This window comes from Arthrobacter sp. NPDC090010, assembly GCF_044748305.1.
Classification (GTDB): Bacteria; Actinomycetota; Actinomycetes; order Actinomycetales; family Micrococcaceae; genus Arthrobacter_E.
Genome location: NZ_JBIVFT010000003.1, coordinates 2,958 through 112,687 on the forward strand (window position 1 = coordinate 2,958; position 109,730 = coordinate 112,687).

At 66.6% G+C, this 109,730-nt stretch carries 109 protein-coding genes and 1 riboswitch (1 of these 110 only partly in view); of the genes, 51 read left to right on the top strand and 58 right to left on the bottom strand.

The window, feature by feature from the left end; translation table 11 throughout:
* Window positions 1–121: 121 nt before the first annotated feature.
* Window positions 122–784, bottom strand: a complete 663-nt coding sequence (locus tag ACIPXZ_RS05365) for a hypothetical protein (RefSeq protein WP_400591116.1) — start codon at window positions 782–784, stop codon at window positions 122–124.
* Between the two features lie 133 nt (window positions 785–917).
* Here ACIPXZ_RS05365 and ACIPXZ_RS05370 point away from each other — a divergent pair, with 133 nt between their 5' ends.
* Window positions 918–1,814 carry a hypothetical protein gene (locus tag ACIPXZ_RS05370; protein ID WP_400591118.1) on the top strand — a complete coding sequence of 299 codons (897 nt, stop codon included), beginning with the start codon at window positions 918–920 and terminating at the stop codon, window positions 1,812–1,814.
* Here ACIPXZ_RS05370 and ACIPXZ_RS05375 read toward each other — a convergent pair.
* The gene (locus tag ACIPXZ_RS05375; RefSeq protein WP_400591120.1) at window positions 1,767–2,501 is read right to left on the bottom strand and encodes a TetR/AcrR family transcriptional regulator; all 735 of its coding nucleotides are present in this window, start codon (window positions 2,499–2,501) and stop codon (window positions 1,767–1,769) included. The genes ACIPXZ_RS05370 and ACIPXZ_RS05375 overlap by 48 nt on opposite strands.
* 132 nt (window positions 2,502–2,633) lie before the next feature.
* Between ACIPXZ_RS05375 and ACIPXZ_RS05380 the strand changes: the two genes are divergently transcribed.
* Window positions 2,634–3,581 carry an NAD-dependent epimerase/dehydratase family protein gene (locus ACIPXZ_RS05380; protein ID WP_400591122.1) on the top strand — a complete coding sequence of 316 codons (948 nt, stop codon included), beginning with the start codon at window positions 2,634–2,636 and terminating at the stop codon, window positions 3,579–3,581.
* Between the two features lie 24 nt (window positions 3,582–3,605).
* Here ACIPXZ_RS05380 and ACIPXZ_RS05385 read toward each other — a convergent pair whose 3' ends face one another.
* Complete coding sequence (locus ACIPXZ_RS05385) at window positions 3,606–4,094, bottom strand: VOC family protein (RefSeq protein ID WP_400591124.1); 489 nt, start codon at window positions 4,092–4,094, stop codon at window positions 3,606–3,608.
* A 5-nt stretch (window positions 4,095–4,099) separates the two neighbouring features.
* Complete coding sequence (locus ACIPXZ_RS05390; RefSeq protein WP_400591126.1) at window positions 4,100–4,576, bottom strand: VOC family protein; 477 nt, start codon at window positions 4,574–4,576, stop codon at window positions 4,100–4,102.
* Between the two features lie 222 nt (window positions 4,577–4,798).
* Between ACIPXZ_RS05390 and ACIPXZ_RS05395 the strand changes: the two genes are divergently transcribed.
* Window positions 4,799–5,383, top strand: coding sequence for an NADPH-dependent FMN reductase (locus tag ACIPXZ_RS05395; protein WP_400591128.1), 585 nt, complete (start codon window positions 4,799–4,801; stop codon window positions 5,381–5,383).
* Between the two features lie 121 nt (window positions 5,384–5,504).
* On the opposite strand, the gene ACIPXZ_RS05400 is transcribed toward ACIPXZ_RS05395, so the two are convergent.
* From ACIPXZ_RS05400 to ACIPXZ_RS05410, 3 genes are all read right to left on the bottom strand, one after another.
* Complete coding sequence (locus tag ACIPXZ_RS05400) at window positions 5,505–6,809, bottom strand: hypothetical protein (protein ID WP_400591130.1); 1,305 nt, start codon at window positions 6,807–6,809, stop codon at window positions 5,505–5,507.
* Window positions 6,806–7,498 (bottom strand): ATP-binding cassette domain-containing protein, encoded by a 693-nt coding sequence (locus ACIPXZ_RS05405; RefSeq protein ID WP_400591132.1) that lies wholly within the window; start codon window positions 7,496–7,498, stop codon window positions 6,806–6,808. Before ACIPXZ_RS05405 ends, ACIPXZ_RS05400 begins: the two co-directional genes overlap by 4 nt.
* 82 nt (window positions 7,499–7,580) lie before the next feature.
* Window positions 7,581–7,883, bottom strand: coding sequence for a DUF4193 domain-containing protein (locus ACIPXZ_RS05410; protein WP_400591133.1), 303 nt, complete (start codon window positions 7,881–7,883; stop codon window positions 7,581–7,583).
* Window positions 7,884–8,035: 152 nt separating this feature from the next.
* Between ACIPXZ_RS05410 and ACIPXZ_RS05415 the strand changes: the two genes are divergently transcribed.
* Entirely contained in the window at window positions 8,036–8,851 is an 816-nt protein-coding gene (locus ACIPXZ_RS05415) for a class I SAM-dependent methyltransferase (protein ID WP_400591135.1), read from the top strand.
* Window positions 8,852–8,867: 16 nt separating this feature from the next.
* On the opposite strand, the gene ACIPXZ_RS05420 is transcribed toward ACIPXZ_RS05415, so the two are convergent.
* A complete protein-coding gene (locus ACIPXZ_RS05420; protein WP_400591137.1) occupies window positions 8,868–10,058 on the bottom strand; it encodes a hypothetical protein in 1,191 nt (396 codons plus the stop codon).
* 131 nt (window positions 10,059–10,189) lie between these two features.
* Here ACIPXZ_RS05420 and ACIPXZ_RS05425 point away from each other — a divergent pair, with 131 nt between their 5' ends.
* Complete coding sequence (locus ACIPXZ_RS05425; RefSeq protein WP_400591139.1) at window positions 10,190–10,813, top strand: LysE family transporter; 624 nt, start codon at window positions 10,190–10,192, stop codon at window positions 10,811–10,813.
* Window positions 10,814–10,932: 119 nt separating this feature from the next.
* Here ACIPXZ_RS05425 and ACIPXZ_RS05430 read toward each other — a convergent pair whose 3' ends face one another.
* Together ACIPXZ_RS05430 and ACIPXZ_RS05435 are read right to left on the bottom strand one after the other, a co-directional pair.
* On the bottom strand, window positions 10,933–11,334 hold the full coding sequence (locus ACIPXZ_RS05430; protein ID WP_400591141.1) for an MmcQ/YjbR family DNA-binding protein: 402 nt from the start codon (window positions 11,332–11,334) through the stop codon (window positions 10,933–10,935).
* Between the two features lies 1 nt (window position 11,335).
* Window positions 11,336–11,470, bottom strand: a complete 135-nt coding sequence (locus ACIPXZ_RS05435; protein ID WP_400591143.1) for a hypothetical protein — start codon at window positions 11,468–11,470, stop codon at window positions 11,336–11,338.
* A gap of 154 nt (window positions 11,471–11,624) precedes the next feature.
* Here ACIPXZ_RS05435 and ACIPXZ_RS05440 point away from each other — a divergent pair, with 154 nt between their 5' ends.
* The 4 genes from ACIPXZ_RS05440 (at window position 11,625) to pabB (ending at window position 15,471) form a co-directional block, all read left to right on the top strand.
* Complete coding sequence (locus tag ACIPXZ_RS05440) at window positions 11,625–12,080, top strand: MarR family winged helix-turn-helix transcriptional regulator (protein WP_400591145.1); 456 nt, start codon at window positions 11,625–11,627, stop codon at window positions 12,078–12,080.
* Window positions 12,081–12,136: 56 nt separating this feature from the next.
* The gene (locus tag ACIPXZ_RS05445) at window positions 12,137–12,712 is read left to right on the top strand and encodes an isochorismatase family protein (protein ID WP_400591147.1); all 576 of its coding nucleotides are present in this window, start codon (window positions 12,137–12,139) and stop codon (window positions 12,710–12,712) included.
* A 132-nt stretch (window positions 12,713–12,844) separates the two neighbouring features.
* On the top strand, window positions 12,845–13,390 hold the full coding sequence (locus ACIPXZ_RS05450; protein ID WP_400591149.1) for a low molecular weight protein-tyrosine-phosphatase: 546 nt from the start codon (window positions 12,845–12,847) through the stop codon (window positions 13,388–13,390).
* Window positions 13,387–15,471, top strand: a complete 2,085-nt coding sequence (gene pabB, locus ACIPXZ_RS05455) for an aminodeoxychorismate synthase component I (protein ID WP_400591151.1) — start codon at window positions 13,387–13,389, stop codon at window positions 15,469–15,471. Before ACIPXZ_RS05450 ends, pabB begins: the two co-directional genes overlap by 4 nt.
* A gap of 160 nt (window positions 15,472–15,631) precedes the next feature.
* Here the strand turns inward: pabB and ilvD are convergent, their stop codons facing one another.
* On the bottom strand, window positions 15,632–17,518 hold the full coding sequence (gene ilvD / locus ACIPXZ_RS05460) for a dihydroxy-acid dehydratase (protein WP_400591153.1): 1,887 nt from the start codon (window positions 17,516–17,518) through the stop codon (window positions 15,632–15,634).
* Window positions 17,519–17,814: 296 nt separating this feature from the next.
* Here ilvD and ACIPXZ_RS05465 point away from each other — a divergent pair, with 296 nt between their 5' ends.
* Window positions 17,815–18,651: a helix-turn-helix transcriptional regulator gene (locus tag ACIPXZ_RS05465; protein WP_400591155.1), complete on the top strand. Its 837-nt coding sequence runs from the start codon at window positions 17,815–17,817 to the stop codon at window positions 18,649–18,651.
* Window positions 18,652–18,664: 13 nt separating this feature from the next.
* Here the strand turns inward: ACIPXZ_RS05465 and cls are convergent, their stop codons facing one another.
* A complete protein-coding gene (gene cls / locus ACIPXZ_RS05470) occupies window positions 18,665–20,131 on the bottom strand; it encodes a cardiolipin synthase (RefSeq protein ID WP_400591157.1) in 1,467 nt (488 codons plus the stop codon).
* A gap of 144 nt (window positions 20,132–20,275) precedes the next feature.
* Here cls and ACIPXZ_RS05475 point away from each other — a divergent pair, with 144 nt between their 5' ends.
* Window positions 20,276–21,199, top strand: coding sequence for an aminodeoxychorismate lyase (locus ACIPXZ_RS05475; protein ID WP_400591159.1), 924 nt, complete (start codon window positions 20,276–20,278; stop codon window positions 21,197–21,199).
* Between the two features lie 102 nt (window positions 21,200–21,301).
* Here ACIPXZ_RS05475 and ACIPXZ_RS05480 read toward each other — a convergent pair whose 3' ends face one another.
* Complete coding sequence (locus tag ACIPXZ_RS05480) at window positions 21,302–21,808, bottom strand: GNAT family N-acetyltransferase (protein WP_400591161.1); 507 nt, start codon at window positions 21,806–21,808, stop codon at window positions 21,302–21,304.
* Between the two features lie 150 nt (window positions 21,809–21,958).
* Between ACIPXZ_RS05480 and ACIPXZ_RS05485 the strand changes: the two genes are divergently transcribed.
* The 5 genes from ACIPXZ_RS05485 to ACIPXZ_RS05505 all read left to right on the top strand — a co-directional run bounded on the left by ACIPXZ_RS05485 (window position 21,959) and on the right by ACIPXZ_RS05505 (window position 26,626).
* Window positions 21,959–22,444, top strand: a complete 486-nt coding sequence (locus tag ACIPXZ_RS05485) for an SRPBCC domain-containing protein (protein ID WP_400591163.1) — start codon at window positions 21,959–21,961, stop codon at window positions 22,442–22,444.
* Window positions 22,445–22,701: 257 nt separating this feature from the next.
* Complete coding sequence (locus ACIPXZ_RS05490) at window positions 22,702–23,700, top strand: FecCD family ABC transporter permease (RefSeq protein ID WP_400591165.1); 999 nt, start codon at window positions 22,702–22,704, stop codon at window positions 23,698–23,700.
* On the top strand, window positions 23,697–24,503 hold the full coding sequence (locus tag ACIPXZ_RS05495) for an ABC transporter ATP-binding protein (protein ID WP_400591167.1): 807 nt from the start codon (window positions 23,697–23,699) through the stop codon (window positions 24,501–24,503). Before ACIPXZ_RS05490 ends, ACIPXZ_RS05495 begins: the two co-directional genes overlap by 4 nt.
* Window positions 24,500–25,540, top strand: coding sequence for an ABC transporter substrate-binding protein (locus ACIPXZ_RS05500; protein ID WP_400591169.1), 1,041 nt, complete (start codon window positions 24,500–24,502; stop codon window positions 25,538–25,540). Before ACIPXZ_RS05495 ends, ACIPXZ_RS05500 begins: the two co-directional genes overlap by 4 nt.
* A gap of 174 nt (window positions 25,541–25,714) precedes the next feature.
* Window positions 25,715–26,626, top strand: a complete 912-nt coding sequence (locus ACIPXZ_RS05505) for an NADP-dependent oxidoreductase (RefSeq protein WP_400591171.1) — start codon at window positions 25,715–25,717, stop codon at window positions 26,624–26,626.
* A 91-nt stretch (window positions 26,627–26,717) separates the two neighbouring features.
* On the opposite strand, the gene ACIPXZ_RS05510 is transcribed toward ACIPXZ_RS05505, so the two are convergent.
* Complete coding sequence (locus ACIPXZ_RS05510; protein ID WP_400591173.1) at window positions 26,718–27,095, bottom strand: winged helix-turn-helix transcriptional regulator; 378 nt, start codon at window positions 27,093–27,095, stop codon at window positions 26,718–26,720.
* A 57-nt stretch (window positions 27,096–27,152) separates the two neighbouring features.
* Between ACIPXZ_RS05510 and ACIPXZ_RS05515 the strand changes: the two genes are divergently transcribed.
* A complete protein-coding gene (locus ACIPXZ_RS05515) occupies window positions 27,153–27,866 on the top strand; it encodes an NAD(P)-dependent oxidoreductase (RefSeq protein ID WP_400591174.1) in 714 nt (237 codons plus the stop codon).
* Between the two features lie 176 nt (window positions 27,867–28,042).
* Here the strand turns inward: ACIPXZ_RS05515 and ACIPXZ_RS05520 are convergent, their stop codons facing one another.
* Window positions 28,043–28,882 carry a hypothetical protein gene (locus ACIPXZ_RS05520; RefSeq protein WP_400591175.1) on the bottom strand — a complete coding sequence of 280 codons (840 nt, stop codon included), beginning with the start codon at window positions 28,880–28,882 and terminating at the stop codon, window positions 28,043–28,045.
* A gap of 550 nt (window positions 28,883–29,432) precedes the next feature.
* On the opposite strand from ACIPXZ_RS05520, the gene ACIPXZ_RS05525 reads away from it, so the two are divergent.
* Window positions 29,433–29,753 (top strand): hypothetical protein, encoded by a 321-nt coding sequence (locus tag ACIPXZ_RS05525; RefSeq protein ID WP_400591177.1) that lies wholly within the window; start codon window positions 29,433–29,435, stop codon window positions 29,751–29,753.
* A gap of 1,257 nt (window positions 29,754–31,010) precedes the next feature.
* Window positions 31,011–31,676 carry a hypothetical protein gene (locus ACIPXZ_RS05530; RefSeq protein WP_400591179.1) on the top strand — a complete coding sequence of 222 codons (666 nt, stop codon included), beginning with the start codon at window positions 31,011–31,013 and terminating at the stop codon, window positions 31,674–31,676.
* 776 nt (window positions 31,677–32,452) lie between these two features.
* Here the strand turns inward: ACIPXZ_RS05530 and ACIPXZ_RS05535 are convergent.
* Window positions 32,453–32,857, bottom strand: coding sequence for a nuclear transport factor 2 family protein (locus ACIPXZ_RS05535; protein WP_400591181.1), 405 nt, complete (start codon window positions 32,855–32,857; stop codon window positions 32,453–32,455).
* The gene (locus tag ACIPXZ_RS05540; protein WP_400591183.1) at window positions 32,848–33,654 is read right to left on the bottom strand and encodes an MBL fold metallo-hydrolase; all 807 of its coding nucleotides are present in this window, start codon (window positions 33,652–33,654) and stop codon (window positions 32,848–32,850) included. Before ACIPXZ_RS05540 ends, ACIPXZ_RS05535 begins: the two co-directional genes overlap by 10 nt.
* 197 nt (window positions 33,655–33,851) lie before the next feature.
* On the opposite strand from ACIPXZ_RS05540, the gene ACIPXZ_RS05545 reads away from it, so the two are divergent.
* Entirely contained in the window at window positions 33,852–34,715 is an 864-nt protein-coding gene (locus tag ACIPXZ_RS05545; RefSeq protein WP_400591184.1) for a helix-turn-helix domain-containing protein, read from the top strand.
* A 56-nt stretch (window positions 34,716–34,771) separates the two neighbouring features.
* Here ACIPXZ_RS05545 and mscL read toward each other — a convergent pair whose 3' ends face one another.
* On the bottom strand, window positions 34,772–35,212 hold the full coding sequence (mscL, locus tag ACIPXZ_RS05550; RefSeq protein WP_400591923.1) for a large conductance mechanosensitive channel protein MscL: 441 nt from the start codon (window positions 35,210–35,212) through the stop codon (window positions 34,772–34,774).
* 273 nt (window positions 35,213–35,485) lie between these two features.
* On the opposite strand from mscL, the gene ACIPXZ_RS05555 reads away from it, so the two are divergent.
* Both ACIPXZ_RS05555 and ACIPXZ_RS05560 read left to right on the top strand, forming a co-directional pair.
* Window positions 35,486–36,508 carry a GlxA family transcriptional regulator gene (locus ACIPXZ_RS05555; protein ID WP_400591185.1) on the top strand — a complete coding sequence of 341 codons (1,023 nt, stop codon included), beginning with the start codon at window positions 35,486–35,488 and terminating at the stop codon, window positions 36,506–36,508.
* Window positions 36,509–37,045: 537 nt separating this feature from the next.
* Window positions 37,046–37,756 carry a hypothetical protein gene (locus tag ACIPXZ_RS05560; RefSeq protein WP_400591187.1) on the top strand — a complete coding sequence of 237 codons (711 nt, stop codon included), beginning with the start codon at window positions 37,046–37,048 and terminating at the stop codon, window positions 37,754–37,756.
* Between the two features lie 343 nt (window positions 37,757–38,099).
* On the opposite strand, the gene ACIPXZ_RS05565 is transcribed toward ACIPXZ_RS05560, so the two are convergent.
* Together ACIPXZ_RS05565 and ACIPXZ_RS05570 are read right to left on the bottom strand one after the other, a co-directional pair.
* Complete coding sequence (locus ACIPXZ_RS05565) at window positions 38,100–39,044, bottom strand: MauE/DoxX family redox-associated membrane protein (RefSeq protein WP_400591189.1); 945 nt, start codon at window positions 39,042–39,044, stop codon at window positions 38,100–38,102.
* Window positions 39,041–39,646, bottom strand: a complete 606-nt coding sequence (locus tag ACIPXZ_RS05570) for a TetR/AcrR family transcriptional regulator (protein WP_400591191.1) — start codon at window positions 39,644–39,646, stop codon at window positions 39,041–39,043. The genes ACIPXZ_RS05565 and ACIPXZ_RS05570 overlap by 4 nt, the downstream gene beginning before the upstream one ends.
* A gap of 694 nt (window positions 39,647–40,340) precedes the next feature.
* Between ACIPXZ_RS05570 and ACIPXZ_RS05575 the strand changes: the two genes are divergently transcribed.
* Window positions 40,341–41,075, top strand: a complete 735-nt coding sequence (locus tag ACIPXZ_RS05575) for a hypothetical protein (RefSeq protein ID WP_400591192.1) — start codon at window positions 40,341–40,343, stop codon at window positions 41,073–41,075.
* Between the two features lie 137 nt (window positions 41,076–41,212).
* Entirely contained in the window at window positions 41,213–41,518 is a 306-nt protein-coding gene (locus ACIPXZ_RS05580) for a hypothetical protein (protein WP_400591194.1), read from the top strand.
* Between the two features lie 284 nt (window positions 41,519–41,802).
* Here the strand turns inward: ACIPXZ_RS05580 and ACIPXZ_RS05585 are convergent, their stop codons facing one another.
* From ACIPXZ_RS05585 to amiA, 7 genes are all read right to left on the bottom strand, one after another.
* Window positions 41,803–43,485 carry an ATP-binding cassette domain-containing protein gene (locus ACIPXZ_RS05585; RefSeq protein ID WP_400591196.1) on the bottom strand — a complete coding sequence of 561 codons (1,683 nt, stop codon included), beginning with the start codon at window positions 43,483–43,485 and terminating at the stop codon, window positions 41,803–41,805.
* Window positions 43,482–45,221 carry an ATP-binding cassette domain-containing protein gene (locus tag ACIPXZ_RS05590; RefSeq protein WP_400591198.1) on the bottom strand — a complete coding sequence of 580 codons (1,740 nt, stop codon included), beginning with the start codon at window positions 45,219–45,221 and terminating at the stop codon, window positions 43,482–43,484. The genes ACIPXZ_RS05585 and ACIPXZ_RS05590 overlap by 4 nt, the downstream gene beginning before the upstream one ends.
* Window positions 45,211–46,422, bottom strand: a complete 1,212-nt coding sequence (locus tag ACIPXZ_RS05595) for a hypothetical protein (protein ID WP_400591200.1) — start codon at window positions 46,420–46,422, stop codon at window positions 45,211–45,213. The genes ACIPXZ_RS05590 and ACIPXZ_RS05595 overlap by 11 nt, the downstream gene beginning before the upstream one ends.
* A gap of 140 nt (window positions 46,423–46,562) precedes the next feature.
* Window positions 46,563–47,990, bottom strand: a complete 1,428-nt coding sequence (locus ACIPXZ_RS05600) for a YcaO-like family protein (RefSeq protein ID WP_400591202.1) — start codon at window positions 47,988–47,990, stop codon at window positions 46,563–46,565.
* The gene (locus ACIPXZ_RS05605; protein WP_400591204.1) at window positions 47,987–49,069 is read right to left on the bottom strand and encodes a CocE/NonD family hydrolase; all 1,083 of its coding nucleotides are present in this window, start codon (window positions 49,067–49,069) and stop codon (window positions 47,987–47,989) included. The genes ACIPXZ_RS05600 and ACIPXZ_RS05605 overlap by 4 nt, the downstream gene beginning before the upstream one ends.
* Window positions 49,070–49,113: 44 nt before the next feature.
* The gene (locus ACIPXZ_RS05610; protein ID WP_400591206.1) at window positions 49,114–49,869 is read right to left on the bottom strand and encodes a hypothetical protein; all 756 of its coding nucleotides are present in this window, start codon (window positions 49,867–49,869) and stop codon (window positions 49,114–49,116) included.
* 90 nt (window positions 49,870–49,959) lie between these two features.
* Window positions 49,960–50,061 carry a streptamidine family RiPP gene (gene amiA, locus ACIPXZ_RS05615; RefSeq protein WP_243874664.1) on the bottom strand — a complete coding sequence of 34 codons (102 nt, stop codon included), beginning with the start codon at window positions 50,059–50,061 and terminating at the stop codon, window positions 49,960–49,962.
* Between the two features lie 98 nt (window positions 50,062–50,159).
* Here amiA and ACIPXZ_RS05620 point away from each other — a divergent pair, with 98 nt between their 5' ends.
* Together ACIPXZ_RS05620 and ACIPXZ_RS05625 are read left to right on the top strand one after the other, a co-directional pair.
* Window positions 50,160–51,389 (top strand): hypothetical protein, encoded by a 1,230-nt coding sequence (locus ACIPXZ_RS05620; RefSeq protein WP_400591208.1) that lies wholly within the window; start codon window positions 50,160–50,162, stop codon window positions 51,387–51,389.
* Window positions 51,386–53,344, top strand: a complete 1,959-nt coding sequence (locus ACIPXZ_RS05625) for a prolyl oligopeptidase family serine peptidase (protein WP_400591210.1) — start codon at window positions 51,386–51,388, stop codon at window positions 53,342–53,344. Before ACIPXZ_RS05620 ends, ACIPXZ_RS05625 begins: the two co-directional genes overlap by 4 nt.
* On the opposite strand, the gene ACIPXZ_RS05630 is transcribed toward ACIPXZ_RS05625, so the two are convergent.
* From ACIPXZ_RS05630 to ACIPXZ_RS05645, 4 genes are all read right to left on the bottom strand, one after another.
* A complete protein-coding gene (locus ACIPXZ_RS05630; protein ID WP_400591212.1) occupies window positions 53,292–54,194 on the bottom strand; it encodes a class C sortase in 903 nt (300 codons plus the stop codon). The two genes, ACIPXZ_RS05625 and ACIPXZ_RS05630, sit on opposite strands and share 53 nt — an antisense overlap.
* Before the next feature lie 22 nt (window positions 54,195–54,216).
* Complete coding sequence (locus ACIPXZ_RS05635) at window positions 54,217–55,680, bottom strand: SpaH/EbpB family LPXTG-anchored major pilin (RefSeq protein WP_400591214.1); 1,464 nt, start codon at window positions 55,678–55,680, stop codon at window positions 54,217–54,219.
* A 75-nt stretch (window positions 55,681–55,755) separates the two neighbouring features.
* Entirely contained in the window at window positions 55,756–58,488 is a 2,733-nt protein-coding gene (locus ACIPXZ_RS05640) for a prealbumin-like fold domain-containing protein (RefSeq protein ID WP_400591216.1), read from the bottom strand.
* A gap of 413 nt (window positions 58,489–58,901) precedes the next feature.
* Window positions 58,902–59,780, bottom strand: a complete 879-nt coding sequence (locus ACIPXZ_RS05645) for a DMT family transporter (protein ID WP_400591217.1) — start codon at window positions 59,778–59,780, stop codon at window positions 58,902–58,904.
* Window positions 59,781–59,889: 109 nt separating this feature from the next.
* On the opposite strand from ACIPXZ_RS05645, the gene ACIPXZ_RS05650 reads away from it, so the two are divergent.
* From ACIPXZ_RS05650 to ACIPXZ_RS05665, 4 genes are all read left to right on the top strand, one after another.
* Window positions 59,890–61,299, top strand: a complete 1,410-nt coding sequence (locus ACIPXZ_RS05650) for a PLP-dependent aminotransferase family protein (protein WP_400591219.1) — start codon at window positions 59,890–59,892, stop codon at window positions 61,297–61,299.
* Between the two features lie 165 nt (window positions 61,300–61,464).
* A riboswitch (SAM riboswitch) is annotated at window positions 61,465–61,571 on the top strand.
* A gap of 155 nt (window positions 61,572–61,726) precedes the next feature.
* Window positions 61,727–62,017, top strand: coding sequence for a DUF1737 domain-containing protein (locus ACIPXZ_RS05655; protein WP_400591924.1), 291 nt, complete (start codon window positions 61,727–61,729; stop codon window positions 62,015–62,017).
* Window positions 62,014–62,415: a rhodanese-like domain-containing protein gene (locus ACIPXZ_RS05660; RefSeq protein ID WP_400591221.1), complete on the top strand. Its 402-nt coding sequence runs from the start codon at window positions 62,014–62,016 to the stop codon at window positions 62,413–62,415. Before ACIPXZ_RS05655 ends, ACIPXZ_RS05660 begins: the two co-directional genes overlap by 4 nt.
* 3 nt (window positions 62,416–62,418) lie before the next feature.
* Complete coding sequence (locus ACIPXZ_RS05665) at window positions 62,419–63,621, top strand: O-succinylhomoserine sulfhydrylase (RefSeq protein WP_400591223.1); 1,203 nt, start codon at window positions 62,419–62,421, stop codon at window positions 63,619–63,621.
* A 53-nt stretch (window positions 63,622–63,674) separates the two neighbouring features.
* On the opposite strand, the gene ACIPXZ_RS05670 is transcribed toward ACIPXZ_RS05665, so the two are convergent.
* The 7 genes from ACIPXZ_RS05670 to argH are packed head-to-tail and all read right to left on the bottom strand — an operon-like array spanning window position 63,675 to window position 70,844.
* Window positions 63,675–65,072: an MmgE/PrpD family protein gene (locus tag ACIPXZ_RS05670; RefSeq protein ID WP_400591225.1), complete on the bottom strand. Its 1,398-nt coding sequence runs from the start codon at window positions 65,070–65,072 to the stop codon at window positions 63,675–63,677.
* Complete coding sequence (locus tag ACIPXZ_RS05675) at window positions 65,069–65,995, bottom strand: polysaccharide deacetylase family protein (protein ID WP_400591227.1); 927 nt, start codon at window positions 65,993–65,995, stop codon at window positions 65,069–65,071. Before ACIPXZ_RS05675 ends, ACIPXZ_RS05670 begins: the two co-directional genes overlap by 4 nt.
* Window positions 65,992–66,828 carry a polysaccharide deacetylase family protein gene (locus ACIPXZ_RS05680; RefSeq protein ID WP_400591229.1) on the bottom strand — a complete coding sequence of 279 codons (837 nt, stop codon included), beginning with the start codon at window positions 66,826–66,828 and terminating at the stop codon, window positions 65,992–65,994. Before ACIPXZ_RS05680 ends, ACIPXZ_RS05675 begins: the two co-directional genes overlap by 4 nt.
* Window positions 66,829–66,831: 3 nt before the next feature.
* Complete coding sequence (locus tag ACIPXZ_RS05685; protein WP_400591231.1) at window positions 66,832–67,677, bottom strand: ABC transporter substrate-binding protein; 846 nt, start codon at window positions 67,675–67,677, stop codon at window positions 66,832–66,834.
* Window positions 67,678–67,717: 40 nt separating this feature from the next.
* Entirely contained in the window at window positions 67,718–68,494 is a 777-nt protein-coding gene (locus tag ACIPXZ_RS05690) for an amino acid ABC transporter ATP-binding protein (RefSeq protein ID WP_400591233.1), read from the bottom strand.
* Window positions 68,491–69,387, bottom strand: coding sequence for an amino acid ABC transporter permease (locus ACIPXZ_RS05695; RefSeq protein ID WP_400591234.1), 897 nt, complete (start codon window positions 69,385–69,387; stop codon window positions 68,491–68,493). The genes ACIPXZ_RS05690 and ACIPXZ_RS05695 overlap by 4 nt, the downstream gene beginning before the upstream one ends.
* Window positions 69,384–70,844 (bottom strand): argininosuccinate lyase, encoded by a 1,461-nt coding sequence (gene argH, locus ACIPXZ_RS05700; RefSeq protein ID WP_400591236.1) that lies wholly within the window; start codon window positions 70,842–70,844, stop codon window positions 69,384–69,386. The genes ACIPXZ_RS05695 and argH overlap by 4 nt, the downstream gene beginning before the upstream one ends.
* A 142-nt stretch (window positions 70,845–70,986) precedes the next feature.
* Between argH and ACIPXZ_RS05705 the strand changes: the two genes are divergently transcribed.
* From ACIPXZ_RS05705 to ACIPXZ_RS05715, 3 genes are all read left to right on the top strand, one after another.
* Complete coding sequence (locus ACIPXZ_RS05705) at window positions 70,987–71,670, top strand: GntR family transcriptional regulator (protein ID WP_400591238.1); 684 nt, start codon at window positions 70,987–70,989, stop codon at window positions 71,668–71,670.
* Window positions 71,671–71,736: 66 nt separating this feature from the next.
* Complete coding sequence (locus ACIPXZ_RS05710; RefSeq protein WP_400591240.1) at window positions 71,737–72,342, top strand: hypothetical protein; 606 nt, start codon at window positions 71,737–71,739, stop codon at window positions 72,340–72,342.
* 128 nt (window positions 72,343–72,470) lie between these two features.
* Window positions 72,471–72,734 carry a WXG100 family type VII secretion target gene (locus ACIPXZ_RS05715; RefSeq protein ID WP_400591242.1) on the top strand — a complete coding sequence of 88 codons (264 nt, stop codon included), beginning with the start codon at window positions 72,471–72,473 and terminating at the stop codon, window positions 72,732–72,734.
* Window positions 72,735–72,890: 156 nt separating this feature from the next.
* Here the strand turns inward: ACIPXZ_RS05715 and ACIPXZ_RS05720 are convergent, their stop codons facing one another.
* Window positions 72,891–74,609 (bottom strand): cation:proton antiporter, encoded by a 1,719-nt coding sequence (locus ACIPXZ_RS05720; RefSeq protein WP_400591244.1) that lies wholly within the window; start codon window positions 74,607–74,609, stop codon window positions 72,891–72,893.
* Window positions 74,610–75,022: 413 nt separating this feature from the next.
* Between ACIPXZ_RS05720 and ACIPXZ_RS05725 the strand changes: the two genes are divergently transcribed.
* A complete protein-coding gene (locus ACIPXZ_RS05725; protein WP_400591242.1) occupies window positions 75,023–75,286 on the top strand; it encodes a WXG100 family type VII secretion target in 264 nt (87 codons plus the stop codon).
* Window positions 75,287–75,400: 114 nt separating this feature from the next.
* Here the strand turns inward: ACIPXZ_RS05725 and ACIPXZ_RS05730 are convergent, their stop codons facing one another.
* Together ACIPXZ_RS05730 and ACIPXZ_RS05735 are read right to left on the bottom strand one after the other, a co-directional pair.
* Window positions 75,401–76,183: a peptide deformylase gene (locus ACIPXZ_RS05730; RefSeq protein WP_400591246.1), complete on the bottom strand. Its 783-nt coding sequence runs from the start codon at window positions 76,181–76,183 to the stop codon at window positions 75,401–75,403.
* Window positions 76,180–77,793 (bottom strand): ABC transporter substrate-binding protein, encoded by a 1,614-nt coding sequence (locus tag ACIPXZ_RS05735; RefSeq protein ID WP_400591248.1) that lies wholly within the window; start codon window positions 77,791–77,793, stop codon window positions 76,180–76,182. Before ACIPXZ_RS05735 ends, ACIPXZ_RS05730 begins: the two co-directional genes overlap by 4 nt.
* A gap of 105 nt (window positions 77,794–77,898) precedes the next feature.
* Here ACIPXZ_RS05735 and ACIPXZ_RS05740 point away from each other — a divergent pair, with 105 nt between their 5' ends.
* The 4 genes from ACIPXZ_RS05740 (at window position 77,899) to ACIPXZ_RS05755 (ending at window position 81,884) form a co-directional block, all read left to right on the top strand.
* Window positions 77,899–78,315, top strand: a complete 417-nt coding sequence (locus tag ACIPXZ_RS05740; protein WP_400591250.1) for a MerR family transcriptional regulator — start codon at window positions 77,899–77,901, stop codon at window positions 78,313–78,315.
* A 39-nt stretch (window positions 78,316–78,354) separates the two neighbouring features.
* Window positions 78,355–79,344 (top strand): aldo/keto reductase, encoded by a 990-nt coding sequence (locus ACIPXZ_RS05745; RefSeq protein ID WP_400591925.1) that lies wholly within the window; start codon window positions 78,355–78,357, stop codon window positions 79,342–79,344.
* A 156-nt stretch (window positions 79,345–79,500) separates the two neighbouring features.
* Window positions 79,501–80,397: a 3-hydroxyacyl-CoA dehydrogenase NAD-binding domain-containing protein gene (locus ACIPXZ_RS05750; RefSeq protein WP_400591251.1), complete on the top strand. Its 897-nt coding sequence runs from the start codon at window positions 79,501–79,503 to the stop codon at window positions 80,395–80,397.
* On the top strand, window positions 80,394–81,884 hold the full coding sequence (locus tag ACIPXZ_RS05755; protein WP_400591253.1) for a CoA transferase: 1,491 nt from the start codon (window positions 80,394–80,396) through the stop codon (window positions 81,882–81,884). Before ACIPXZ_RS05750 ends, ACIPXZ_RS05755 begins: the two co-directional genes overlap by 4 nt.
* Window positions 81,885–81,971: 87 nt before the next feature.
* Here the strand turns inward: ACIPXZ_RS05755 and ACIPXZ_RS05760 are convergent, their stop codons facing one another.
* Together ACIPXZ_RS05760 and ACIPXZ_RS05765 are read right to left on the bottom strand one after the other, a co-directional pair.
* Window positions 81,972–82,553, bottom strand: a complete 582-nt coding sequence (locus ACIPXZ_RS05760; protein WP_400591255.1) for a hypothetical protein — start codon at window positions 82,551–82,553, stop codon at window positions 81,972–81,974.
* Between the two features lie 36 nt (window positions 82,554–82,589).
* On the bottom strand, window positions 82,590–83,441 hold the full coding sequence (locus ACIPXZ_RS05765; protein WP_400591257.1) for an HNH endonuclease: 852 nt from the start codon (window positions 83,439–83,441) through the stop codon (window positions 82,590–82,592).
* A gap of 178 nt (window positions 83,442–83,619) precedes the next feature.
* On the opposite strand from ACIPXZ_RS05765, the gene ACIPXZ_RS05770 reads away from it, so the two are divergent.
* The 5 genes from ACIPXZ_RS05770 (at window position 83,620) to ACIPXZ_RS05790 (ending at window position 88,758) form a co-directional block, all read left to right on the top strand.
* Window positions 83,620–83,955, top strand: coding sequence for a CHY zinc finger protein (locus ACIPXZ_RS05770; RefSeq protein WP_400591259.1), 336 nt, complete (start codon window positions 83,620–83,622; stop codon window positions 83,953–83,955).
* Between the two features lie 215 nt (window positions 83,956–84,170).
* Window positions 84,171–84,488, top strand: coding sequence for a putative quinol monooxygenase (locus ACIPXZ_RS05775; protein ID WP_400591261.1), 318 nt, complete (start codon window positions 84,171–84,173; stop codon window positions 84,486–84,488).
* Window positions 84,489–84,713: 225 nt separating this feature from the next.
* Window positions 84,714–86,588: a peptidoglycan DD-metalloendopeptidase family protein gene (locus ACIPXZ_RS05780; RefSeq protein WP_400591262.1), complete on the top strand. Its 1,875-nt coding sequence runs from the start codon at window positions 84,714–84,716 to the stop codon at window positions 86,586–86,588.
* A 50-nt stretch (window positions 86,589–86,638) separates the two neighbouring features.
* Complete coding sequence (locus tag ACIPXZ_RS05785; protein WP_400591264.1) at window positions 86,639–87,448, top strand: DeoR/GlpR family DNA-binding transcription regulator; 810 nt, start codon at window positions 86,639–86,641, stop codon at window positions 87,446–87,448.
* A 143-nt stretch (window positions 87,449–87,591) separates the two neighbouring features.
* On the top strand, window positions 87,592–88,758 hold the full coding sequence (locus ACIPXZ_RS05790) for a hypothetical protein (RefSeq protein ID WP_400591266.1): 1,167 nt from the start codon (window positions 87,592–87,594) through the stop codon (window positions 88,756–88,758).
* A 70-nt stretch (window positions 88,759–88,828) separates the two neighbouring features.
* Here the strand turns inward: ACIPXZ_RS05790 and ACIPXZ_RS05795 are convergent, their stop codons facing one another.
* The 8 genes from ACIPXZ_RS05795 to ACIPXZ_RS05830 all read right to left on the bottom strand — a co-directional run bounded on the left by ACIPXZ_RS05795 (window position 88,829) and on the right by ACIPXZ_RS05830 (window position 97,633).
* Window positions 88,829–90,313, bottom strand: coding sequence for an FGGY-family carbohydrate kinase (locus ACIPXZ_RS05795; protein WP_400591267.1), 1,485 nt, complete (start codon window positions 90,311–90,313; stop codon window positions 88,829–88,831).
* On the bottom strand, window positions 90,304–91,353 hold the full coding sequence (locus ACIPXZ_RS05800; protein ID WP_400591269.1) for a 2-hydroxyacid dehydrogenase: 1,050 nt from the start codon (window positions 91,351–91,353) through the stop codon (window positions 90,304–90,306). The genes ACIPXZ_RS05795 and ACIPXZ_RS05800 overlap by 10 nt, the downstream gene beginning before the upstream one ends.
* A gap of 54 nt (window positions 91,354–91,407) precedes the next feature.
* Window positions 91,408–92,403: a zinc-dependent alcohol dehydrogenase family protein gene (locus ACIPXZ_RS05805; RefSeq protein WP_400591271.1), complete on the bottom strand. Its 996-nt coding sequence runs from the start codon at window positions 92,401–92,403 to the stop codon at window positions 91,408–91,410.
* On the bottom strand, window positions 92,400–93,308 hold the full coding sequence (locus ACIPXZ_RS05810; RefSeq protein WP_400591273.1) for a carbohydrate ABC transporter permease: 909 nt from the start codon (window positions 93,306–93,308) through the stop codon (window positions 92,400–92,402). The genes ACIPXZ_RS05805 and ACIPXZ_RS05810 overlap by 4 nt, the downstream gene beginning before the upstream one ends.
* Window positions 93,305–94,255: a carbohydrate ABC transporter permease gene (locus ACIPXZ_RS05815; RefSeq protein WP_400591926.1), complete on the bottom strand. Its 951-nt coding sequence runs from the start codon at window positions 94,253–94,255 to the stop codon at window positions 93,305–93,307. Before ACIPXZ_RS05815 ends, ACIPXZ_RS05810 begins: the two co-directional genes overlap by 4 nt.
* An 82-nt stretch (window positions 94,256–94,337) precedes the next feature.
* Window positions 94,338–95,699 carry an ABC transporter substrate-binding protein gene (locus tag ACIPXZ_RS05820; RefSeq protein ID WP_400591275.1) on the bottom strand — a complete coding sequence of 454 codons (1,362 nt, stop codon included), beginning with the start codon at window positions 95,697–95,699 and terminating at the stop codon, window positions 94,338–94,340.
* Window positions 95,700–95,776: 77 nt separating this feature from the next.
* Window positions 95,777–96,538 carry a DeoR/GlpR family DNA-binding transcription regulator gene (locus ACIPXZ_RS05825; protein ID WP_400591276.1) on the bottom strand — a complete coding sequence of 254 codons (762 nt, stop codon included), beginning with the start codon at window positions 96,536–96,538 and terminating at the stop codon, window positions 95,777–95,779.
* A gap of 333 nt (window positions 96,539–96,871) precedes the next feature.
* On the bottom strand, window positions 96,872–97,633 hold the full coding sequence (locus ACIPXZ_RS05830; RefSeq protein ID WP_400591278.1) for a DeoR/GlpR family DNA-binding transcription regulator: 762 nt from the start codon (window positions 97,631–97,633) through the stop codon (window positions 96,872–96,874).
* A gap of 206 nt (window positions 97,634–97,839) precedes the next feature.
* Here ACIPXZ_RS05830 and ACIPXZ_RS05835 point away from each other — a divergent pair, with 206 nt between their 5' ends.
* Together ACIPXZ_RS05835 and ACIPXZ_RS05840 are read left to right on the top strand one after the other, a co-directional pair.
* Complete coding sequence (locus ACIPXZ_RS05835) at window positions 97,840–98,490, top strand: ATP-binding protein (RefSeq protein ID WP_400591280.1); 651 nt, start codon at window positions 97,840–97,842, stop codon at window positions 98,488–98,490.
* Window positions 98,487–99,050 (top strand): GNAT family N-acetyltransferase, encoded by a 564-nt coding sequence (locus ACIPXZ_RS05840; RefSeq protein ID WP_400591282.1) that lies wholly within the window; start codon window positions 98,487–98,489, stop codon window positions 99,048–99,050. Before ACIPXZ_RS05835 ends, ACIPXZ_RS05840 begins: the two co-directional genes overlap by 4 nt.
* Before the next feature lie 9 nt (window positions 99,051–99,059).
* Here the strand turns inward: ACIPXZ_RS05840 and ACIPXZ_RS05845 are convergent, their stop codons facing one another.
* Complete coding sequence (locus ACIPXZ_RS05845; RefSeq protein WP_400591284.1) at window positions 99,060–100,037, bottom strand: 1-phosphofructokinase family hexose kinase; 978 nt, start codon at window positions 100,035–100,037, stop codon at window positions 99,060–99,062.
* A gap of 90 nt (window positions 100,038–100,127) precedes the next feature.
* Between ACIPXZ_RS05845 and ACIPXZ_RS05850 the strand changes: the two genes are divergently transcribed.
* Window positions 100,128–100,958 (top strand): class II fructose-bisphosphate aldolase, encoded by an 831-nt coding sequence (locus ACIPXZ_RS05850; RefSeq protein ID WP_400591286.1) that lies wholly within the window; start codon window positions 100,128–100,130, stop codon window positions 100,956–100,958.
* A 99-nt stretch (window positions 100,959–101,057) separates the two neighbouring features.
* On the opposite strand, the gene ACIPXZ_RS05855 is transcribed toward ACIPXZ_RS05850, so the two are convergent.
* Both ACIPXZ_RS05855 and ACIPXZ_RS05860 read right to left on the bottom strand, forming a co-directional pair.
* Entirely contained in the window at window positions 101,058–102,470 is a 1,413-nt protein-coding gene (locus ACIPXZ_RS05855) for a xylulokinase (RefSeq protein WP_400591288.1), read from the bottom strand.
* A complete protein-coding gene (locus tag ACIPXZ_RS05860; RefSeq protein ID WP_400591290.1) occupies window positions 102,471–103,988 on the bottom strand; it encodes a mannitol dehydrogenase family protein in 1,518 nt (505 codons plus the stop codon).
* A gap of 283 nt (window positions 103,989–104,271) precedes the next feature.
* Between ACIPXZ_RS05860 and ACIPXZ_RS05865 the strand changes: the two genes are divergently transcribed.
* From ACIPXZ_RS05865 to ACIPXZ_RS05880, 4 genes are all read left to right on the top strand, one after another.
* On the top strand, window positions 104,272–104,760 hold the full coding sequence (locus ACIPXZ_RS05865; RefSeq protein WP_400591292.1) for a hypothetical protein: 489 nt from the start codon (window positions 104,272–104,274) through the stop codon (window positions 104,758–104,760).
* On the top strand, window positions 104,757–105,098 hold the full coding sequence (locus ACIPXZ_RS05870) for a winged helix-turn-helix domain-containing protein (protein WP_400591294.1): 342 nt from the start codon (window positions 104,757–104,759) through the stop codon (window positions 105,096–105,098). The genes ACIPXZ_RS05865 and ACIPXZ_RS05870 overlap by 4 nt, the downstream gene beginning before the upstream one ends.
* A 212-nt stretch (window positions 105,099–105,310) precedes the next feature.
* A complete protein-coding gene (locus ACIPXZ_RS05875) occupies window positions 105,311–106,048 on the top strand; it encodes a G1 family glutamic endopeptidase (protein ID WP_400591295.1) in 738 nt (245 codons plus the stop codon).
* A 149-nt stretch (window positions 106,049–106,197) separates the two neighbouring features.
* Window positions 106,198–106,653: a hypothetical protein gene (locus ACIPXZ_RS05880; protein ID WP_400591297.1), complete on the top strand. Its 456-nt coding sequence runs from the start codon at window positions 106,198–106,200 to the stop codon at window positions 106,651–106,653.
* Window positions 106,654–106,666: 13 nt separating this feature from the next.
* On the opposite strand, the gene ACIPXZ_RS05885 is transcribed toward ACIPXZ_RS05880, so the two are convergent.
* On the bottom strand, window positions 106,667–107,992 hold the full coding sequence (locus ACIPXZ_RS05885) for an MFS transporter (RefSeq protein ID WP_400591299.1): 1,326 nt from the start codon (window positions 107,990–107,992) through the stop codon (window positions 106,667–106,669).
* 94 nt (window positions 107,993–108,086) lie between these two features.
* Between ACIPXZ_RS05885 and ACIPXZ_RS05890 the strand changes: the two genes are divergently transcribed.
* Window positions 108,087–108,431 carry an ArsR/SmtB family transcription factor gene (locus ACIPXZ_RS05890; RefSeq protein WP_400591301.1) on the top strand — a complete coding sequence of 115 codons (345 nt, stop codon included), beginning with the start codon at window positions 108,087–108,089 and terminating at the stop codon, window positions 108,429–108,431.
* Window positions 108,432–108,484: 53 nt separating this feature from the next.
* On the opposite strand, the gene ACIPXZ_RS05895 is transcribed toward ACIPXZ_RS05890, so the two are convergent.
* The 3 genes in view from ACIPXZ_RS05895 to ACIPXZ_RS05905 are tightly spaced (at most 53 nt apart) and all read right to left on the bottom strand, a layout consistent with a single transcriptional unit that may run on beyond the window.
* Entirely contained in the window at window positions 108,485–109,057 is a 573-nt protein-coding gene (locus tag ACIPXZ_RS05895) for a hypothetical protein (protein WP_400591303.1), read from the bottom strand.
* A 53-nt stretch (window positions 109,058–109,110) separates the two neighbouring features.
* Window positions 109,111–109,692, bottom strand: a complete 582-nt coding sequence (locus tag ACIPXZ_RS05900) for a GNAT family N-acetyltransferase (RefSeq protein WP_400591304.1) — start codon at window positions 109,690–109,692, stop codon at window positions 109,111–109,113.
* Between the two features lie 5 nt (window positions 109,693–109,697).
* Window positions 109,698–109,730, bottom strand: partial view of a TetR/AcrR family transcriptional regulator gene (locus tag ACIPXZ_RS05905; protein WP_400591306.1) — the 3' portion only. It continues 597 nt past the right edge of the window; only the last 33 of its 630 coding nucleotides appear in the window; the start codon falls outside the window, past its right edge — the gene reads right to left on this strand; it ends in the stop codon at window positions 109,698–109,700.

Genomic DNA, 109,730 nt, shown 5'->3' on the forward strand with positions numbered 1-109,730 from the left:
GTTTGTTGCGGAGGCCGGGTGGGGTTGGGCCCCCCGCCGGGGGTGGTGACCGTTTCCGCCCCCTGTTTCGGTTTGGGCCCCCCAATTGGGGCGCACAAACCGAAACAGGGCGCGGAAACGGTCACCACCCCGGGCGGCGGCCCGAACCCCACCCGGCATCCGCAACTACGGACACGTTCCCGTACTCCAGGGTCATCCTGAAGAGCACTTCGGGCAGGTCTTCGGACCGGATCGTGGAGATGGCCGCCCTGATGCGCTCTGCGGCGCGGTCCATGTCGGCGTCGTTCTCCATCTCGGCCGAGATCCCGTAATCGATGCCGGCCCCGGCGAGAGCACTGAACTCGCCGGACAAAGCATCCGACTCTCCGCCCCTCCGGGACGGTTCGTCCGGGGCATGATCCCCCGCCACAGCCTCATCCCACAGACGACGCAGCACCGGCGACACGCCTTCACGGTCAGGATGCGACGGCCAGGTCTGCGCCGGGATCACCCGGTGGACCAATTCGGGAGAACGCGGCCGCGCCTCCGAACGGCCATCACCGTCGACCGCCCACAGGCCCCAGACCTGGAAACCCGGCCCATCCGGGACATGCCCCCGATACGTGGCCAGACCCGGCCGCCCCGAACGGGGGTAGACGAACTCCGCCCAGGCGGTGATCGGCGAACCGATATCAGTCTCCAAGCTGATACGGTCATCGATCATCCAGCCATACATCTCACCGTCCGTGTAGGTGGGCACCAGTCCTTCGGTTCTCCACTCCAGCACGATTTCCGACACGAGCATCACTTCCCCTCGATTGCTTTGCTCAAGCCCCCTCCTGAACGATCTTCAGGGGTTCTGGCCGAAAGCGCCATCATTTGAGCCTGTCTGCTCATAGTCCGAACAGAATTTGGGCCGACGGGGCTACTGTTGGGTCATGGATTCCCGGCCGGCAGCAGAGCACTCCGCCGCCGCACGGCTGGACACCAGCGCCCTGACAGAACCGCTGGCCGCCTCGGAGCTCCCGAGTCCTTCTCGCTCGACGTCCGCCCGGAGCATGCTCGCCCTGATGTTCACTTTCCTGGCAGCAGGGGCCGGAGCCACATGGCGGTTTTTCCCCTTGGACCCCGACGGCGGGCCTCGCGCCACTCTCGGCTGGCTCGCGATCGGTCTTGTCCTGGCGGCGTTCTGCTTCTGGCTGGCCCGCGCCGTCGCCGGGAAGGACCGCGCACGGAACGAGCTGCGGCATCGCCTTTCGCGCTTCCTCGCGACGAATCGGCGCACGCTGCTGCTCGACGTGCCGGATCCGCACGTACCAGGGGAGCTCTTCACCCAGGGGGCCGGGCGCGTCGCCACCGAGCTGGTCCGCTGGACAGCCCACGGGCCGGCAGAACTCGCGAACTATCGTTTCGCAGTGCGTCGCGGAAAAGCGAGCAGGGTCTTCAACGGTGGATATCTGGCGGTCAGGACCCTCGCTCCGCTCCCGGACCTGTTCCTGGAGCCGGCCCGCCCCAAAGGCGTGATCCGGAGACAGCGGCTCCGTCCGCCGACGTCCTTCCGCCCGGTCCCGATCAACAGTCCCGAAGGCCGCACCTACACCCTCTGGTCCGAGCCTGGGCAGGCATCGGACGTTGCCGCCGCCCTCACCCCTGAGTTGCTGAGCCTCCTGGGGCGCCGGGCAGCGGATCTGGAGATCGTCGCCCGGACCGCCGTCGTCTATTCCGCTTCCCCGCTTGTCACGGCCGATCCCGCGCTATGGGCCTGGATCGATGACATCGTCGCGGAGCTACAGACCCACGAGCCCGGCGAGCGTTCCCATCTGATGCCCGAATAGTTCTTCGGCAGCCGGGAAAGTGCCCGGCCCATACTGTCCGAACACCTCGAAGCTGACCGCACCGAACACCGACGTCCAGAGCAGCACACCGCGAGCCATCAGCTCATCGGGGAGTTCCAGACCCAGCTCTTGACGCACCACGGCAAGATTGGCGGCCAGCGCATCCGGAACGACGACGGCGTTCGGCAGGGGCGCCAGGGCCGCGGCGTGCTGGGCGTCGTCGAGGAGCCGCACCAGGCGCATGATCACCCGGGTTCCCGGCTCAGTGGTCCGCTCACCCGGAGCGCGGTATCCGGGTACCGGGCTGCCGAAAAGGAGCGCATAGCATGCGGGCTCGCGCACGGCCCAGGCTCGGACGGCCCCTGTCAGCGCGAGAAACCGGCCGCGGTAGTCCTCCGGGGGCATGGCGTCGACGGCCGCATCCACGGCGTCGCCGAGCTCGTTGTACGCATCGATCAGAAGCAGCGTCAGCAGCTCATCGCGGCTCTCCACGTAGCGGTACACGGCGGAGGACACCACCCCGAGATCCCGCGCGACGGCGCGCAGCGACAGCGCCGCCGCCCCGTGTTCGGCCAGGTGACGCCTGCCCAGGCTGATGATGTCCGCGATGGTCTGCGCCCTGGCCCTCTCCCGGGGGCCTTTGGGCCGGGCAGGAGACGGCTGAGCGGTCGAATCGGCGGCAGGCATGGCTCCATGGTGCCGAGTCGCGAGAGCGGTGTCAACATTTGAGAGCAGTGCTCTTGACATCTCAACGATGGGACGTCATTCTGGTTTTAGAGAGCAGTGCTCTCGTTTTCATCTCGAACTCAGGAGAACCTCATGTCCCCGGAAACCACCCCCGCGTTCCTCGTCACCGGCGCCGGCCCGATCGGCTCCACCATCGCCACCCAACTCGCCGCACAAGGAACAGCCGTCACACTCCTCACCCGTTCCGGCAGCGGACCGGAACACCCCCTGATCCACCGGGTCAAGGCCGACGCCGGCGATCCGGCCCAGCTCGCAGCCCACTTGGACGGCGTCCGGGCCGTGTTCCATTGCGTCCACGGCAGCGCCTACACCGAACGCGCCTGGCGGGCCGAACTGCCCCAGGCCGAGCGCACCGTCCTCGACGCGGCGGCCAACGCGGGCGCCGTCGTCGTCTTCCCTGAGAGCTTGTACTCCTACAGCGAGCCTCAGCGCCCGATGCGGGAAGACAGCCCCCGCGAGGCACGGGGCGGCAAGCGGGGAGTCCGCACCGAATTGCTGGCGGCCCGCGCGGCTCATCCAGCCCACACGGTGAGCGTGGTCGGCAGCGACTACTTCGGCCCCAGGGCGCTCAACGCCCACGCCGGAGAGCGGATGGTTCCGCTGGTTCTGGAAGGGAAGACGGTCCGAGTGATCGGTTCAGCGGACCAGCCGCATTCCTGGACGTACGTTCCTGACTTCGCGGCAGCGATGATCGCCGCCGCCCTGAACGAATCACTCTGGGACCGGGTACTGCACGCTCCCACCGGCCCTGCCCGGACGCAACGCCAGATGGCGCAGGCCTTCGCGAGTGCCGCCGGCCGGCCGGCGCCCAAGGTCGCGGTCCTGCCCCGCTGGCTCATGAAGGGCCTCGGAACGGTCATGGAATCCATCCGGGAACTGAACGAACTCGACTACCAGTTCACGGCACCGTTCGTGATGGACTCCAGCGCCAGCGAGGCCCTGCTCGGTTTCGGCCCCACCCCACTGGACCGGGCCGCCCGGGAGACCGTCAGCTGGTGGCAGGAACGCACGGCTGCCTGAGCCGTGAGCGACGGCCGGCGGGGCTCACTCTCCGCGGAAGGCCACCTCCATCGCAGCGATATCGATCCTGGTCATCCCGGCGAGCGCCTCCATGGCCCGGAGGGCGGCAGCCTGATCGTCCGACGCCGTCATCGCATCCACCACGGTCGGAACCACCTGCCAGGACACCCCGAAACGGTCTTTCAGCCAGCCGCACGGCTGCTCGATGCCGCCATCGGCGCGAAGCCGGTCCCAGTAGTAGTCCGTCTCCTCCTGGTCCTTCGTGATGATGACGAAGGAGACACCCTCGCTCGGGCTGAACATGGGTCCGCCATTGAGCGTCTGGAAAGGAACACCGTCCAGGGTGAAGTCGGCCGTGAGCGCGGTGCCCGGAGGGAACGGCGCAGGGAACGGAGAGTCCTCCAGGACCCAGGTGGTCACGCCGCGCTGGGAGTCCGGGAAGACGGCGACATAGAAATCCGCGGCCTCCTCCGCCTGGCCATTGAGCCAGATGCAGTTCTTGAGGGCGGGCATGGTCCTCACTCCCCCCGGTACGCGGCCTCAAGCGCCGCGATGTCGAACTTCTGCATGCCCATGAAGGCCTGCATGGCGCGGCCGACACCCTCGGCGTCGTCGCCGCTCATGATGCTGCCGAGCGCCTGCGGGACCACCTGCCAGGACACCCCGAAGCGATCCTTGAGCCAACCGCATTGGCCCTCCTGGCCGCCGTCGGCCGTGAGTTTGTCCCAGTAGTAGTCCACCTCGGCCTGATCTGCGCAGCTGATGGAGAAGGACACCGACTCGTTGAAGGTGAATTGCGGGCCGCCGTTGAGCCCCTGGAAGGGGGCGTCATTGAGCTGGAACTCCACGGTCAGGGCGGTGCCGGAGGGGAAGGGTGCGCCCTCCCCATAGCGTGAGACGGCGCTGATGGAGGAGTTGGGGAAGACGGAGACGTAGAACTCGGCGGCGGCCTCGGCCTGACCGTTGAACCAGAGGCAATTGGTGATACTGGGCATGATCGTCCTCTCGCGAGTCCGGGGCGCCCGGGACGGGGCCGGGCGCGGCAGCCCGGGCTCTCCCTTCTCAGAGTAGTGGCCGGGAGTCCCGCTGTCTGCGGCCGTTTTCGGAAGACCGGCGCACGACGTCAGGACGCGTTGGCTCTGGACTGCCGGGCGCGGCGGGCCTAGCGTGGCACTGGGGGACTCGACGGGGGACCATTCGTTCGGAAAGGACACGCAATGCCGTACTCAGTTGGCGTTCTGGTGGGCTCGCTTTCATCCACCTCGATCAACCGGAAACTCGCCGAAGCGCTCCAGAAACTGGCGCCTGAGGACCTGGTTCTGGAAGAGATCCCCATCAAAGATCTCCCGCTCTACAGCCAGGACTACGATCAGACCTTCCCACCGGTCGCCCGGGACTTCAAGGCCCGGATCGAGGCGTCCGACGCCCTCATCTTCGTCACTCCGGAGTACAACCGATCCGTGCCGGGCGCGCTGAAGAACGCCATCGACTGGGCCTCCCGCCCCTGGGGCAGCAATTCCTTCGCGAAGAAGCCTTCCGCAGTCACCGGCGCATCCCCGGGCAACATCTCGACCGCCGTGGCACAGCAGCACCTGCGCAGCATCCTCTCCTTCGTGAACTCCCCGGAGCTTGCGAGCCCGGAGGCGTACATCCACTTCACTCCGGATCTCATCGACGACGACGGAAACGTCACCAATGAGAGCACCGCCGAGTTCCTGCGGGGCTGGCTGGAGTCCTTCGCGGTGTTCGTCAGCCGGGTCACTTCCGCCCTGGGAGACGGCCAGCACGAGCGCCGGGGCTGAATTCCGGTTCCCTCCTTGATCCCTTCTGGATCGATTGCTGCGTAAAGGTCGTTTTGAGCCCTCATAACGACCTTTACGCAGCAATCGATGAGGTGTGCCCGGCGCGATGCTAGACCTGTCACTAGACCTGTCGGGCCAGCGCCCCGAAACGGACCAGCGCCAGCACTCCGAGCACCACGAGCAAGGTTCCGGTCACCGAGGACAGGGCGAACGTCCCGCCCGCCCACAGGACCCACACCGCCGGAATCACGGGGCGCAGCAGCCACAGCACCATGAACATGGCCGTCGCGTCGCCCACGGGTGTACTCACCGGCGTCAGGAATTGCGCGGGCAACCCGGCGACGCCCAGCGTCGCACAGCGCAACAGGATCGCACCAGCCGCCATTGCGAGGAACCCCCACGCCTGCCCCGGCGCGGCGATCACGGCGGGCAACGCCGTCGCCAGCAGGACGACGGCGGCCGGGAACAGCAGCTGAGCCAGCAGCCGGGACGCGGCACTCTGCGGAACGACGACGTCGAACCCCACAGTGTCCGAGATGTCGCCGAGCGCGCCGCTCAGCCGCCCCATGGCCGCTTGAGCGGCGAGCAGCACCACCGCCAGGCCAGCCGGGCCCGCGCTCCAGAGCGAGGCCAGCACCGTCACGGCCACCAGCAGCGCCACGGAGAGCAGCACCCTCCACGGGTCCTGCCGGGCGTAGCGCAGATCGATCGCCACCGCTCGCCGCAGCAGGCCCCTCGGCAGACGTCTGGCGGTGCGCGGGCCACGCCGCGGCACCGCTCCGGCCAAGGCACGCCCGTCGCCGATCAGCACTCCGGCCAGAGCCGTGTCCCGGATGGTGGTCAGCTCCTCCAGGCGCGGCACATCGAGCCCGCCGCGCCGCGTCTGTTTCCAGGACGCCAGCAGGGCCGCTCCGAGGCCTCCGAGCAGACCCAGCACCGCGGCCACGAGAAAGGGGGTGGCCCCATCGGGACGCCCGTTGCCCTGCCACCACGCCACCGACGGGAGAAAGCCGAGCACAAGGGCCCCTGCGACGATGGCCATCCGGAGGAACAGAGTTCTCGCCCGCAAGGTGGCGCCGATGCCGAACGGGCCGGCCACCAGATAGTGGATCTCCTCAGCCGAGGTCCAGACCGGGCCGAGGTAGCGCGGGGAGAAGGCCGCAGCGACCACCAGGAACGCTTCCAGCACCCCGGTCAGCGCCCCAGCCCCCTCCATGGGAACCCCCGCGAGCAGCGGCGAGACCAGAAGCACCACCGACCACCACCCGGGTGCGAGGACGAACCCTGCCAGCAGGGCCGCCAAATACCAGGGGTACCACCGGTCCTGGGAGCCCGAACCACGCAGGAGCCCCCTCACCTGGGCGAGTTCCTGTCGTGCGTTCCGCGCGCCGGGTGCCGCGTGGCCGGTGGCCGCCTCGGAACTCACGTGTCCTGGCCCGGTTCCGCCTCGGGTTCGTCCCCCGGTTCGAGGAAGGCGGGGAAACCCTCCTCGCGGCTGAGCGTCAGACGGGAGGCTCCGAGCAGGCCGGGCAACCGGTGGTCGTGCGTGGCGAGCAGGATCCCGGCCCCCTGCTCCTGACGACGGCGGATCAGATCCGCGATCACGACCCTCCGGTCCGCATCCAGTCGCTGCTCCGGCTCGTCCAGCACCAGGAGTGCGGCAGGCCGGGCCAACGCCATCACGAGCCCGATCCCCTGGCGTTCGCCCGAGGACAGCTCGTCCGGGTACTGATCCGCCAGCCGTTCCAGTTCAAGGGCCTTCAGGACGTCCGCCAGCGGGAGCGCCATTCCGCCTGAGCCGGACCAGGAGGCTTCCACCGCGTCGAGGTGTTCCGCAACGGTCAGACGAGAGTAGAAGGGCGGAGGGCCGGTCATGGCAGCAATGCCTTGGGCACCTCCGCCCAGATCCACCGTCCGCCGAAGGGTCCCCTCGCTGTGGGCCTGACGGCCCAGCACGATCCTGAGCACCGTGGTCTTCCCGGAACCGTTGGGTCCGGTCAGCGCCAGCGCCTGACCCGCGCCGAGCCGGAAGGAGACCGGGCGCACCAGCCAGCGCTCACCCAGCCGCGCACCCACCGCCTCGGCGCCGACCAGCTCTCTGCCGCCGTCGTTCATCGCGTCCTCCCCCGTCCTCGCCCGAAAGTCACGGCTTAAAAAACAGTGCCCGTGCCGCAAGCGGCACGGGCACTGGAAGTCATCAGCCTTCGCACTCCACGCAGTACACGAGTCCGTTCCTCTCGCGCGCAATCTGCGAGCGGTGGCGGACCAGGAAACAGGAGGCGCAGGTGAACTCATCCGCGCGTTCCGGGATGACCACGACGGTCAGTTCCTCATTGCTGAGGTCCACATCGGGAACATCAACACCATCCGAGGTGTCGGCCTCGTCGAGCTCGCGGACGACGCTGCGGGCGTCTCCGGAGTTGACGGATTTCAGGGCCTCCAGGGACTCGTTCTGGATCTCCGCAACATCGGATCGCACTGCATCGTAGTCGGTCGCCATGTGTGGCCTGCCTCTCCTCGCCTCACGAACGTCCAGCGGGACGTCACGGCAATGCATCATAGGGCACTAGTCAACGCTTCGCCAATCGTCTCCGGAATTTCTCCTGTCGGACTGCTATTTCCGCAGTTGAAACGCGGTAGTACCGTGTCTGCATGAGCGAGCAAGAACGCGATGACGTCTACACTCACGGGCACCACGAATCAGTGGTCCGCGCACACGCCAGCCGGACCGCACGAGAGTGCGCGGGATACCTTCTGGAACACCTGACACCGGGCGTGAGCGTGCTCGACGTCGGCTGCGGACCGGGCAGCATCACCTGCGACTTCGCGGAGCTGGTGGCACCCGCCGTGGTCACCGGCCTGGACCGCTCACCGGAGGTCGTGCAACAGGCCGCCGAGCTCGCGCATGCGCGTGGCGTGGCCAACACGGAGTTCATCTCGGGCAACATCTACGCCCTGGATCTGCCGGATGATTCCTTCGACGTGGTCCACGCTCATCAGGTTCTGCAGCATCTGGCCGATCCTGTGGCGGCACTGCGTGAGATGCGCAGGGTCGCCAAGCCGGGAGGTCTCGTGGCCGCCCGGGACGCAGACTTCCACGGGATCTTCTGGTACCCGGAGACACCGGAGCTCGACGAGTGGATGGAGATGTACCAGAGCGTCGCCCGGCACAATCAAGCCGAGCCGGACGGCGGCCGTCATCTCGTGGCCTGGGCACAGGCCGCCGGATTCACCGACGTCGCCCCGAGCAGCAGCAATTGGACCTATGCGACGGCGCAGCAGCGCCGCTGGCTGGCCCGTGTCTGGGCCGAGCGGGTGGTCCACTCCTCACTGGGTGAGCAGGCCCTCTCTTACGGTTATGCGAGCCCCGCCTCGCTGGAGCGGATCGCCGCCGGATGGCATCGCTGGGGAGAGTCCGCCGATGGCTGGCTCGTGATGCCCAACGGGGAAGTCCTGCTGCGGGCCTGAGCGGTCCGCAGCCGGTTCAGACGGCCTCCACGGGTGCCGCACCCTCCTGCTGCGGCACACTGGCCACCTGACGGATGAACAGGATGAGCCAGGTGAAGATCAAGGCGAAGGCGATCAGTTCCATCGCCGTGAGGTTGTAGTACCCGAGCGGCAGGTAGAGCAGTGCGGACACGATCACGCCCGTGACGAAGACGCCGCTCGCCACGTGGAAGGTGAATCCGAGCCCGGGGATCCACCAGGGCAGCGCGATGACGAGCACTCCGTAGGCCACGACCATGCCGGTGGCGCCCGTGTTGTGCAGGAACTCGGACTCGTCCACGGGCACCAGGCCCGCGAGCGCCAGACCGACGCCCATCAGGACCAGGCAGCCGTACACGGGCCGGAGCTTGGGGTGGAGATAGCGGTCCTGCCCGACGCCCTTCGCCCAGCCCCGGGCGCCGAACAGCCGCAGCCAGCGCTGCCCGGCCTGCTGCCGGAGCGCCTGGATCTGGGTGAAGGCGATCGCACCGGCGTCGGACTCGGAGAAGACGCGCATATCGGCCAGCACGAAGTGCGCCAGCGTGACGATGAGGACACCCGCCACCAGGAGCGTGATGTTGAAGGTGGAGGCCGTGCCCGAGCTCGCCGTGCCCAGCGCGCTGATGTTGGAGTGCCACCAATCGGGCTGGTTGGTGTTCATCATGGCGTTCAGCACGCCCATGATGAGGAACGCCGCGAGCAGGGTCGCCACACGCTCCGTGGTGAGGTGCTGCGCGTTCGTCGCGGTCAGATACGCCGCCACACCCGCGGTCATCGCCATGAGCAGCGCCGCGGCGAAGGCATCCAGCCGGAGCCCGATGAACGCCTGCTGGAAGATCGCGAAAAGCGCCACGGAACCCATGTATGCCAGTGCGGCGTGCGAAAGCGCCAGGGCGACGACGTCGAGCAGATAGAGCCATGGCGGGCGGCCGTCGGCACGCACCCGCTTGACCACCCGGGCACCGACCACGAAGGCGAATGCCGCCAGGGCCACGAACGCGTTCACGACGGCGGCGGCCACGCCGATCGAACCACTTCCGGACAGTGCAGGATGGTCACCGAAGAACACCACGAAGCCCGCCAGAAAGCCGATCACGAGGGCGCCGCCACCCGCTTGCAGCGAGCGTTCCTCCGCGGCACGCTGCGGAGTGGTCAGGTGGGTTCGGCTTCTCATCGACGGCAGTGACATGCCTCTATTCTGCCCAGTCGGCGGCGGACCGGAGCACGCTGAGCCGTCGAGTCCGGCCTCCGGCTCTTCGGTCCCGGATTCGATGAGGCCTCCCGTTCACGGCATGGCAGGCCGACGGATACGCTTGACGGGTGGATTTTTCGCTCTGGCTGGCACTCGCCACCGCTACGCTGCTGATCAGCCTCACGCCGGGCGCGGGCGCCGTGAACACCATGAGCAATGCCCTCAATGTCGGCTTCACGCGCGCGATCTGGGGCATCTTGGGCCAGCAGGCCGCCCTGGTGGTCCATGTGGTGATCGTGGCTTTGGGGCTCGGTGTCCTGGTCTCGCACTCTCCCGTGCTGTTCAACGTCATCCGCTACGCCGGCGCGGCCTATCTGATCTATCTGGGCATCCGGCAGTTCCTCGCCAAGACAGCGGAGAACGACGGCGCGCAGGAGGCCTTGGCGGGAGAGCCCGCTTGGAGCATGTTCCGGCGCGGGCTGTGGGTGAACCTCCTCAACCCGAAGGCGATCGTCTTCTTCCTCGCCTTCCTGCCGCAGTTCATCCGCCCGGAGGAACCGCTCGTGCCTCAGTACGCGGTGGTCGCGGTCACCGTGGTGCTCATCGATGTGATCGTCATGTGGTTCTGTTTCGCCCTGGCCGCGCGCTCGGTCCGGAACTTCACGCGCTCAGCCCGCGGCCAGCTGGTGCTCAACCGCAGCTTCGGGACCTTGTTCGTCGTGCTCGGCACCGGACTGGCGCTTCTGCACTGAATCTTGTTGCGGTGGGCTGAGCTTGTTGCGGTGAGCCGAGTCTGTTGCGGTGAGCTTGTCCCATCGGAGCCTGTCGTGCTGCGCCACCGCTGTGATTCTGGAGACGAGCCCGCCCGGACTCATCCGGGCCTATCAGACGAGTCCGAGGGCTCGGGCAGAGCCAGCCGTTTCGGGGCCCGGAGCATCCAGGCGTCCGTCAGAAGCTCGCGGAGCTCGTCATCCGGAAGCAGCCGGACCCTCGCCAGGACGCTGGAACTCCGCCGGTAGTGCTCCGTGATGAAGAACGCCTCCGGTTCGCTGTCCAGGAGAACCTGCCGCTCCTCCTGGCTGCCGAGCCAGAGCACGACGACGCCGGGAGACTCGTGCAGGCGCGCGAAGATCTTGCCCGCCACGTAGAAGGCGGGCATTCCGTAGCAGGGCTTCTCCGTCACCTCGGGCCAGGGCAGGGCCACAGCCCTGATCCGGTCGAGGGCGACGTCGGTGGCGCTCACCTCGTCCGATCCGCCGCCGGCCCTCCGCATGTCATTCCTCGTCCGGTCCTTCGGCCGGATCTTCGGAATGGACCCGTCCGGCGTCCTGAAGTTCTTCTTCCTCGTCACCCTCCACGGGCGCTTCACTGTGCATGCGATCCTCGTCCTCGGGCTGAATTCCCGGCATCGCTGCACCTCCCCTCGGATATGCCCCGCGGCCCTCTGCGAGCGGGACCTGCTCGTCCAGCGTAGCCCCGGCCGTTCCTCGTGGCCATGGGTCTTGGGCAGTGAAATTAGAAGTTAACTGTACAGTTTCCTTTCTATGTGCTGAAATGAGTTTCATGCCTCCCACACCGGTTCCGGATCACGACGAGCAGGCCGCGCTTGCGGCTTCGGAACTACGCAACGTCATCTCCCGTCTGGCCCGGAAGCTGCGACAACCGGATGGCCTGGGGGCTCTTTCAGGCGCCCAGAAGAATGTGCTCTCCCTTCTCGAGCGCGGCGGGCCCGAGAACATCAGCGAGCTCGCCCGACGAGAAGGCGTCAGGCCCCAGTCCATGGGCGCCACGGTCGCCTCCCTGGAGGAGGCGGGTCTCGTGCAGCGCCAACCATCCTCCGAGGACCGCCGCAAGACTCTCCTCAGCCTCACGCCGCGCGCTCACGAACTGTATGCGAACGGCCGCGCCTTCCGTCAGGACTGGCTCAAGAACGCCCTGGGCCAGGAACTCGGCTCCGAGGAACTGGCACTGATCCGCCAGGCCGTGACCCTGCTGTCCCGTATCACCCCCACAGACTGACCGCTTCACTCCCCGCTCCCCATCTCTTCCTTTTCTTCCTGCCGAAAGGACCTCTCATGCCTCTCTCCGTCATCGATCCCCAGTCCGCCCTCGTCGTCATCGACCTGCAGAACGGCATCGTGGGCCGGCTCCGCGCAGCCGGAGCAGCAGCCCTGGCCGATCAACTCGTCGGTCGCTCCAAAGACCTTGCAACGGCCTTCCGCACGCACGGCCTGCCCGTCGTTCTGGTGAACGTGGCGGGGGCTCCCGCCGGACGCACCGATGCCGAACGCCGCATGCCGGCCGAGGTTCCCGAGGACTTCTTCGCCCTCGCGGAGGGCCTGCACGAAGACCCCACGGACATCCTGGTCACGAAAAAGAGCGTGGGTGCCTTCGCCACGACCGACCTCGACGCGATCCTGCGCGAACGCGGCGTGACCCAGATCGTACTGACCGGTGTCGCCACGAGCGTCGGCGTCGAGTCGACCGCCCGTCACGCTCACGACCTCGGTTACAACGTGGTCTTCGCCGCGGATGCCATGGCAGATCTGACACCGAACGCCCACGAGTACGCCGTGACGTCCGTGTTCCCCCGCCTCGGGGAAGTCAGCTCCACCGGGGAGATCCTGGCGAAGCTGGCCGAAGGACGCTGAGCAGCTCTCGAAGGCCAAGGCGGCCAGAGTGGGGACACCGGAACGCCAGACCGGATCGGACACCGGCACTGGATCCAGCACCTGCACCGTATCGGGCACCTGCACCGGCCCGTCACCGGCTACCGTTGAAGCATGGCTGATTCCCCTTTCCGAGTCGTGACGGTGTGCACCGGCAATATCTGCCGCTCACCCATGGCGGAGCGTCTTCTCCGGCGAGCGCTTCAGGAGGCCGCTGCGAGCTCAGCCGAGGATGCGATCCTCTCCGAGGTCGCAGTGGATTCGGCAGGGATCAGCGACGAGGAGGCCGGACGTTCCATGGACCACCGCGCGGAAGCGCAGCTGAGGTCCATGGAAATCGACCCTTCCGGACACGTGGCCCGCGAATGGGACTCCGCCTGGTTCCGTGAGCGCGACCTCATCCTGGCCATGGACGTCAACCACCACCGGGCGTTGTTGCGCTGGGCCCCGGATGATGAGGCCCGTGCCAAGGTCCGCATGTTCCGTTCCTTCGACCCGGCCGTCGAAGGCAAGGAGATCGGGGCACAGGGCATCTACGACCCCTGGTATGGGGACGCGGCGGACTTCGTCGAATGCGCCACCATGATCTCCGCGGCTCTGGACCCGCTGGTGGACTTCATCCGCACGGCGGTGGCCCGCGGGGCGCAGCACGGCCAATGACCTCTCCTCGCACCGCTCCCCTGCTCATCGGCGTGGATGGCCGTTCAGGCGCCGGGAAGACGACCCTCGCCGTCGAACTCTGCACTCGTCTGCGGCAGCATCGCAGCGTCTCCTTGTTCCACATGGAAGATATCTATCCCGGCTGGGACGGGCTCGCCGGCGGGATCGAGCGCTATGTGGACACGGTGCTCACCCCGCTTTCCACCGGCCACGCTGCACGCTGGACCACCTGGGACTGGGTGGCCGGGAAGGACGGCCCGGAACGCGGCACAGCGGCCTCCGAGATCGTCGTGATCGAAGGCGTCGGCGCCTGCTCCGCCGCTGCCCGCGAACTGCTGGATGTCACGCTGTGGGTCGAGGCGGCCGACGACGACCGCAAGACCCGTGCCCTGGCCCGGGACGGCGAGACCTACATCCCGTTCTGGGACAGCTGGGCCGGCCAGGAACTCAAGTGGCTCGGCCAGGACCCGGTCCCGGAACACGTCGAACTCACCGTCCGCAACCCTGCCTGCGGCACCGCCGTCGACGACGTCGTCGAGCTGCTCTGCCAGCACCCCCTCGCCGGCTCACTGATGGCGCCGGAACAGACGCAACGCGAGTCACGTGCCGCGCGGTTCACGGCGTTCGCCTGCCCGGAATCGTCCGATGGCACACGGCCGGTCGATGAGGAACACCTGTTTTCCGCGCTCTTCGGCGGGGAGCACCGCGCCGCTTGGCTGGACTCCTCCGATGCGGGCCTCCCTGGAACCACCCGGAACCGCTTCAGCATCATGGCGTCCGATGAAGGACGCGGGCTCAGCGCGGAACATCGCGACGGCACGATGCACCTCCGCAGCGGATCGGTCACCGCTCGCTTCCGCACCCCGTTCTTCCGCTGGCTCTCCTCCGCATGGCGCACCCAGGCCGCCGCGCCCGCGCCGGCCGACTATGCCTGCGAGTTCCAGCTCGGCTGGCTCGGCTGGCTCGGCTACGAGCTCAAGCGCGAGTGCGGAGGCTCCTCCGTGTCCACGGCCGGAGCCACGGTCCCTGACGCGGCGCTGTTGTTCGCGGACCGGGCCGTCGTGCTGGACCACCGGAAGAACGTCGTCTGGGCGCTCGAACTCGCCTCGGCGGACGAGGACAGGCACGACGACGGCGAGCGGCAGAGCTGGCCCGCCGCCGTCGCCCGCGCAGTGGAGCTGGCGCGAACCCCCGCCGAGGACGAGCCGTCGTCGTCCGGTTTCGGGACGGCGCCGCGGTTCAGTGCCCGCGATTCGCACGAGTCCTACCTGGCCAAGGTCCGCGCGAGCCAGGATGAGATCCGCGAAGGCAACAGCTACGAAATCTGTCTGACCACGGCTCTGAGCGCCCCTGCGCCGGGCTTCGACAGCTGGGAGGCGTACCGGGCGTTGCGGCGGCGCAACCCTGCCCCGTTCGCGAGCTTCCTGCGCTTCGACGGGGTGACCGTCGCGAGCACCTCGCCGGAGCGGTTCCTCTCCATCGGGTCCGGGGGCGGCATGCTGGCCGAACCGATCAAAGGCACACGCCGCCGTGCCGAGGACGCCGTCGAGGACTCCGCGCTGCAGGAAGATCTACGGTCTAGCCTGAAAGACCGGGCTGAGAACATCATGATCGTGGACCTGCTCCGCAACGACCTCAGCCACCACGCGGTGCCGGGCAGCGTCGCCGTCAGCCGGCTGTGCGCCATCGAAAGCTATGCGACGGTGCACCAGATGGTCAGCAGCATCGAAGCGCGCCTCGCGCCGGGCGCATCCCGTGTCGAGGCCCTCACGGCGGCGTTCCCCCCGGGGTCCATGACCGGAGCCCCGAAGATCAGCACCATGGCCATCCTCGATGTACTGGAGGCCGCACCGCGCGGCGTGTACTCCGGCGTCGTCGGCTACTTCTCCTTGAACGGCGCCACCGACCTCTCCGTGGTGATCCGCACCCTGGTGGCCTCCGGCTCCGGAGAGGAGACCCGGCTCAGCCTCGGCGTCGGCGGAGCCGTCACCGCCGATTCGGACCCCGAAAGCGAGTACCAGGAGATCCGTGCCAAAGCCTTCGGAGTCCTGAGCACCCTCGGCTCCGACTACCCCGGCTGACACCGGCCACAGGAACCCGGAGCATGGCTCGCAGACGCCCTGCAACCCCTCCAGCGCCCCGCCGAGCCCGCTAGTTGCGTGCGAAACCGCGCATTGAATGAGCGAGTTCGCAACGGAGTAGCGAGTTCGGCGGGGGTGAGAGCCTGTGGCAGCCAGGAACCTACTGCGCCACCGGCTGCGGCGAGGTCATGCGGTACAGGGCGTCGACGTCGCGCACCGCGCCCTTGTCCGCGGAGGTGGCCATGGCCGCGTAGGCCCGCAGCGCGGCGGACACCTGACGTTCGCGGCCCACCGGGTGGTAGCCCGTGGTCGCTTCGAGGCGCTCACGCCGTGCCTCCAGCTCGGCGGGGTCCACCAGGAGTTCCAGGGAACGGGTGGGGATGTCGATGCGGATGCGGTCGCCGTCCTCCACCAGGGCAATGGTGCCGCCCGACGCCGCCTCCGGGGAGATGTGCCCGATCGAGAGGCCCGAGGTGCCGCCGGAGAAGCGGCCGTCCGTGATCAGCGCGCACTTCTTGCCCAGGCCACGGCCCTTGAGGAACGAGGTCGGATACAGCATCTCCTGCATGCCCGGACCGCCCTTGGGACCCTCGTAGCGGATGACCACCACGTCGCCCTCCTTGACGGTCTTGTTGAGGATCTTCTCCACGGCCTCGTCCTGGGACTCGCAGACCACGGCGGGGCCCTCGAAGGTCCAGATGGACTCATCCACGCCGGCGGTCTTCACCACGGCACCATCGACGGCGATGTTGCCACGCAGGACGGCCAGGCCGCCGTCCTTGGAGTACGCGTGCTCGACGGAGCGGATGCAGCCACCCTCGGAATCGGTGTCCAGGGAAGTCCAGACGTTCGACTGAGAGAACGCCGTCGAGGAGCGGACACCGCCGGGCGCCGCGTGCCAGAGCTCCTGGGCCTCCTGGGTGGCCTTGCCGCCGCGGACATCCCAGTCGTCCAGCCAGCCGTTCAGATCGGCGGAGTGCACGGAGTGGACGTCCTGGTGGAGCAGACCACCACGGTTCAGCTCCCCGAGAAGGGCGGGGATGCCACCGGCGCGGTGCACGTCCTCCATGTAGTAGGTCTTGTCCTTGGCGACATTCGGAGCCACCTTGGCCAGGCAGGGCACCTGGCGGGACTTGGCGTCCATCTCGGCCAGTCCATAGTCCACACCGGCCTCCTGCGCTGCGGCGAGCAGGTGCAGGATCGTGTTGGTGGAGCCGCCCATGGAGATGTCCAGCGCCATGGCGTTGTCGAAGGCCTTGGCCGTGGCGATGGAGCGGGGCAGGACGGAGTCGTCGTCGCCGTCGTAGTAGCGCTTGACCAGATCGACGACGGTGGAGCCGGCCTTCTCGTAGAGGGCCTTGCGGGCGGTGTGGGTGGCCAGCACGGAACCGTTGCCCGGCAGGGAGAGGCCGATCGCCTCGGTGAGGCAGTTCATGGAGTTCGCGGTGAACATGCCGGAGCAGGAGCCACAGGTGGGGCAGGCGTTCTCTTCGATGAGATTGATGTCCGCGTCGGAGATGGACTCGTCCACGGCGTCCGCGATCGCGTTCACCAGGTCCAGGGAGCGGACCGAGCCGTCCGTGAGCGTGACGCGGCCGGCCTCCATGGGGCCGCCGGAGACGAACACGGTGGGGATGTTCAGGCGCAGCGCGGCCATGAGCATGCCGGGGGTGATCTTGTCGCAATTGGAGATGCAGACCAGGGCGTCGGCGCAGTGCGCGTTGGCCATGTACTCCACGGAGTCGGCGATCAGATCGCGGGACGGCAGGGAGTAGAGCATGCCACCGTGGCCCATCGCGATCCCGTCGTCGACGGCGATCGTGTTGAACTCGCGCGGCACGGCGCCCGCGGCGAGGATCGCATCGGAGACGATGCGGCCCACGGGGGCGAGGTGCGTGTGGCCCGGGACGAACTCGGTGAAGGAGTTGGCCACGGCGATGATCGGCTTGCCGATGTCGGAATTGGCGACGCCGGACGCGCGCAGCAGTGCGCGGGCTCCAGCCATGTTGCGGCCGTGGGTGACAGTGCGTGAACGATATGCGGGCATGGTCCCAGTCTTCCGTCTGCAACGACCAGCACCAAGACGGCCCTGCTTCTGGTAGTGAGAGTACTAGAATCAGTGATCTGACCGCCGGGACCTCAGCCCTGACCTCAGCTGCCGAGTTCGTGGGTTTCGGCTGGCCCGGTCCCGCTGAGTTCGTGGGTTTCGGCTGAGTTCGTGGATTTTTCCCACGAACTCAGCCGAAACCCACGAACTCAGCGGGGCGCGGCAACAGGCGCATGCCGGACCCAGACCTTGGCGCATCTCCCTCCCACCCGAACGCACTTCGAAAGGCGAGCACCATGACTGAAGCAGAGGCCTGGCGGAAAGAACTCGGCGGCTTCCTGACCGCGCGCCGTCGTCAAGCCGTGCGCAGCGATTACGGTCTCCCCCAAGCCGGACGGGGGAAGGATGTGGGGCTTCGGCGTGAAGAGGTCGCGTTCCTCTCCGCCATCTCGGTGACCTGGTACACCTGGCTCGAACAGGGCAGGAAGGTCAACCCGTCCCGCGAGGTCCTCGCGTCCCTCGCCACCGTGCTCCGCCTGGATCCCGCCGAGGAACGCTACCTCTTCACCCCGTTCGGCTACGCGGCCCCGGCACCCGGCCCCGGAACGGCGGAGACGACGGCGCACGTGCAGCGGCTGCTCGACGCCATCGACCCGAACCCCGCCCTGGCCCTCGAAGGCAATTGGGACATCGTGGCCTGGAACCAGGCGTACAGTGCGCTCTTCCCAAGGGTCCTGGAGGTCTCCGGGCCGGAGCGGAACCTTCTGAAACTCGTCTTCACCGATCCCGCGGTCCGAGCCCTGCTGCCGGACTGGGACCAGACCAGCGCCCAGTTCCTCGCGGAGTTCCGGGCGGAGACCGGATCCCGGATCGAGGACGCCCGGAAAGCCAGTCTCGTGGCCGGGTTGCTGCAGTCGAGCCCCGAGTTCCGTGCCCAGTGGGATGCCCACGGCATCCGCGGCTTCACACCCCGCACCCGCGCCTTCAACCATCCAGGCGGCGGGACGCGGGTCTACGAACACCACCAGCTGAGTCTTGCGGACGCTCCGGCTCTGAAGCTGATCGTCTACACGCCGGCGTCGGGCGCCGGGACGAACCCGACGGACGACGGCGGCGCCGTCGCCTCACGCTGACCGTCACCGCACGCTATTGCAGCGTGGCGGAGAGCCGGCACACATTGTCGGCGTACTTGGAGAGCACGGAACGTTCCTGCCACTCCTCCAGGCTCAGCTCCCGTGAGGTGGCACGGTACTGTTCCTGAACCTCACGCAGCGCCGCCACGATCTCCGGACCGATCATCATCAAGGAGACCTCGAAGTTCAGCGAGAAGGACCGCATGTCCATGTTGCTGGACCCCAGCACCGCCACCTCGTCGTCCACCGTGAAGTGCTTCGCGTGCAGCACGGCGGGCGCCTTGTAGAGGTGGATCCGCACTCCGGCCTCCAGGAGCGTCTGATAGTAGGACCGTTGGGCGTGGTGCACCAGGAACTGATCGCCCTGCTCGGAGACGAAGAGTTCCACATGCACGCCGCGCTGGACCGCTGTCGTGATGGCATAGAGCAGGGAATCGTCCGGCACGAAGTAAGGACTGCAGATGGAGATCCGTTCCTGCGCGGAGTAGATCAGGGCATTGAACAGGCGCAGATTGTTCTCCTGCGAGAACCCGGGCCCGCTGGGCACCACCTGGGCCGGGATCGCGCCGTCGACCAGTTCGGGCAGGATGATCTGCTCCTCCAGGGACTCGTCCGTCTCGCTCAGCCAGTCGGTGGCGAAGACGACGTTCAGGCTAGCCACCACGGGCCCTTCGACCCGCGCCATGAGTTCCACCCACCGCCGGCCTGCCTTGCGGTTCTTGGCCTTGTTGTAGGAGGGTTCGGTGAGGTTCTGGGAGCCGGTGAACGCCACGTCCCCATCGACCACCAGGATCTTACGGTGATTGCGCAGATCGGGGCGGCGCCACTGACCGGAGAACGGCATCACGGGCAGCATCCGCCGCCAGCGGATGTGAGAGGCCTTGAGCCGGCGCAGCAGGCGGCGGTAGCCGGGCACCCGGAGGGTTCCGATGTGGTCGAACAGCAGGCGGACCTCCACACCACGCAGCGCGGCCTCCTCCAGCGCCGTGAACAGTGGTTCCGTCACCGAGTCGTACGCCATGATGTAGAACTCGACGTTGACGAACCGCTTGGCCCCCCGGACGGCCTCGGCCATCGCCTCGATGGAGTCCTCATAGCCGGGGATGAGCTGGACCCGGTTGCCGGTGGTGAGCGGTTGCGCGCCGAGCCGGCGGTTGAGTTCGATGGCGGAGCGCAGCCAGACCGGCAGATGCAACTGCTCCGGCACGCCCTCGAGAAGGCTGCTGGCCTCCCGGACCCGGCGGTTCACGTCCTCGAGCTCGCGGGCGCGGCGGCCCTTGAGCCGGAAGTTGCCGAACAGCAGGAACAGGATCAGGCCGACGTCGGGCACCAGAAAGATGGCCAGCAGCCAGGCCATCGCCGTGGTGGGCCGACGGTTGCCGGGCACCACGCCGAGCAGGACGAGGCGGATGACCAGATCCGCCAGGACCCAGAGAGTGAAACCCACGTTCCATTCCTGGGGCCAGATGTATGGCAGCATGCGTTTCCCCTGTTCCCTCGCCGGCCGACCATGCCGGGCGCCGTGCCGTCAAGACATTCTCACCCGAGAATGCCGCTGCCGCCGCACCTCGGTTCACCCGCGGGTTCCGCGTGGCGTCCCCGGCAGGGTGGATACGCTTGTCCCATGACTTCCATGTCCCCGAGCACCGTCCTCGTCTTCCTCGATCCGGCTCACCCTGAGGGCCGTCTGGCCGATTCCTCCGTGCCTCAGCTGATGGCGACGGACCTGGGCGCCACCCGTGGCGACGGCGTCTTCGAGTCGCTCCTGGTGCTGGATGGGAAACTGCGCAAGCTCCCCGCCCACCTGGCCCGCCTGGCGACCTCCGCCCGCGCCCTGGAACTGGAGCTCAGCGGCGAAGAGCCGTGGCGCGCGGCGATCTCCACCGCGGTCGAAAGCTACCTGGAAGCGCATCCGGGCGTGGACGAGTTCATCGTGAAGCTCCTCGTGAGCCGCGGCGTCGAGGGCGCCGGCGCACCCACCGAGTGGGTGCAGGCCAGCCCGGCACCGGCTCTCGGGAAGAAGCAGCGGGTGGAGGGCATCGACGTCGTCCTCCTGGACCGCGGTTACGACAGCGATCTGGCCGAACGCGCCCCCTGGCTGCTGCTCGGTGCCAAGACACTCAGCTACGCCGTCAACATGGCGGCACTGCGCCACGCGCACTCGCTCGGCGCGGACGATGTCATCTTCACCTCGGCGGACGGCCGCGTGCTGGAGGGCCCCACCTCCACCGTGCTGCTGGCGCACCGCGAGGTGCACGACGACGGATCGGTCACCAAACGCTTGATCACCCCGCAACTCGATTCGGGCATCCTCCCGGGCACCTCGCAGGGCGCGCTCTTCACGGCGGCCCAGGCGGCCGGCTGGGAGCTGGGTTACGGGCCGCTGGAGCCGGAGGACCTGTTCGACGCCGATGCGGTGTGGCTGATCTCCTCGATCCGGCTGATCGCCCCGGTGAACCACCTCGACGGCAAGACCATCGGATCCGACCCGGCCGTGGCCGCAGAACTCACCGCCGAGCTGAATCAGCTGTTCGCCGGGATCGAATAGCCGTTCCCTCCCCTTCCACCGCCTCGCGAGATGCCAGTTGAGCACAGTCCTGCTCCTGTGGACTGTGCTCAACTGGCATCTCGCGAGCAAATAGGGAGGGAGTCAGACCTCCGCAACCATGACGACGCGCGGCCAGCGGTCCAGTCCGTGCGTCGCCTCCTCCGCGACCCGAGCCCGCACCTCGGGGCCCCAGTCCTCCTCGGGCAGGATCCGGAAGCCGAGTCTGGCGTAGTACGAGGCATTCCAAGGGACGTCCGCGAAGGTGGTCAGCGAGACTCGGGTGAACCCCCGCTGCCGGGCCGTGTCGCGCAGGTGCTGCACAAGGCGCGCCCCGAGTCCCTGCCGGGCATGTCCCGGATCCACGCTGAGTTGCTCCAGGTGCGCCGCCTCGTCCAGCAGTTCACCGACCGCGTAGGCGACCACGCCGTCGTCATGGGCCGCACCCTCGTCCGGCACGAGTACCCACGCCCAGCCGGAGTCGACGAAACCCTGAAGCTCCTCGTCCGAGAGCGGCTCGTCCTCCGCGATGGCGGCCATGTCCACCTGGCGGAACTGCTCTCCGGCGGCCCTCTCCAGGTCCTGAACTGCGGCGAAGTCGGCGGAAGTCATGCTGCGGATCATGGCTCCAGTCAATCATCCGAAGCATTGCGCCCCGTGACGGCACGTGAACGCCGGTGACGAAATGTGCCCTCCCATGAGGTCCGCCGTTGACCCTGGATGACGCGGCCCACCAGACTTCCTGGAGAACAAGGAGGACAGGTGGAGAGCATCCGGCAGCTCGAGGAATGGCAGGGCCTGCGCGGCATCAACCGCGTCTGGGAGTTCGGCACCCCGGTGGAGACCGTGTTCCGTGCTCACACCGATCCTCTCTGGCTGGCCCGCTGGCTGGTGCCCGACGGCGTGGAGCTGCGGTTCCGTCGCTGGGATGCCCGCACGGGCGGCGCCTGGAGCTATACCGTGAGCACCGCAGGCGAGGATTGGACCTTCTACGGAAGCTTCCACGAGGTATCCGAGCCTTGGCGCATCGTCCAGACCGTCGAGGCGGAGGCTGACTCGCACGGCCCCGTCCTGGAAGTCCTCGACTTCCTGGAGCTCCCCGGTGGCGGCTGCCGCCTGGAAGCCATCGCGATGTTCACCTCTCCTGCAGCGCGCGAAGAGGTGGGCGGATCGGAGGACGACGGCGGCCTGGGTCGCCTGACGGCGCTTCTCTCCGAGGTGGGAACACTCTCATCCCATTCGCGTTAATGCTAATGATTCTCATTTAACGTAGGCTGAGGGGTGTGACGCCACCCTCGCCAAGCTCAGCCGCACCCGCGACGCGCCCGGTTCCGCCCCACCCGGAACAGCCCGGGCCGCCGCATCCAGCTCCACCCACCGGACCCACCCGAACCGTTCGCAGTGGGCCACGAGAGCGCAGGGGGTCACGAGAGCGCAGTCGGCCGGGCGGCGACGCCAGGGCGAGACTGGCGAGAGCGGCAGTTCCCACCCTGGCCCTCGGCGTCATGCTCGTCCTTCTCGTCTCGGCGAGCGCAGGGCCACTTGAAACCACTCCCCTGCAGGCCGCCCGGCTCGTGTTCGGTCACCTCGTACCCGGGATGCCTTGGATGAGCGACGGTTCCCTCAGCCCGGCGCAGGATCAGGCGGTCTGGAGCTTCCGCCTGCCCCGGGCACTGCTGGCCGGGATCGCCGGGGCGAGCCTGTCGCTGGCCGGCGCCCTGCTTCAGGCCACCGTCCGAAACCCGTTGGCCGAGCCCTACATCCTGGGGGTCTCCGCCGGTGCCGGAGTAGGCGCCGTGACGGCCATCGTCGCCGGCTCCACCGCCATCGCAGGGCTCAGCCTGAACGCCGCGGCCTTCGCAGGAGCGCTCGTTGCCACACTCCTCGTCTACCTCCTGGCACGGCAGGGCGGCGTCATCGCACCCGCCCGCCTCGTGCTGGCCGGCGTCGCACTCGGTTCGCTCCTGTCCGCCGTGACCAACTTCCTGACCATCACCACGGAAGCCCAGAACGTCTACAGCGTGCTGTTCTTCCTGCTCGGCAGCGTCTCCGCCGCCGACTATCCGCAGCTGCTTCTTCCGGGGCTCAGTCTCCTGGCCGTTTCGGCCTTCGCCCTGCTGCGCTCGCGCTCGCTGAACGCTTTGCTGGCCGGAGACGAGACGGCCACAGCCCTGGGCGTCAATGTCCAGTCGCTACGGCGCACCCTCCTGCTCGTCACGGCATTGCTGACGGCCACGACGGTCGCCGTCTGCGGGGGCATCGGCTTCGTCGGGCTCGTGGTCCCGCACGCTGCGCGTCTGCTGTTCGGCTCGGACCACCGCCGGATGCTCCCCGTCACGATCCTCGGTGGAGCGCTGTTCCTCATGCTGGCCGATCTCCTGGCCCGGACCATCGCACCTCCGGCGGAGATTCCACTCGGCATCCTCACCGCGGTCATCGGCGCGCCGTTCTTCCTCTGGCTCCTGCGCGGCAAGAACGCCGGACTGACGGGGGCCGCATCATGAGAGTCTCCTTCGACCACGTCAGCGTCACACTCGCCGGCCGGACCATCGTCCAGGACATCAGCCTGGACGTGGAATCCGGCCAGGTGCTGGGCATCCTGGGACCCAACGGCTGCGGCAAATCCACCCTGCTCCGGAGCCTGTACCGCGTCCACCGCCCGAGCCGAGGCGTCATCAGGATCGACGGCTCAGACGTCCACCGCCTGAAACCCCGCGAAGCGGCACGCCGGATCGCGGTCATGGCCCAGGAAGGCGGGCAGGACTTCCCGCTGACCGCCCGGGAAGTCGTGCTTCTGGGCCGGGTGCCCCATCAGCGTGGCTTCGGCGCGGACTCGGAGCAGGAACTCGACCTCAGTGAACAGGCGCTGCACGACGTCGGCGCATCGTCCCTGGCGCACCGCACCTTCGCGGGCCTCTCCGGCGGTGAGAAGCAGCGCGTGCTGCTCGCCCGTGCACTCGTCCAGGAGGCTCCCGTCCTCGTACTCGACGAACCCACCAACCACCTCGACGTCGCCTTTCAGCTGGAACTGATGCGTCTGGTGACCGGACGGGGACTGACCGTACTGGCTGCGCTGCACGACATGAACCTCGCGGCCGATCACTGCGACCGCATCGCCGTCCTGAATCACGGCCGGCTGTCCGCTGTCGGTCCCCCCGGGGATGTCCTCGGAGAAGACCTGATCCGCGAGACCTTCAGCGTCGAGTCACGCACGCTGACTCATCCGTTGACCGGGCGGCCCCTGATCGCCGTCGCCGCTTCGCCCTCTGCCATTCGGCAGACCCCTGAAATCAAAGGAATCGCATGACGCTTCACACACTCCGCCCGTCCACCCCGAAGAACCGGCGGCCGGCCGCCCGGGCCGCAGCCCTGGTCCTGGGCCTGACCTTCCTGACAGGCTGCGGGCAGTCCGTCACGGACGCCACCCGGCAGACCGCCCCGGCCTCCGCAGCCACTCCCGCCGGGCAGATCCAGAACTGCGGACGAACCCTGGCCTTCACCAGCATCCCGAGCCGGGCTGTTGCGATGACTCCTGGGCAGTCCGAACTCCTGATCAAGCTGGGGCTGGCTGATTCCGTGGTGGCGGAAGCCCAATCCAAAGGCAGGGAGCTGGCCGCCGAACTCAAATCCACGGGGAAGGTGATTCAACTCAGCGATAAGACACCGCCGGGACGGGAATCCCTGCTGGGTGTGCGACCCGATTTCGTCTACTCCCCCACCGGCTACGAGTTCACCGCGGAGCAGGGCTTCGCCAGCATCGAGCAGCTGAAGAAGGCCGGGGCCGAGTCCTATGTCGCGACCGCGGGCTGCTTGGAACGCCGTAGTTCCGCCGAGGTCGGCGATCTGCTGACGGACATCGGCAACCTCGGGGCCATTTTCGGCGTCAGAGACCGGGCCGCCGCGGTGCAGGAGGAGGCCCGGACCGCGCTGAACGACGTGAGCAAGGCGGTTGACGGCAAGAAGCGGCCCCGCGTTCTCGAGGTGTTCGTGGAGGGCAGCACCATCTCCGCGATCGGTGCCGGAATCGAGCACGACATGATCCACCGGGCCGGCGGCGACAACGTCTTCTCCCCCACGGACCCCGCATTCAGTTCGTTCTTCTCCGCAGTGATCTCGCCGGAGACACTGACCCAGAAGAACCCCGAGGCCATCGTCTTCACCACGCTGGACAAGGCGCACGAACAGGCCACCCTCGCCTTCCTCCGGCAGAAATTCCCCAACGTCCCCGCGGTGAAGGACAACCGTCTGATCGCCATCGATTCCGACGAGGTGATGCCCGGCACCTGGGGAAACATCCGCGCCGTGCAGGAGATCGCCCGCGGGCTGCATCCCGCCGCGTCCTGAGCCGACGACGTCGCAGGGCGGCCACGCGGCGTCGTCGGCGTCATGCAGCGCTGAACGTCATCCGGCGTCATGGAACCGCCGCTCAGGAATGGAGCGGCGGTTCCTCCCGTTGCAGGCAACATCACCACGGACGCGCCACACGACGGCGCACCGCCTGCTGAACGAGGAGAGACCATGGCACGTGCAGTACGGTACGAACAGTTCGGAGGGCCCGAGGTCCTCGACATCGCCGAAGTCCCCGAGCCGCATCCCGGCCCCGGTGAGGTACGGGTCCGGGTGACCGCGGCGGGCCTGAACCCTGTCGACTTCAAGATCTTCCACGGCGGCCCCGTCGCTCAGGCCTTCGGCGGAGCGCCGGGAGCCGGAGTGGGCAATGACTTCGCCGGGGTCGTCGACGAACTCGGCGAAGGTGTCAGCGGTTTCACCCTCGGTGACCGGGTGTTCGGCGGCAAGCGCCACGAGGCCCTCGCCGATTTCCTGATCACCACCCCCGAATCGCTCCAGCGCACGCCGGAGGAGCTGTCCGATCAGCTCGCCGCCACGCTGGACATCGCAGGCCGGACCGCAGCGGCGGCGATTGACCAGCTGGGGCTCAGCCCCGCCGACACGGTCCTGATCGGCGGGGCCGCCGGTGGAGTCGGCGCCCTGGCGACCCAGCTCGCCGTGGCCACCGGCGCGACAGTGATCGGCACGGCGTCCGAGCGGAACCACGAATTCCTCCGGGATCTGGGAGCCATTCCGGTCAGCTATGGCGACGGACTCCCGGAACGGGTCCGCGACCTGGGCACCCCGACCGCGGCGGCCGACCTCAACGGCACGGAGGTGATCGACACGGCGCAGGGATTCGGCGTTCCCGCCGAGCGGATCACGGCCATCGCCGCCCACGGGCACGACGCCGGCGGGTTCACCGCGACGGGTGGCGGAGATGCCGCCCCGGGAGCCTTGGGCCGGATCGCCCAGGGAGTCGCGGACGGCACCCTGTCCCTGCCCCTCGAAGCGAGTTACCCGCTGGAGGAAGTCGCCGATGCCTACCGCCTCCTGGAAGAGGGGCACGTCCGCGGGAAAGTGGTGGTCACGCTCGTCTGAGGGCGTTCTCCGTGGGCCGGCGGTCGTCGTGGCAGCACAGCCAGCCGTCCGGCCCACCTCGGCGTTCAGCCGTCGAGGTTCAAGCGAGCGCTCATACCGCCGTCGTCGAGCTTTCCCGGGCGCGGAGAAGCTCGTCGAGGTGCCTCTCACTCCACGCCCTGACCGCGTCGATCACCTCAATGAGGCTGCTGCCGAGCGCTGTGAGCTCATATTCGACGCGGGGAGGGTTCTCCTCAAAGTCGAGCCGCACGGCGAGCCCGTCTCTGACCATGTCCCGGAGTGTCTGCGACAGCACTTTCGCGGTGACCCCGCCCATCGCTTCTCGCAGTTCCGTGAATCGGCGCGGACGATCGGCAAGGCAGAGAATGACCATCCCCATCCACTTGCCTCCGAGCTGAAAGGGGAAGGCGGCACTGGGGCACGCCGGATGAATGCGCTCGGGGCGTGCCGTGGTCTCGTCACCAGCCATTGAGTCGGTCCTCGGGTTTCGTTGAAGTAACCAGTTTCCCAAAGATACCGCGGGCGCATGAGACCAAACAGTCACTCTCGGATCGCGATCATCGGGGCCGGAGGACGCGCCGGAAGCGCTGTCACAGCTGCTGCTCGCACTCGTGGACACGAGGTCGCGGCGATCGTCCGTGACACGTCCCGCCACACCCATCTCACAGGGCTGGGCGCCTCCGTCGTGGCGGGTGACGCACTGAACGCGGAAACCCTGAAGACCGCCACCGCCGGGGCGGACGGAATCGTCCTGGCGGTCACCCCGTTCACCGCGCCGCCGCAATCCCTGGACGGCTTCGACGCCGGCTATTACGAACGGATCACCGAAAACGCGCTGCTCGCGGCCAAGTCCAACGTGGTTCCGCGGCTCATCGTGATCGGATTGTTCGCCACCCTCCGCACGGCGGATGGATCTCTTGTCGCTGACGACGAGAAGCTTCTCCCCTCCTGGCTTCGCCCGTTTGCCGCGGCCCACGCGGCAGGCGTCGAACGGCTGAGGACGCTAGGAGACCAGGTCGACTGGCTCGCCATCACCCCGCCCCCTCATCTTGGCCACGAAACACCCACCACCGGCCGCTACACGCTCGGCACCGACGTCTTCGACCCGGCAGCCGGGACATCACCCCTGTCATACGGCGACCTCGCCACCGCCGTCGTCGATCAGATCGACCAGCCCACACACCACCGCGAACAGCTCGCCGTCTACGCCGCACCACCGGGCCATTCCCGGGGGATCTAGAGGAGCAGAACGCCGGGCTAACACTCATCCCGACTTGACAAACCACTGGAAAGTGACGATGGGGTCGTCACCAATGCAAGCTCTGATGACTTCGCCGCACGGATCCGCCCGGCCCAACAGCAAGCAACCGGATAACGAGAGCTCCCGCAAACGAACGAGCGCTGTCGTGACGAGCGTCAGGGCTCAGCAGGCCGCCCCTGGTTCTCCGCCCGAGCCAGCGCTTGCTTGAGCTGCCTCACGGACCTGAAACCACTGGCCTCCGCCGCCACCGTCATGAGACGTGGGTTGGATATCCCCATCGCGAGGTACGCTCGCGCCTCCGAAAGCCGTCTCCGCTCTATTTCCCGACGCGGCGATGTCCCGAGGTCACCATACGGCCGATGCAGAGTCGGGGGTGAAACGTGCATCAGCCTAGCGAGTTCAACCACGTTGAAACCAGAGTCGCGGAACCGCTCTTCGATCAGGCTCTGCGCCTCCAAGAGCAGTTCCTCGGCGCGCGAGACGGCTGGGTTCCGCACGAGTCGCCGCTCATGAAGCAGGCCCGAAATCAAATGTTCAAGACTCTGCGAGTATGCACGCCGCGCGTACGGATTCGCGACGGATCCCTCAACACCTAGCAAGGCGTCGGTCAAGGCAAGGGCGGCAACCCGGCCCGCCGACGAAACAGGAACCGGCTGGCCCATCAACCCACGAAAGGCTTTGCCGCCCAGGATTGTCGGGGAGACCCACCAGCCGACCCTTATAGAAGGTTCCCGCGTTTCCACTGCGGCGGCGGCCTCTCCGTCAAAGAGCACCAATTCGTTCGCTCGATACTCGCCCTTCTGCCCCTCATAGGAACCATCCGACGCCCCGTCAAGGACCAAGACAGCACAGATCATTCCGGGGCGAGGAGCCAGCGCGAAAGTGCCATCGGAAGTCCACGTGCGAAACGCACTGAACAGCCCATTGGAGTCCCCCTGGACCAAAAACTTTCCAGGAGCTTCGGCAGATCCCCAGCCGAATGCTTCATTCTTCATGCCCGTAATTTACATGACTCATACGTCAATAATCTTCCCCTACCAAACCAGTACGAGCTTTATTAAAGATGGGTCATGTTGCCTCAACAAACTAGCTTTCAGCCCCTTCTTGCAAAAACGTTAAGTGATTCTGCAAAAACGTTTCAAACATCAGTGTAAATTTGCACCACAGGGTCGTAATTGATCTGATAGACGAGATCGGCAAACGTCGCATCACAGATACATGTCATGCAAGATGCGACTTATCGCATTCAAAATAGGGGGAAAAATGCAACCAAATTCTGCTGATAAGTCTCTGATCGACCCCGGAGTCGGCCGACGCACGGTTGTAAGGGGCACGGCGTGGAGCGTCCCTGTCATTGCGGCATCAATTGCCGCACCCGGCGCAGCGGCCTCTCCGTCAGGCACCTACGGCGCAGCTGTATGGCCGACCGGAATCGTTGGAGAAGCCCGTCCCGGAACGTTCTTGGAATCTCTCTGGTCAATCTGTAATGACGCCAGTAATCCGCTTCCCGCCGGCGCGACATTGAATGTCTATTACCCATATCCTATGACGTCCGGTGCCGCCAAAAAGGATGACATCTCCGGGAACAACAATCTTTTTCAGCAGGTAGGCGAGCCCCAAGGGCCGAATACCTGGTTCGATTCCAGTCAGGAGCTCTACTGGAAGACGGATTTCACGCTTACCGCTCCTCTGCCAGTCGGCGCCTGTTTCAATTTCGTCGCCAGCGCGGAAGTCTCGCCAAATTCAAACTGGACATCAGGCACAAGACGCGACTTGGTCGCCACCATCAGTATGCCCCCCGGAATCACAGATCACGCGCCCGCGAACAACTGGGCGCAGCAAGGCCCGGTTATCTTCACTCGATAGCCGGAAACATCGGCGGGGCAGAATGATGGACGTTGGGGGCCTGCCCCGCCGATGAAATTCACTGCAGTACACGGTCGAGTAGTCAATTCCCCACCTCCACACAAGCGGAAGGATCTGTTCGCATGAATGTTCCAACTCACCTCACGGCTGCCCGAATATCGGCACTCCTGGCCCTGGCGGTCCCGGTCGGAATCTTGCTTGCCATCGCTCTGTCGAACTCGGCGAGCAACTCATGGGCCGCTGTGTGTGCCGCTCTTGCGACGCTGGCTCTGCTCTGGGTCCTGGACCGTTCGGCGAACAGGGTCGCACACCGCCTGGGTTCTACGCGTCTGCCGTGGGCTCTCTGGGGTACCGTCACTGTGTCATTCTGGGTTGGCCTAGCAGCTCTGGTCCAGGTCGGGTTTCTGTTTGCCGCGAATGATTCTGACAAGCCTGCGGATTCGGTCGTCTCAACAATGATTGCGACGGGGGTTCTCGGTTGCGCCTCTGCTGCCTCCACCGTGGTGCTCGCTGGCGTGGTGCTGATTCGAATCACGAAGAACCGGGCCAGGCTGGCAAGCTGACCCGAGTAGCACCTCAGCCCAAGGACGAAAGCCGTACCTGTCACGCGAAGGTTAATTCGGTAGTATCTCGGTGGCTTCACCACGGAATTTGAAGAATTCACTGCAGAAAATTCGTGCAACTAGGCGATCTCTTTTAAAATGAAACTCTTCCTTATCGCAAAAGATCCGGACACTGGAGCCTCTCATCTTCTAGAGGTCGAGGGAGATGACTACCGGGACGCACTTGATCGGTTGGGGAGTCTCTCGAGGACCAGAGCAGCCCTCCAAGGTGATCGGAGAGACACTGCCGAGTCTTCGTATGGCGGTCCCCCGGCCGGCCCGCGTCCCAGTACCGCTCGCTCCCTCGAAATCTAACCAAAACTTGGAGATCTTTCGGTCTTGGGGGGCGAAAGATCTCCGAAGCCGGCGGCCTGAGCCTCCTTCTCGGGTCGCCTTCCCTGCGGTTGCGCTTCCTCCTCCGTCACCGGGAAGCGCAACCGCGCACAAGGGTCTGATGAATCTCGACATCGCCAATCATTCAGCGATTGAAGTACGCTCTTCCGTGCTAAAGCAGAGCTTGCTTGTGGTCCGAGGCAAGGATCAGTGGGATCTGATCCGGCTCGCGCCGAGCTATGCGGTTCCGTCATGATGCGCACAGCAGGGGTTCTCTCTTTATAAGGATTTTACGAAGTCCAAAGCGACAATCGAGGCAGATATGAGGCGAACCAAGTACAAGGGAAGGACGCCGGACCTATTCCACGGCGGACGAGCCGGATTGCGAGCTGGCGACATCCTGATCCCGGGGCTGGAACAGCCGGACATGGGCTTACAGTGGTTGCCGGCCGCCTTCTTGGAGGAGTACTCGCCTGAATGGGTGTACGTAACCACCGACATAGATCTCGCCCGTGACTATGCAGGAGTACGGGCCCAGATTGAGCGTCTGTGGTCCGGGGCCCTGTATAAAGTAGCTATCATCGGCCCACAGACTGAGGATCCGGATTACCCAACGGGCATCTCGTACAGATGCTACAGAGCGAAAATTCTCAACGTGCTTGACGAGGACGTGCCTCCCTCAATCTCGGTGACAGGGGCCGCACTGAATTATCAAACCTGGGACGATGGATCACCGCTCTATGACCATGAGGGTTATCCGCTTCCAAATCAGGTTGGCCAGTTCCTGGGCGTCACCGCCGAAGACCTTCGCGACCTAGGCTACGGAGCTCGCTTTCGCTTCATTGAGAGGCGGCAAGCACAGCTGATACACCGAACCTTTCCAGGTATGAATCAAGCCAAGATGAACGAACTCATCACTCAGGTCACCGTCATGAAGAGGTCATCTCCTGGCAAGCTTCGAGGGGGATCATGTTATCGAGGTGCTTGAGCCAGACGAGAATTACCGGCGATCACAAAGCGCTGACCTGGCTACTGACGTCCCCGACAACCCTTTGAATACGATCATCGAGGTTGGACGCTCAGCTAACGTGGCAGCGCTTGTGGTCGGCATCCCTTGCTGTTCGCCAGGATTTCGCAGCTGTCGACGGTCCCGTGGATGTCCCGCTCGCGGCGGACACTTTGGGCGCCCGTCGAGTTTCCGATATGGCTCATCTCGCGGCCCGGAACGAACTCGACAGGTCGGTGACGACGCAATCGTTCGCATGGGCAGGCTCCTTTGGGGTAGCCGCCGAATCGCGGTCGAACACGGTGCCGCTGCCGCCCACCCAGGGTCCCTCACACTCGGCGGATATCACCCGCCACCTGGAGAAACGATCTGCGTTGTTCTGTGTGATGCCAACATCAACTCCAACGACTTCATCATCTCCCCAACTGCCTGAACGAGGTAGGCGCCGCCGAAGAGCACCTCAACCGCCCGAGAATTGTCGCCTTCGCCTCGAACACCGCCAGACCGGCGCGGCCACCCAGACCGTGCGGGTCTGACCGCCTCCATCAGAACATCGACCAGTTCCAAACCACTGTCAGACTGCCGCAACTCGTCGCCAATCACCTCGCGCTGAGTTGAAGTAGCTTAACTACAAGAAGCAGGGACGGCCTTAGATCATATGGGCTACGGTGATCTGAGCGCGACCACCCCGCCAACTTGCGTCTCTGAGAGCGACGGTCCAACACCTCCAGAAACCCATGAGCACTCGAGACCTGTTTTCAGCTCATGGCATCCCTGACGAGGGCAGTGTCGACAAACTGCTCGAAGCGGACGATGAGCCCCCCGCGCACTGTGAAATGGTGGGCGACTCTGACATTGAGGTCTTTGCCCGTTGCGTTGTTGCGCGCGGTATATCGGGCCAGTACCACCACGTTCTCGCCTTCGGTGACGTACTGGTCATCATGGGCGGTCCAGTCAGTCCAGTCCCGGCCGAGGACCTCCATCACGTGCGACGTGACCCCGCCCGGAGTTCGATAGGTTCCCGCGAGCGGGAAACCCGCCATCTCAGTCCATTCCACATCGGGCGCAAGCGTCATTCGCAATGTTTCCAGGTCGCCGGCCGCCGACGCAAGATACTGGCGCCGGACGACGTCGCCCGGCTCAGTCGAATCGGTCAGCCCCACGACATCTCCCCCTTAGCGACTTTAGTGCCGAGCGACGCCGCGATCTCCAGTCCGGCGCCAGGATACTCAGCAAGTAGCGACTGTTCTGCTGAGGCAGCATCTGCAGATGCCGCAATGACTTCCTCGAACCGGCGCAGATACGCGCGAGTGTGTGTAATCGCCGTGGAATCCGACAAGGAACCGGCCAGACGGTGGCCAGCGACAACCATTGTGGGCGCGAGCGCATCGAACGCATCGAGGGCGAGGAGCCATGCGTTCCTGGCTTCGGTCGTCGCGGAATCAGCCGTCCACACATGCAAACCCTCAAACAGCAGGATCCCACCGAGGAGTGCACGCTGCTCCGGCTCGAAGACGAACCACTTGCGATCCCCAAGTGCATCATCGACACCACGCAGTTCGACACCGCGATCATCGATGTGAATAACGCCGCCGTCGAAAGCTTCAAGGTTCACGAGTCGAGTCGGCAGGTTGGATCCGAGGTGTGCCCATGCCTGCAGCTTTCCCTCATAGCTGTGCCGGATGTGGTCGATGACGTCGCTCGGCGCGATGAACCGGGCTCCAGGAAAGGCGTCGGCGATCACTTCTGCGCCGAAATAGAAATCGGGATCACCTCCGGAGATCAGCACGGTCGTCAGGGTCTTGCCCGAGTCAAGAACCGCCGCAACGATCCTGTGACCATCGGCCCGTGTGAATCCGGAATCGACGAGCACTGCCTCGGTTTCCCCTGTGATGAGCACGCTGGTCTTGTGAAGCGAGGATGCCGGCGCATCCAGAATGGTGTAGTTGAGTTCAGTCATGTCTTCTCTCCAGAAATCATCCCTACGGCCCTTGGCTTTCAGGGTTCTCTTGAGCACCGCTGTGCTCACTATGTAAAACTAAGCTCATGCCGAGTAGAGATCACGGTTCTTTCGCGACACTTGATGGTGAGAATCAGACATCTTTGATCCGGAGCGTACGGTTCAATCCGGTCTCTCCAGCACGTACTCCTCTCGAGGTGACCACGGTCGAGCGCATCCGAAGACGAGGCGGCATCGCTGAGTTCGCAGCCCCACAACGCCCCGGATTCGAGCTGCTCATCGCGGTGGGTTCAGGAAGTGCCACCCACGAGGTCGACTTCAACCGATACACCGTGAATGCCCACGATGTCCTCTGGGTCCATACCGGCCAGGTCCAGCTTTGGGGCGACATCCGCCAAATTGAAGGAACCGTCGTGATGTTCAACCAGGATGCGCTCCCACCCGAGACCGCGGAACTGCTCCGCTCACTTAGAACGTCCACCCGAAACCACTGGGACGGCGCGGCCCATCCCGAAGGGCCATTCAGTCTGCTGCTCGCGGGACTCGTCAAGAGCACCATCCCCACGGCCAAGGGTCCCGTCTCACGGGCCCGGGAAGCCGCGACGGCGCATGCCCTCTCCGCCGCTCTCCTTCTCCTGAGCTGCGATGAACCGAATGACGAGGACCAACGTGCCGAGCCTCCCGAAGGGTTCACCTGGCTCATCGAGGAAATCGAGCGGAACTTCACTGCTCATCGAACGGTCGCATGGTATGCCCAGCGCTTGGGCTACTCGGAACGCACCTTGAACAGGTTCGCCCAGGCACACGCCGGGATAAGTACGAAAGAGATGATCGACCAGAGAACGATCCTCGAAGCGAAGCGGCTGCTTGTCCACGAACAGTCTTCCATCACAGAAATCGCAGCACGTCTGGGTTTCGACGATCCGGCCAACTTCTCCAAATACTTCCGGCACCGGGCTGGAACAAGCCCAGGCCGGTTCAGAGCAAACTCATCGGCCGGGATAAAGCCCGCGCAAAAATACGTGAAACCTGGCGCCCAGAACCATCGCTTGAGCCCCTGAACTGAAGCCGTCCGGTCCGGACGAAGGCCTACGCAATGACTTGTCGACGACCCGCGTTATTGGTCCGTGCTCGCCCGCAGTGCTCGTCGAGATCCGGGAGCCTGCTGGCTGAGCAGATCGCGGATCTGAATCAGGACATCCTGCTCCGTCAGCTCGGAAGGGACGTCCTCTACGACGGGAGCCTTGGCGGATTGACGATCCTTGACCCTCTTCATCGGCACTACAAGGAAGAAGTACACGACGAGCGCGACCGCAAGGAAGTTGATCGCAGCCGAGATGATCGCTCCGATGCCAAACTTCGCCGTGGCAAAGATTCCCGGGATATCAATTGTCCAAGCCGACAGGTCTCCAGAAGGAACAAAAGCTCCGATAAGAGGATTGATGAACGACTCAACGATCGCGGTGACGATTCCCGTAAAAGCAGCACCAATGACTACGGCGACAGCCAAGTCGATCACATTGCCCTGCATGATGAATTCCTTAAACCCCTTGATCACGAAGGGTATCCTCTCTCTGCCGCGTGCCGCCGCCTCCCTCAGCTCGACACCGTTCTGAAGTATCTTGTGGCGCTTGGTCATACACACCAAAGAGCAGGCGCTCTCACTGCTCAATCGATGGGTGACTGAAATGAGAACGCCCGCTCCGGCCAGACGCGTTGCACCAACTCCGCGCCCATGGACCGCTCGTTGCCGCGGCCCGACATCCAATTAGACGCGAGCCTCGAAGGTCACACCAGTGGCATGGAGGACATGTACCGATAACATTGCGCCGTGGACATCGCCATCCTTCTCCTGCCCGGCATGAGGACCTTCGAGGTGGCAGCTGCGCTCGAGGTATTCAACGGCGGCAGTCCCGAGGGCGAGCCGCCCCGACACAGGATTCGCATGGTCTCGTCCCAGGCCGAGGAAATCACCCTCGAGTACGAGTTCACCGTTGAGACTTCATCTCTGAAGACCGCCAAATCAGCTGAGATCCTCATCGTGCCCGGAGTCGTCAACATTGAGCGGCATCTAGCAGAGATCGATAACGGAACACACGAAGAGCTGATCGCTACAATCATGGATGCCCATTCCAGAGGAGCTACCGTCGTGTCCTTGTGCACCGGAGTATTTCTTCTGGCCGCTGCTGGGCTCCTGGACCACAAAGAGGCGACAACTCACTGGTATTGGACGGATCGCCTGCGTCAACCGCACCCCCATATACGGGTGCGCAGCAACGTCTTGTTCACGCATGACAGCCAACTACACGTCTGGACCTCGGCCGGGGTCTCGGCAGCCATCGATCTCTGCCTTGCGCTCCTTGCGGATGTCGAGGGAACCGTCGCGTCGATGGAATCTGCACGTGGCATGGTCGTCGCGGCCATCCGAACAGGCGGACAGAAACAGTTCATTCCGCCACGCCACGAGCTACAAGAACTGGTCGGAAGCGAGTACACAGACCTCCAAGACCTAGTCCGGCGCACCTTGGACCAACCATGGACCGTGAAGTCCATGGCAGCGGCGGCTCGACAAAGCCCCAGGACCCTCCAACGTCGCTTCAGCCGTGCCTTCGGCATGTCCCTCACCGAGTGGCTTGTCCGTGAACGAATCGCCACCGCCCAAGAGCTGCTGACCATGACAGATCTGCCAATCGACCAGATCGCACGCCGTGCAGGATTCCACAGTGCAGATCTTCTCCGAAAGCACTTCGCGACAGCCGTCGGCACCTCCCCCTCCCGACACAGAGAGTCCTTTCAGAACATCCTGCCTGAAGGACAGCAAACAGCGACCGGACGCAGATCCACAGCCACCTAGAGGAAACCACCCAAGAACACCAAGAGCCGCTTCCACAACACCCACAACCACCTTCACCGGCCAGGACCACGATCGGCACTCGCCCACTGAATTCAGCTTGTGGACGGCATGGCTCCAAAACACAGGGCAGAGTCAGCGGAATTCAGAAGGCTCAGAAGAGCCTCATCACCGTTTCGTCTCCGCCGCACTAGGTGTCCATTAGTTGCTGGATAATGGGCCGTTCTCCACCTGTGAGCCCAACGCGCTCCCCTTGCGCCAGAGCCGGGCATCTCTTGACCTCCCAAGTCCGACTCCTACCTACTCGCCGCACGCGGCGCTGGGGAAAGTGAACCCCGAATAAGAGACCGAACTGCCCGGCCCACGGTTTAGAACAATATGTGGATTAACACTACCGACGCGCTAATAGCTCGGATATTCTGAGCTGGCTTAGCGCAGCAGCTCCACTCATCTGGGTCGTTGCATCCGCCTCTTCTCGTCGCAGTCTCAACTCGACCGCGATCCATCACCGCATCACACATTGGGGTAAGAATGTTGAAGTTGAAGAAGAAATCCATCGCCACGACAGTGGCAACCCTTGCTCTCCTCCTCGCCGCTCCCATGATTCCCGCTCACGCGGGAACGACGCCTGGTTACGATAGCGCACAAGGTCGGACTATCTGCGGCGCGTACCAGGACGGAGGCACCGGCTACGGCTATAACTTTGAGAAGAACATCCCAATCTCCAGCGCAGGATGGGGACGACTTCTGGCGAACGACCCTTACGGCATCAAAGTCGGCGACAACATCTGGGCTAAGATTCATCCGACCCTCGGAAAGACCTTCCCTCTCAGCAACTGGTCGGGCACTAAAATGATCACGGAAATCGACCCCCGGTTCGGGCCCAGGCAAGTCCCTGCCTTCACGAACCTCGATACGGCCATGAACAACGCGACGTGCGGATCTACGTTCTACGTCGGGCCGCCCAAGGCTCTGCAGGTCAAGCCCACGGACCCGATCCCTCCCGCCGGCCACATGAAGGTCATTCAGGTCAGGACCAACGGCATCAGCTTCGTGGGCACCGACGGCGTCATGAAGGGCGCGGTGATGAACTTCCGAATCATGTCCGGGGCCTCCAAGACGTTCCTCAACGTCCATACCACCGGACCTAAGCTCGACCCAGGTCTGCAAGATGCCGCTCGATGGACCATGGAGATGCTGGCCGGCACAACCTGGGACGACTTTGCCTCAAGAATCGGCGCAGCACAGTAACAATCCACACTCCGTAGATGCTCGAGGGACCGGCTGCAACGATGACGCGGCCGGTCCCTCGGTTCCCAAGCGCCATGATGTCACCGAGGAGAGACGACCTCGGCCATGCTCGATAACCCTCCGACTAGCCAGACAGCCCGAGCTTGCTAGGTTCGCTTTGACGCAAGCGAAGCGAAGTCCGGGGCCTTCCTCTACCCACGCACGTCCACCGGCTTAGGCAAGTGCCAGCGATGCTGGTTGTTGACGGGGAGCACCGAGGGTTCCTCTGCACGAACTCGGGTTCGTGGGGTGTAGAGCAGATGGTGCGGGAGCGATCTTACGAGAACCTTCGAAGGCGTGCGGTTCAGGAGGCTGTGACGATGAGTTTCATGATCTCGTCTATTCCTTCCGCAGTTGGAGCCGCAAGGCGTCCAGTGCTGTCGAAAGCGAGGGCTGAGGGATAGGAGCGGATTCCAGAGGCGGCGCGTACCATACCTGAGACGTCCTCCCAGTCGTAGCTTGTTCCCGCTCCGACGGTCCGGATGTCGACGAGGGAACCGCGCCCGTGGGTGGCCGTCAGCGCGTGTAGCAGCGTTTCGCAGGCGTTGCATCCTTCTTTGACAAATATCAGGAGAAGGGGCTTTCTCTTTGCCTGCGCGATTCGGGCGGGTCGGATCCAGTCCCCGTCAGATGTGACCAGGCGGAGAGTTTCCGGAGAAAGGACGAGTACGTTTTCCCCGCTGGCGAGTTTCTGAGTCGAGGCCTCGTTGAGCTGGCGTCGTGGGGTTGTTCGTGCCCACCAGGTCACGGTCGTCGCGCCGAGGAGGAAAATCAGTGGTAGCGCAATGTTATCGGGGTCAAGCGCAACTCGAAGTGCTACCGAGCCCCCATCGGGGGCACCCAGGAGCAGATACGTCGCGCAGGCCAGAGAGATCGCGGCGAGGACTGCGTTCAGGGTCACTGTTCGTGCAGTTATCTGATGTGGGGTACCTCCGAAACATTCGCAGGATACCTGCGCAGACGCCATGAGAGGTCTGAGAGTGGCCAGACAAAAGGTAGCAAAAAGCACGGCGGCTATTCCCAGTGTGGCGGCGGCGAAAAGGGATGGTGCAAAGACGATGCAAGCCGCAAGCGCAACCTCTAGCCATGGCCAAACGCGGTCGAAGAGCCGCGACCGTGTCCACAAAGGAAGGTTGAGCACCAGCGCACTGCGAGCCGTCGCACCGGGCGAGAAGACTTTGGAGACACCACTGAGCACGAAGACGGCCGAGACCCATAGCGGGACCCATATTGCCAGTGTGACGCTCATGCGGGTGTGCTTTCGGGGAGTTCGTAGAGTGCGGTGAAGACACCGTCGATGGCGGTGAACATGTCAAGTGTTTCATCGGCAAGCCATTGCAGCTGCAGCCCGTCCATGGCGGCCAGGGCGATGCTGGCCGCAACGGCATGGGTGAGGCCTTGGCGGGGTACGGCTCCGCGGGTCTGTAGGTAGTGGGCAAGGTTCGTGCGCACGCGGTCGTAGCGTTCGGAGAAGAAGGTTCCGGCGGGATGCCCAGGGGTGCGGGCATGGCTGCTCATGGCGATGAAGAGTGAGACCAGGCCAGGATTCTTCATATTGTGCTGGAGCTGATATTCGAAGGCGAGGCGATCCTGGACAAGATCTCCCTGAATGGCGAAATCTTCGACCGCGATCGGGCCGCTGGCCTTTTGGAAGTCACGCGAGCGTAGGATCTCGACCAGCAGCTCTTCCAGGGAACCGAAATAGTAGAGGACCCCGCTGGGAGTGGTCCCACAACGGCGGGCCACTTCGCGAAGACTCGCCTGATTTCCCCGACCAGTGCCGAATACGGACAGTGCGACCCGGAGGATTTCCGCCCGTCTGGCCGCACCCTTGGGTGAAACAGCCCTCATCGCCAAGGCTCGGGGTGGCTACCGCTGGGCAACCGATGCGTCGAGGTGTCGACATAGGTGCGTTGGAGTTCATCAGGATCGAACCACTCCACTGGCACGTCGGTCTCCGGGAAATCAACTTTCGACGTGGACCCGTGAACGTCGAAACGCTTCTGCTCCAGGTTCCCGGGCCAACCGATGTAGTTACGTGTACCAATCACCATGTGGCCGGCAACGCTGACCGGATCTCCCACAGTGACAGCTGACTTGCCCACGATTGTTGATCTCGCTTCCTCATGGATCGCGGTTTCTCATGAAAAACCCCGATCAGAACCTCATAGTTGGGGTGGTTCGGGGCCGGCCGCCATTGGAAGGCACGACCGACCCCTTAACCTCCTCCGGTAACGCAGTCAGGAGTATGCGCTACCGGAGGACCCCATTACATGCCTAGCTCCTGCGCAACCATGGGCGTGGTCGAATGCACAAGGCTGGCATGCCTGGTCAGGCCCCTGTGAGACCCAGCCAGTGCCCGAATCCGAATCCGTGACATTCGATTCCGAGCGCTCACTCACTACCGAATCCTCATGGCTTCAAGCGGTAGCTGAATCTCATGTTAGCATTATTTGACCGATGATCAATATTTGATTTTCGTTGAACTTTAGGAGACGACGGAGCTGCCACGGGGGTAGCCCACGACGCAAAGAGGGGGACTTTCGTGTCCAGTGGAAATCGGAAGAACTTGATTCAGGGAGAAGGCCTGGGGAGGCGATCGGCGCTGAAAGCCGGCGCATGGTCCGTGCCGGTCGTCGCGGTGTCTGTGTCGGCGCCGGCTGCCGCCGCGTCGCCCGTGACGTCGCCGTGGAATTTGCAGGTTGAAGCGGTCTGCGGCGACGAGTCGTGGTTCCGTGAAGCGGCAGGCTTCCGCATCACGAACACGGGGAGCGAACCGATTCCGGCAGGAACCGTCTTCACGTGGACGCAGTTCCTGCACGTTGAGGGCAGCACGCTTGCTCCGCCGTGGGAGTACTCATCCCGGAGAAACTGGGCGGACAAGACCGTCATTAAGAATGAGCTGATCAGTGCGTCCTACATCACGGTCGGGCCGTGGAGCAAGTGGGTGGTTACTAACCCGAGCTTCGGGTACCGCTACGGCGACAAGAGCCGGACCGTCACCTACACGGTGGGGTCGCAAGGGCACCGCCAGGGCTACTCCATCTACATCGGCACGCGGGCAACCCGTTTGCGCCGGGGTTTCTGGATGTCCCTGGACTTCACCTCGGGCAACGGCGGTTCGATTACCGGGGATGAAAGTGCTCGCCTGGGCACTGGAGGCTGGCTCATCACCGGTTGCGAGGAGCAGGAAGACAACAAGGACACCCTGAGCCCGGCTGAACTGCAAGAAGCCGAAGAAGAAGCGGCCCGTATCACTGCCGGGACCACGGCACCCTGACCATGCAAGTTTGCAGCGAGAGTGCGTCCCGCCCCGCAACCGGGTAGGACGCACTCTACGTCTCGCCCACTAGACGCTCATTGCCTGCAGTAGCCACACTGACGCCGACCCGCAGGCAGCGAACTTTTCAGAGGACCATGAAAATCTTCTTTGCAGTACCCGAAACGTCCACCAGCGAACCACTACTTCTAGAGTCCGAGGCGGCGGACTACGCGATGGCCAAAGAACTCATGAGAGAAAAGATCCTCGACGAACTCGAAACCGCCTTCGGACCCCATGAAACACTCGATGACTACACATGGCCGGAACAGGGCTCCCGGCCCTGGCACGACCCACACGCTGCGCCCCAGGCAGCATCAAGTCGACGAAGAATGTGGTCGAGAATGTTGACCGTAGGTGAACAGCGCTCGGTGCACAGAAAATCCACCGTCGGCGACGACTGACTGACCCGTAATGTAGCTCGAGACCCGTGAGGCGACCTCGCTACCTGAAAGGACCGCGAGCTATCAGACAATGAGCCGTTGGCGGGCGAGTCGTGACTTAGAGCTTGCGTCGACATCGCCACTCGTGCAAGTTATCCGGCAGCTCGCGATTCGCGAGCGCGGACCATCGATGGTCGCAGCCCTCGTCTTCGAACTCTCCGCTGCACTCGGTGGACTTTCGAGCTACGAGAAGCTGCGGCCGGAACACAAGATGCCAACTTGCCCGTGAGGTCGCCGCCACCCCTCTATGACAGCGTCACCGTCCGTTCGCAGACGGCGAGAGTGCTCTCACGGTGCGACACCACGAGGACGGTGGTGTCCCCCGCGAGGCCGCGGACGACGTCGAGCAGCGCCTCTTCGGAGGGGCCGTCCAGACTCGCCGTGGTCTCGTCGAGAACCAGAAGCCTGGGCTTCAACAGCAGCGCCCGGGCGAGGCAGAAACGAGCCCGCTCGCCACCGGAGAGACTCGTGCCGTGCTCGCCGAGCACCGTCTCCACCCCGGAAACCCAGCGCGCGCCTTCAAGGGGCAAGCCCACCCGGATCAGCATCGCTTCGACGTCTTCCGCGGTCGCCTCCGGAACGGCCAGCCTCATGTTCTCCAGAACGGAACCGTGGAACGCCGGGGCGTCCTGTTCCACGAGGGTCACCATGCGGCGAAAGCTCGCCTCGTCCAAGGCGCGGATGTCCGCGCGCGAGCCGTCACACCCCTCCAGGGAGACCGTCCCGGAGTCCGGTGCCCAGAGCCGCAGGATCAAGCGGGCCAGGGTGGTCTTCCCCGCTCCCGAGCGGCCCCTGATCCCCACCACTTCCCCCGGCCGCACGGCCAGCGAGTAGGGACCGAGCCCGGCAGAACCGGCGTCGTGCCGGAATTCAAGGTCCTCCACCCTGAGACCCAACGGCCCGTCGGGAGCGAAATCCACCGGGTCCAGTGAAGCGGGCTCCTCCGGGGCGAGACGGATGCCCTCCAGAACACGGCGGGCGCTGGCACGGTGCGGCTGCAGCTGGCTCAGGGTCGCGGCGGCCTCCGCAACGGGCGCCAGAAGAGTCAGTGCACCCGCCACCAGACCGGGCACCCAGACCGGCTCCAGGCCTCGCGTCACAGCGGCCAGGAACACCGCCACCACCGTACCCAGTACGCACAGTTCTCTCAGCGAACCGGAGAGCGCCATCGTGGAAGCCAGGCGGCTCTGCATGGCGTCCACGACGGCGGCGCGCCCGGCCAGTTGCCGCTGGACCTGATCCTGCAGACCGAAACCGAGAATCTCCCGGGTGCCGGCCAGCAGATCCACCACGAGCGCCGAGAACTCCGCACGAGCGTCCTGCACAGCGGTCCCCAGAGCGGTTCCGCGTCTGAATCCCAGAAGGGTCACGCCGAAGAGCGCGAGGCTTCCCGCCAGCAGCGCCAGCGCCACGGCGGGCACGGTCGCCAGAAGAAGACCCACGCCCGTTCCGAGCAGCACGACCGTCCCGGCGAGCTGCGCCACGGTGTGCGCGTAGAAGAACTCAAGCTTCTCGACGTCCCCCATGGCGGTGGCGGCGAGTTTCCCGGTGTGCTGTCCCCGCTTCCGGGAGGGGACGCCGCGGCTGAACCCGTCGAACAGGGCCATGCGCAGCGACGCCAGGATGCGGTAGGCGATGCTGTGCGAGACGTCCATCTCGTGCCAGGTCAGCACCGTGCGCAACAGCACCGCCACGACCCCCGTCACCCACCAGCCGGCCGCCGCCACCTCATGGCGTACGACGGCGAGCGCCACCACGGAGGATCCGGTCACCGCGAGGGTCACGAGGGCCAGATTGTTCAGAAGCCCGACGACGGCGGTCCACGCCATGCCGGGCCACTCGCCGGAGAGATGACTCACCAGGGCCGACAGAGGCCGGTCCGAGCGGGAGGTGTTCCCGTCCCGCCGGTCGAGGGGTACGGCGCTCATCGAAGCGCTCCTTCCTGGTCTGCCGGGCGGGTGCCGGTCACGTGGAGTGCACCGTCTTCCAACTGGAGGACCGTTCCGGCCGCGGCAAGAGCCTCGGGACGGTGAGCGATCATGAGCACGATCCGGTCCCGCGCATACTCCTGCAGCCCGTCCAGGACCTCCTGGGCCAGAGCCGGGTTGAGAGCCGAGGTCGGTTCGTCCAGCAGCAGCACGGGCCGGTCCGCCAGGAGCGCCCTGGCCAGGGCGAGCCGCTGAAGCTGGCCTCCCGAGACGGACCCTCCGGCCTCGGAGAGCACGGTGTCCAGGCCGTCGGGCCATGCCCGGAGTTCCTCTCCCAGGCCGGCCTGACGCAGGGCCCGGAGCAGTTGCTCCTCCGGGGCCTCGGGGGCCACGGTCAGGAGATTTTCACGGATACTGCCTGGAAAAAGGTAGCTGCGCTGGGAGACGACTCCGAGTTCGGCTCGGAGCAGCGGGCGACCGTCCAGCAGGATCCGCCCGTCCTGAACCGGCAGGAATCCCAGCAGGAGGTCGAAGAGGGTGCTCTTGCCGACTCCGGAGGCCCCGGCCAGGGCCATGATGCCGCCCCGGTGGATCTCGGCACACGCACCGCGAAGCACCCAGGGGGCGTCCGAGGAGTAGCGGAAAGACAGCTCGTCCAAAACCAGGCGGCTGGGAACCAGACGCTCAGAGACCGGGCGGTCAGGCGCTGTTTCGGACGCCTCGGCGCCGCCCGCCGGCGAACGTCCTCCACTCGCGGCGTCGGCTCCGCTCGCCGCATCAATGCTGCTGAGAGCCGAGAGCCCAAGGTACCCCGCATGCCATTGGCGGGCCAGATCGCGGACAGGACGGAAGACCTCCGAGGAGAGCAGCAGCGTGAAGTAGACAACGGCGGCTCCGGCGACCCCCGCCGTCGGGCCCAGACCGAGAGCACTGAGCGACGCCAAAGCGGCCGCGGCGAGCAGACCCGCCTGGATGCCGAAATCGGTGAGCGCCGTGTCCGCGAGCGACACCCGCATGGTCGCGACCGTGGCACGGTGCAACTGGTCCGACCGGTCCTCCAGCCGGGCACGGACCCGGGGGACGGCATGCAGGATCTTCAACGCCCTCATGTTCTGCAGCGCCTCCAGGAAGTCGGCGCTGAGGGCTTCGTAGCTGTCCCAGTGCTGACGGCCGCGCCGGGCCAGCAGCCGGCCCCAGAGCCGGGGAGCCCCCACCGCCACCAGGACCGCCAGGGCCAGAGCCGCCGCCAGCCAAGGGTTGAGGAAGGCCAGGCCCAGCAGGAGCAGAGGGCAGAGGATCTGCAGTTGGATGGCGTGCGGGATGTACTGCCCCAGGTACAGGTCGACGCCGTCGACCCCTTCGGTGAGCGCCAGACGTCGCGCACCGCTCCGCTCAGAGGTGTCATGGAGCCGAGCGGGCATCAGGAGACGGTCCGCGAGATCCCGGCGGAGGTCCCTCCGGACCGCCGCCCCGAGCGAGGTTGCCAGCCGGCTGTGCAGCTGTGTCACCCCCAGCCGGATCACTCCGCAGAGCAGTACCGCCGCCAGCGGGAGCACCGCTGGATGGGTGGTGATGGCATCCTCGCGGATCGGAACCGTGAGCCCGGCCAAGGCCTGGGCCAGGAACCAAGCCTGAGCCCAATGGGTCATGGTCCCCAGGCACAGCACCGTGGTCACGGCGGCCAATCTGCCCCGGTGCCCCAGGCTCAGGGCGAGCAACCTCTTATCAACCAGCATGGCCGGATCCTTCCGTCTCTTCCGTGTTCCCCTGCCGTCCGGCTCGCGGCGGTCCCGTGCGAAAACCGAGGCCGTGCACGGTCCAGCGACCCTGCTCTTCGCCGGTCCAGCCGCCCACCGGCCGGAACTCCAGCGAAGGGGGCCCGAGGCTCTCCCCTGTGGCCCCAAGGCGGAGAGCACCGTAGAGCACATGGGCGGCCAGGGACGCCGCCCACCACATCTCGCGAGGCCCCGGCGGGCCGCCGGATTCGAAGAGCACGAGCCCGTCCAGCGTTCCGAGCCAGCCCTGTCCCGCGCAGCGGATCGCGAGACGCGGGTCCTTGAGCGTCGCCGCGTCCGCCGGATCGGCCCAGTCCAGCAGCACGCTTCGGCAACCGTCCGGGGTGCCGAACGGCACACTCAACCGCGCGGCGGCCAGCGACTCCCGGACTGTCCGGACAGCGGCGGACGGCTCCGAGCCCGAGTCCACGACGCCGGGAATCCCTGTCAGTGCCAGGCTTCTCCGTGAGCTCAGGGTCGCAGGATCGCAGCCGGGAATCCCTCGGTGCGGCCGCACCGTCGGCCCCGGCCGGTACCGGCCCGCCCAGTCGCGGACTCCGGCCACCAGGCGCGGGCTCCGCTCCGGGACCGCGCTGGGCCCGGCCTCGGAAATCCTCGCAGGAGAAGACGGGACCGGGTCCGGCAACAGACCCCCGAGCGAGAGGGCGGCAAGCACGAGCTCGGGGCCGGTGCCAGGCCACAGCTCCGGCCAGCAGCCGTAATCAGGCAGCGCGAACGCGGCGGCCAACGACGCGGGATCGTCTTGAAGCCATGCCGTGCCGATGCCGTGCCAGGCGGCGTGATGGGCGAGGGCGGCCACCGCATAGGCGGTGTCTGCGACCAGCAGGGGCAGGGCACGGTGGTGGTATTTCGCGGCGGTGCGCTGCGGCAGCACGCTGAGTCCGATGACGGCACCGGGCCCGGCTGCGGCACTCACTGGCCAAGAACTCCGGTTCCGGGACACCAGAACCCCACGTTCGGCGTCGAACGCGTAGAGGCCCGGCGGGACATCGCAACCGGTCCCGCACAGGGTGTGCACCTGCACCGGATAGCAGCCGCCCGCCGAGGGCACGGCCCGACGACGCACGCTTCCCGGCCGGCCGCTCAGAGGGTCCGGGTGGAAGCCGGAACTCCAGAACAGGGTCCGGATCATCGACAGCACGGGGAACGCCGTCGGCCCGGGCAATGGGGACTGCGGCGGGCCGGGCCATCGGTTCCCCCGCGGGCCGGGATGTTCCACCGGCCCTGGAACCTCGAGTGAGAAAGCACGCGCGAAGTGCTCCGCGGGATTCGTCTCCATGACTACATGTGCGGTGGCGGGACGAGAGTGAAATCGTCAGGGCCGTGCGGCGCCGTCGTGCGCCAGCCCCTCGCGAGCGCCGCGTCGGCGAAGCGCGGGCAGCCCAGGTAGGCGAACGCCGCCGGCGCGTTGGGCACCAGACCGCCGACGACGGCGCGCACCACCCGCAATCCGGTCGCGGCGACGTCGGAGGTGGTCAGGTCACGGAGGTGGACGGTGTGTCCGGCAGCGGCCAGGCGGCGCCGGACCTCCGGCATCGGTACCGTGTTCAGCTCGGCGACATCCACCAGCCCTCGTTCCGGTTCCATGAACCGGGCAGCCATCCCGTGCAGGCGGGGGTCGAGCCACAACTGCACGTGGGCGCCGAGATCGCGCACCGCGGAGCAGTGCTCACCCGCATCGTCCAGATAGGCACGGTCCGCGCGGTGGTCCAGGTACAGGCCTTTGGCCATCAGCCCTGCTTCGACCGCCTGGAAGACCCAGCCGTCGGCGTCCTGGCATCCCTGGGTGTAGATCCAGGTGTGAACCGCTTCGAGTACGGCCTTGCGGGCCGCCTCGGCGGGATCGTTCTTGCAGGCGAACCCGGCGGCGTACAGTCCGGTGTCGGGGTCGTGGACCAGGGCGGCCAGGCATGGGGCGAACTCGCTGGGCATCTCCACCACCCAGTACTCCAGACGGCAGCCGGCCATGTCCTGGACCAGGCCGGGTACCGACTCGGGTCGCACCCCGCGCACGGGCCCGCCCAGATGCCACCAGAGTTCCAAGGCGTCCCGCTCCACCGTCTCCAGGACGGCCCGGTCTGCGGCGTCCTGGAAGCCTTGCCCTGTGGCGATGCCGGCATAGTTGAGATGGTGGATCCGCGGCAGCTCGCGGAAGCGCCGCTGCCGCCAGTTCAGATAGACCAGGCTGGCCGGCAGCCAGTGCTCTTCGGCTTCGGGACCTGGAACTCCGCCAGGGCCCGGCGTGCCGGGGGACCCCGTGGTGCAGCGCACCCAGAGGGTGGGGACGTCGTCGTCGAGGTTCCGGTAGGGAAAGCCCGCACGGTCCGTCTGCCAGGCGGCGAATCGGGGCAGCGTGTCCAGCGGCGCGTGGCGCAGTCCGCGGGAGCGGAGTTCGGCCGCGGTCCCGAGGAAGTGGTCACCGTCGTCGAGCCCGGCCGGGATGAAATTCCCGCAGTAGCGCTCCATGCCTTCCGCGACGGCGGCGATCCAGGCCTGCCGTTCGTCACCGAAGGTGGTGCCCAGGGAGACCCTGTCGGCGGGCCAGTCGCCCAGCCACCGGGCATCCGACACCTCGGCCGTCATGGACGTGTAGGCGGGCGGCGCGTCCTCGGGTGTCAGGACGGAACGCACCCGCCGGATGATCCCGGTCTGCTCGTCCACCAGGGCGTGCAGGGGCAGTGTTCCGTCCGGCTGTGCGGTGATGCTCATGAGGTTCTGCTCTCGTGTGGGGTGTCGAGGGAGGCTTGCGAGGCGTGTGATTCCGGTTCGTGACGAAGCCGGGCCCGCTCGGTCCTGCGCCAGGCGAAGTGCCCGGGCCGGGTCTCCGTGAATTCCCGGGTCATGGGCACATCCGGGAGTGTCCGCGCCCAGTCCCGGATGCAGCCCAGCAGCCCGCCTTGGTCCCTGAGTGCCCGGGCCTCCTGCGGCCCCAGGTCCTTGGCAAGGCGGTGTCCCCACGGACCCCAGAGCAGTTCCGTCCGGCCCTGGGCCCAGGCGTCCGCCAGCCTGATGGTCTCCTCGGCGAAGAAGTCCTTGCGGCCTCCGATCACCAGCAGGGGTGTCCCGAGGTGGCCGTAGCGGGCGTGGAGATCGAGGGGCGGAGCCTCCCAGAGCCGATGCCACGCGGCGGCGGCACCCGGTCCGTGGACGCCTGGCCCGTGGACGGCGTCGTCCATGAGACCGAGCGGCCCATCCTGCCCCGCCCGAGCAACCAGGCCATCCAGTTCCGGGCCGCTGAGGCCCGGGCCCGATTCGCGACCGAAACCGTGCTGATGCCACCAGCCGATCCGGTCCCTGAACCGCGGATTGCCCTGGGGATCGTAGGCGGTCTCGAAGAGTCCGAGGGCCGGCACCATGGCGACGACCGCGGTCGGACGGGCCAAGCCCGGTGGCGAGCCCTCGGGCGTTTCCAAAGCCCGTACAGTCTCCAAAACCCGTGCCGTCTCTAAGGCGCAGTGCGCATCGTAGGACGCTCCGGCCAGCAGGAGCGGGCCGTGCAACAGCCCCCGTGCTTCCAGGTCCTGGACTGTGGCGGTGCCGTCGTCACCCTCGGTGGCGTAAGGAATCCAGTCCCCGGACGAACCGTAACGGCCACGGACGTCCTGCACCACGACGTCGAATCCGGCGCGGTTCCAGGACTCCGCCTGCGGACCGTAGTCGGCTTTGCCATAGGGGGTCCGAATGAGGACGGTTCCAGGGGAACCCTCCTTTCGTGCTTCGCTGCCGGCTTCACCCGCGGGAAAGTAGTCCGCGGCGAGCCGGCACCCATCGTCGAGGGTGACGGTCACCTCCCGCTGGGAAGCCGGGCGCCGGTGATGATCAGCGCTTCCATTCATCGTCGCCGCCCCGGGTACGGGGCTGGTTCGGGATAAGCGAGCACGGGGTGCTCACTGGCCAGCAGGGTGGCGGTGTCGAGACGCCAGAGTGTGCGTCGCAGGGTTTCCAGGACGGCGGTGCCGTGCTGCCACGCGGTGATCGTGGTGAGCAGACGGGCCAGGAACAGGGCGACGGCGGCCGGGGGAAGATCGCCGAGGGGATCGTCTTCGATGTCCTGCCGGGACAGCCAGGCTTCCAGTTCCGTGGCGGCGGGTGAGGCGGCCAGTCTGCGGCGGAGCACCTGGTGCGCGGGAGGGTCCGTGGCGTCGAGACGGAGCGGGTCGATGTAGAGGATCTCGCCCTCCCGGTAGCAGCGCAGCACCGCAGTGCCCGCGCGTGGAAGGTGGTCGAGACGTGAGCGGTCGCCGACGTCGGCGGAGAGGTGCACGATCAGTTTCGGAAGGGCTCGTTCGTCGTCGAGGGAGCCGAGGCCCAGGTGGTGCAGCCGCAGGGTGATGTCCCGTGTCAGGCTCTGCACGCCGCGGAGCAGCGTCTCGGAGGCCACGATGCCGAGGTCCGCACGCCCGTCCAGGGGTGTGGTGCGGCTGAGGCGGCGTGTTTCCAGTTCGGCGAGGATGCGGGCGTTCAGCATGGGGTCCGGCTCAGGGGTGTCATCGCCCTGGCCTGCCAGGCGCAGGAAGCTCCCGTCCCCGGCACGGACCGTCGTGCGCCCCAGGACCTCGAAGGCATCGATCGTCTGGCTCGTGGGCATGTTCCCTCTTCCCCTGCAATGGTTCACTCTGAGCCGGCGGCCGTGGCCTCCCGGGGGCGGGCTGCCGGCTGGCCCGCCCCCGGTCACGGCTCAGTCGAAGGGGTTCTCGACCAGGGCGTTCGAGTGGGTCGCCGAGAGGTGGGCGAGCTGTTCGGTCTCTTCGACATCAACCAGGACCTTGGTGTTCTCCATGGCTGGTCTCCTTTCGGTGTGGGTGAGCGCTGCCGTGTGGCAACATCGACAGGCTATCTTTAATGAGAATCATTCTCAAAATTAAGGAAAGATCCGCCATGACACAAGAGCTGCTCGTCGTCGCCGACCAGAAAGCCGGCACCATCCGCTTCCTGGAACCACACTCCGGAAAGGCCGTGGCCGGACTGGACCAGGTGGTCCTCGCGGAACACGCGGGCATCCTGGGGCTCGGCGGCGGGCTGTGCGCCTTCGTGGACGACGGCGGCGGTTCACTCATCGTGGTCGATCCGTTCCGCGAGCACGCCGGCCATGGACGGGCGGAGGTGCAGAGGATCCCCGTGGCCATCCCCGGCGAACACCTCGCCTGCGATCCCAGCGGCCGCTTCCTCGCCGTCACCACCGGCCTGGGCCTCTCCTGGGAGCCCTGGAGCGACCTGCTCACCGTGGTCGACCGGGAAGCGCCCGGCGGGCCGCTCTCCCGCCGGGTCCGCACGCGCCCCGGCGAGCCGGGTGTCGTGATCGCCGGAACCCCGGAGTCCCTGCGCGCCGTCGTCCGGCACCGCGAACCCGGCGCGATCGAGTCCCTGTCCCTGCAAGCGGTCCTGGACCAGGGCGTGCATTGCGCACCCCTGCGAGGAGAGCTCCTGGAGGAGTTTCCCGACGACGGGCATGGCGACGCCTACGACCCACTCAGCGGAACGCTCTTCGTGGCGACAGGCCGGGGCCTGGAACGTCTCGATGTCCGGAGCCCGCTCCCCCGGACCCTCCCTCCACTCCCCTGGCAGGCACCGGGCCGCGCCTACTTCCTCCGCTTCGACCCCCGGCGACGGATCCTGGTCGCCGTGCTGCGGGCAGGAGGCGACGAACCGCGCGCCTGGCCGTCCTGGAGCAACACTCTCTGGGTTCACGAGCTCGAAACAGGTGTCACCCGGACAGCCCCTCTGGGCGAGGGACTCATCTTCCGTTTCGCACTGACGGCCGGCGGAGTCGCGGTCGCACGGGTGCATCCGGACGGCGACCGGCTGAGCATTCTCGAAACGGACACCCTCGCCGTACGCGGCGACTGGGAACTTCCGGCCATGGACCACGCACCCCGGCCGGGCCACGAGCCCTGGGACGACGCGGACCGGCGGGCCATCGCAGCCTCCCCGTCATCCGAGCTCGTGGCCGTGACCCGGGGCGGGCATGGGGAGTTGCACCTCATCGACACCTCCCTGCCCGGTGCTCCGCTGCGCACGGTGCACACCGAGGGGCCATTGCACGACGGCGGTCATCTGGGCTGGCTCTCCACCGCCTCAGCGGTGCCCGGGGATACGGTGGGGCGGTGAGCGGGCAGAGTGCCATCCCAGGTTCCGGCCTTCCCGGTTCCGGGACAGCGCAGGAGCGTTTCAGGGAGCTCCTCCACCACTGGGACACCACACCGCGCCAGGGACTTCCGCAGATCGCGGGCGGACTCGCGGTGTTCCTCTGGCGAGGTCAGGGAGACGAGTTCCCGGCGCTCCACGCGGCCCCGGTCTCGGCGCTCCGGAGGGCCTGGGACATCCGGAACGGCGGTGCATCGGAGCCTTCGCCAGGCAGGCCGCTGCCCAGTCCGCGGAATGTCATGGTCCAGGGTTTCGCGCTCTCACCCCGCGGGGACCGGGTGGCCGCCCTGTTCAGCGACCCTGGAAGCGAACTCGCCGAGGTCTGGCTCCTGGCACCGGACACACCGCCCGGGCTCCTCCCGGGTGCCCACTCGTGGCACGCGGAACCGGTGTGGACCGGACCCGGGGCCGGCCCCGGAGTCGGACCCGGAGTCGGCCATGGGCTCAACCTCTGGGTCCTGGACGGCCGCCCCGGAGACCAGAGGATCGTGGGCTGGACACTGGATGGAGAGACGCCGGACGCGGAGATACCGAAGACCTCGCCCCACATTCTCCCCTTCCCGGAGGGCTTGCACGGCGAAACAGCAGGCCTGCGACTCGTCCTCTCTTCCGAACGGGGCACACTGCTGCTGCGGTCCCGGACTCCCGGCACGCCGGGCCAGAGCTGGGTTCATGACGGCACCTCCTGGACGCTCCTGGCCGACGCCCGTTCGAAGAATCCGGAGACCGGTGGCGCTTCGACGGACAATGCCCCCAGCGGGCGCGAGGCGGCGCTGCTGAACACCCTGGCGGGCACCGTCCGGGCCGTGGAGTACGACGACGCCACGTCAGTGGAACTGAACGGCGGACCGCTGCTGCGGCTGGGGGCGTCGGAGCAGCTCCGGGAGTTGTCCGTCAGCGCGGACTCAGCGGATGACGGACCCCCGGGAGACCAGCCCGGAGGAACGCTCTGGATCAGGACCGCATCCCCCGGACGCCCCTCGGCGGTCGCCTGCCTTCCGTTGGCAGATCCCCCGGAGACGGCTCTCCGCACGCCGGAAGAGTCCGGCGTCGCGCACTTGAGACTCCTGGCGCCGTCGGACGACGGCGCCGCGATCCCGCTGCTGCTCTCCGTCCGCAAGGCCGGGCTGACCCACGAGGGCCGGCCGCGACGGCCGGCCCCGCTCCTGCTGAGCTGCTACGGAGGCTTCGGAGTACGGCACCGGATCGAGCCGGAGCCGAGCGTTCCGGCCTGGCTGGAGAGCGGGGGCGTCTACGTCGCGGCTCAAGTGCGAGGGGGCGGGGAACTCGGACCTGCCTGGCACGAGGCCGGACGGGGCCGTCACAAGGAACGCACCGTACGGGATCTCCTCGCGGTGGCGCGCTTCCTTGTGGCGGCTGGCTGGACCACCCCGGCCCGGACCGTGGCGGTTGGGGCTTCGCACGGCGGATTCGTCGTCACCGCTGCCACCCTCCTGCAACCCTCGGCCTTCGGCGGCGTGATCGCCGTGGCACCACTGCTGGACACCGTGGATCTGGAACGGCACGGCCTCGGCCGGCAATGGCTCCACGAGTTCGGCGCCGACGGCGAGTGCTCCCCGGGGCTTCGCGCCGCCACCTCGCCTCTGCATCTGCTCCGCCGTTCCTCCCGGCTCGACCGCTCCCCTGCCCTGCTCTGCTGCGTCATGGGGCGGGACGAACGGGTCGACAACGACGCGGCGCAGGAGTTCACCGAGCTGTACCGGAGCCGTGGCGGCCAGGCCTGGCTGTACCGGGAGGAGACGGGCGGGCATGCACAGCGGCAGGCGAGTGACGTGCTGGACTTCTCCGCCACGGTACTGGCATTCGCCGAGGCCGTGGCCGGGCGGGAGCACGACGCGTCCACACTCAGCGCGTCCGGGCTCGGAGACGTGCCCCCACCACCCCGAGGCTCGTCCTGATGGCCCGCGGAAACCCCGGGAACAACAGTGCGGCGGCTCCCGCGGCGCCCGCGAGGAAAAGGGCTGCCCACCAGGGGAAGCCCGGTTCCTTGCCCTCCCCCGCCATCCGCACTTCGGAAGGAGCCACATCCTTGCCCGGATCGATCCGAGTCGCCTGAACCAACAGGCGGTGCGAATTGACCCCTATCGGGGTGCAGGTCAGGAGCGTGACCCGGTCCTCTCCGTCTTCGACGGACAGCGCGCTGATATCGCGCGGCTCCACCGTGCGGATCCGGTCCACCCGATAGCGCAGGAGAGACCCGAGCACGTTCAGGGTGAAGACATCCCCTTCGCGCGCCTCATGCAGCCGGTCGAAGAGCGGAGCATTGATATAGCCCGAGTGTGCGGTCAAAACGCTGTGCGTCCGGACACCGCCCACCGGAAGGCTGCTGCCGAACAGGTGCCCCACGCCGTGCGCCAGGGTGTCCGCCGAGGTCCCGTGGAGAATCGGCAGATCGATGCCGAGCCGTTCATAACGGAGCCGGCCCATCACGCCGCCGTCGCCCACCGCCAGCTGCCGCTGGTAGCCGGACTGATCCTGCGCAGCCGCCGGGGAGTACGGATCCCGGAGCTGCCCGCCGGGTAGGGCGCTGTTGTACGCCCGGGCGTTCGCCAGAAGCTCCTTCTGACGGGCGTCCGGCAGCTGCCGGACCGCCTGGGCATAGCCGGAGATCTGCGTATTGTGCCCGATGGTGGAGAACCACTCCGCGGCACTCGGATAAAGGAGCAGTCCGAGTCCCAGGAGGGCGCAGAGGAAGATGGCGATCGGCCCTGTCGGCCGTCGCCCACCGCCTCCCCTGCGCCCTGGCATCGGGTCTGCCGCTCGTCCCGGGTCAGCGCCCGGCATCCGCCCGGCGCTTGCGCACCGCCACGGCCACGCAGGCACCGGCCAGCAGCAGCGCGCCACCCACGTAGAGCAGCCCGGTTCCGACGCCACCGGTGAGCGGCAGTTCGAAACCTGCGTTGTGCGGGACGTTCTTGACACTGATGGTGACCTTGGCGGGATCATCGCCGGTCACGTCCACCTTCACCGGCTCGGCCAGCAGCTCATAGCCATCCGGGGATTTGGTCTCCACGAGCCAGTACGAACGCCACCGGGGGTCGCCCGGCTGCAGTTCCTCGCCGTCGGCGAAGTTGGAGCACCTCAGTCCTGCGATGTCCACTCGCCCGTTCTCAGCAGTGGTCCATTCGGAGACACCATTGATCTCGACCGCGTCACGCTGCGCGCGGGCGTCCGCCTCGGAGACGAAGACCTGGAACGCGGCACCAGCCAGGCGCTTCCCGGCGTCACCGGCGTCGGCCTTCTCCAGAACGATCCGCCCCCATTTGGTCTCCACCGCAGGCGGGACGATCGGGCCGCCGGGCTCACCCGGCTTGTGGTCGAAGCTGGGGCGGTTCGGGTAGACGATCGCCTCGTTCTCGATCTCACCGGTGGAGTTGGCCGCGGTCTTGATGACCACCTCCACTCGGGCGGCGGTGGCATTGTCCACCAGGATTTTGCGCCCAGCCTCGGTGAACTCCACGGTGACGGTGTTACTGCTCTTGTCGAAGGAGACCGTGTAGTCCTGGCCCTCCGCGATGGCGGCACCGTTGCTGAGCCGGATTGCGGTGGAGACGTGATCGAGGCGGGTGTCCAGCGGGTCGACGATCTTGTAGCCGTCCAGCTCCTTGACCCTCGGAATATCGGCGCGGATGGTGAATTCGACCTCATCGCCCAGCTTGACGCCCGGGGAGTCCTTCACCGACTTCTCGGCCGTGATCACGGCGTTCTTCGGGTAGACGTGCACATCGTAGAGCCAGTGGTCACGATCCGTCGGATGGGTGAGGGGCAGTGTGACGAGGAACGGCTTGGACGGCGTCACCCCGGCAGGCGCGCTGCTTTCGCTCACAAGGTAAAGACCCAGCGGAAGACCGCTGAAGACGGCGACGCCGTCGGTGCCTGTGGTCAGCGTCCGGCCGGGTTTCTCGGTACGGCTCTTGGCCTCGTCGGCGCTCAGCGCCGCCGCCTCCGCCCAGCCGGCGTTGGTGGTCAGGTCGATCCCCTGGACCTTCTGAACGGTGAAACCGACGCCCGGCATCGGCTTCAGGCCGGCGGTGTCCCGGGGCAGACCGTCAGCGGCCTCCCCGAACTCCTCCGGCTGCTCGAACTTGTGAATCGTCAGGGTCGAGGTGGCCCCGGGGTCGAGATCGACCAGCGGCGCGGCCTGCGCCGGGGCGACACTCAGCGCGAACAGCGCCGCTCCCACCGCGGTCGCGATCGCGGCACGCACAGCGCGCCCTCTCATGGCGAGTGACATGAATCTCCTTCTATTTCGGGGTGCGCACGCCCCGGACGAGGCATGCGGGTGCGTTCGGCCTCGTCAGCAGGGCTCTCAGCCGTGCCGACGCGAAACGCTGTGCCGCCAGAGCAGCAGGGACAGAATGCTGAGCCCGAGCAGGGCAAGACCGGCCGCCTGCAGGAGCGCGCTTCCCTCACCGCCGGCCGCGGGAAGCTCCCAGGACTTCAGATCGGTCACGCTGATCGTGATGCCTTCGGCACTCACCCTGGCCGATGACCCCGGACCGTCCAGGCTGACGCCCTTGGCCGAAAGCGTGAAGCGGACCGGCTCGGCCAGGAGGGTGTGACCTTCCGGCGCCTTGGTCTCCACCAGCCAGTACGTCCCGGCGGCCAGGCCGGTGGCCTCGAAAAGACCCACCTCACCGGAGACCGCCACGGGCCCCGGGTCTACGGCCGCACCGGGAGCACCTGCGGCATCCGCACGGATTTCGAAGGCCGCACCGTCGAGCGGCGCCGCTCCCTCCGGCCCGTCACCCAGCTTCTGGATCAGCATTCGCAGAGGCGTGTGATGTTCCGTGGAACATTCGGGCCGAGACGCACCCGGCACGCAGTTCTCCGGCGGCGTGGAACCCGTACCACTGACGAGGTTTCGCAGGGTCGCGCCCCAGACCCCATCGTTCACCTTCACGCGATAGCTGAGGACGACGTCGCGCTCCGGACTGAGTTCGAAGGCCGGGGTCCGGAGCTTCCCGTCCTCCGGGTCGGGCAGTTGCCGCGGCGCGGAGGATCCCGTTGCGAGCTGAGCCGAGCCCGGCACGAAGGTGGCAGCGTGCAGCACGTCGCTCAGGTCGTCGTCGAGCACCGCGTCCGGCACCGTCCCCTCGGTGGCGCGGGCCGTGACGGAGTACCGGATGACCGTCCCTGGCGAGACGGACGACCCACTGGCCGGATCGGATTCCTTATGCAGGGTCCAGCGCGCATCGGACACGGGATTATCGGTGCAATTGGTGTCCGGGTCATCGCAGTCCGGCGGGCGGATGGTCTCCGGCGGTCCCTTCACCAGCAGGTTCCGCAGCACCCCGTCACCTCCCGAGCCACTGGGTTTGACCGTGACGGCATAACGCACCGTGAGCGACTTCCCGGACGGCACTTCACCTCCGATGATCAGGTGGCTTCCCTTCAGTACCGCCGTCAGCGTCGGCTCCACCACGATCGACCCTTCAACGAGATCGGCGTCATCGAGGACGTCGTCGAGAAGATCGGTGTACTCGACATCGACAGCGGCCGTGCCCTTGCGGTTGTCGAAGGTCAGCGTGTACCCGGCCCTCTGCCCCGGGTTCAGGACGGTTCCGGAAGCAGGGTCCACTGTTTTGGAGACCACCAGCTCCGGCTGGGGCTTCGGGGAGTTCGTGAAGGTGCACACCACATTGATGCCTAGAGACGTACTGGAGGCCGGGAAGCCCCTCAAGGTGAAGCCGGTGCCCAGACCGGAGGCGAGAACCTTTCCGTCGTCCTCTTTGAGGCACTGATAGCTGCTGTCATAGTCGGCCAGACTTCCGGCGCGCACGCCGCCCTCGGACAGCAGATAGGACTTACCGGCCATCGCGGGCACCGGCCCGGCCGACTCGCGCTGCAGCCCGTCGGACCGACCCGATGTCGTGGCCGATCCGAGCACCAGCTCCGGCTGTTCGGCTGCCTTGATGGCGAGGGTGAACTGATCGTCGGGCTGCTCTCGTCCGAGCACGACCTTCTTCAGCGTCAGGGTGGACGGGGTCTGGCAGGAGGCGAGGTCGGTGCCCTCCACCATATTGGTCTGCCGTGCCGGTGAGATCGGCTGAAGCGTGTTCGAATCGAGGCTCAGGTTGTAGGAGTTCCGGGAGCCGGATGGGTTCCATTGGATGATCAGAGTGGAGTCACTGTCGAAGGCGATGCCGTTGTGCAGCCCGGCCCCGGCGGACGGGATCGCGGACGAGACCATGTCCGGGTCGATCCGCTTCCCCTGCGCCGCCTGCAGACGGTCCGCGGTCACTGTGACGATCCGGGTGGTCCCGCTGCGGGCATCGCCCTGGATGAAGAAGAGGTTGCCCAGGGAGTCGAAGGCGATGTCACCGTTGACGGATGTCCCGACGCCGGGGATGCGGATGGAGGCGCCCAGGTAGGGCGGAGCCCCGTCCTTGTAGCGGAAGAGGTCCAGCACCCAGGTTCCCGAACCGCTGTCGCGGACATTGCCGAAGACGAACTCCTGGCGGTGCGGGTCCACTGCCCCGGCAATGGTGCGGTACTGCTTCCAGCCGGCTGAATCCTGGGCTCCTCGATCGATTTCGAAGCCGCTGAAGACCTTGCGAGCGGCACCCGAGGAGGCGTCGAAACGGAAAAGGTCGGCGTACCAGACGGTTCTGGCGTCACGAGTCTGGTGGGCCCGTGGCTGGAGGCCGTAGAACACCCCGTTCGGAGAGAGAGCCAGTCCGTTGGCGGGACCTTGCTGATCGCCCAGGGCCGGCACTCCGTTGGCATAGTCCGGGTTGATGGGGAAGCTGCCGACCCGGGTGAAGCCACCGTCCGGGACCTTGTTGCGCACCGTGGACCGGCCGATGGTCCCGTCCGAGGCGAGCGAGAAATAGGTCCCCGGATCGCAGAGCTGCGAGGCGTCGAAGGGCGACGTCGGCAGGGCGTCATCGGCCTCCGCAGTCTGCTGCGGACCGACGACGGCGCTGGCCTGCGAGGGCAGCCCGGCGGCACCGAGCAGCAGAAGGCTCAGGGCGACCGCGAGGCAGCGTCGGATGACGCCGCGCAGCGCAGGGGACGGACGAGAACGGCATGACGGCACGGAAGGATCCCTAGCTCGGCGACGGGGAAGGGTTCGCGAGGACGTTCTGCCCCCGAGCAAGAAATCTGTATATGACGTGGGGGAACATCAATCGAACGAGGAAAACCGTAACGTTAAATGTCGGACATTTACAGTGGGATTGGACAAAGACGGCGGAATGCTGTCTGATGCCGCCAGCGCTGACAGCGGGAACCCGCGGAACGTGACGTGACCATCGACAGGAAATGTAGTACATTTGACATGCTTGACAAGTACCGGAGGTTCTCCAGAACCACCGACACTTTCAGGCATTGGGAGACGGATCCGCCAGGTCCCGACTCAGGAGCGAAGGAAGGAAGGGGCCGGGCGCACAGCGCCCGACCCCTTCTCTCACAGAATCAGGCTCAGCAGAACCACGCTCAACAAGACCACACTCAGCGGCGGCTCCGGACTGCGAACGCGGCACAGAGGATGACGGCCACCCCTCCCATCACGGTGCTCCACCCCACGGACTCCCCGAGAATCAGGGCCGACCAGGCGATCGTCATCACCGGTTGCACCAGCTGCACCTGACTCACCCTGGCCATGGGTCCGATCGCCAGTCCGCGATACCAGGCGAAGAATCCCAGGTACATGCTGATCAGGGCCAGATACGCGAAGGCGGCCCACTGCGCCGGCCCGGGCGTGAAGGGTTGAGTGAGGGCCGATGCGCCGCTGAGCACCAGCATCACCGGAAGCGACAGCACCAGGGCCCAGGAGACCGTCTGCCAGGAACCCAGCTCACGGGAGAGCACCCCGCCCTCCGCGTAGCCGACCGCTGCGAGAAGCACGGCCCCCAGCAGCAGCCAGTCCGCCACATGCAATCCGCCCAGCCCTCCGTTCTGCAGAGCGGCGAACACCAGGGCGGCCACGGCCCCTGCCCCGGAGAACACCCAGAAGCGCGGCCTGGGCCTCTCCCGCACTCTCAGTACGGCGAGTACGGCGGTGGCGGCCGGCAGGAATGCGGTGACCACGGCTCCGTGACTCGCCGGCGCCCACTGCATGGCATACGAGGTCAGGAAGGGGAAGCCCACCACCACCCCGAGTGCCACGACCGCGAGCCTCACCCATTGGCGACGCGTGGGCCATGGCTGGCGGGTCAGCAGGAGCACCACGAGCGCCACGCATCCTGCGACGGCCGCCCGGCCGGCGCCGACGAAGAGCGGCGGGAGCCCGGCCACCGCCACACGCGTGAACGGCATGGTGAGGGAGAAGGCGGCGACGCCGAGCAGGCCCCACCAGAGTCCGGCGGCCGTCCCGCGGCGATCGCCCAAGGGAGCTCCTGGACGCCCCGTTCCGCGCACCGTCCCAGGGGCCGCGGCCACGTTGGAAACCGTGGATAGCACCTGGGGCATTTCATCAGTAGCGCTACTATGTACTCTCATGAACAACGATAGCACTGAGCAGATCGTCTCATCGCTCAGAAGCTGGCTGGCCACCGCCCCGGACGGTGCGCAGCTCCCCTCCACCCGGGAACTCGTCGCACGCTTCGCGGCGAGCCCCGTCACCGTTCAGAAGGCACTCCGGAAGCTGAGCGCACAGGGACTGGTGGAGAGCCGTCCCGGCGTCGGGACCTTCGCCCGCAGGCTCGCCACGGCGAGGCCCCGTGAGTACGGCTGGCAGACGAGCGCTCTGAGCTCACCGCAGGCCCAGCTTCCCGCGCCACCGGCTCCCATGAACCATCCCGCCCCTGAGGTGATCGGCCTGCACAGCGGCTATCCCGCCGTCGAGCTTCTTCCCGAACGCCTGATCCGTGGAGCGCTCAGCCGCGCAGCCCGCACCGAGGCCGCCCTGACCCCGGCACCCGCCGAAGGACTCCCGGAACTCCGTGCCTGGTTCGCGGGGGAACTGGCCTCGGTGACGGCGCCCGGGCTGACGCCGCCGTCGGCCCGGGATGTCCTCGTCCTGCCAGGCAGCCAGAGCGCACTGAGCTCGCTCTTCCGTGCCCTGGTGGGGCACGGAAGGCCCGTCATCATGGAGTCCCCCAGCTACTGGGGAGCCATCCTCGCCGCAGCGCAGACCGGGGTCCGCCTCGTCCCCATCGCCAGCGGACCGGACGGCCCGGATCCGGAGGACCTGGACCGCGCCTTCCGGGAAAGCGGAGCGCGCGCCTTCTACGCCCAGCCCAACTACGCCAACCCGACCGGCGCTCAATGGGACGCCATGCGACGGCAAGCGGTGCTCGACGTCGTCCGTGAGCACGGCGCCTTCCTCATCGAGGACGACTGGGCGCACGACTTCGGCATCGAGACGCGCCCGCGCCCGGTCGCGGCGGAGGACGACGACGGGCATGTGGTCTACATCCGCTCGCTGACCAAGAGCGTCTCTCCTGCCGTCCGGGTGGCCGCCGTCATCGCCCGCGGCCCCGCGCTCCAGCGCATCCTCGCCGACCGGACCGCGGAGACCATGTACGTGAGCGGGCTGCTGCAGGCCGCGGCGCTCGACGTCGTCACCCAGCCCGGTTTCCTCAGGCACCTGAGCGCCGTGCAGCGGCAGCTGGGTGAACGCCGGGATCTCTTGCGGTCCTCGCTGGCCGAGCACTTGCCGGAGGTCTTCGTGGAGCAGGTGCCCCGCGGCGGGTTGAACCTCTGGGCGCAGCTTCCCGAAGGCACCGACGTTCCCCGCCTGGTCCGCGATGCCGCGGCTCGTGGTGTCCTCGTGGCGGACGGTGCTGGCTGGTTCCCGGCAGAGCCCTCGGGGGCATATCTGCGGCTGAACTTCGCTGGACCGGGGCCCGAGCGGTTCCCCGAGGCCGCCCGGCTCCTCGCAGAGGCATTGCACGAGCAGGACTGATCCGTTGCCCCGGTGCCGCGAGACGCCACTTGAGCACAGTGTGAGGGCTCCGGACTGTGCTCAAGTGGCGTCTCGCGGAAGGAGCGGCGGGCGCGACGTTTCATGACAGAAGATGAAGGATCGCGTCGCAGTCCCCAAGGGGGCCTGGTGCTAGATTTTTGGATGAGTAACGAGTACCGGTGACAAGCCCTGACTGACCGGTCGGCAACCCTCCTCACGCGGCGGGGTGCCTCAGGTGACTACTCGGCATGTGTCAACTGCAAGCGCGAAGGAGCCTCCCATGCCTGCACCCAAAACCCCCGCGCGCCGCGCGACCACCGCAAGCGGTGCCGCCAAGGCGACGACGTCGAAGACCGGCACCCCACGGGCCCGCACCACCCGGAGCGCGGCGACCAAACCGGCCTCCACGAGCGCGAAGGCGACCTCCGTGGAGGAAGCCGCCGTCGTTCCCGAAGAGACGTCCGCGACGCCGGCCCCTCGCCTGCCGTACCGCCTCCTGACCGGCCCGGACACCCGCGAGTTCTGCGAGCGGGTCTCCGCCGCCCTGGCCGACGGGTACATCCTCTATGGCAGCCCGTCCGTGACGTTCAACGGCAAGACGGTGATCGCGGCCCAGGCCGTCGTCCTGCCCTACGCCCCTCCCGCTCCTCCGGCACCCCTGGTGGACCCGTACGCCGTCCCCGCGCCGGGCTTCGCCCCCTATGGCGGTGCCCTGTGAGCTACGCGGGAGATCTGACCCCGCAGCAGGCCTGGGACAGGCTCAAGGACGGCGCGGTCCTGGTGGACGTGCGCACCGAGGCGGAGTGGGCGCACATCGGCCGCCCGAAGGCTCCGTCGGGCGAGCCCCTGTTCATCCAGTGGAACCTGGCCGGCGGTGTGCCCAACACCGGCTTCCTGACCGAGCTGGGCGCCCAGGCACCCGCCCCGGGCACCGCCGAGCTGGTGTTCCTCTGTCGCTCCGGCCAGCGCTCCATCGCGGCCGCGGAAGCCGCGACGGCGGCCGGCTGGGCCTCCTACAACGTCCTGGAAGGCTTCGAGGGCGTCCCGGACCGCTTCGGGGAGCGCACCGTGAACGGCTGGAAGAACAGCGGCCTGCCGACCTCGATCGGCGGCTGAGGCGTGGCGTTCAACCCCGAGACTGAAAACTGGTCCCCCGCCACCCAGGCGGTGCGCGGCGGTCTGGACCGCACGGGCTTCTACGAGACCTCCGAGGCGCTGTTCCTGAACTCGGGCTTCGTCTACGACTCCGCGGAGGCCGCCGAACGCGCCTTCACGGGTGAGGACGAGCGCTTCGTCTACTCCCGCTACGGCAACCCGACCGTGGCGACCTTCCAGGAACGGCTGCGCCTGCTGGAAGGCACGGAAGCGTGCTTCGCCACGGCGTCCGGGATGTCCGCCGTGTTCACCGCGCTGGGTGCTCTCCTGGCCGCCGGGGACCGGGTGGTCGCGGCGCGGTCCCTGTTCGGTTCCTGCTTCGTGATCCTGAACGAGATCCTGCCCCGCTGGGGCGTGGAGACGGTGTTCGTGGACGGGCCCGATCTGGAGCAGTGGCGCGAGGCGCTGTCCGTGCCGGCGCAGGCCGTGTTCTTCGAGTCCCCCTCGAACCCGATGCAGGAGATCGTGGACATCGCCGCGGTCAGCGAACTGGCGCATGCCGCGGGGGCCACCGTGGTGGCCGACAACGTCTTCGCCACCCCCATGCTGCAGCGCTGCACGGATCTGGGGGCCGACGTCGTCGTGTACTCCGGGACCAAACACATCGACGGGCAGGGGCGCGTCATGGGCGGCGCGATCCTGGGGTCCAAGGAGTTCATCGACGGGCCGGTGAAGAACCTCATGCGGCACACGGGCCCGTCACTGTCGAGCTTCAACGCCTGGGTGCTGACGAAGGGCCTGGAGACGCTGGACATGCGCGTGCGGCACTCGTCGGCCTCCGCGCTGACGCTGGCCGGTTGGCTGGAGCAGCAGCCCGGCGTGAACTGGGTGAAGTACCCGCTGCTGGCCTCGCACCCGCAGTACGAGCTGGCCGCGCGCCAGATGAGCGCGGGCGGCACGGTGCTGACGTTCGAACTGGCGGCCCTGCCGGGCGGCACCGCCAAGGACGCGGCGTTCAAGCTGCTCAACGGGCTGAAGATCGTGGACATCTCGAACAACCTGGGCGATTCCAAGAGCCTCATCACGCATCCGGCGACGACGACGCACCGCGCCATGGGTGCCGAGGGCCGTGCCTCGATCGGGCTGGGTGACGGCGTGGTGCGGCTGTCCGTGGGCCTGGAGGACGTGGACGATCTGATCCGGGACTTCCAGCAGGCACTCAGCTAGTCCGTCCCCAATGCGGGGTCACTTAACGCCGCCTCATCGCCGATCAGGCGGCGTTAAGTGACCCCGCATTGCGAGGAGAAGGACCGGGCCCAGGCGATCCACTCGTCCTGATGCGCCCGCTCCAGGAGCCCGGCGGTGAGCCCCCGGAACTTGGCGTCCACCTCGGCCGGGGACAGCGGGAAGCGCTCACCGCCCCGGGCATGCTCCACACGGGCGGAGAACGTCCCCGCCTCCGTCACCACGTCCACCAGCGGCTCGCGCCCCGCCACGGGATCCGGCACCACGGTGATCAGCTCCAGGCCGGCCAGGACCTCCGGCGCGTCGAACCGCGCGAAGTCCTGGGGGACCAGTTCCTTCCCGTCCAGGAGCAGCGCGAGAGCATGGGGCAGGCTCATCCTGGCCTGCGCGGCGTCACCCGGTTCCGGCGGGCAGATCATGGGGCGCAGGAAGTCACTGACGTGGACGCGCACGGCCCGGACGTCCTGCGGACCCAGGTTCCGTTCGGCGAGGATGCCCCGGAAGGCGTCGAGAGCCGTGTGAGCGCTGCGGCAGGCGGCGTACGGTTTGATCGCGGAGTGGCGGAAATGCCAGGTGGATCCCAGATCCCGTACCAGGAGGTCCGGCATCGCCGCGTCGTCCCCGTGGGTGGCGAAGAACCCGCCCCAGACGGGATCGAACACCTGCCACGGGCCACGCGCCCCCGCCCGCGCCAGCAGTGCGGCTTCCAGCCCGGCCCGTGCCGCCTGGCCCGGGTGGAACTGCTTGCTCATGGCGCCATCGGCGGAGAACGCCCAGCCACCGGAGCTGGAACTCGCGGCCAGACCGAGCGCCGAGGCGGTCCGCTCCCCGTCCAGGCCCAGCATCACGGAGGCCGCGGCCGCGGCGGCGAACACGCCACAGGTGGCGGTGGAATGCCAGCCGCGGGCGTTGTGCGGCTCGTAGCCGCCCAGGGCGAGCTGCACCCGGCGCCCCACCTCATACCCGGCCACCAGAGCGGGCAGGAGCCGGGAGGCACCGCTCGCCTCCGGGAGCAGTGAGAGCAGGACCGGGACGACGACGGCGCCCGAATGGTCACAGCCTTCGGTGTCGTCGATCTCGAGGCAGTGCGCCGCCACCCCGTTCACGAAAGCGGCATCCAGGCGATCGGAAGTGGCACGGTTGTGCCATAAGCCGACGACGCCACCCTGAGGCACGTTCCCCGGCCGCCCGAAGACCTCGGCCGCGGCACGGGCGGGCGGTTCCCCGATCCCGGCCGCGATCGCCCCGAGGGTGTCCAGGAGGTGGTCCGAGGCCTTGGCCGCCAGCTCTCCGGGAAGGGGCACGGACGTCATCCCGGCCAGCCACTCCCCCAGGCGCCGCGCCAGGGGCAGCTCGACCGCCGCCGGTCCCCGCTCAGCAGGCGCGAGGACGACGGCGCCGCCTCCCGCCGCCGTCGTCGTTTCCTCGCTCATGCTTCCTGAGCGCTCACCGTGAGGAACATGCCGTACGGGTGGTCGCTCTCCACCGGCTGACCGGCCCAGTGCTCCGCCACCTCACCGCAGGTGGCCACCCAGGCCTCGCCGGATTCGAGCACGGAGCGCAGGAAGTCCTCCAGGAACCGCGCGCGGCCCGGGGTGCCGATGATCTCGGCGTTCAGCCTCAGCAGGAGCATGGTCCCCCAACGACGGGCCGCAGCGAACTCCACGTCCCAGTTGGCCCGCACCGCCTCCAGGCTCTGGATCCGCGACTGCCCCGGGGGGAAGGGCGGATCCAGGTTGAAGCCGAGGTACTGCAAGTCCTCCAGCTCGTAGCGGAAGGGCAGTTCCAGCACACCGGAATCGCCCAGGGGGAATGGGCGGTCATCACTCGGCAGCGAGGACGACCAGCGGAAACCCTCCGCGCCCATGGCCTCGGGGAATCCGGCCTTCCATTCGCCGGACGGGGTGCGGAACCCCCGCGGCTCCACCCCGGAAACGGCACGCAGCGCGTCCCGCCCCTCGGTCATCTCGGCCAGCTGAGCGGGCAGGTCCAGCCCGTCGAAGTCCAGGTGATGCATGCCGTGGCAGGCCGTCTCATGCCCACGGGCCACGACATCCCGCACCAGCTCCGGGTACTCCTGCGCGATCGCTCCGGGCACGAACCACGTGGCTCGGACGCCCAGCCGCTCCAGCACGTCCAGCACCCGCGACGCACCGTGATCCGGCCCGTACCGCCCCACCGACCGCGACTTCATCCGGTCCCGGTACCCCGGGTCGAGCGCCAGGAACGGCAGGTCCCCGTCCACATCGACAGTGACGACGACGGCGCACCGTGCACCGCGCGGCCAGCGCGCCTCCGCGCCGCCCCCGGCCGCCGTCGTCCCACCCTGTTCCACACCCTGGGGAGAATCACTCATCGCGGGTTCCTTTCATTCCAGGCCGAGGCCACGGCGTGACAGGTGGTGATGTCCACCCGGCCCGTGTCCTTCAGCGTGCCCAGGAGTTCGTCCAGCAGCAGCGCCCGGCCCGGGGTGCCGATCACCTTGGGGTGCCAGATGGTGCTCACCAGCAGGCCGTCGTCCGCGGCGGCCAGGATCTCGTCCCGCCAGCCGTCGAACACGGGCCGGTAGTGCGCCACGCGATCCAGGCCGGAGGGGAAGTTCGGTGCGCGGTGGTAGGCGAAGCACGTGTAGTCGTCGAAGAGGGACTTGGCCGGCAGTTCCACCAGCCCGTTGTCCGCGTGGCGGAAGGGCAGATCGCCATTGCGCAGCGAACTCGAATAGAGGAATCCGGACTCCGCCAGCAAGGAGGCGGTGCGCGGGTGCCAGTCTCCCGAGGGTGCCCGGAAGCCCGTGCCCGGGGCTCCGAGGATCTGCCGGAAGACCTCCTGGCTGCGATGGAGGATGGCCAGCTGCTCCTCATCGGTCTTGGTGAAGAACACCTCGTGACGGTGGCCGTGGTGGGCCAGTTCGTGACCCTCCTCCTGCATGCGCCGGGCGAGGGCCGGCCACTGCTCCACCACCCAGGAAGGGGTGAAGAAGGTGGCCTTCAGGCCGTGCCCGGCGAGGATGTCCAGAATCCGGGGCATGGCCCGGTGCGGCCCGTAGGCACCCAGCGCGAAGTATCCGGGCTTGCCCCAGAGCGCACCGCTGAGCATGGCATCCCCGGTGGGACCGTCCAGGTCGAAGGCCAGGGCCAGCGTGGCGCGTTCCGCCCCGCCGGCCCCGGCCCGCATCTCGGTGGATGTCATGGACTACTTGACCCCGTTGATGACCGGATCCATCAGACCGTAGCCCACGTTGTGGGAGTCCAGGATCTTCTTGAGCGTGCCGTCCGCCTTCATGTCCTGGAAGGCCTTCACCACCTTCTCCTCGAGGGCGCTGTTGCCCTTCTTGGTGGCCGCACCGAAGGGCAGCTCGGTGACGTTGCCGAGGATCATGGCGTACTTGCCCGGGTTCTTCTTCTCGAAGTACACGAGGTTCTCGGCACCCTGGATCGCGGCCTGCGCACGGCCCTGGTCCAGCTGGAGGCGGGCTGCGGCGCCGGAGTCGGTGGGGACGATGCTCACGGCGGGCTTGCCCGCGGACTCGCACTTGTCCTTGCTGAAGCGCTGCAAGGCGGGGTAGTAGTCCGTCTTGGAGCTCACGGCCACGCTCTTGCCGCAGAGGTCGGTGTCCTGCGTGTACTTCGCCTTGTCGGCGCCCAGGACGTAGAAGCGGCCCACGGACTTGAAGTAGTCGATGAAGTCGACGGTCTTCTGGCGCTCCACGGTGTCGGACATGCCGGAGAAGACGATGTCCACGCGGTCGGTGCGCACGGAGTTGATGAGCTGATCGAACTTCTGCTGCGTGTACTCGACCTTCAGGCCCAGGCGCTTGCCGATCTCGGTGACGATGTCCACGTCCACGCCCACCAGCTTGTTGTTGCTCTCGTCCAGATACTCCATGGGCGGGAAGTCCGGAGACAGTCCGACGCTGAGGACGCCGTCCTTGATGGTGTTCAGCTCATTGCCGGCGCTCTTGGCCGGGGAGCCGCAGGCCGTGAGGGCCAGGGCGACGACGGCCGCGGCCACGCCGCCCTTGAGGAGGTTCTTGTTCATGAGGGTGTTCCTTCGCAGGGTGTGGGGATGAGTGGGGGTGTCATTTCAGGACGCGGGAGAGGAAGGCCTGCGTCCTGGGGTTCTGGGGGTTGTCGATGACCTCGGCGGGACTGCCCTCTTCGACGATCACGCCGCCGTCCATGAAGACCACACGGTCCGCCACCTCACGGGCGAAGCCGATCTCGTGAGTCACCACGATCATGGTCAGACCGCCGGCGGCGAGTTCCTGCATGACCTTGAGGACTTCGCCCACCAGTTCAGGGTCCAGAGCGGAGGTGGGCTCGTCGAAGAGCATGAGGCGGGGTTCCATGGCGAGCGCACGGGCGATCGCCACACGCTGCTGCTGGCCGCCGGAGAGCTGGCGCGGGTAGGCGGAGGCGCGGTCGGCCAGGCCCACCTTCTCCAGCAGGGTCCTCGCCGTCTCGTTCGCCACCGCGGCACTGTGTCCCCGGACCAGGCGGGGTGCGTGGGTGATGTTCTCCAGCACGGTCATGTGCGGGAAGAGGTTGAAGCGCTGGAAGACCATGCCGATCTCGCTGCGCTGCCGGGCGATGGCGTTCTCATGGACCTGCTGCAGGACGTCCGGTTCGGAGGTGCGCCGGTGCCCGATGACCTCTTCACCCACGAACACCAGGCCCGAGGTGGGCTGTTCGATGAAGTTGATGCAGCGCAGCAGGGTGCTCTTCCCGGAGCCGGAGGGGCCCAGGATGCAGACCACCTCACCGCTGGTGACCTCCAGGTCCACGCCTTTCAGGACTTCATGGGGGCCGAAGCTCTTGTGGATGTCCTCGAGCCGGACAAGTGGCTGGGTGCTCATGCGACGCTCCTACGGCTGGTGAAGAACCAGACCACCTTCTGCCAGGGGGTCAGGGGCAGTGCCTTACTGGAGCCGCCCTTGGCGAAGCGGCGTTCCACGTAGTACTGGATGACGGACAGGACGGACACGGCCAGGAGGTACCAGATGCCGGAGACGATCAGCAGTTCCATGATCATGTTGTTGACCAGGTAGACGTGCTGGGCTTCGTTCAGGACCTCGGACGCGCCGATCGCGGAAGCCAGCGAGGTGGTCTTGAGCATGCCGATGGTCTCGTTGCCGATGGGCGGCAGGATGACCCGCATCGCCTGGGGCAGGACCACGGTCCGCATGGTGGCGGTGCCGGGCAGTCCGAGGGCCTTGGCGGCCTCACCCTGGCCCTCGTCGACGGACAGGATGCCGGCCCGCACCACCTCGGACGTGTACGCGCCCTGGTTCAGGCCGAGGCCCAGGATGGCCGCCACGAACGGGGAGACGATGTCCACGGTGCGGCCTTCGAACAGGCCCGGGATGCCGACGCTGGGGAACACCAGGGCGATGTTGAACCAGAGCAGCAGCTGGAGGTAGACCGGCGTGCCGCGGAAGAACCAGACGTAGATCCAGGCGATGCCGCTGACCACGGGGTTGGTGGAGAGCCGCATGACCGCCACCAGCACGCCGAGTGCGATGCCGATCAGCATGGAGATCACCGTGAGGACCACCGTGATGCCCATGCCGGAGATGATGGCCGGGAAGGTGAAGTATTCGCCCACCGTGGGCCAGTCGATCTGGGCCCCGGCGAAGGAGGCCACGATCCAGGCGAGGACGGCGAGGGTGGCGATGGCGGCCACCCAGCGGGCCCAGTGTTTGACCGGGATGATGCGGTACGTGGTGCCCGCCGTGGAAGTGGATGTCATGGGGAGACCTCCTCGGAGTGGGGAGCGGCGAAACCGTCCAGGCTGGCGCTGAGTGCGCCGCGCAGGGCGGTGGCCTGGGGGTCGATGTTCGACGGCGAGGTGCCGCCGGGGCCCGAACGGCGGGCCAGCGCGGACTCGATGCTGAGACGGGTCAGGGCGTCCTCCGTGAGGCGGGGGTCGATGCCGCGCGCCTGGGCCAGGCTCAGCTCTTCCAGCCCGATGCCTTCCGTCTCGCAGAAGTGCACCACTTCGCCCGCGACGTCGTGCGCTTCGGAGAAGGGGATGCCCTGTTCGGCGAGCCAGTCCGCGAGTTCCGTGGCCAGGGTGAAACCCTGGACGGCCTGGCGGCGCATGGCGTCCGCCCGGACGGTGAAGGTCTGGACCATGCCGGTGATGGCGGGCAGGACCAGTTCCAGGGTGTCGGTGCTGTCGAAGGCGAAGTGCTTGTCTTCGGCGAGGTCCCGGTTGTAGGCGAAGGGCAGGCCCTTCAGCACGCCGAGCATGCCGCTGAGGTTGGCGTTCAGGCGGGCGGCCTTGCCGCGGGAGAGCTCGGCGATGTCCGGGTTCTTCTTCTGCGGCATGATCGAGGAGCCCGTGGACCAGGAGTCGTGCAGGCCGATCCAGCCGAACTGTGTGGTGGACCAGAGGCAGAGTTCCTCGCTCAGCCGGGAGATGTCCGTGGCGAGCATGGCCGTGGCGTAGAGGAAGTCGGCCACGTGATCGCGGCTGGAGACGCCGTCGATCGAGTTGACCACCAGTCCGGCGAAGCCCTGTTCGCGGGCGGCGGTGAGGGGGTCGTGGCTGAGCGGGTTGCCCGCCAGTGCTGCGGCGCCCAGCGGGGAGTACGACGACGACTCCCAGGCGTTGCGGAGCCGCTGCACGTCGCGGGAGATCGCCGAGGCGTGAGCGAGGAGCTGGTGGCCGAAGGTGATGGGCTGCGCAGGCTGCAGATGCGTGAAGCCGGGTGCGGCGACATCGCGGTTCTCCTCGGCGCGCTGGATGAGGGTCTCCACGAGCGTGGCGGCCTGGGTGGCGAGACGCGCCGCGGCGGCCCGGAGGTAGAGGCGGAGTTCGTTGGCGGTCTGGTCGTTCCGGCTGCGGCCGGCCCGGAGCTTGCCGCCGAGGGTGCCGAGGCGTTCGACCAGAACCCGTTCCAGGTAGCCGTGGACATCCTCGTCGTCGGCGGTGGGCTGGACGACTCCGGCCTCATGGTCCGCCACGATGGAGTCCAGGGTGGCGGAGATGGTCTGCCGTTCGTCGCCGGTCAGCAGTCCGGCGCGGACCAGTTCGCCGGCGTGCGCCTTGGAGCCCATGACGTCATAGCGGACCATGCGGAAGTATTCCGGAGGGCAGCGGGAGATGTCCTCCAGCGCTTTCGCGGAGGGAGCGGCGAAGCGGCCGCCCCATAGTTTCCCGGCCTCGTGACGCCCGGCGTCGTGTGCCTGAGCAACGCTCATTCTGTGATCCTTCCCACAAGTTCGTCCACGAATGTATGACAATATTTGCCCCAACCGAGCCCTGAGTCAAGAGATTGTCTGGCAATATTGGTTTCATGACGATGAATGGTGTGCACTCGGGATATCTGGGAACATGGGCGGCATGAGCGAAAACCGGGGGGGTTCAGAGACGAACCCCGCACCCGCCGCAGAGTCGGTCGCCGAGGTGATCCGCAGCGCGATCGTCAGCGGTGAACTGGCCGCCGGCACCCCCGTGACCGAGAAGTGGGTGGCCGAACGCTACTCGATCTCCCGCACCACCATCCGCGAGGTGCTGAACTACCTGATCGGCGAGGGCTACCTGGTCCGCCGCCCGTATCACAGCGCCCAGGTCCGGTCCTTCACCGAGAAGGAGGTCCGGGACATCATGGAGGCTCGGGAGCTGGTGGAGGTCCACGCCGGCATCCGCTCGATCGCCGCCGACGAGCGGAGCAAGGAACGGCTCCGGCACGCCCTGGACCGCTACCTTGAGGCCATGGACTCCGAGGACGTGGCGGAGGGTTCCCGGCGACACCGCGAACTGCACGTGGCCCTGGTAGGGATGTCCGGCAACGAACGGCTCATGAAGCAGGAAGAGCAGCTCATGGTCGACTCCTCCTTGTTCGTGGCGGTGATCGATTCGCGGCGAGATGATGTGGAGAAGATGAAGCGGGTCCACACCCAGCTGGTGGAGGCGTTCCTGGAAGGCGACCAGGAACTCTCGGTGCAGCTGGTCCGGCAGCATCTGGGCATGGTGGAGAAAGCGGCCATCGAAGAACTCGAGCCCTCCGCTCCGAGCCGCGCCTGACGCCCGGAACGGCCGGGCGAGCGGGCCGGCCCCTGCCCGTGCCTGGCGAATGGATACGCTGGTGCGATGTCGCATGGGGAAACGCCGCACAGCACGGACACCAGCCGGCCTGCCCACTGGGTGCAGGACGGCGAGGATTTCACGCTCGTCGTTCGGGCCACCCGACGGCTGGACGCGTTCCGGCCGCTCGTCTGGATCAGCGGCCTCGCCGCGGGGCTTCTGGCGGCACTGCTGTCAGCGGGCGGAGGCGCTTCCGTGGCGTTCGGCGTCGGGGTCTTCGTCCTCGCCTCAGTGACGTTCATACAGTTCTACGCTCGGCTGCATGCTGCGGCACGCCCGGTGACCTTGACCTTCGGCGCCAAGGAACTGACGGTGATCGACGGCGCGAAGCCCCCGCTCAGCCACCAGCTGTCCGCGGTGTCACGAATCCTGATCGCCCACGACGGCGCGCCCGCTCGCATCCTTATTGACGCCACCGGGGCACGGCACCGCTGGACCATCGGGGATCTGCACCGGAACAACACCATCGAGGCGTTCGTGGATTCCGCGCCGCCCGCCCTGGGGAGACGCTTACAGGAGAACGGCTTGGTGGGAGGGGTATCCATCAGGCGCAAAATCCGGTTCACCGAGTACCGGAAGGCCACTGATTCTGATGTAGCCCACTCGAGCTAATAAGAGGCGGGATATATGGGGAGAACTCCATGGGTACCCCTCCCCATCGACGGCATGTGGCGGCTGCCGATAGCTTTGAGTCAACGGAAACCGGAGAGGCCGGGGTCAGCAGACGAAGGAGTAGGGAAATGGCAGTTTGGGGTGCAGACGTACAGCAGCTTAAGGCACTGGGCAAGAAGCTCGATGCAGGAGCACACAGCATCGACGACCAGCGCAACCAGCTCACCAGCGCACTGAACGGAACCCAGTGGATGGGCCCGGACGCAGACCGCTTCAAGAACGAATGGCAGTCCCAGCACGTCCCGGCCCTGAACAAGGTCGCCGAAGCACTGCGCAACGCCGGCAAGCAGGCCGGACAGAACGCAGACCAGCAGGAACAGGCCTCCCACTAACAGGCCACACACCACGACGGCGGACACCCACCCGGGTGCCCGCCGTCGCGGCATTTAAACCACCCACCCCCGACAACGCGGGGTCACTCCCGGCCCAATAAACAACCACAATCGGGCCCGAACTGACCCCGCGTTCCCGCAAAGGCGAACCGAAACTCAGCCGATCGTGCCGTTCTGCGAGGTCCTGGCCAGATCCGTGTCGAGAACCATCTGAGCGAGTTCCAAGGCCTCCGAGGAATACTGACCCGACGCCCGCGCGTCGAGAAGTGCAGCCTGCTCAGCGCCCAGCATCTCGCGGAAGAGCGCGTTCCTCTGGGCGGCAGACCCCTTCTCCGGCGCGTACCGGATCTCCCAGAAGTCACTGGCGAGCTGAGCACGTCGTGCCGTGACGTCGGCGATGTGTTCCGGGTCGTAGGCGCGTCCGTCCGCTCGCCGGAGATCCGGGCTGCTCAGGCGGCCCGCCCCTGCTGTGATGAGCAGTTCGACGAGCGACTGCACCTCAGCATTCCGGGCCTCTTCGTCCGGCCCTGAGACACCGAGCCTGCGAATCACGAAGGGAAGCGTCGAACCGTAGAAAACCAAGGTGACGACCGCGACGGTGAACGCGATGAGGATCAGCTGCGGCCGGAACGGCACATCGAGAGGAAGCGACTGCGCAGCCGCGAGCGTCACGACGCCGCGCATCCCCGACCAGGCGATGACCGCGCCGCCGCGCCAGCCCAGGCCCTCTCTCGCAAGCACCTGCCACTCGGTGCGCCGACGCTGCAGGCGCGTTCCGAACCGCTCCCATCGAGGCCCGCGCTCCACCGGGCCGAATTGTGACGCCGCGATCCGTTCCAGGAGCTGATCCGCCTGCGCGAGATGTCGTTCGGCCTTCCGCTGCTGGCGTCGTGCGGAGAGCAGGAGCGGCCAGGTGAAGCTGAGACGGACGACAAGAAGAGCCAAAGAGACCAGCAAGCCGATCCCAACGGCATCCCAGACGCTCAAATGGTCAGCCTGCACCTCACCGACGATCGTCGAAATCTCGTACCCCATCACGAGAAAGACGCCGTTCTCGAGGACCAGCTGAATAGTCCTCCAGTTCATCCTCTCGCTGATCCGGTCTTGCGCGGACAAGTGCATGGTCGCCTTGAAGCCGGTGACAAGCCCGGCCACGACCACCGCAAGAACGCCGGAGGCATGCAGGGCCTCGGCAGGCAGGAAGGCGAGGAACGGGACGACGAAGGAGATCGCCGTGGTCAGGGTCGGCTGATCGATCCGGGATCGCACCCAGACGGTCACGACGCCGACCACCGCACCGATCAGGAGCGCCACGACCACGGAGAAAGCGAAATCCGAAGCGACATCGAGGAATGTGAAACCACCGGCGACAGCTGCGACGGCCGAACGCAGAAGCACCAGGGCGGTCGCATCGTTGACGAGCCCCTCACCCTCCAGAACGGTGACGAGTCGTGGCGGCAGCCCAAGCCGTTTGCCGATCGACGTCGCGGCGACCGCGTCCGGCGGCGCGACCACGGCTCCCAAGGCGATGCCGATGGGAAGAGGAAGACCGGGGAGAAGCCAGGTGAGAAGGAAGCCGATCACCAAGGAGGACAGGACGACGAGCACGACCGAGAGGCCACTGATCGCACTGAAATTGCGGCGGAAGTCGGTCATCGGCACATTGACCGCCGCCGCATACAGAATCGGAGGGAGCACCACCGAGAGGATGATCTCCGGAGGAATCTCCAGAGTCTCCTGACCAGGGATGAAACTCGCCCCGATACCGAGAAGCACCAGCAGGATCGGCGCGGCGACGCCGATCCTTGGCGCGAGCCAGCTGCTGCCGATCACCAGCATCACGCCCAGCACGAACAACAGTGCGACCGATTCCATCGCATTCCCCCGTCTTGTCGACCACGATGCGGCGCCTCCTAGCCGCGGTTCACATACGGTACGTCAAGATCCGCTGTTCCCCCAGGGTCCAGGGCCGCCCGTACCGTGAACCGGGCCCGCTCTGAGCCGGGTTCAAAAACCTCCCAAGGCAGCCGACCGCCCCTTTTTCCTACTCGTGACAAGGAATATCTCGGCTAGGAACCCGCGGGTTTCCGGGCTTTTCGACCCACCGGTCTCACAATGGGGAGTCCTACCCATCGACGGCTCGTCCATTCATTGGATAGTTTGGTTCCAGAGGTTCACGGAAACGAACCACCACCCGCTGGGAGGTGAGCCGGGAACCCGCAACGGAATACCACTGACATGGGAACCCGGCACAGTTCGGATCCATCACTATCAAAAGGAGTAGGGAAATGGCAGTTTGGGGTGCAGACGTACAGCAGCTTAAGGCACTGGGCAAGAAGCTCGATGCAGGAGCACACAGCATCGACGACCAGCGCAACCAGCTCACCAGCGCACTGAACGGAACCCAGTGGATGGGCCCGGACGCAGACCGCTTCAAGAACGAATGGCAGTCCCAGCACGTCCCGGCCCTGAACAAGGTCGCCGAAGCACTGCGCAACGCCGGCAAGCAGGCCGGACAGAACGCAGACCAGCAGGAACAGGCCTCCCACTAACAGGCCACACACCGCGACGGCGGACACCCACCCGGGTGCCCGCCGTCGCGGCATTTAAACCACCCACCCCCGACAACGGGAATAGATACTTGATCGCAGTCCGACGCGGCCCAACTATGAACAACTACCCGCTCGCGGGACGAAGGATGCTACAGGTACACGGACAAACGTGGCATGAGCCGAACTCGCCGCTTTCGCAAGGTAAACAGCGGATTCGCAGCTTGGTTCCAAGTGCGGTTTGGTCTTCAGAACCCCAGTTCTCGTGCGGCCACGGCGGGGGGTGGGCTGGCTCCAACGGGCGGCATATTCCTCGATGGTGGTCAGGGAGCGGGTCACGACCTTGTCCACATAGATCGTCCCCTCCAGATGGTCGGTCTCGTGCTGGATGATCCGCGCCTGCCAGCCGGAGAACTCGCGGTGCAGCAAGACCCCGTCAGAGTCCTGCCAACGGGCGCTCACCATGGCCGCGCGGCCGACGACGCCGGAAAAACCGTCCATGGATAGGCAGCCTTCGTAGAAGGTCTCCACCTCCTCACCCAGCGCGGCGTACTCGGGGTTCAGCAAGGCGAAGAAGTCCAGCGGCTCCCGTGAACGCGCGGTGAGGACGTCGGGACGCTCCTGTGCGGCGCGCCAGTCCTCGATCACGGCGAGCCTGAGCGGCAGTCCGATCTGCGGGGCGGCCAAACCTACGCCGGGGGCCGCACGCACGGTCCGATGCATGACGTCGATGAGCGCAGCGAGAACACCACCATCGAGCTGTCCTTCGAATGGCATCGCCCGGCTGCGCAGCACCGGGTGTCCCAGCTGCACGATCGACGGCAAGGTGTCCGCCTCGACGATCGCCTGTGCCGCCTCACTCAGCCGGGCGGCGGACCAGTCGCTCCGAGGCGAGGTCATTTGCTGATGACCCCCAGGCGGAACTTGGACGAGGTGTCCAAGGTAGTCTCGACTCCCTTGACGTCCCGCCGCGCCACCGCCACCAGCGACCCTTGGAGCAGCGGGAGCGTCGGGAGATCCTTCGCCACTGCGTCCTGGATCTGTGCGAAGAGCTGCTTTCGCTCTGGCTTGTCCGTCTCGCGGGCTTCCTGTGCCACGAGTTTCTCCACACCTGGATTGCTGTAGTGGTTCTTCAGGAACGAAGAGGCGGAAAAGAACGGGGTGAGGTAGTTGTCCTCATCAGAGAAAGCCGGGAACCAGCCCAGCTGGTAGACCGGGTAGGCATCTTGAGTGCGAGCCTTGGCATAGCTGACCCATTCGGTGGACTGCAGTTCCACCTGAAACAACCCGGTGGCTTCCAGCTGCTGTTTCACGAGAGCGTACTCATCGCCCGAGGAGGAACCGTAGTGATCCGGGTTGTACTGCAGCTTGAGGGTGACCGGCGCGGTGATGCCGACGTCGGCCAGAGCCTTCTTCGCTTTCTCGGGGCTTGGTCCGCCGGCGCCATTTCCGTACAACGTCTTCAGCGGGGTGGTAGCGCCAGGGAAAGCCTGCGGAATGACGGAGTAGAGCGGCGAGTACAGCCCCTTGTAGACCTGTCGGCCGAGAGCCTCACGGTCCACCAGATCCGCCACGGCGCTGCGCACAGCCAAAGCCTTCTTGGGGTCCGCTTCGGGGGTCTCCGCACCGAAAGGCATGGTGTCGAAGTTGAAGACCAGGTAACGGATCTCACCACCCGGGCCCTTGAGCACCTTGAGCTTGTCATCCCGGGAGAGGCTGTCGAGATCGGTCGCGCTCAACGACCGCCATGCGACATCGATGACGCCCTGCTGGATTTCCAGTTTGAGGTTGTTGGCATCCGAATAGTACCTGAGGTTCACGGTGTCCGCGGCGGGCTTGCCGAGCAGGCCCTGGTACTCCGGGTTCTCCTTGAAAGAGACGAGCTGGTTCTTCTGATAGGAGGTAATGACATATTGGCCGCCGAAAGCCTTCTTCGCCACGATCTGATCGTCACTGAGGACCTGGTCCGCCGGGAAGACGTCCTTGTCCACGATCGGGCCGGCCGGGCTCGCAAGCACCTGCGGGAAGGTCTGGTCATTGGGGCTCTTGAGATGGAAGACGACGGTGAGGGGGTCCGGAGCCTCGATGCTGCCCAGATTCGCCAGCAGGGGAGTGGGCCCATTGGGGTCCTTGATCTTCAGCTGGCGCTCGAAGGAGAACTTCACGTCCGCCGAGTCAAGCGTGTCGCCATTGGCCCACTTCAGGCTCTTCTTGAGTTTCACGGTGTATTCCGTGGGCGTAGTGAACGAGGCCGAGGCAGCAATGTCGAGTTCCGGCTCCGTGCCGCCCGGTTTGAGGTTCATCAGGAAGGGGTAGATCTGGTTCATCACCGTGTACGAGCCGTTGTCGTAGGCACCAGCCGGATCCAATGTGGCGACCTTGTCCGTGGTCCCGACCGTAATGGCTCGGCCACCGGTGGTCATCCCACCGCCACCCTCTACCGGACCGGTACAGGCTGTGAGTACGAGCACGGAAACGGCAGCCAGGACCATCGGGGCAGACTTGGACATGAAAGCTCTTTCGGGGGATGTGACAATTTCTTTCAGCCTACTGACTAATAGTTAGCACTCCCCATTTAAGACCCGGCGTGACGGGTGCGGGTGCACACTGGAACCATGAGTTTCACCATCGCGCAGGTCGCCGAGCGGACCGGCCTGAGCCAGCACACCCTCAGGTACTACGAGCGTGACGGGCTGCTGCCGCACGAGGTGGGGCGGGCGTCGTCGGGTCGGAGAGCGTACAGCGAGCAGGACGTGGGCGGCATCGTGATGATCGCACGATTGCGGGCCACGGGCATGCCGATCGCGGAGATCCGCCGCTATGCCCGTTTGGTGCGCGACGGCGACACCTCGGTTCCGGCGCGGCTACAGCTCCTGGTTGAGCACCGGGAACACGTTTTAGCACAGTTGCACGAGGCGAAGGAGCACCTGGCGGCAATCGAAGCGAAGATCGCCCTGTATCACGCTACGACCCAGGAGTCCTTCGCCTGCCCAGCGCGACCCGATAGAGGACTCGGCAAACCGGGCACTTGACTTAGAGCGCGCTCCAAGAGATTGGCTGATGCCATGACGATTTCCACCAGGACTCTTGGCACCACTTCTCCCCTCACCGTCTCCGCCCTCGGCCTCGGCTGCATGGGCATGTCCGAGTTCTACGGAACCCCGGATCCCGATGCCGGGCTCGCCACCATCCGGCACGCGCTCGACCTCGGCGTGACCTTCCTGGACACGGCGGACATGTACGGCCCGTTCACCAACGAGGAACTCGTCGGCCGCGCCATCGCCGGCCGCCGCGACGAAGTTCAGCTGGCCACGAAGTTCGGGAACATGCGCGGCCCGAACGGCGAACGGCTCGGCATCAACGGCCGGCCCGAATACGTCCACGCGGCATGCGACGCCTCCCTGAGCCGCCTCGGCGTGGACCACATCGATCTCTACTACCAGCACCGCGTGGACCCGAACGTCCCCATCGAGGAGACCGTCGGAGCCATGGCCGAGCTGGTCCAGGCAGGCAAGGTGCGGCATCTGGGCCTGTCCGAGGCCTCGGCCGCGACCATCCGCCGCGCTCACGCCGTACACCCGATCACCGCGGTGGAGACCGAGTACTCGCTCTTCACCCGCGACGTCGAAGACTCCGTACTGCCGGCCCTCCGCGAACTGGGCATCGGACTGGTCCCGTACTCCCCACTCGGCCGCGGCATCCTCACCGGCACCATGACGGCGTCGTCCGTGAGTGGCGAGGGCGACGCGCGCTCGTCCGCCTACTTCCCGCGCTTCCAGGGCGAGGCGCTGGAAGCGAACCTCGTGCTGGCGGCGCGGGTAACGGAACTTGCGACGGCGCGCGGCTGCACCCCGGGGCAGCTGGCACTCGCATGGCTGCTGGCGCAGGGCGAGGACATCGTCCCGATCCCTGGCACCCGCCGGGTGAACTACCTGGAGGAGAACGCGGGCGCCGCGTCGCTGGAGCTCAGCCAGGCCGAGCTGACGGCGCTCGAAGAAGCGGTGCCGCGCGACGCCGTCGTCGGTGAGCGCTACGGCGACATGAGCACGATCGACTCCTGAGCCCCCGCGAAGGAACAGGTGACGCCCCTAAAACCGAGTTTTAGGGGCGTCACCTGTTCCCTCGGACACATCGTCGCTGATCTATGTTGCATTCTGCAACGCAAGCGTAGAGTGATAACCGGAATACCAAGACTCAAGAGATTCCGGAGGCTCATCATGAAGAACGTCGTGATCATCGGAGCGGGAGTGATCGGACTGTCCTGGGCCCGGCTCTTTGCGGAGAACGGCTGGAACGTCCAGATCAGCGATCCGCGGCCGGACCTCACGGAAGTCGTCGAGCGCGAGCTTCGCGGGGTGAAAGTGCACCTCGTGACGGATCTGCCCACGGCCCTGCGCGAGGCCGATTTCGTGCAGGAAGCCGGCCCGGAGCGCATGGACATCAAGCGGGAGATGTACGCGAACCTCGCCGAGCACACGCGCGACGACGTCATCCTCGCCTCCTCCTCGTCGTCCCTGCTGCCGTCGCTGATCGCCGAGGGCAACCCAGCGGCGCACCGGATCCTCATCGGACACCCCTTCAACCCTCCGGAACTGATGCCCTTGGTCGAGGTGGTTCCCGGACCCGCGACCGAGCAGCGCCATGTGGATCGCGCCGTCGAGCTGTACCGCGAGCTGGGGAAACTCCCCATCGCCCTGAAGCGTGAAATCCCCGGTTTCGTCGGGAACCGCCTGCAGAAGGCCCTCGGGGATCAGGCCCGCTACCTGGTGCAGGAGGGAATCATCTCAGCCGGCGAGCTGGATCAGCTGGTCCGGGCGTCCCTCGGGCTCCGCTGGGCCGTGACCGGACCGTTCGAAAGCAACCACCTGGGCGGCGGGCCGGGCGGCATCCGGCACCTGATGGAGCACGTCGGATCCCAGATGACCTTCGAGATGGGCGAACCCGACCCGGCGAAGACCGGCGAGATCGTCACCCAGGTCGAAGCCGCTTACGGCACCGGCCCGGAAAACTATGAACGGCTGGCCGCCTGGCGCGATGAGACCACGCGCGCCGTCTCCCGTGCCCTGGCAGCGCACGACGGCGGGGCTTCGGCAGGCACGGAGGCTGCGGCATGAGCGCGAATACTCCGGATCTGGATGCCCGGCTCCTGGCCGCACCGGCTGCCGATGACATCTTCAGCCCGCAACAGCACCTGAGCGAACTCCTCGCCACCGTCGGCATGACTCCCCAGGATTCCGGAGGCGAGATCGACTTCATCGGCGCGGATCCGGTCCTTCCGAGCGCCTCGCGACTGGCCGGTGGCACCGGCATCGCCCTGGTGGCGAAGTCCGTGGCGATCGCCAAGCTGTGGCAATTGCGTGGCGGACGAGGTCAGGACATCGCCATGGATCTACGCACCGCGCCGCACCGCCTCTGCCCCTTTTACGACCGCACCTGGGAATTGCTTGGCGGCTATCCGCTCAGCGACCCCGCCCGAGTGGACAACGCCTTCGCCCTGGATGCGTTCTACCAGACCCGGGACGGCCGGTGGGTCCACCCCATGGGGCCCTATCCTCGGCTGCGTAACGACACTGCCGCGCTTTTGGGCGTTCCTGAACGGCGTGAATCCGTGGCCAAGGCGATAGCGGGGTGGGATGCCGCCAGCCTTGAGGAGGCAGGCGAGGCCGCGGGAATCATCATGCCGATGATCCGCACCACGGAGGAACTGATGCAGACCGAGCAGTACCTGAAGGTACTGCGGGACATGCCGCCCGTCGTCGTCGAGAAGATCGGCGACAGCGCACCGGAACCATTTGCGCCGGGCGCCCGCACACCGCTGGACGGAGTGCGGATGCTGGGTCGCGGGCACGTCATCGCCGGCGCCGGAGCCGGGCGAGCGATGGCATTGCACGGCGCCGAAGTGCTGAACGTCTGGGATCCGGCCGAGTACGAGATTCCAGTGCTGTATGCGACATCGAACGTCGGCGTGCGCTCAACCCGGCTGGACCTCAAGAGGGCGGAAGACGCGCAACGCATGCGGGAGTTGCTGAGCCAAGCTGACGTCTTTTATGCGAACAGGCGGCCCGACTACCTGACGCGACGCGGCCTGGACGTCGAAACCGCGGCGTCGTTGCGCCCGGGGATCATCCACGCGACGGTGAGTCTGAACGGCGAGAGCGGTCCATGGGCCAAGCGTGTCGGCTTCGATCAGACCGCAGGTGCGCTGGCGGGTGTGCTCATGCTGGAGGGCGAGAACGGCGTGCCGAGCCTGCCCTCGGTGCCCGTGGTGAACGACTACATCACCTCGTGGTTCCTGCAATTGGGCGTCCTGGAGGCGCTCATGCGTCGGGCCACCGAGGGCGGCTCCTACAAGGTCACGGTCTCGCTCACTCGGACGGCGCTATGGCTGAGGTCCCTGGGTTCGATCGACAAGGCCTATGCTGCGGAGGTTGCCGGTAAAGCACCCGGCCACGAATACCTTGACCCGGAGACTTTCGCGGCCCAGACACCCTTGGGGCTCTACCAGGGAGTGACCGACCAGGTCAGGATGTCCCAGACGCCGGGGTTCTACACGACAACCCTCATGCCGCGAGGCTCGGCTCAGCCGGCGTGGTTGCGATAGCGTGGCGAGTCCCGCGAGAGAGCAGTTGGTGACCCTAAACCGGAGTTTTAAGGGCGCCAACTGTCCCCTCGCGAGGCAGGGCGAGGATTACTTACCCTCGTGGATCTTCGTCAGGGCCGCGGGAACGTACTCGTCGATCTGAGCCAGAGCCTTTTGATAGGCCGGAAGCTCCTTGCCCCAGGCGTCTTCAATGTCCTCCTGCTTTCCGAGCGCGAAGTCGCCGAGGAGGAAGCTCTTGTCGCGGGTGTCCGGCTTGAACGTGACCACCTGGCCGAGGTTCTTGAAGGAGACCGGAAGGATGATCGTGGCGATCTTGGCCTCGTCGTCCGTGAGTTGCGCCGCAACATGCGAAGAAACGTCGATCCCACGCGCTTTGAGAAGTTCGGCAGCGTGCTTCTCCGGCGAGGTGTCCTTGGGGTCCACTTTGATGCCGCGTCCTAGCACCGTGATGTCGGTCCAGCCCTTATCCGCGAGGAACTTCTTAGCGATCTCTTCGGACATGACGCTGCGGCCCGTGTTGCCGGTGTCCAGGAGAACCACCGTCTTGTGGGTCGCCGTTGGGCCGGCCGACGACGACGGCGCGGCAGTGGGAGAACCGCACCCCGAAACGGCGGCAAGGGTGGTTAGAGCAAGCAGCGAGGCTGCGCTTCGGTAAACAAAAGTTTTCACCTGGGCATATTTGCAAGACGCAACATGTGCCACAAGTCACAGGCGGATTGTGACACTCCCTGAGAATTCCACGAAGCGGCGCTGCAACCGCTCCGGGTCAGGTCGCTCCGACGCCCGCCGCGGGACGCGTATGGCGCAACCGTCCATGTCCTGAAGGCCGTGCCTCAGCATCGAACCACCAGATTCCGCGAGCACCTCATCCTTGACCGATACGCGATAGTCCCCGTCGATACCGAGCAAATTGCCGTCATAGGCGGCATGGTGGAGTTTGCACAGAGCGAGTCCATTACTCACCGCCGCGATACTCCCGGGAGCGCCGTCCGGAGTGATATGCGCCGCATCAAGAAGCACCGGTTGCGAGAGCAGGCACACCGCACACCGCGACTCGTACGCGTGCAAGACCAACGAGCGAAACCGCTTCTGATGAAGTCGCGTCTTTATCCATCGCTCGGCGTATCGAGGTCCAGGAACAAGCGATTGGGACATGTCTTGGTACGAGTCGAGGGACTCCTCTAAGCCGAGGTATACGTAGCCTTCATCGGGATCGTCCCGTTCGACGAAAACTGGATATCGAGGCAGATACAGCGCAGGAAGGATCTCTTGGAACAAAATGAGTGGCGTCTCGCTGACTGCCGCCGCCCGAAGCTTTAGATTGCGCCCACTAGTCAGCGGCCGCCCCGGCAGTCGTTCGTACGAATACTTAAGGACTGCACCCCCAACGTCGTCCGCGTAAGGTCCTTTCAACGTAGTGGTGACCGATAGCGTCGCATCGAATCCCGCAGGGTTCCAAATTCCGGTCTGGGCATCCATCAAGGGAATGACGCGTCCCTGATAGACGTACTTGGTCCGCAGAAATTCCCGCCGAAACTCGTAGCCGCCAGCCTCCATCTCCCGACGTTCAAGCCAAGCGAAGATGTCTCGTCGAATCGCTTCTTGCTCCGCTGGATTCCATCGAGCCGGACCCGACAAGCCGTGTTGCCCCGCAACCACAGAATCACCCCCCGACATCCGCCCAGACCTACATTTACTCCAGACTAATCCGATCACCCCGTGGGACCATCGACTCATGCCGGCACAGCACGCCCCGACTCCCCCACCAGTCCTCGGCCCTACCGTCGATGACCAGACCCGCTGCATCCACTACCGCACCCCGGTCGACGTCGTCGCCATCAAGTTCGCCTGCTGCGGCGAGTACTACCCCTGCCACCTCTGCCACGAGGAAACCGCGAGCCATCCCGCCCAGACGTGGCCACGCGACGCGCGCGACGAACACGCCATCCTCTGTGGCGTCTGCAAACACGAACTCACTATCGAGGCCTACCTATCCGCGGACACCTGCCCCAGCTGCGGAGCCCTCTTCAACGAGCGCTGCCGCCTCCACACACACCTCTACTTCGACTGAGACCCCCGAAAGCACAGGCCTGATGCAGTCACATGAAGAAATATGTCCTACATTTGAACATTCTCTTCCCTTAGCCGCTACTCCGCCGATAAACTCACAATCGGCCTCATGGCCAGTCCAGTGACGACGGCGCGTAGTACCCCCCGTTACGCGCCGTCGTCGGATTTAATGGCCAGAGGCAGATCGCCGACACGACACCTCTGGAGGAAAAACCCTTGATCTTCATCACCGCCAAGTTCCCGGTCAAGCCCGAGCACGCCGACAACTGGCCGGAGATCTCCCGCGCCTTCACCGAAGCCACCCGTGCCGAGGAAGGCTGCCTGTTCTACGAATGGTCCCGCTCGCTCAGCGACCCCACCACCTACGTCCTCATCGAGGGCTTCCGTGATGATGAGGCCGGCGGCGCCCACGTGAACTCCGCCCACTTCAAGCAGGCGCAGGAGGAACTCCCGGCCTACCTCTCCCGCACCCCCGACATCGTGAACGTGAAGGTCGACGGCTGGTCCGAACTCGGAGAGCTTGCCGTCCGCTGACCCGGCAAGCCCAGCAGGCCCTCGCGAGACGGCAGTTGTTCACAGTGTTTCCGTTCAACACTGTGAACAACTGCCGTCTCGCGGCATCTTCACAGCGCATCGGGCCACCCGCGGCCACAACAACACCACTCCCGCCACAGACGCCCCACCCGTATCCTTGGTCCCAGGGGAAAACTCGCACGCGCCCTCACCAGCGCGCACCACGCAGGCATGAGAACAGGGACCATGAAAACACGACCGGTTGCGGCGTTCGCCGCCCTCCTTCTCAGCGCGGGTCTCCTGCTCGCCGCCCCGCCAGCCACTCTCGCCGCAACTCCCACCGGCACCGTGGCGGTCAAGACCCAGAAGATGTCCAAGCCGACGCTCAACAGTCCCCAACTGGGCTGGTACAACGCCAAGCAGAACCTCGCCCTCACGTGCTACGCCCGCGGCCAGGCGGTCACCGGTTACTTCAGCCCCTGGCTGCCCAATGGCGGCTTCGACGACCTCTGGTACAAGACGAGCGACGGCGGCTTCGTCGCCGACATCGATATCGACACCAAGTCCAACTCCCCCGTGACGCCCGCCTGCACCGATCCCTTCACCACGGCCCCGAACCCGACGGTGAGCGGAACCGCGGCGGTCGGTCAGACGCTCAGAGCACTGCCGGGCAGCTGGGATCCGGCAGCCACTTTCGGATACCAGTGGCTTCTGGCCGGAACACCTGTCGCAGGGGCCACCGCCCCCACGTGGACGCCGCCGGCGAGCGCCCTCGGCAAAACCGTCTCGGTCCGCGTCACCGGCAGCAAGCCCGGATTCGCCAACGCCACCCGGACCTCCACGGCAACGCCAGCCGTCACCCGCGGCACCCTCATCCCCGGCACACCCGTCATCTCAGGCATCCCCACCCCCGGCCAGACCCTCACCGCGACGCCCGGGACCTGGTCCCCCGCACCGTCCTACAGCTACCAGTGGCGGCGCAACGGGGCGGCCATCCCCGGCGCGAGCGGCACCTCTTACAAAGTCGTGGCGGCCGACACCAACACGGACCTGACCGTCCTCGTCACGGGCAACGCCACCGCCTACAACCCGGCAAGCGCACTCAGCGCTCCGGTCCGCGCCGGAAAACAGTTCGCCGCAGCACCCACACCGACCATCAGCGGAGGGCTCGACGCCGGCTCCCGCCTCACCGCCGTTGTCGGCACATGGTCTCCCGCCCCCGCCCTCGGCTACCAATGGCTGCGTAACGGCACCCCGATCGCCGGGGCGACCGGCACCGCCTACGTCCTGACAGCGGCCGACGCCGGAACCTCCGTGAGCTTCCGGACGACCGCGAGCCTCGCCGGTTACGCGGCGACGTCGCGCACCTCGGCCGCGCTGGCGACCCGGCGCGCCTTCGCACCGTCACCGGTGCCGGTCATCCGCGGATATTTCGCCGCAGGCCAGACCGTCACCGCCCTCGCCGGCACCTGGGGTCCCGGCAACGTGGCGCTCGGCTATCAGTGGCTGCGCAACGGCACCCCGATCCCAGGAGCAACAAACAGCACCTTGGCCCTGAGCAGCGGCCAGATAGGCGCACAGCTCTCAGTGCGTGTCACCGCCACGCAGCCGGGCTTCACGACGGCGGTGCGCACCTCCGCGGCGACGGTGGTCTCGGCGACGACGGCGGGCCTGAAGCCCTACAGACTGCCGTTCCCCAAGGGCCGTTCTTATTCGATCCTGCAAGGCCCTGCGGAGCACGCCAAAGGCATCCTCCCGCAGTACAACAAGGATGCCGTGGACTTCGGGCTCGGCATGGGCTCGCCGGTCTCCGCCTCCGCTTCCGGGCTCGTGGTGTTCAGCGGTACGGCCACTGCCGGGGATGTCGAGGTGCGGATCGATCACGGAAACAACCGCTGCACGCTGTATGCGCATCTGAGCCGGGTTTCGGTGACGGCGGGCACGCCCATCCAGCAAGGTCAGCTCCTCGGCTACTCGGGCCAGAGCGGCATGGCGTCGGCACCCCATCTGCACTGGAACGTGATCTACTGCGACTCCCAGATCAGCCGCGAAGTCCCCGACAGCGTCGAGCTCGGCACAAAGTACACGGTGGGCACCATGGCCACGAGCCAGAACGGCTGACATCACCGACCGGGGCGGTCAGCCCAGCACTCGGTAGGCTGTGATCACACATGGACGAGCGGCAGGAACACATGAGTCTCAGCGGACCAGACGAGCGAGCCGTCTTCGCGGGCGAGCGGCAGCAACGCATCCTCGCCCTGCTCCGGGCCGAGGGGCGCGTGGATACACGGGAGCTCGCGGGGCATTTCGAGGTCAGTCTGGAAAGCATCCGCAAGGACCTCATCCACCTCGAACGCCACGGGCAGCTTCAGCGCGTCCATGGTGGAGCGATCCCCGCCGAGTCCGCCTCCTTCGAGCCTCCGGTCCAGGAGCGCACCGGCCTCTCCCGCGAAAAGACCCGGATCGCAGAGGCAGCGCTGGCGCATCTTCCGGCGGACGGCTCCATCCTGCTCGACGCCGGCTCCACGACGGAGCGCCTGGCGGATCTCGTGCCGAGCGGCCCTTCCTTGACCGTTTTCACGAACACCCTTCCGATCGCCCTGAAGCTGCTGGGCCGACCGAACCTGGAGGTCTTCACCCTGGGCGGCCGGGTCCGCAGCCGAACCCTTGCGGAGGTGGACGAGTGGGCTCTGCGTTCACTGGCCGCCCTGAACGCCGACGTCGCGTTCCTCGGAACCAATGGCCTGCACCCTGAGCGGGGGCTCACCACGCCCGATGCCGCGGAGGCCCAGGTCAAGCGAGCCATGCTCAGCAGCGCCTGCAAGCGGGTCCTGCTCAGCGACCACAGCAAGATCGGTTCGGTGAGCACCGTCCAGCATGCGACACTCGAAGACATCGACCTTCTCATCACGGACAGCGGCATCACCAAGAGCCAGCTGGACGAGCTCCGCTCCGCGGGCCTCGCCGTCGAAGTGGTCTGAGGCCATAGGCGAGGATCCCCGCACCGTCAATGGGGACTTCAACCCCCGGTTTTCCGGTCCCTGAGTGCTGCCCATCCCGGGCCGATGACCTACGATGTTGGCAGGGGATAATACAGTCGTTTGCCTATCGCTCGGAGGCCATCATGTCGAACACCACACCTTCCTCGGGTCAGGAACCTGAGCGCGGGAAGCCTGGAGAGCAGCCGGGCAGTACGCCCCAGCCGCCGTATCCCGGGCAGGGTTCGTACGGCACTCCTCCGCCCGGTGCACCCCAGTTCGGCGGGAACCAGTACGGCGGAGGCCAGCAGGGCGGCGGCCAATACGGAACACCGCAGTACGGCACCCCTGGGTACGGAGCGCCTGGGTACGGAGCGCCGGGCAACCCGTTCACGCCGGCTCCCACCGGGCCGAAGGGCCTGGCGATCGCCGCTCTGGTCTGCGGCATCATCGCGTTCGCGACGGCGTGGATCCCGGTCATCAACATCGTCGCCCTCATCGCCGGCCTCATCGCCATCGTGCTCGGCATCGTGTCCTTGGCCAAGAAGTTCAACGGCAAGGTCATGGCGGGCATCGGCATGGGGCTCGGAGTCCTGGGCCTCCTGGGTGCACTCCTGATGATCACCATTTTCGCGGCGCTGACCTCCACCGTTCCGAGGGCTCCGCTCGGTTCAGACCCCCTCAAGTCCTACAACGAGGAGCGGAACAAGGAGGTCTCCGTCAAATACGTGGTGACCACCACCGGGGCGGCGGACGCCCGCTACTCGACGCCCACAGGCTCTTCGGATGTCACCGTCAGCAAGGACTTCACCAAGGAGTTCACGGCCAAGGCCAGTGACAGCTTCAGGGTCTCGGCGAACTCCGCAGACTACAAAGATGCGAATGTCAAGATCAGCTGCGAGATCATCATCGATGGCCAGTCCGTCTCGAAGGAGACCGGCGAGGGCAAGAGCGCGAGCAGCAGTTGCTACTACTACAAGTCGTTCTCCCGATACTCGACTCCTAAGCCCTCCAAGGACGTCACCGTGGAGTTCAAGGTCACCGCGAACGGCAAGGCCGACGTCGATTCCCGCTGGTCCGCCAGCGGCGGGTCCGGCAGCAGCAGCCGCGCCCTTGAGGTGAACAAGGACACCACCACCACGGTCCAGGCCAAGAGCGACGGCTCGCTCAGCCTGAATGTGCGAGGTCGCGACAGCGAGACCCCCAACCCAAGCTTCGGCTGCGAAATCCTCGTGGACGGCAAGTCCGTGTCCAAGCAGGAGAGCACGTCAGTCTACGGCTCGGCCCGGTGCACCTACCGACCCGAGGACTGAGACCCATCGAGTGCTGAGAAATAGTCCATCAGGAACCCTGTCGGACGATTTCTCAGCACACAAGACCCGCTCAACCCAGCAAGCCCAGGAATTCCTGGTACCGCTCCTCAAGGACTGATCCCCAGTGGTGTTGCGGCTCATGGCGGCGGACCACCGTGACCGCGGTCGCGACGGCCTCCCTCAGACCCGAATAAGCCCCCACCCCGATCGCCGCAAGCAGCGCCGCTCCCCGCGCCCCGGCCTCGGTGGAGTCCGTGACCTCGACCGGGACGCCCAGCACATCGGAGAGCAGCTGCGTCCACGGCTCGCTCTTCGCCCCACCGCCGCACAACCGCGCAGCCCCGGAGAAGGAGAACGCCGAGCGAAGCGCGTCCACATGCCAGCGGTGCTGATGCACCACACCCTCCAGGACCGCACGGAACACGTCGTGGCGGTCATGACTGCCACGCAACCCGCTCAGCCGCGCACCGTCGGCCCCGTGCCCCAGCGGTGCCCCGTACAGATACGGCAGGAAATGCGGAGCGTCCCGGTACGCCTGCGGATCCAGCAGCCGGGCCGACTCGATCACTTCCGGGTAGTCGGCCCCGCCACCCCAGTTCCGCATGGCCCATTCGAAGTTCGAGGCGCTGCTCGGCGACGTCGACATGTGCAGCCAGCGGCCGGGTTCCAGGAACGTCCGTGCCTGCCAGCGAGGATCGCTCACCGGGCGGTCCCACACCAGCTGATTGATGCTGAAGGTGCCCATCACCAGACTCAGCGAACCCACCTCGATGGCACCGATGCCGAGGGCCGCGGCATCCACATCGTGGGCGCCGGTCACCACGGGCGTTCCTTCTGCGAGTCCCGTCTCCTCCGCGGCGGCCCGCGTCACGTGACCGGCGACGGCGGAACTCGGCACGAGCGGCGGCAGCAGCCTCCGGTGATGTTGGAGGTCGTAGATCCGCAGCGCCTCATCGGACCACCGCTGATCGTGCAGATTCGTGAAGGAGGCACTGGCCTCGGACGGGTCGGTGGCCACCTCCCCGGTCAGCTTCAGCCGCAGCCAGTCCTTGCAGAACAAGTACCAGCGGCTGCGCTCCAGCGTCTCCGGCTCGTTCCGTCCCAGCCAGCTCAGCAGGGACGACGGGCTGTACGGGGCGGGCACCTGGCCGGTCTCAGCCAGCGCCTCCTCACCCCGGGCGCCCTCGCCCAGCTCGGCCGCCTCGGCCACGGCGCGCGCATCCGTGGCGAGGATCGCAGCGCGCGTGGGCTCGCCGTCGTCGTCCACCAGATAGGCGCCGTCGTTGTGGCCGCAGAGACCCACTCCGGCCACCTGCGCACCGACGACGCCGGCCTGCACCAGACACTCACGGATCGCGGCCGCGGCGGCCCTCCACAGCTCGTGAGGGTCGCGCTCCTGCCAGGAAGCCCGCGGCGAGGAGGTCGCGACCGACGCCGCCCCGCGCGCCACCTGACGCCCCTCCTCAGTGAAGAGGACCGCCTTGGTGAAGGTCTGGCCCGCATCCAGCCCCAGGAAGTACCGCTCGGTCCGTTGGCCCCCGGCGCTCAACGCCATCCGAGCTCCCGGGCGTTGAGCGCGCGAGGCACCCTGCCGGTCTCCGCGAACTCCGCGATGGCCTCGACCACCAGGCGTGCGGACATGGCGTTGGTGTCCTCGGTATCGCCGCCGAAGTGCGTGGTGATGGTGACGTTGTCCAGGGCACGGAAGCGGTCGTCCACGGCGAGCGGCTCCTCGTCGAAGACGTCCAGACCCGCGCCGGAGATGCGGCCCTCCGCGAGCGCCGCATACAAAGCGTCGTAGTCCACCAGGCGGCTGCGTGAGACGTTGATGAAGTAGGCGTTCGGCTTCATGAGGGCGAACTGGGCCGCCCCCACGAAGCGTTCCGTCTCCGGGGTCAGACGGGCCTGGACGAGGACGAAATCGCTCTCCCGGAAGACGTCGTCCAGCGTTTCGGCGCGTTCGACGCCGGACGAGGCCAGCGCGTCATCGCTCGCATAGGGGTCGAAGGCGAGCAACCGCGGACGGAAACCGGAGATCCGCTCGCTGAAGATGCGGCCCACATGCCCGAACCCGACCATGCCGACGGTGCGCCCATGGATCTCGATCCGTGCCCCCGGGAAGTCCTTCCGCCACGCGCCGGATTTCACTGAGGCGTCCGCCCGGGCGATGTTGCGGGCTTCCGCGAGCATGAGCCCGATCTGAAGCTCGGCCACGGCACCGGCGTTGCGTCCGAGCGCCTGCACGACGCCGATGCCGCGCCGGGTGGCCTCCTCGACATCGACATTCTCCACCCCGGTGCGCGCCACCGAGATCAGCTTGAGTCTGGGTGCGGCATCAAGCAGTTCGCGGGTGACAGGGGCGAAGTGGAAGGCGATCGCCTCCGCCTCGGCGATGTTCTCCAGCATCTCGACGGGCGTCCCGACCGAGTTCGGGCCTTCGTGCTCCATGACTGTCTGGAGCGCGTGCTGTTCGGCCTTCTCGCCCGCCCAGTCGATGTAGCGGGGCTCCAGCCCGGTGCCTTCGAGGCACGTGGCGTAGCTCTGCGTGGGGATGAACTTGTCCCCGACCACGAGGACGGTCTTCAGATGCGGCATGGTGAGTGTGTCCTTTATACGCTGATGATTCAGAGGTTAGGGGGTCCGGAAGCTTCAGAGCCCTGGGAGGACGAGGGTTTTCCGGCCCTGTCCTGAAGCGAACAAGGCCATGGCCTCCGGTGCGCGCTCCAGGGGGAAGCGGTGGCTGATGAAGACCTCCGGAGGGATGATCCCGGTGGCGAAGAGATCCGCGGCCCGCTCGAAGCTGTTCAGAACGGCCATGGATCCCAGGATGCGGATCTCCTCGTGGTAGACCCGGAAGGGATCGAACTCGACACGAACGCCTTCCGGCGGCACCCCGAACTGGAGGTACGTGCCGCCCCGGGCCACCCGGCCGAGAGCGTCCACGATGGCTTTCGGGCTGCCCGTGGCATCGATGACCACGTCCCAGCCCTGCGGCCTGTCGAACTCATCGGCGCCCGCCGCGACGCCGGTGGCGCCCAGGAGGCCGACAGTGGCGAGACGCTCCGGATTGAGGTCCACCAGGCGTACGCTCGCAGCACCGGCCCGTTTGGCCACCTGCAGCAGCATCAGCCCCATGGTCCCGGCACCGTAGATGAGCACGTGGGAGGCCACCTTCAGGCTCAGCACGTCGAAGGCGTGGATCACGCAGGACAGCGGCTCGATCAGGGCGGCGTCCTCCAGGGCCACGTGCTCCGGAAGCTTCACGGCCAGCCTCGCGGGGACCCGCAGGTATTCGGCCATGGCTCCGGCCTCGCTGACGCCCAAGGCGCGGAGCTCATCGCACAGATTGCCCCGGCCCGCCCGGCAGGACGGGCACGCACGGCACGGCATATTGGGGTCCGCCGTCACCCGGTCCCCCACCTTGAACCCGGTGGCCCCGGCGCCGACAGCCACCACTTCCCCGGCGAACTCGTGCCCGGGGATCAGCGGCAGGGACTTCGCATAGCCACCGCCCAGGATGTGCAGGTCCGTGCCGCAGATCCCGGCCGAGGCGACCTTGAGGACCAGATCGCCGGGCCCAGGAGTGGGGTCGGGGACGTCCAGAACCTCCACCGTCCCGGGTTCGGTGATGAGTGCCGCCCTCATTTCACGGCCCCGAGCGAGAGGCCCTGGACCAGCTTGTCCTGAGCGGCGAAGCCTGCGATCAGCACCGGCAATGAGATCACGACGGCGGCCGCGCACACCTGGGAGAGGAACAGGCCCTGGCTGGTGACGAACCCGGTGAGGAAGACCGGGCTGGTGCCCGCCCTCACCCCCGTGAGAACGCGGGCCAGCAGGAGTTCGTTCCAGGAGAAGATGAAACAGATCAGGCTCGTGGCCGCAATCCCGGGCATCGCCACCGGCGCCACCACCTTGCGCAGCACCATGACCAGATTGGCGCCGTCGAGCTGCGCCGCTTCCAGCATCTCCACCGGTACCTCCGCGAGGAAGGAACGCATCATCCACACCGCGATGGGCAGGTTCATGGAGGTGTACATGAAGATCAGGAACCAGACGTTGTCCAGCATCCCGGTGCTCTTGGCGAAGATGTACAGCGGCAGCACGGCCGCCACCACGGGCATCATCTTGGTGGAAAGGAAGAAGAACAGGACGTCGGTCCACTTCTTCACCGGTTTGATGGCCAGGGCGTAAGCCGCCGGAATCGCCAGGAGCAGGACGAGGACCGTGGAGAACACGCTCGCCATGGCGGAGTTGATCAGCGGGGGCCACGGGTTCACGCCGGAGCCGGAACCGAAGAACTGGCTGAAGGAATCGAGGGTCAACGGCGCGAGGACCGACGGCGGGTTCGTGGCGGCGTCCTGTTCGCTGTGGAACGCGGTCAGGATCATCCAGAGCACGGGCAAGGCGAGGAACAAGGCCAGAACCCACGCCACGATGCCGGCGGCGGTGTTGTTGCGGGTGGGGTCCAGGCGCGACTTACGACGACGGCGGGCCGGCACGGTGTGCGCGGTGCCGGCGGGTGCGGCGCTGCTTGGTGCGGTGCTGCTCATCGGGCTGCCTCCTTCTTGAAGAGCGTGAACACGGAACGCAAGGCGAAGGTCGCCACGATGATGCTGCCGATCACGACGATGACGCCCGCGGCCGAGGCGGTCCCGTACTCATTGGCGAAATAGAAGGTCTGATAGACGGCGTACGGCAGGTTCGCGGTGCCGAGACCTCCGGAGGTGAGCGTGAACACGGCGTCGAAGTTCTGGACGATGTAGATGGCGCCGAGGAGGCCGCCGAGCTCCAGGTACTGACGCAGATGGGGCAGGGTGATGTAGCGGAAGACCTGCCAGCCGGTGGCTCCATCCATCTGGGCGGCTTCCATCACGTCGGCCGGGCGGGACTGCAGACCGGCGAGCAGGATGAGCATCATGAAAGGCGTCCACTGCCAGACCAGGGACATGATGACGGCCAGCAGCGGGTGGGTGGTGAGCAGATCCAGCTGGGGCGGATCTGGGTTGCCGGTGAGCTGTCCGATCCAGGTCAGCACACCGTTGATGAGGCCGTAACCCGGGTTGAGGATGGCGTGCTTCCACACCAGGGCCGCGGCGACGGGAACCACCAGGAAGGGTGCGATCAGCAGCGTCCTGGCCAGCCCCCGGCCCAGGAACTTCTGATTCAGCAGCAAGGCCAGGCACAGGCCGATCACGAGGCAGGCCAGCACGACCGACACCGTCAGAACGATGGTGACCAGGATGGCCTGCCGGAAGTCGCCGTCGCTGAGGACCTCCACGTAGTTCTTCAGCCCGGCGAACCCGACTTCGCCGGGCTTGAGGGCGTTCCAGTTCATGAAGGAGATCACGATCGTCACGACGAACGGGATCTGGGTGGTGAGGATGACGAAGATGAGGGCCGGAAGGAGCGGCGCGCGGCGGGCCCAGGCGGCTGCCCGGTCTCGCGCGGTCGGCTTGGGCGACGGCGCCCGTCCGAGGCGGCGCCCGGTCACCGGCATGGCGGTGGTGGTCATGATGGTCTCCTGGGGTGCGGGGTACCCGGCCTGTCAGGACGGGTACCCCGCGAGTGGGTTGGGAGCGTTACTTCTTGTACTTCTGGGCGACCTTCTCGGCCGCCTGCTGGCCCTTGTCCAGCGCTTCGTCAACGGTGGTCTGACCCGCGATCGCTGAGCTGACACCCTGCGAGACGGTGGTGCCGAGATCCGCGAACTCGGGGATGCCGACGAACTGGATACCCACGGTGGGCCGAGGCTGCACTCCCGGGTTCTTCGGGTCGGCGTTCAAGATGGCTTCCTTCTCCGCGGCGAAGAACGGGGCCGCCTTCTGGAACTCGGGGTTCTCGTAGGTGGAGCTGCGCTTGCCGGACGGCACCTTGGCCCAGCCGAGCTGCTTGGCCACCAGTTCCTCGTACTTCTTGGAGCTCGCCCAGGCGATGAACTTACCGGCGGCGTCCTGCTTCTTCGACGCCGCCTGCACGCCCCAGGACCAGGTCCAGAGCCAGCCGGAGTGCTTGGTCTGCTTCACCGGGGCCTGGACGTACCCGATCTTGCCCTTCACCGGCGAGGAGCTTGCCTCCAGGGAGCCGCCGGCCGACGACGCGTCGTACCACATGGCCACTTTGCCCTGGACCATGTTGTTCAGGCATTCGGTGAAACCTGCCTGCGCGGCGCCCGCTTCTCCGTGGGCTTTGACCAGGTTCACATAAAAGTTCGTGGCGTCCTTGAAGCCCTGGCCATTGACCTGTGCGTTCCAGTCTTTGTCGAACCAGGTGCCGCCGAAGGTGTTCACCACCGTGGTCAGCGGCGCGAACACCTGACCCCAGCCCGGCTGGCCGCGCAGGCAGATGCCCTTCATACCGGGCTGCGCGCCGTCGGCCTTCGCCGCAAGGTCCGCCACCTGATCCCAGGTGGGATTCGCCGGCACGGTCAGTCCCTTGGCCGCAAAGACGTCCTTGCGGTACATCAGCAGGGACGATTCCCCGTAGAACGGTTCGCCGTACAGCTTGCCGTCCTTGCCGGTCAGGGACGTCGTGTAGGCGGGCAGGATGTCCTTCTGGTCGAAGGAGGCGTCCTTCGCCACCGTGTCATCCAGGGGCGCCAGCCAGTGGTTGTCGGAGTAGAACGGGATCTCGTAGTTGGAGAGCGAAGCCACATCGTACTGACCTGCCTGGCTGGAGAACTCCTGGCTGATCTTGGCCCGGACGTCGTTCTCCGGCATCACCGTGAAGTTGACCTTGATACCGGTCTCCTTGGTGAAGTTGTCCGCAGTGAGCTTCTGCAGATCCAGCATCTGAGGGTTGTTGACCATGAGCACATTGATGCTGTTGGCATCCCCTCCGGCGTCCCCGCCGCCTGCGCCGGAGCAGGCGGACAGGGCCGTGGTGGCCAGGGCGAGTACGGCGAGCGACGCCGCGATGCGTCGATTCTTCGTGAGTGTGAGCACGTGATTTTCTTTCTTCCGGGCCGTTTCAGGCAAGGGTGTAGTGAGGCGAGGGGTCGTGAGGGTGCCGAGCCGACGGGTCAGACCTGGGTGATCTGGACTCCGAGCCGGCGGAAAGGCTGAAGGTGGGACTCCGGCACGGTCTTCTCGGTGATCACCGCGTCGAGGTCATGAAGATCTGCGAACTTGATGCTGGAATCCACCCCGAATTTGGATTCGTCGGCGAGCAGAAGGGTCCGGCGGCTTGACCGCACCGCCGATGACTTGACCGCGGCGACCGACGAGTCCGGACAGGTGAGCCCGTGTTTGCCGGTGGCGCCGTTGGTGCCCACCACGGCCAGGTCGAGGACCAGACGCCCGAGCATGTCCGTGGCCCAGTGATCCACCGCGCCGAGCGTGTTCGGGCGGACTCTTCCGCCGAGGATGATGACATCGAGGTTGGGGCGGGTCGCCAGCTGACTCGCCACGGGAAGGGAACTGGTCACCACCAGCATCGGCCGGTTGGGCCGGAGCTGAGCAGCGTAGGCGGCGGCAGTGGAGCCCTCGTCGATGAAGACTGATTCCACCTCGTCGGTGTGTTCGAGTGCCGCCTGAGCGATTCTGGCCTTGGCCTCCGGGTGCGAGGACCCCCTTGCCAGAAGGGTGCTTTCAAAACCGAGCTTCTCGACGGGGATGGCCCCACCGTGCACCCGGCGGATGAGCCCCCGTTTCTCCAGGACGTTGAGATCCCGTCGGACTGTCTCAACGGCCACACCCAGCTGTCCCGCGATCTCCGGGACTTCGAGCCGGCCCTCGGCACGGGCCGTCTCGATGATCCATCGATGACGTTCCACTGGATACATGACTGCCCGTCTCTTAGAGTTTCCGCCCGAAGCTGACTGCTTGACTGGGATCGATTGTGGCATCCGCCACACCCATCGCGATACGCCCAGGTGAAACGGGCATCGCCCGGACGGTCTTCGGGCGAATACGGTCATTCGGCCATCCGAATGAACCGGTCGATGACCGACGGTCCGGTCCGTTCGTCCAGCTGTTCATGCTTCGCTGCTCCTGTCGAGAGGATGTGAGGACAGCACGATTATGAGCAGGAGACGAACCGCTGACGGCGCCCGTTTGGGCTAGGAATCATGACCACTTCGTGACCGATTGACGACGGCGGCCACCCGCCGTCGTCGTCAGACCCGATGAACGCGGGGGCCGAGCGCCTCATATCGCTGGGCTTCATGGGCCGAGAAGGCCCCGTCGGTGACGATGGCCTCGAAATCCGGAACCGTGGCGAACCGGCAGAAACTGGTGACCCCGAACTTCGTGTGCGTGCCCACCAGGATCCGGCGACGGGACTGCCGGACGGCTTCCTGCTTGACCGCCGCAACGGCAGGGTCCGGCGTCGTCAGGCCGTGCTCCCGGGAGATGCCGTTGGCACCCAGGAATGCGACGTCGATCTGAAGCTCACCGAGCATCCGGAGCGCCCAATGATCCACCGTGGCGAGCGTGCGTCCTCGCATCCGGCCGCCTAGCAGCAGAACGGTCACTCCTGGGCTGCGGGAGAGCGCCTGGGCCGCCGGAAGCGACGCCGTGACGACCGTCAGGCGAGCCTCGGACGCGAGTTCCTCCGCGATCAGCCGCGGGGTGAACCCTTCGTCGAGAAAGACGGTTTCCGCACCCTGGAGCATCGCGGCAGCCGCTGACGCGATCCGTCGTTTCTCCCCGACGTGGGCGGTGGCCCGGTACCCGGCGTCGGACTCGAAGCCCGCGGTCTCCACCGCCACGGCGCCGCCGTGCACACGCCGCAGGACACCGCGGTCGACCAGTACGCGCAGATCCCGGCGGATCGTCTCCGCCGCAGCTCCGAGGCCCTGGCCCAGGGAGACCACGTCCACCTGCCCTTGTGCCCGGGCCAGATCCAGAATCCTCGACTGCCGTTCCTGCGCATCCATCCGACCATTGTGCCGCCCGATCGGTCACAGCGGGAGGCCCTCCCTTCCCAAGGCGGGGTCACTTAGGGCCCAATCCGGTGCCTGAATTGGGCCCTAAGTGACCCCGCCTTGGGAAAACGGAAGGAGCCGGCGAACGGTTGCCTTCCCCGGGAGCGGCCCATAGGCTCGCCGAAGACACCTGTCCGAACGAACAGCGGAAGAACTCCATGACACAGGACGCGGCGGCACGGGACCCAGAGCCACAGGACGAGGCGCCACAAGACAGAAAGCACTGGACCGCCACCACGCACGACTGGACTGAAGACCTCGACGTCGAGCATCTCCACACCATCCAGCGGGCGGCGGACGTGTACGGCCGAGGCGGCCGGCGGCACCAGATCCTCGAAATCGCCGCCTATGCGAACGACGAGGCCGAATCCCAAGGACGCCGCGGAATGCTCCTGGTACGCAGCTGGCCGAACGGATGGGTCTCGGTGGCCGACGACGGACGTGGCACGGACACCCGGACTGACGGGAACGGGCAGGTCATCCGGAAGCCCGTCATGGCCACCAAGGACCTCCGTTTCTTCGACGACCAGGACCCGCCGCTGCTTCCCGACGGTCTGCCACGACGCGGGATGTCGACCGTTGCGGCGTTCAGCTCGCTGTTGATCCACGAGAACCACCGGGCCGAGGGGTCCTGGGTGCAGCGCTATCGCCAGGGGATTCCCGAGGCCGAGCTGCGGGAGATGGCCGGACGCGAGACGAGCGGCACCACCGTGGCGTTCTTCTCCGAAGCGGGCGAGCCCTTCGATCTCACCGACGAGGATCTGGAGGCCTTCGCCTGGCTCACGATCCGGCATTCCCGGGAACCATGAGCGAGGGGGACCCGGCGGGTGGGGCCCATGTCCCGGGACAAGGTTCTCCCGGGACGCTCGAGACGGCGCGGCTCATCTTGCGGCCGTGGCGCGTGACGGATGCCTTCGTCTCGCGTCGGCTGTGGACTGAGCGGGATCCACGTGTCCCCGCGCACCGTCGCATCGACGCCGAAGGACACCCCACCGTGGAAGACCTCGAAGACTGGGTCCGTCGCTATGAGCACAGCCCGCACCCCGGGCTGCTGGTCGCGGAATTGAGAAATTCCGGCCAGGTCATCGGATACTGCGGGCTGACCCCCACCGATCACGGGCTGCCGGAGGAACCCGAGCTCGCCTTCGAGTTCCTCCGCTCCGTCTGGCGTCAGGGTTTCGCCACGGAGGCCGCCACGGCGGTCCTCGAGTACGCGCGGGCCGAGGGGCACACGCGGTTCTGGGCCACGGTCTGGGACTGGAACATCGCCTCACGCCGTGTGCTCGCGAAACTCGGCTTCGTCGAAACCGGTGACGTGGAGCCGCGCAGCGTCCACGGCCGGACGCTCCTCACCGTGGCGTCGTTCTGAGCCGGGGTTTCACGGCTGGGCAGGCTCGGAGAGCTCCAGCCCCGCTTCCGGCTCGGCGGTCACCGTGATCCGTTCGCGGAGGGCGGGGTCGACGTCGAACAGCGTCGTCGCGTGTCCCACCGCGGAGGAGGCGTAGAGGATCGCCGAGGCCAGGCACTCGGCCGGCGCGGCTCCGCCGGCGCGCGCCGCCAGGAACCCTGCCAGCGAGGCGTCCCCGGCGCCGACCGTGTTCAGCACGCTCACTGCCGAGGCCTTCCCGTGCAGGGCACACTCCGCGTCCACGTACACCATGCCGTCAGCCCCCAGGCTCGCCAGGACGGCTCCCGCGCCGCGGCCCAGCAGCTCCCGCGCGGCGGACACGACATCGCCCACCGTGGCGAGCGGACGTCCGGTCTCCGCAGCGAGTTCGTGCACGTTCGGCTTCACCAGGCCGGGCCCCGCAGGCAATGCCCGCCTGAGCACCTCCCCTGAAGCGTCCACGACGACGGCCGCCCCCAGCTCCCGTCCGAGGCCCACGAGAGCGGGGTGGAACCATTCCGGGGTTCCGGGCGGAAGACTGCCGCACAGCGCCAGGGTGACGACACCGTCATGCCTCTCGAGGGCCCCGACGAGCGCGGAGCGGACCGCGTCCAGCAGGCGCTGCGCGAGCTCTTCGCCCAGCGGGGCTCCTTGTTCGTTGATCTTCGTTCCGGAATGCCCGGGCACGCGCAAGGTGATGTTCGTGCGCACCTCGGCCCCGCTGGGCACGGCGAGCGCAGCGACTCCCATGGCCGCCAGTTGCTCCGCCATGAAGACGCCGGTTCCCCCACCGGCGGGGAAGAGCGCCAAGGTCCGGACACCGTTGCGCTGCAAAGCCACGGAGACGTTGATCCCCTTGCCACTGGCCTCCCGGGTGCTGGAGCTGGCGACATTGACGGCGTCGAAGGCGAAGTCGTCGGTGGTGACGGTCCAGTCGACGGCCGGGTTCGGGGTGACGGTGAGGATCATGGTGTTCCTTCGGCAAAGGGTTGTATTTGCTTGGATTTAACCCAATACTATTGGAAATAACTTCTCCGCCCAAGACCCTGAGAGTCCCGAATGCCCCTCGTCACCACCGCCGAACTCGTCGCCGACGCGCAAGCCCGCCAGGCCGCCGTCGTCGCCTTCAACGTCATCACCCTCGAACACGCCCAGGGGATCCTGGCCGGTGCCGAACGCGCCGGCCGGCCCGTCATCCTGCAGCTGAGCCAGAACGCGGTGACGTACCACGGCTCCCCCACCGCCATCGCGGCGGCCATCACGGCCGCGGCCCGCGAATCCGGGGCTGACGCCTCGCTCCACCTGGACCACATCACCGACGTCGACCTGCTCCAGCGGGCCGCAGCACTGGGCGCCAGCTCCGCCATGTACGACGGCGCGCACCTGCCGTTCACGGAGAACGTCGCCCAGACCCGCGCCATGGTGGAGTGGGGTGCGGCGCACGGCGTCTGGATCGAGGCGGAACTGGGCGAGATCGGCGGCAAGGACGGGGCCCACGCACCCGGTGTCCGCACCGACCCCAGCGAGGCCCGCCGGTTCGTGGACGACACCGGAGTGGCGGCGCTGGCCGTCGCGGTCGGTTCCTCGCACGCCATGACCGAACAGACCGCGGCCCTGGATCGGGCCCTCATCCGGAGCCTCGCCGCCGTTGTTCCGGTACCGCTCGTGCTGCACGGCTCCTCGGGAGTGCCCGACGAAGAACTGCGCCGGGCCGTGGCGAGCGGGATGGTGAAGATCAACGTCGGCACAGCGCTCAACGTCGCCTTCACCGGCGCGGTCCGCAGCGCCCTGGACGCGAACCCCGCCCTGACGGACCCGCGCAAGTATTCCGCCCCGGCCCGCACGGCCGTCGCCGTCGCCGTCGAACACGTTCTGAACGTCCTCGCCTGAGGCGCCTCCCACTCCCCTGCTCGCGAGATGCCAGTTGAGCACAGTCCCGGAGCTTGGGACTGTGCTCAACTGGCATCTCGCGAGCCGAGGCAGGGCATCTCAGCCCAGATACCCTGCGGACCAGTGCCGGAAAGCGCTCAAGGCCACGCCGTCTCCCAGTGTCTGCGGGACCAGGTGCCCCTCCTGCCGCCAGCTCGGAAACTCGCCCTTCAGGACACCCGCCGCCTGGAGCGCCGCGCCCCGGGCCACATACTCGTCCGGGGCCGGCACCAGGACCGGCAGCCCGAAGATGTCAGCGGCCACGGCGCGGGCGGTCGCGGCCTGACTGCCTCCGCCCACCAGGATCACGCGCCGAGCCTTGGCCCCTTGGGCTTCGAGGGCATCGAGCCCCAGCGCCAAGGAGGCGATGACCCCCTCGAAGCCGGCACGGGCCACATTCCCCGGCGTGAAGTTGTCCAAGGTCATCCCGTGCAGGCCACCCTTGGCGTGCGGCAGATTCGGGGTCCGCTCTCCCTCGAAGTACGGAACCATCGTCAACCCGCCGGCCCCGGGCCGGGCCGCGCTCGCCAAGGCGTCGAGCCCTTCCAGGGAGACGCCCAGGACCGTCGCGGTCGCGTCGAACACCCGGGCCGCGTTGAGCGTGCAGACCAGCGGCAGGAAGTGCCCTGCGGCATCGGCGAAACCGGCGACCACACCGGACGGGTCATGCCCGGGCTCAGGCGAGACCGCGAAAATGGTCCCGGAGGTTCCGAGCGAGACCACCACGTCTCCCAGCTGCGCACCCACACCCAGGGCCGCCGCCGCGTTGTCCCCGGCGCCCGGCCCCAGAAGCTGCCCCGAGGGCAGGCGCCCCGCGGCTTCCAATGGCCCGAGCACGCGCGGCAGGACGACGTCGTGCCCCAGGATGTCCCGCACCACCTCCGGAAGGTACGCATCGCGAACGGCGGAGAAGTACCCGGTCCCCGAAGCGTCCGAACGGTCCGTGACGAGGGACCCGAAGTCGGCCTTGCCGGGGCCGTATCCGGCCAGACGCCATTGCAGCCAATCGTGGGGCAGGCACACCGCGGCGACTTTTCGGGCATTGGCGGGCTCATTCGCTGCGAGCCAATGCAGTTTGGACACGGTGAGTGAGGCGACCGGGACCGTCCCGGTGGCCTGTGCCCAGTGTTCCCGGCCCAGTTCCGGGGTGGGGCCGGCCGCGGCCACGAGCCGTTCCGCGTCCGGGGCGGAGCGGATGTCGTTCCAGAGCAGCGCGGGCCTGATCACCTCGCCTCGCTCATCCAGGCAGACCATGCCATGCTGCTGCCCTGCGATCGAGACGGCGGCCACGTCATCCAGACCGCCTGCCTGCCGCAAGGCCTCCTGCAGCGCATCCCACCAGCGTTCGGGGTCCACTTCCGTGCCCTGCGGATGACGCGCCCAGCCGCGGCGGAGCAGTTCACCGCTGTCGGCGTCCCGGATCGTGACCTTGCAGGACTGGGTGGAGGTGTCGATCCCCGCGACGAGTGCCACTCAGGCCTCCCCGCCCACCAGGCCGGCCACGGTGGCAGCGGCTCCTCGGGTGTGCAGGCCGGTCAAAGCCTCCAGGTACGGTGCGGTGAAGCGCGCATCGTCCGCGAGGTCGCCGAACAGCTCGCGCTGCGCCACGAACACCAGCGGTTCCTCCCGTTGACGGCCGGCGGCGGCCATCAGCTCTTCCTTCAGGCGGTCGACGACGGCGATCGGCTCGCCCGCCTCGTCCACGCCCTCGGCGTAGCGCGCCCAGGAGGCGACGACGGCGGCACTGCGGAACACCTCGCGCGGCTCCCCGGCGTCGTCGGCTGCGAGGTTCTCGCGGATCACCGGGAGCAGCCACTTGGGGATCCGGTCGGAGCTCTCGGCGCACAGCCGCGCCAGGGTGTCTCTGATGTGTTCGTTGGAGAAGCGCTCGATCAGCTGGCTTCGGTAGGCCGGGAGATCCACGCCGGGCACCGCTCGAAGCGTGGGAGTCGCCTCATGCTCCATGTAGTCGAGCAGGAGTCTGGCGATCTCCGGATCCTGGGCCGCCTCGTGCGCGAAGCGGTGGCCTGCGAGGTAGCCGAAGTAGGCCATGGCCTGGTGACTGGCATTCAGCAGCCGGAGCTTCATGAGTTCGTAAGGCTCCACATCCGGCACCAGCTGGACCCCGGCGTCCTGATACGGCGGACGCCCCGGCCCGTCGTCGGAGTGGACGAAGTGGTCCTCCAGGACCCATTGGGTGAACGGTTCGCAGACCACGGGCCAGGAATCCTCGTAACCGTAGTCCGCCGCGACATCCGCCCGGTCCTTCGCCGTGGTGACGGGCGTGATGCGGTCCACCATGGAATTCGGGAACGGCACCTCATCTTCGATCCAGGCCGCGAGTTCGGCGTCCTTGAGGCGAGCGAACGCCGTGAACATCTTGCGGGCCACGTCACCGTTGCCTTGGATGTTGTCGCAGGACATGATCGTGAACGGCGGCACTCGGCGGGCACGACGGCGGGCCAGCGCCTCCGTGACCAAGCCGAACACCGTGCCGGGGATGGCGCCTTCGGCGAGGTCGGCGACGACCGCCGGGGCGGCGTCGTCGAACTCTCCCGTGACGTGGTGGAAGTTGTAGCCGCCCTCGGTGATCGTCAGCGAGACGATCCGGGTCCGGGGTGAAGCCAGTTTCTCCAGGACCGCCTCGGGACTGTCCCGCGCGAAGAGGTACTCGATGAGGGAACCGACGACGCGCGGGCTGCGGCTGCCGTCAGCGTGTTTGACCACCACGGTGTAGAGACAGTCCTGGGCGTCCATGGCCTCCTTCATGGCGCGGTCCTGCGGCAGGACACCGACTCCGCAGATGCCCCAGTCGAGCGCCTTTCCCTGGTTCATGAGCTCGTCCAGATAGACGGCCTGATGGGCCCGGTGAAAGCCGCCGACACCGAAGTGCACGATTCCCGTCGTGACGGCCGCGCGGTCATAGCGCGGGAGGCCGACGGCACTGCCGGGACGCAGCCCGGCGAGCACGGCCGAGGAGAGCTGAGGCATGGGGTTCCTTCCGGGTCCGGCTCGGGATGCCGGGGCATCACGGCCTGTGACGGGTGTGGGCTCCAGGCTCTGCGATCCGGCACGCCCACGGCAAGGGTCATGGTCGGAACGGTCGCAAACGGGCACGGCGCGGCGAGCTGCGTCGCGCTGCCCTGCGCTGCGAGCAATGCGACGGCCCCCGGAGGCTTCCGGAACGGCCGGAGGATTCCCGGACAGATCTCTTGACCTGTCTCGCAAGGGAGCGTACTTTCCAATTAGGAAAGTACTTGCCTGGAGGTGCGAAATGTCAGATCCGGTGACGCCCGCGGAAGCCACGCGGGCCTTGGGAGAGATCGATGACCGGAGCGAGCAGGTCATTCGTCGACGGGTCTTCCCCGCCTGGTGGTGGTGGAGCTACGCGGCGCTCTTCACGGCTCTCGCAGCATCAATGGAGATCGCCTCGGGGTCGTTTTTCGCCGTCGGCATCGGCCTCTTCGTGATCGCCTCGTTCGTGATCGACGTACCCGTGCGCCGCGCGGCGGGCACCGCCGCACCTCGGCGGGGCATCGGCGGCCCGGGAACCACCCGAAGGACCCTGATCGGACTGGCGGCTTTCGTCGTCTCCCTGGTCATCATCGGGCTGGCCACAGGGCTTCTTCTCAAGGCCCTGGCGGTCCCCTATCCGGGGACCATTGCGGCCGCCGTCGTGGGAATCGCGTTCGCCATCGCAGGCCCGATGCTGGTGAGGCGGGATGCCTCGGCACTGGTCCGCCACTCAAGGATCGCGCCGTGAGCGAAGCGCGCTTCGACCACCTGATTCACGCGCCGACGCGGCTTTCACTGGTCGCATTCCTCGCGGCGACGGCCTGGGCCGACTTCAAAGTCCTGAAGGAGAGCATCGAGCTCTCAGACTCGGCCCTGTCCAAACAGCTTTCAACCCTGGAAGCGGCGGGCTACGTTGAGATCCGCAAGGATTTCGTGGGCAAGCGCCCGCGCACGTCAGCTCGGCTCACACCGGCCGGGCGGACCGCATTCGAGCGGCACGTCCTGGCCCTCCGTGAGATCGTCTCCGGCGGCCGGGGACGCCAGGCGGAAGAAGCACTCACCTCGGCGGATGCGCCCGGGCGGTGAGCGGCGGCCTCAGGGCCGGCCGAGCCCGTCCTTCACCGCGACCGGGCACGCAACATCGATATGACATTTTTCCCATCAGTGACAGGTAGGACATCTGCATATAACATGACTGCTGTTGTCACAATCATGACAAGGTGTCGATCGCTATGGTCGACACCCGCTCCATTTGCACGCACACTCACCGCGCGCAGATGTTCCTCTAAGGATGATCGATGAAGAAATCCGTAGGAATCATTGCTGGATCGCTGGCCGCACTGGTGCTTCTCAGCGCCGGCCCCTCCCCCGCTTTCGCTGCCGAAGGACCTTCCGGCACCGCGAGCTTCGCCCATCACACCGCCAACGTGAAGTCCTCCAGCACCTCGGGCAACTGGTCCGGATACGCCCAGAGTGCCGGTGGCTACAGCTCCGCCTCTGCGACATGGACGGTCCCGACGGTCACAACCTCCAGCACCAACAAGTACGCAACCACCTGGGTCGGCATCGACGGCTGGTCGAACAGCAACCTGATCCAAACCGGTACAGAAGAAGACACTGTCGGCGGCAAAGCCGTCTACTACGCCTGGTGGGAGATTCTCCCCGCGGTGCAAACCCGCATCAATCTGGCTGTCAGCCCGGGGAACTCCATCACCGGGACCGTGGCCAAGGTCAGCGGGAACACCTGGAGTATCACGCTGAAGAACAACACCACCGGTCAGTCATTCACCACCAATCAGAACTACACGGGCCCGGCCAGCGACGTGGAGTACATCCACGAGGCAACCCAGATCAATGGCACGATCGCCCCGATGGCCCAGACCACCCCCGTGACCTTCACCGGACTCACTGAGAACGGCACCAACCCGAACCTCACGGCGGATCAGAAGGTGTCCATGGTTCAGAACGGCGTCACGGTGGAAACCCCGGACAATCCCAGCAGCGGAAACAGCTTCACCGACCGCTACACCGGCTGATCCGAGCGGTGGTGCGGCCCGACCGGTTCAACGGCCGGGCCGCTACACCGGCTCCCGCACCATGGCCGCGCCTCGACGCGAAGCACCGTTCTGATAAAAGATCCTCGACGAGAAGGCTCCCGGCACCTTCTCTCGGAGAGAATGACGTCATGGGAATCATCGGATTGCTCGGCGTGCTGCTGTGGAGCGGAGTCGCGCTCATCGTTGCAGCCGTGCTCTATGCCGTGATCGCGCCCCGGCTGGGAGACCGCGCGAAGACGAGACCACGGGCCGAGCGTCCGGCCGTCTTCTCGGCGATGGCGCTGGGCATGTTGGCGGTCATCGTGGCCGGCACCTGGTCATGGAGCATCGCCTCTGAGACGAGCAAGCGATATGACCCCGCCGAGGTCCTCTCCAAGGTCCGCGGTACCGAGCAGCAGGATCTCGCGAGCTGGTCCACGGACGATCTGAACCGCTCGGATGAGAGCCTGAAGAAACGTCAGGATGAGTTGGGTGATTGCAAGGCTGCGCCCGAGGCCGATCGCCCCGACTGCGTCAAGGAACGACTTCTCCTCGAACTCGCCCGGGCCAAGCTCTATGCGGCCACGACCGCGCACACCGGGTGAGGGACGGATCCGACTACTCGAGTCCTGAAGCCGGCTGATCCACCGTCCGCCGTCGCCCCGCCGTCGCACGGCGGTACAGCCGCGGGAACACCGCACCGAGCAGAAGTACGACGACGGCGACTCCCACCAGGACCGGTTGAAGAGCCGCTGCATACGCCCCGGCGTGCCCCGACTGGCCGGCCGCGATCCGTTCAGCTTCCCCTGCCACGTCGGGCTGCGCACGAATCGATGCGGTCAGGGCGGCGCTGTAGAGCGCGACGAACACCGCTTCGCTGCCGATGCGGAAGAAATTCAGCAATCCTGCCGCGGTGCCACTTTGCTCGGGCGGCACGAACGACAGTGCCCGCCCGTCCACGATCCCCAGCGGCAGCCCGAAGCCAAGTCCGGCGAAGACCATCGGGATGGCGATCAGTGCGGGCGGCAGCTCGGGTCGCAGGAGCAGCAGGCCCAGCGGTGCGATCAGCAGACACGCCAAGGCGAGGAGAGAGATGGCCGCAGCGCCGACCCGGAGGCGGTGCTGCGTCACCCGATGCACCGCCGTCGGCGCCAGCAGAACGGGAAGCGTCATGAAGAGCATCATCGTCCCCGCCTCGGCCGCGGAAAAGTCGTGCACCGCCTGAAGAGCAGCCGGCAGATACGTGAGGAGCGTGACGAAACCGACCGCACCGGCCACGGGGATCAAGGTCATCGACAGGAAACCGGGATTGCGCAGCAGACCGAGGTCGAGCATCGGGCCTCCGCCGCTCTTCGCAACAGGACGACGGGGAAGAACGAAGCTGCCGAACAAAGCGATCAACAGCACCACCGCGTGAGCAAGGAACACCGCCCGCCACCCGAGGAACCCGATCAGCACACCCGAAATGCTCGGTCCCGCGGCCAGCCCCAAGCCGTTGATCGTCCCGAACGCCGCAAACGCCCTGGCACGGGCCGGCCCCTCGTAGCTTCGCGAGATCGTCGCCGTCGCGCCGGTGATGACCGCAGCAGCTCCGACCCCGGCCAGAGCCCGCGCAAGGTCGAGGACCACAAGATTCGGGCTGACTCCGCTCGCCACAGAACCGATCACCACCAGGAGCACGCCCCAGGAGAACGCCCGGGCGGAGCCGATCCGGTCGGCGACCGGACCCCACAACACGGTGCACAAGGCGAACGCGATGTTGAAACCGTTCACCACTCCCTGCAGCAGGACCGGGTCAGTTCCCAGCTCGGCGGAGATCACGGGCAACCCCACCGCCGTCCCCGCGATCGACAGGGGGATGACGAACTGCGCCAGAAGGATCACCGGCAACACCAATCGGCGCGTTGCGGGTGCGTGCTCAACAGTCAGGGACGGCCCGGTCATGAGGTGTGACTTTCGACGTAGGTACGAATCATTACGAACCTATCGTGGCCCCGCCGAAGGTATGATGCAAGTAGAACCTAAAGGAGTTGATGAGATGCCGGACGCGGAAGGTCACCCCGAGAGAGGCGAAATCGAGCTCGGGCACGTTCTCGGAGCACTCAGCGACCCTCTGCGTCGGCATGTGATCCATGAGCTGTTGCACGGCGACGACGGCGTGGAACGCACCTGCACCAGTTTCGGGCTTCCGGTTTCAAAGTCGACCCGCACCCATCACTTCCGGGTCCTGCGTGAAGCAGGCCTGGTGCGACAGGTCGACCGCGGGAACATGCGGGGTGTGACGCTCCGGCGCGACGACATCGAACAGCGGTTTCCAGGCCTCCTCGACGTCATCGCGAAGGACGATTCCGGTCTCCCCACGGCACACGGCAACCGAGGATAGCGCCGCATTTTCGATCTCTCAGCGGGTTTCGGCGTCGGCTGTCGAGCACTCATTCAACGGTCGATCTGACCCCGCGCCCTGGCCGGGAGACTCCGCCCGGGGCGGTCCTCCAGTTCGAGCCCGGGATGCCGGCCCTGCATGAGGTAGCCGCGCACATCGGCCGCCAATCCGGCGATCGGCCGCGGAGGGAGATAGGCGGACGCACCCGCGTCGAGAAGCTGACTGACGGGACCGGAGTAGCTGATGCCGAGTTCTTCATCCTCGATCTCGGCGATCAGGACCCGCGCGTCGGGGAACTTGTGCTGAAGGATGCCAAGCAGCTGCGGACTGACCGGGCGTGTGAGCAGGACGTCGGCATTGGACGGGGCTTTGGTGATGTCGAGAACGATGTATTCCACGCCGAGCTCGTCAGAGAGTCGCCGTTGAGCGGTTTCCGAAAGCGTCATGGCCGTGGCAACCACGATCACACCGTCCGGCATGGTCCCCGGCGGCTCAGAGTGGACTGGTACATCCACAATGGTCCCCTCAAGCACGATCGCCCGGAATTCCAGAGAGCCGACCGCTCGCCCTGACCGGGTGAGCGTCACGGCCTCCCCTGCGATGACCGCGTCAAGAGCAGCACCCACATCAGGCGGCAGATCATTCAAGTCCAGTTGCAGGCCAGAGGGCCGTCGGCGGCTCATCTTCCCTCGGATTCCCACTCGTCTCTCAGCATGCTGTACATCCGCGAGTCCCTCCATCCATCCCGAAGACGCTTCGTATGTCGGAGCGTACCCTCATGGATCATCCCGATTCGCTGCAGAGTCCTTTCGGAAGCGACATTCCGCGGGTCGCACGTCGCCTGCACACGCTCCGCGTCCTCATGTGCAGAGAAAACCCGGGCCACGAGCAAGCGGGCAAGGGAAGTCCCGAGGCCTTGACCCCAGTACTGCGCATGGATGGAGTACGAGATCTCGAAGGTCGACGGCGAACGCCATTTGATCTCCCCGACACCGAACAATTCAGCGCCGCGTTCCGCGCCGAAGACCCACCGGCGCTGCGGATCCGCATCCCAGGCCGCGAGCGCGTCCTGGAGAAAACGGACCGTATCGGAGTACCCGTGCGGACCCCACGCCTGATATCTCGATGCTTCCGGGCGCGATGCCCACTCGTGGATGCGAGGCGCGTCCTCAAGCCTCACCCTCCGGAGTGCGAGTTCCCGACCCGGTCCATTCATGTCACGACTGTAAGCCACCGTTGCGGGAACAGCGGCTCTTGCCATCTTCGTCAGGCCCCGACGATCTGAGCCCAGACCACCCC

What these genes read in the sequence shown, in the direction of transcription:
- ACIPXZ_RS05805 (WP_400591271.1), bottom strand. Translation starts at nt 92,403, where the DNA reads ATGAGGGCGGCACTCATCACCGAACCCGGGACGGTGGAGGTTCTGGAC.
- ACIPXZ_RS05395 (WP_400591128.1), top strand. Translation starts at nt 4,799, where the DNA reads ATGCCGTACTCAGTTGGCGTTCTGGTGGGCTCGCTTTCATCCACCTCG.
- ACIPXZ_RS05380 (WP_400591122.1), top strand. Translation starts at nt 2,634, where the DNA reads ATGTCCCCGGAAACCACCCCCGCGTTCCTCGTCACCGGCGCCGGCCCG.
- ACIPXZ_RS05755 (WP_400591253.1), top strand. Translation starts at nt 80,394, where the DNA reads ATGAGCGCGAATACTCCGGATCTGGATGCCCGGCTCCTGGCCGCACCG.
- ACIPXZ_RS05735 (WP_400591248.1), bottom strand. Translation starts at nt 77,793, where the DNA reads ATGTCCAAGTCTGCCCCGATGGTCCTGGCTGCCGTTTCCGTGCTCGTA.
- ACIPXZ_RS05385 (WP_400591124.1), bottom strand. Translation starts at nt 4,094, where the DNA reads ATGCCCGCCCTCAAGAACTGCATCTGGCTCAATGGCCAGGCGGAGGAG.
- ACIPXZ_RS05830 (WP_400591278.1), bottom strand. Translation starts at nt 97,633, where the DNA reads ATGGATGCGCAGGAACGGCAGTCGAGGATTCTGGATCTGGCCCGGGCA.
- ACIPXZ_RS05490 (WP_400591165.1), top strand. Translation starts at nt 22,702, where the DNA reads ATGCTCGTCCTTCTCGTCTCGGCGAGCGCAGGGCCACTTGAAACCACT.
- ACIPXZ_RS05705 (WP_400591238.1), top strand. Translation starts at nt 70,987, where the DNA reads ATGAGCGAAAACCGGGGGGGTTCAGAGACGAACCCCGCACCCGCCGCA.
- ACIPXZ_RS05765 (WP_400591257.1), bottom strand. Translation starts at nt 83,441, where the DNA reads ATGGAGGCTGGCGGCTACGAGTTTCGGCGGGAATTTCTGCGGACCAAG.
- ACIPXZ_RS05515 (WP_400591174.1), top strand. Translation starts at nt 27,153, where the DNA reads ATGAGACCAAACAGTCACTCTCGGATCGCGATCATCGGGGCCGGAGGA.
- ACIPXZ_RS05670 (WP_400591225.1), bottom strand. Translation starts at nt 65,072, where the DNA reads ATGAGCGAGGAAACGACGACGGCGGCGGGAGGCGGCGCCGTCGTCCTC.
- ACIPXZ_RS05860 (WP_400591290.1), bottom strand. Translation starts at nt 103,988, where the DNA reads ATGCCTCAGCTCTCCTCGGCCGTGCTCGCCGGGCTGCGTCCCGGCAGT.
- ACIPXZ_RS05410 (WP_400591133.1), bottom strand. Translation starts at nt 7,883, where the DNA reads ATGGCGACCGACTACGATGCAGTGCGATCCGATGTTGCGGAGATCCAG.
- ACIPXZ_RS05675 (WP_400591227.1), bottom strand. Translation starts at nt 65,995, where the DNA reads ATGAGTGATTCTCCCCAGGGTGTGGAACAGGGTGGGACGACGGCGGCC.
- ACIPXZ_RS05785 (WP_400591264.1), top strand. Translation starts at nt 86,639, where the DNA reads ATGGACGAGCGGCAGGAACACATGAGTCTCAGCGGACCAGACGAGCGA.
- ACIPXZ_RS05420 (WP_400591137.1), bottom strand. Translation starts at nt 10,058, where the DNA reads ATGTCACTGCCGTCGATGAGAAGCCGAACCCACCTGACCACTCCGCAG.
- ACIPXZ_RS05570 (WP_400591191.1), bottom strand. Translation starts at nt 39,646, where the DNA reads ATGAGGGCTGTTTCACCCAAGGGTGCGGCCAGACGGGCGGAAATCCTC.
- pabB (WP_400591151.1), top strand. Translation starts at nt 13,387, where the DNA reads ATGACCTCTCCTCGCACCGCTCCCCTGCTCATCGGCGTGGATGGCCGT.
- ACIPXZ_RS05495 (WP_400591167.1), top strand. Translation starts at nt 23,697, where the DNA reads ATGAGAGTCTCCTTCGACCACGTCAGCGTCACACTCGCCGGCCGGACC.
- ACIPXZ_RS05540 (WP_400591183.1), bottom strand. Translation starts at nt 33,654, where the DNA reads ATGACTGAACTCAACTACACCATTCTGGATGCGCCGGCATCCTCGCTT.
- ACIPXZ_RS05505 (WP_400591171.1), top strand. Translation starts at nt 25,715, where the DNA reads ATGGCACGTGCAGTACGGTACGAACAGTTCGGAGGGCCCGAGGTCCTC.
- ACIPXZ_RS05880 (WP_400591297.1), top strand. Translation starts at nt 106,198, where the DNA reads ATGGGAATCATCGGATTGCTCGGCGTGCTGCTGTGGAGCGGAGTCGCG.
- argH (WP_400591236.1), bottom strand. Translation starts at nt 70,844, where the DNA reads ATGAGCGTTGCTCAGGCACACGACGCCGGGCGTCACGAGGCCGGGAAA.
- ACIPXZ_RS05850 (WP_400591286.1), top strand. Translation starts at nt 100,128, where the DNA reads ATGCCCCTCGTCACCACCGCCGAACTCGTCGCCGACGCGCAAGCCCGC.
- ACIPXZ_RS05630 (WP_400591212.1), bottom strand. Translation starts at nt 54,194, where the DNA reads ATGCCAGGGCGCAGGGGAGGCGGTGGGCGACGGCCGACAGGGCCGATC.
- ACIPXZ_RS05650 (WP_400591219.1), top strand. Translation starts at nt 59,890, where the DNA reads ATGAACAACGATAGCACTGAGCAGATCGTCTCATCGCTCAGAAGCTGG.
- ACIPXZ_RS05875 (WP_400591295.1), top strand. Translation starts at nt 105,311, where the DNA reads ATGAAGAAATCCGTAGGAATCATTGCTGGATCGCTGGCCGCACTGGTG.
- ACIPXZ_RS05600 (WP_400591202.1), bottom strand. Translation starts at nt 47,990, where the DNA reads ATGAGCATCACCGCACAGCCGGACGGAACACTGCCCCTGCACGCCCTG.
- ACIPXZ_RS05365 (WP_400591116.1), bottom strand. Translation starts at nt 784, where the DNA reads ATGCTCGTGTCGGAAATCGTGCTGGAGTGGAGAACCGAAGGACTGGTG.
- ACIPXZ_RS05375 (WP_400591120.1), bottom strand. Translation starts at nt 2,501, where the DNA reads ATGCCTGCCGCCGATTCGACCGCTCAGCCGTCTCCTGCCCGGCCCAAA.
- ACIPXZ_RS05465 (WP_400591155.1), top strand. Translation starts at nt 17,815, where the DNA reads ATGACTGAAGCAGAGGCCTGGCGGAAAGAACTCGGCGGCTTCCTGACC.
- ACIPXZ_RS05405 (WP_400591132.1), bottom strand. Translation starts at nt 7,498, where the DNA reads ATGAACGACGGCGGCAGAGAGCTGGTCGGCGCCGAGGCGGTGGGTGCG.
- ACIPXZ_RS05450 (WP_400591149.1), top strand. Translation starts at nt 12,845, where the DNA reads ATGGCTGATTCCCCTTTCCGAGTCGTGACGGTGTGCACCGGCAATATC.
- ACIPXZ_RS05440 (WP_400591145.1), top strand. Translation starts at nt 11,625, where the DNA reads ATGCCTCCCACACCGGTTCCGGATCACGACGAGCAGGCCGCGCTTGCG.
- ACIPXZ_RS05565 (WP_400591189.1), bottom strand. Translation starts at nt 39,044, where the DNA reads ATGAGCGTCACACTGGCAATATGGGTCCCGCTATGGGTCTCGGCCGTC.
- ACIPXZ_RS05740 (WP_400591250.1), top strand. Translation starts at nt 77,899, where the DNA reads ATGAGTTTCACCATCGCGCAGGTCGCCGAGCGGACCGGCCTGAGCCAG.
- ACIPXZ_RS05500 (WP_400591169.1), top strand. Translation starts at nt 24,500, where the DNA reads ATGACGCTTCACACACTCCGCCCGTCCACCCCGAAGAACCGGCGGCCG.
- ACIPXZ_RS05580 (WP_400591194.1), top strand. Translation starts at nt 41,213, where the DNA reads ATGAAAATCTTCTTTGCAGTACCCGAAACGTCCACCAGCGAACCACTA.
- ACIPXZ_RS05695 (WP_400591234.1), bottom strand. Translation starts at nt 69,387, where the DNA reads ATGACATCCACTTCCACGGCGGGCACCACGTACCGCATCATCCCGGTC.
- ACIPXZ_RS05725 (WP_400591242.1), top strand. Translation starts at nt 75,023, where the DNA reads ATGGCAGTTTGGGGTGCAGACGTACAGCAGCTTAAGGCACTGGGCAAG.
- ACIPXZ_RS05390 (WP_400591126.1), bottom strand. Translation starts at nt 4,576, where the DNA reads ATGCCCAGTATCACCAATTGCCTCTGGTTCAACGGTCAGGCCGAGGCC.
- ACIPXZ_RS05530 (WP_400591179.1), top strand. Translation starts at nt 31,011, where the DNA reads ATGAGGCGAACCAAGTACAAGGGAAGGACGCCGGACCTATTCCACGGC.
- ACIPXZ_RS05590 (WP_400591198.1), bottom strand. Translation starts at nt 45,221, where the DNA reads ATGCTGGTTGATAAGAGGTTGCTCGCCCTGAGCCTGGGGCACCGGGGC.
- ACIPXZ_RS05430 (WP_400591141.1), bottom strand. Translation starts at nt 11,334, where the DNA reads ATGCGGAGGGCCGGCGGCGGATCGGACGAGGTGAGCGCCACCGACGTC.
- ACIPXZ_RS05680 (WP_400591229.1), bottom strand. Translation starts at nt 66,828, where the DNA reads ATGACATCCACCGAGATGCGGGCCGGGGCCGGCGGGGCGGAACGCGCC.
- ACIPXZ_RS05835 (WP_400591280.1), top strand. Translation starts at nt 97,840, where the DNA reads ATGACACAGGACGCGGCGGCACGGGACCCAGAGCCACAGGACGAGGCG.
- ACIPXZ_RS05635 (WP_400591214.1), bottom strand. Translation starts at nt 55,680, where the DNA reads ATGTCACTCGCCATGAGAGGGCGCGCTGTGCGTGCCGCGATCGCGACC.
- ACIPXZ_RS05845 (WP_400591284.1), bottom strand. Translation starts at nt 100,037, where the DNA reads ATGATCCTCACCGTCACCCCGAACCCGGCCGTCGACTGGACCGTCACC.
- ACIPXZ_RS05480 (WP_400591161.1), bottom strand. Translation starts at nt 21,808, where the DNA reads ATGACTTCCGCCGACTTCGCCGCAGTTCAGGACCTGGAGAGGGCCGCC.
- ACIPXZ_RS05415 (WP_400591135.1), top strand. Translation starts at nt 8,036, where the DNA reads ATGAGCGAGCAAGAACGCGATGACGTCTACACTCACGGGCACCACGAA.
- ACIPXZ_RS05475 (WP_400591159.1), top strand. Translation starts at nt 20,276, where the DNA reads ATGACTTCCATGTCCCCGAGCACCGTCCTCGTCTTCCTCGATCCGGCT.
- ACIPXZ_RS05610 (WP_400591206.1), bottom strand. Translation starts at nt 49,869, where the DNA reads ATGCCCACGAGCCAGACGATCGATGCCTTCGAGGTCCTGGGGCGCACG.
- ACIPXZ_RS05750 (WP_400591251.1), top strand. Translation starts at nt 79,501, where the DNA reads ATGAAGAACGTCGTGATCATCGGAGCGGGAGTGATCGGACTGTCCTGG.
- ACIPXZ_RS05620 (WP_400591208.1), top strand. Translation starts at nt 50,160, where the DNA reads ATGACACAAGAGCTGCTCGTCGTCGCCGACCAGAAAGCCGGCACCATC.
- ACIPXZ_RS05445 (WP_400591147.1), top strand. Translation starts at nt 12,137, where the DNA reads ATGCCTCTCTCCGTCATCGATCCCCAGTCCGCCCTCGTCGTCATCGAC.
- ACIPXZ_RS05800 (WP_400591269.1), bottom strand. Translation starts at nt 91,353, where the DNA reads ATGCCGCATCTGAAGACCGTCCTCGTGGTCGGGGACAAGTTCATCCCC.
- ACIPXZ_RS05370 (WP_400591118.1), top strand. Translation starts at nt 918, where the DNA reads ATGGATTCCCGGCCGGCAGCAGAGCACTCCGCCGCCGCACGGCTGGAC.
- ACIPXZ_RS05840 (WP_400591282.1), top strand. Translation starts at nt 98,487, where the DNA reads ATGAGCGAGGGGGACCCGGCGGGTGGGGCCCATGTCCCGGGACAAGGT.
- ACIPXZ_RS05585 (WP_400591196.1), bottom strand. Translation starts at nt 43,485, where the DNA reads ATGAGCGCCGTACCCCTCGACCGGCGGGACGGGAACACCTCCCGCTCG.
- ACIPXZ_RS05770 (WP_400591259.1), top strand. Translation starts at nt 83,620, where the DNA reads ATGCCGGCACAGCACGCCCCGACTCCCCCACCAGTCCTCGGCCCTACC.
- ACIPXZ_RS05520 (WP_400591175.1), bottom strand. Translation starts at nt 28,882, where the DNA reads ATGAAGAATGAAGCATTCGGCTGGGGATCTGCCGAAGCTCCTGGAAAG.
- ACIPXZ_RS05865 (WP_400591292.1), top strand. Translation starts at nt 104,272, where the DNA reads ATGTCAGATCCGGTGACGCCCGCGGAAGCCACGCGGGCCTTGGGAGAG.
- ACIPXZ_RS05810 (WP_400591273.1), bottom strand. Translation starts at nt 93,308, where the DNA reads ATGAGCAGCACCGCACCAAGCAGCGCCGCACCCGCCGGCACCGCGCAC.
- ACIPXZ_RS05685 (WP_400591231.1), bottom strand. Translation starts at nt 67,677, where the DNA reads ATGAACAAGAACCTCCTCAAGGGCGGCGTGGCCGCGGCCGTCGTCGCC.
- amiA (WP_243874664.1), bottom strand. Translation starts at nt 50,061, where the DNA reads ATGGAGAACACCAAGGTCCTGGTTGATGTCGAAGAGACCGAACAGCTC.
- ACIPXZ_RS05720 (WP_400591244.1), bottom strand. Translation starts at nt 74,609, where the DNA reads ATGGAATCGGTCGCACTGTTGTTCGTGCTGGGCGTGATGCTGGTGATC.
- ACIPXZ_RS05885 (WP_400591299.1), bottom strand. Translation starts at nt 107,992, where the DNA reads ATGACCGGGCCGTCCCTGACTGTTGAGCACGCACCCGCAACGCGCCGA.
- ACIPXZ_RS05790 (WP_400591266.1), top strand. Translation starts at nt 87,592, where the DNA reads ATGTCGAACACCACACCTTCCTCGGGTCAGGAACCTGAGCGCGGGAAG.
- ACIPXZ_RS05815 (WP_400591926.1), bottom strand. Translation starts at nt 94,255, where the DNA reads ATGCCGGTGACCGGGCGCCGCCTCGGACGGGCGCCGTCGCCCAAGCCG.
- ACIPXZ_RS05710 (WP_400591240.1), top strand. Translation starts at nt 71,737, where the DNA reads ATGTCGCATGGGGAAACGCCGCACAGCACGGACACCAGCCGGCCTGCC.
- ACIPXZ_RS05890 (WP_400591301.1), top strand. Translation starts at nt 108,087, where the DNA reads ATGCCGGACGCGGAAGGTCACCCCGAGAGAGGCGAAATCGAGCTCGGG.
- ACIPXZ_RS05690 (WP_400591233.1), bottom strand. Translation starts at nt 68,494, where the DNA reads ATGAGCACCCAGCCACTTGTCCGGCTCGAGGACATCCACAAGAGCTTC.
- ACIPXZ_RS05525 (WP_400591177.1), top strand. Translation starts at nt 29,433, where the DNA reads ATGACGTCCGGTGCCGCCAAAAAGGATGACATCTCCGGGAACAACAAT.
- ACIPXZ_RS05825 (WP_400591276.1), bottom strand. Translation starts at nt 96,538, where the DNA reads ATGTATCCAGTGGAACGTCATCGATGGATCATCGAGACGGCCCGTGCC.
- ilvD (WP_400591153.1), bottom strand. Translation starts at nt 17,518, where the DNA reads ATGCCCGCATATCGTTCACGCACTGTCACCCACGGCCGCAACATGGCT.
- cls (WP_400591157.1), bottom strand. Translation starts at nt 20,131, where the DNA reads ATGCTGCCATACATCTGGCCCCAGGAATGGAACGTGGGTTTCACTCTC.
- ACIPXZ_RS05435 (WP_400591143.1), bottom strand. Translation starts at nt 11,470, where the DNA reads ATGCCGGGAATTCAGCCCGAGGACGAGGATCGCATGCACAGTGAAGCG.
- ACIPXZ_RS05900 (WP_400591304.1), bottom strand. Translation starts at nt 109,692, where the DNA reads ATGGCAAGAGCCGCTGTTCCCGCAACGGTGGCTTACAGTCGTGACATG.
- ACIPXZ_RS05795 (WP_400591267.1), bottom strand. Translation starts at nt 90,313, where the DNA reads ATGGCGTTGAGCGCCGGGGGCCAACGGACCGAGCGGTACTTCCTGGGG.
- ACIPXZ_RS05715 (WP_400591242.1), top strand. Translation starts at nt 72,471, where the DNA reads ATGGCAGTTTGGGGTGCAGACGTACAGCAGCTTAAGGCACTGGGCAAG.
- ACIPXZ_RS05510 (WP_400591173.1), bottom strand. Translation starts at nt 27,095, where the DNA reads ATGGCTGGTGACGAGACCACGGCACGCCCCGAGCGCATTCATCCGGCG.
- ACIPXZ_RS05780 (WP_400591262.1), top strand. Translation starts at nt 84,714, where the DNA reads ATGAAAACACGACCGGTTGCGGCGTTCGCCGCCCTCCTTCTCAGCGCG.
- ACIPXZ_RS05730 (WP_400591246.1), bottom strand. Translation starts at nt 76,183, where the DNA reads ATGACCTCGCCTCGGAGCGACTGGTCCGCCGCCCGGCTGAGTGAGGCG.